The sequence below is a fragment of the Pseudomonas tritici genome, from assembly GCF_014268275.3.
Lineage (GTDB): Bacteria > Pseudomonadota > Gammaproteobacteria > Pseudomonadales > Pseudomonadaceae > Aquipseudomonas > Aquipseudomonas tritici.
Map to the genome: position 1 here is coordinate 4132956 of NZ_CP077084.1, position 112584 is coordinate 4245539.

Annotated in this window: 106 protein-coding genes and 1 pseudogene (1 of these 107 cut by a window edge); 43 read left to right on the top strand and 64 right to left on the bottom strand. The window is 62.3% G+C overall.

Annotated features, from left to right (window positions below):
- Positions 1 to 34: 34 nt before the first annotated feature.
- The 9 genes from HU722_RS18610 (at position 35) to HU722_RS18650 (ending at position 9551) form a co-directional block, all read left to right on the top strand.
- Positions 35 to 1237 carry an ABC transporter substrate-binding protein gene (locus HU722_RS18610; protein ID WP_065890714.1) on the top strand — a complete coding sequence of 401 codons (1203 nt, stop codon included), beginning with the start codon at positions 35 to 37 and terminating at the stop codon, positions 1235 to 1237.
- A gap of 57 nt (positions 1238 to 1294) precedes the next feature.
- Positions 1295 to 2155 (top strand): branched-chain amino acid ABC transporter permease, encoded by an 861-nt coding sequence (locus tag HU722_RS18615; protein ID WP_049712559.1) that lies wholly within the window; start codon positions 1295 to 1297, stop codon positions 2153 to 2155.
- A gap of 1 nt (position 2156) precedes the next feature.
- Positions 2157 to 3167, top strand: coding sequence for a branched-chain amino acid ABC transporter permease (locus HU722_RS18620; protein WP_065875986.1), 1011 nt, complete (start codon positions 2157 to 2159; stop codon positions 3165 to 3167).
- A complete protein-coding gene (locus HU722_RS18625) occupies positions 3164 to 3913 on the top strand; it encodes an ABC transporter ATP-binding protein (RefSeq protein WP_065880953.1) in 750 nt (249 codons plus the stop codon). The genes HU722_RS18620 and HU722_RS18625 overlap by 4 nt, the downstream gene beginning before the upstream one ends.
- The gene (locus HU722_RS18630) at positions 3913 to 4608 is read left to right on the top strand and encodes an ABC transporter ATP-binding protein (protein ID WP_048719438.1); all 696 of its coding nucleotides are present in this window, start codon (positions 3913 to 3915) and stop codon (positions 4606 to 4608) included. The genes HU722_RS18625 and HU722_RS18630 overlap by 1 nt, the downstream gene beginning before the upstream one ends.
- Positions 4609 to 4621: 13 nt before the next feature.
- Positions 4622 to 5890, top strand: coding sequence for a Zn-dependent hydrolase (locus HU722_RS18635; protein ID WP_065890713.1), 1269 nt, complete (start codon positions 4622 to 4624; stop codon positions 5888 to 5890).
- Positions 5887 to 7290 (top strand): amidase, encoded by a 1404-nt coding sequence (locus tag HU722_RS18640; RefSeq protein WP_065890712.1) that lies wholly within the window; start codon positions 5887 to 5889, stop codon positions 7288 to 7290. Before HU722_RS18635 ends, HU722_RS18640 begins: the two co-directional genes overlap by 4 nt.
- Positions 7291 to 7624: 334 nt before the next feature.
- The gene (locus HU722_RS18645; RefSeq protein WP_065890711.1) at positions 7625 to 8488 is read left to right on the top strand and encodes a LysR family transcriptional regulator; all 864 of its coding nucleotides are present in this window, start codon (positions 7625 to 7627) and stop codon (positions 8486 to 8488) included.
- Between the two features lie 58 nt (positions 8489 to 8546).
- Complete coding sequence (locus HU722_RS18650; protein ID WP_065875981.1) at positions 8547 to 9551, top strand: LacI family DNA-binding transcriptional regulator; 1005 nt, start codon at positions 8547 to 8549, stop codon at positions 9549 to 9551.
- Here HU722_RS18650 and HU722_RS18655 read toward each other — a convergent pair.
- The 6 genes from HU722_RS18655 to HU722_RS18680 all read right to left on the bottom strand — a co-directional run bounded on the left by HU722_RS18655 (position 9548) and on the right by HU722_RS18680 (position 16445).
- Positions 9548 to 10273 (bottom strand): SDR family oxidoreductase, encoded by a 726-nt coding sequence (locus HU722_RS18655; protein ID WP_065880948.1) that lies wholly within the window; start codon positions 10271 to 10273, stop codon positions 9548 to 9550. The genes HU722_RS18650 and HU722_RS18655 overlap by 4 nt on opposite strands.
- A 76-nt stretch (positions 10274 to 10349) precedes the next feature.
- Positions 10350 to 11882 (bottom strand): FGGY-family carbohydrate kinase, encoded by a 1533-nt coding sequence (locus HU722_RS18660; protein WP_065890710.1) that lies wholly within the window; start codon positions 11880 to 11882, stop codon positions 10350 to 10352.
- 2 nt (positions 11883 to 11884) lie between these two features.
- Entirely contained in the window at positions 11885 to 12964 is a 1080-nt protein-coding gene (locus HU722_RS18665; RefSeq protein WP_065875978.1) for an alcohol dehydrogenase catalytic domain-containing protein, read from the bottom strand.
- 28 nt (positions 12965 to 12992) lie between these two features.
- Positions 12993 to 13985, bottom strand: coding sequence for an ABC transporter permease (locus HU722_RS18670; protein ID WP_065890830.1), 993 nt, complete (start codon positions 13983 to 13985; stop codon positions 12993 to 12995).
- On the bottom strand, positions 13951 to 15459 hold the full coding sequence (locus HU722_RS18675; protein ID WP_065875977.1) for a sugar ABC transporter ATP-binding protein: 1509 nt from the start codon (positions 15457 to 15459) through the stop codon (positions 13951 to 13953). Before HU722_RS18675 ends, HU722_RS18670 begins: the two co-directional genes overlap by 35 nt.
- 62 nt (positions 15460 to 15521) lie before the next feature.
- Positions 15522 to 16445: a substrate-binding domain-containing protein gene (locus tag HU722_RS18680; protein WP_065890709.1), complete on the bottom strand. Its 924-nt coding sequence runs from the start codon at positions 16443 to 16445 to the stop codon at positions 15522 to 15524.
- Positions 16446 to 16763: 318 nt separating this feature from the next.
- Between HU722_RS18680 and HU722_RS18685 the strand changes: the two genes are divergently transcribed.
- Together HU722_RS18685 and HU722_RS18690 are read left to right on the top strand one after the other, a co-directional pair.
- On the top strand, positions 16764 to 17441 hold the full coding sequence (locus tag HU722_RS18685; protein WP_065875975.1) for a sterol desaturase family protein: 678 nt from the start codon (positions 16764 to 16766) through the stop codon (positions 17439 to 17441).
- On the top strand, positions 17438 to 18535 hold the full coding sequence (locus HU722_RS18690) for an SMP-30/gluconolactonase/LRE family protein (RefSeq protein ID WP_065890708.1): 1098 nt from the start codon (positions 17438 to 17440) through the stop codon (positions 18533 to 18535). The genes HU722_RS18685 and HU722_RS18690 overlap by 4 nt, the downstream gene beginning before the upstream one ends.
- 60 nt (positions 18536 to 18595) lie before the next feature.
- Here the strand turns inward: HU722_RS18690 and HU722_RS18695 are convergent, their stop codons facing one another.
- From HU722_RS18695 to HU722_RS18710, 4 genes are all read right to left on the bottom strand, one after another.
- Positions 18596 to 20107 carry a hypothetical protein gene (locus HU722_RS18695; protein ID WP_065890707.1) on the bottom strand — a complete coding sequence of 504 codons (1512 nt, stop codon included), beginning with the start codon at positions 20105 to 20107 and terminating at the stop codon, positions 18596 to 18598.
- A 112-nt stretch (positions 20108 to 20219) separates the two neighbouring features.
- A complete protein-coding gene (locus HU722_RS18700; protein ID WP_065945918.1) occupies positions 20220 to 21284 on the bottom strand; it encodes a lipocalin-like domain-containing protein in 1065 nt (354 codons plus the stop codon).
- The gene (locus tag HU722_RS18705; RefSeq protein ID WP_186754929.1) at positions 21274 to 23736 is read right to left on the bottom strand and encodes an ABC transporter permease; all 2463 of its coding nucleotides are present in this window, start codon (positions 23734 to 23736) and stop codon (positions 21274 to 21276) included. Before HU722_RS18705 ends, HU722_RS18700 begins: the two co-directional genes overlap by 11 nt.
- 1 nt (position 23737) lies before the next feature.
- On the bottom strand, positions 23738 to 24406 hold the full coding sequence (locus HU722_RS18710; RefSeq protein ID WP_065890829.1) for an ABC transporter ATP-binding protein: 669 nt from the start codon (positions 24404 to 24406) through the stop codon (positions 23738 to 23740).
- Between the two features lie 274 nt (positions 24407 to 24680).
- Here HU722_RS18710 and pmrG point away from each other — a divergent pair, with 274 nt between their 5' ends.
- Positions 24681 to 25358 carry a lipopolysaccharide core heptose(II)-phosphate phosphatase PmrG gene (gene pmrG, locus HU722_RS18715; RefSeq protein ID WP_065876019.1) on the top strand — a complete coding sequence of 226 codons (678 nt, stop codon included), beginning with the start codon at positions 24681 to 24683 and terminating at the stop codon, positions 25356 to 25358.
- A 174-nt stretch (positions 25359 to 25532) separates the two neighbouring features.
- Entirely contained in the window at positions 25533 to 27188 is a 1656-nt protein-coding gene (gene arnT, locus HU722_RS18720; RefSeq protein WP_065890704.1) for a lipid IV(A) 4-amino-4-deoxy-L-arabinosyltransferase, read from the top strand.
- A gap of 56 nt (positions 27189 to 27244) precedes the next feature.
- Here arnT and HU722_RS18725 read toward each other — a convergent pair whose 3' ends face one another.
- From HU722_RS18725 to HU722_RS18735, 3 genes are all read right to left on the bottom strand, one after another.
- On the bottom strand, positions 27245 to 27958 hold the full coding sequence (locus HU722_RS18725; protein ID WP_065890703.1) for an AAA family ATPase: 714 nt from the start codon (positions 27956 to 27958) through the stop codon (positions 27245 to 27247).
- Positions 27958 to 28266 carry a hypothetical protein gene (locus HU722_RS18730; RefSeq protein WP_065890702.1) on the bottom strand — a complete coding sequence of 103 codons (309 nt, stop codon included), beginning with the start codon at positions 28264 to 28266 and terminating at the stop codon, positions 27958 to 27960. The genes HU722_RS18725 and HU722_RS18730 overlap by 1 nt, the downstream gene beginning before the upstream one ends.
- A gap of 367 nt (positions 28267 to 28633) precedes the next feature.
- Complete coding sequence (locus HU722_RS18735; protein WP_065875969.1) at positions 28634 to 29554, bottom strand: ATP-binding cassette domain-containing protein; 921 nt, start codon at positions 29552 to 29554, stop codon at positions 28634 to 28636.
- A gap of 530 nt (positions 29555 to 30084) precedes the next feature.
- Between HU722_RS18735 and HU722_RS18740 the strand changes: the two genes are divergently transcribed.
- Complete coding sequence (locus HU722_RS18740) at positions 30085 to 30879, top strand: helix-turn-helix transcriptional regulator (protein ID WP_065875968.1); 795 nt, start codon at positions 30085 to 30087, stop codon at positions 30877 to 30879.
- A gap of 42 nt (positions 30880 to 30921) precedes the next feature.
- Here HU722_RS18740 and hpaA read toward each other — a convergent pair whose 3' ends face one another.
- Positions 30922 to 31782 carry a 4-hydroxyphenylacetate catabolism regulatory protein HpaA gene (gene hpaA, locus HU722_RS18745; protein ID WP_065875967.1) on the bottom strand — a complete coding sequence of 287 codons (861 nt, stop codon included), beginning with the start codon at positions 31780 to 31782 and terminating at the stop codon, positions 30922 to 30924.
- A gap of 128 nt (positions 31783 to 31910) precedes the next feature.
- Here hpaA and HU722_RS18750 point away from each other — a divergent pair, with 128 nt between their 5' ends.
- The 8 genes from HU722_RS18750 to hpaI all read left to right on the top strand — a co-directional run bounded on the left by HU722_RS18750 (position 31911) and on the right by hpaI (position 39202).
- Entirely contained in the window at positions 31911 to 32576 is a 666-nt protein-coding gene (locus tag HU722_RS18750; protein ID WP_065875966.1) for a fumarylacetoacetate hydrolase family protein, read from the top strand.
- A complete protein-coding gene (locus HU722_RS18755) occupies positions 32573 to 33343 on the top strand; it encodes a fumarylacetoacetate hydrolase family protein (protein WP_065875965.1) in 771 nt (256 codons plus the stop codon). The genes HU722_RS18750 and HU722_RS18755 overlap by 4 nt, the downstream gene beginning before the upstream one ends.
- 5 nt (positions 33344 to 33348) lie before the next feature.
- Positions 33349 to 34809 carry a 5-carboxymethyl-2-hydroxymuconate semialdehyde dehydrogenase gene (hpaE, locus tag HU722_RS18760; protein ID WP_065875964.1) on the top strand — a complete coding sequence of 487 codons (1461 nt, stop codon included), beginning with the start codon at positions 33349 to 33351 and terminating at the stop codon, positions 34807 to 34809.
- Between the two features lie 144 nt (positions 34810 to 34953).
- Positions 34954 to 35811 carry a 3,4-dihydroxyphenylacetate 2,3-dioxygenase gene (hpaD, locus tag HU722_RS18765; RefSeq protein WP_065880940.1) on the top strand — a complete coding sequence of 286 codons (858 nt, stop codon included), beginning with the start codon at positions 34954 to 34956 and terminating at the stop codon, positions 35809 to 35811.
- A 15-nt stretch (positions 35812 to 35826) separates the two neighbouring features.
- Positions 35827 to 36219, top strand: coding sequence for a tautomerase family protein (locus HU722_RS18770; protein ID WP_065875962.1), 393 nt, complete (start codon positions 35827 to 35829; stop codon positions 36217 to 36219).
- A 46-nt stretch (positions 36220 to 36265) separates the two neighbouring features.
- The gene (locus HU722_RS18775) at positions 36266 to 37570 is read left to right on the top strand and encodes an MFS transporter (RefSeq protein ID WP_065890700.1); all 1305 of its coding nucleotides are present in this window, start codon (positions 36266 to 36268) and stop codon (positions 37568 to 37570) included.
- 11 nt (positions 37571 to 37581) lie between these two features.
- Positions 37582 to 38385, top strand: coding sequence for a 2-oxo-hept-4-ene-1,7-dioate hydratase (gene hpaH / locus HU722_RS18780; RefSeq protein ID WP_049712532.1), 804 nt, complete (start codon positions 37582 to 37584; stop codon positions 38383 to 38385).
- A 16-nt stretch (positions 38386 to 38401) separates the two neighbouring features.
- Positions 38402 to 39202, top strand: a complete 801-nt coding sequence (gene hpaI, locus HU722_RS18785) for a 4-hydroxy-2-oxoheptanedioate aldolase (RefSeq protein WP_065875960.1) — start codon at positions 38402 to 38404, stop codon at positions 39200 to 39202.
- 63 nt (positions 39203 to 39265) lie between these two features.
- Here hpaI and hpaR read toward each other — a convergent pair whose 3' ends face one another.
- A complete protein-coding gene (gene hpaR, locus HU722_RS18790; RefSeq protein WP_065875959.1) occupies positions 39266 to 39694 on the bottom strand; it encodes a homoprotocatechuate degradation operon regulator HpaR in 429 nt (142 codons plus the stop codon).
- A gap of 207 nt (positions 39695 to 39901) precedes the next feature.
- Between hpaR and HU722_RS18795 the strand changes: the two genes are divergently transcribed.
- From HU722_RS18795 to HU722_RS18815, 5 genes are read left to right on the top strand one after another with little or no spacing between them, the layout of a single operon-like run.
- Entirely contained in the window at positions 39902 to 41200 is a 1299-nt protein-coding gene (locus HU722_RS18795; protein ID WP_065880938.1) for an NAD(P)/FAD-dependent oxidoreductase, read from the top strand.
- A gap of 30 nt (positions 41201 to 41230) precedes the next feature.
- Positions 41231 to 41596 carry a cupin domain-containing protein gene (locus HU722_RS18800; protein ID WP_065875957.1) on the top strand — a complete coding sequence of 122 codons (366 nt, stop codon included), beginning with the start codon at positions 41231 to 41233 and terminating at the stop codon, positions 41594 to 41596.
- Positions 41597 to 41608: 12 nt separating this feature from the next.
- Entirely contained in the window at positions 41609 to 42430 is an 822-nt protein-coding gene (locus HU722_RS18805; RefSeq protein WP_065880937.1) for a molybdenum cofactor biosynthesis F family protein, read from the top strand.
- Positions 42423 to 43226 carry an SDR family NAD(P)-dependent oxidoreductase gene (locus tag HU722_RS18810; RefSeq protein WP_065875955.1) on the top strand — a complete coding sequence of 268 codons (804 nt, stop codon included), beginning with the start codon at positions 42423 to 42425 and terminating at the stop codon, positions 43224 to 43226. Before HU722_RS18805 ends, HU722_RS18810 begins: the two co-directional genes overlap by 8 nt.
- Complete coding sequence (locus HU722_RS18815; protein ID WP_065890699.1) at positions 43216 to 43971, top strand: SDR family oxidoreductase; 756 nt, start codon at positions 43216 to 43218, stop codon at positions 43969 to 43971. The genes HU722_RS18810 and HU722_RS18815 overlap by 11 nt, the downstream gene beginning before the upstream one ends.
- An 18-nt stretch (positions 43972 to 43989) precedes the next feature.
- On the opposite strand, the gene feaR is transcribed toward HU722_RS18815, so the two are convergent.
- From feaR to HU722_RS18830, 3 genes are all read right to left on the bottom strand, one after another.
- Positions 43990 to 44931: a transcriptional regulator FeaR gene (gene feaR / locus HU722_RS18820; protein ID WP_065875953.1), complete on the bottom strand. Its 942-nt coding sequence runs from the start codon at positions 44929 to 44931 to the stop codon at positions 43990 to 43992.
- Between the two features lie 113 nt (positions 44932 to 45044).
- Positions 45045 to 45608: a DUF3156 family protein gene (locus HU722_RS18825; protein WP_065875952.1), complete on the bottom strand. Its 564-nt coding sequence runs from the start codon at positions 45606 to 45608 to the stop codon at positions 45045 to 45047.
- Positions 45574 to 47073, bottom strand: a complete 1500-nt coding sequence (locus HU722_RS18830) for an APC family permease (RefSeq protein ID WP_065875951.1) — start codon at positions 47071 to 47073, stop codon at positions 45574 to 45576. Before HU722_RS18830 ends, HU722_RS18825 begins: the two co-directional genes overlap by 35 nt.
- 217 nt (positions 47074 to 47290) lie before the next feature.
- Between HU722_RS18830 and HU722_RS18835 the strand changes: the two genes are divergently transcribed.
- Complete coding sequence (locus HU722_RS18835) at positions 47291 to 48613, top strand: alginate export family protein (protein ID WP_065890698.1); 1323 nt, start codon at positions 47291 to 47293, stop codon at positions 48611 to 48613.
- Between the two features lie 32 nt (positions 48614 to 48645).
- Here the strand turns inward: HU722_RS18835 and HU722_RS18840 are convergent.
- Together HU722_RS18840 and HU722_RS18845 are read right to left on the bottom strand one after the other, a co-directional pair.
- Positions 48646 to 49125, bottom strand: a pseudogene (locus tag HU722_RS18840) (flavin reductase family protein); the annotation flags it as partial.
- A 57-nt stretch (positions 49126 to 49182) separates the two neighbouring features.
- Complete coding sequence (locus HU722_RS18845) at positions 49183 to 50352, bottom strand: p-hydroxyphenylacetate 3-hydroxylase oxygenase component (protein WP_065875948.1); 1170 nt, start codon at positions 50350 to 50352, stop codon at positions 49183 to 49185.
- A gap of 232 nt (positions 50353 to 50584) precedes the next feature.
- Between HU722_RS18845 and HU722_RS18850 the strand changes: the two genes are divergently transcribed.
- A complete protein-coding gene (locus HU722_RS18850) occupies positions 50585 to 52072 on the top strand; it encodes an aldehyde dehydrogenase family protein (protein ID WP_065875947.1) in 1488 nt (495 codons plus the stop codon).
- 41 nt (positions 52073 to 52113) lie between these two features.
- Here the strand turns inward: HU722_RS18850 and HU722_RS18855 are convergent, their stop codons facing one another.
- Positions 52114 to 52518, bottom strand: coding sequence for a RidA family protein (locus HU722_RS18855; protein ID WP_065875946.1), 405 nt, complete (start codon positions 52516 to 52518; stop codon positions 52114 to 52116).
- Positions 52519 to 52843: 325 nt separating this feature from the next.
- Between HU722_RS18855 and HU722_RS18860 the strand changes: the two genes are divergently transcribed.
- The gene (locus HU722_RS18860; protein WP_065875945.1) at positions 52844 to 53302 is read left to right on the top strand and encodes an REP-associated tyrosine transposase; all 459 of its coding nucleotides are present in this window, start codon (positions 52844 to 52846) and stop codon (positions 53300 to 53302) included.
- Between the two features lie 218 nt (positions 53303 to 53520).
- Here HU722_RS18860 and HU722_RS18865 read toward each other — a convergent pair whose 3' ends face one another.
- The 5 genes from HU722_RS18865 to HU722_RS18885 all read right to left on the bottom strand — a co-directional run bounded on the left by HU722_RS18865 (position 53521) and on the right by HU722_RS18885 (position 57954).
- Positions 53521 to 54453, bottom strand: coding sequence for a pyridoxamine 5'-phosphate oxidase family protein (locus HU722_RS18865; RefSeq protein WP_065890696.1), 933 nt, complete (start codon positions 54451 to 54453; stop codon positions 53521 to 53523).
- Positions 54454 to 54533: 80 nt separating this feature from the next.
- Positions 54534 to 55418, bottom strand: a complete 885-nt coding sequence (locus HU722_RS18870; RefSeq protein WP_065880932.1) for a LysR family transcriptional regulator — start codon at positions 55416 to 55418, stop codon at positions 54534 to 54536.
- Positions 55418 to 56338 carry a LysR family transcriptional regulator gene (locus HU722_RS18875; protein WP_065875942.1) on the bottom strand — a complete coding sequence of 307 codons (921 nt, stop codon included), beginning with the start codon at positions 56336 to 56338 and terminating at the stop codon, positions 55418 to 55420. Before HU722_RS18875 ends, HU722_RS18870 begins: the two co-directional genes overlap by 1 nt.
- A gap of 18 nt (positions 56339 to 56356) precedes the next feature.
- Positions 56357 to 56977, bottom strand: coding sequence for a glutathione S-transferase family protein (locus HU722_RS18880; protein ID WP_065875941.1), 621 nt, complete (start codon positions 56975 to 56977; stop codon positions 56357 to 56359).
- A gap of 104 nt (positions 56978 to 57081) precedes the next feature.
- The gene (locus tag HU722_RS18885) at positions 57082 to 57954 is read right to left on the bottom strand and encodes a LysR family transcriptional regulator (protein WP_065876018.1); all 873 of its coding nucleotides are present in this window, start codon (positions 57952 to 57954) and stop codon (positions 57082 to 57084) included.
- Positions 57955 to 58102: 148 nt separating this feature from the next.
- Between HU722_RS18885 and HU722_RS18890 the strand changes: the two genes are divergently transcribed.
- The 3 genes from HU722_RS18890 to HU722_RS18900 all read left to right on the top strand — a co-directional run bounded on the left by HU722_RS18890 (position 58103) and on the right by HU722_RS18900 (position 61311).
- Positions 58103 to 58876, top strand: a complete 774-nt coding sequence (locus HU722_RS18890) for a glucose 1-dehydrogenase (protein ID WP_065875940.1) — start codon at positions 58103 to 58105, stop codon at positions 58874 to 58876.
- 14 nt (positions 58877 to 58890) lie between these two features.
- The gene (locus HU722_RS18895; protein ID WP_065890695.1) at positions 58891 to 59964 is read left to right on the top strand and encodes an L-idonate 5-dehydrogenase; all 1074 of its coding nucleotides are present in this window, start codon (positions 58891 to 58893) and stop codon (positions 59962 to 59964) included.
- Positions 59965 to 60234: 270 nt separating this feature from the next.
- On the top strand, positions 60235 to 61311 hold the full coding sequence (locus HU722_RS18900) for an aldo/keto reductase (RefSeq protein ID WP_065875938.1): 1077 nt from the start codon (positions 60235 to 60237) through the stop codon (positions 61309 to 61311).
- Between the two features lie 89 nt (positions 61312 to 61400).
- Here HU722_RS18900 and HU722_RS18905 read toward each other — a convergent pair whose 3' ends face one another.
- The 3 genes from HU722_RS18905 to gabT are packed head-to-tail and all read right to left on the bottom strand — an operon-like array spanning position 61401 to position 63920.
- Positions 61401 to 61889 (bottom strand): Lrp/AsnC family transcriptional regulator, encoded by a 489-nt coding sequence (locus tag HU722_RS18905; RefSeq protein ID WP_010449292.1) that lies wholly within the window; start codon positions 61887 to 61889, stop codon positions 61401 to 61403.
- Between the two features lie 45 nt (positions 61890 to 61934).
- A complete protein-coding gene (locus HU722_RS18910) occupies positions 61935 to 62579 on the bottom strand; it encodes an HAD family hydrolase (RefSeq protein WP_065880929.1) in 645 nt (214 codons plus the stop codon).
- Between the two features lie 48 nt (positions 62580 to 62627).
- Positions 62628 to 63920 (bottom strand): 4-aminobutyrate--2-oxoglutarate transaminase, encoded by a 1293-nt coding sequence (gene gabT / locus HU722_RS18915; RefSeq protein WP_065875936.1) that lies wholly within the window; start codon positions 63918 to 63920, stop codon positions 62628 to 62630.
- 194 nt (positions 63921 to 64114) lie between these two features.
- Between gabT and HU722_RS18920 the strand changes: the two genes are divergently transcribed.
- Positions 64115 to 65041, top strand: a complete 927-nt coding sequence (locus HU722_RS18920) for a 2-hydroxyacid dehydrogenase (protein ID WP_186754931.1) — start codon at positions 64115 to 64117, stop codon at positions 65039 to 65041.
- A gap of 123 nt (positions 65042 to 65164) precedes the next feature.
- Here HU722_RS18920 and HU722_RS18925 read toward each other — a convergent pair whose 3' ends face one another.
- From HU722_RS18925 to HU722_RS18980, 12 genes are all read right to left on the bottom strand, one after another.
- Positions 65165 to 66250, bottom strand: coding sequence for a tartrate dehydrogenase (locus HU722_RS18925; protein WP_065890693.1), 1086 nt, complete (start codon positions 66248 to 66250; stop codon positions 65165 to 65167).
- Positions 66251 to 66270: 20 nt separating this feature from the next.
- Positions 66271 to 67731, bottom strand: coding sequence for an NAD-dependent succinate-semialdehyde dehydrogenase (locus tag HU722_RS18930; protein WP_065890692.1), 1461 nt, complete (start codon positions 67729 to 67731; stop codon positions 66271 to 66273).
- 117 nt (positions 67732 to 67848) lie between these two features.
- Positions 67849 to 69006 (bottom strand): acetylornithine deacetylase, encoded by a 1158-nt coding sequence (argE, locus tag HU722_RS18935; protein WP_186754927.1) that lies wholly within the window; start codon positions 69004 to 69006, stop codon positions 67849 to 67851.
- Positions 69003 to 70157 carry an NAD(P)/FAD-dependent oxidoreductase gene (locus HU722_RS18940; protein WP_065890690.1) on the bottom strand — a complete coding sequence of 385 codons (1155 nt, stop codon included), beginning with the start codon at positions 70155 to 70157 and terminating at the stop codon, positions 69003 to 69005. The genes argE and HU722_RS18940 overlap by 4 nt, the downstream gene beginning before the upstream one ends.
- On the bottom strand, positions 70154 to 71530 hold the full coding sequence (locus HU722_RS18945; protein ID WP_065880924.1) for an FAD/NAD(P)-dependent oxidoreductase: 1377 nt from the start codon (positions 71528 to 71530) through the stop codon (positions 70154 to 70156). The genes HU722_RS18940 and HU722_RS18945 overlap by 4 nt, the downstream gene beginning before the upstream one ends.
- Complete coding sequence (locus HU722_RS18950) at positions 71512 to 71820, bottom strand: (2Fe-2S)-binding protein (RefSeq protein WP_065875926.1); 309 nt, start codon at positions 71818 to 71820, stop codon at positions 71512 to 71514. The genes HU722_RS18945 and HU722_RS18950 overlap by 19 nt, the downstream gene beginning before the upstream one ends.
- Positions 71817 to 73658, bottom strand: a complete 1842-nt coding sequence (locus HU722_RS18955) for an ABC transporter ATP-binding protein (RefSeq protein ID WP_065880923.1) — start codon at positions 73656 to 73658, stop codon at positions 71817 to 71819. Before HU722_RS18955 ends, HU722_RS18950 begins: the two co-directional genes overlap by 4 nt.
- Position 73659: 1 nt before the next feature.
- On the bottom strand, positions 73660 to 74535 hold the full coding sequence (locus HU722_RS18960) for an ABC transporter permease (RefSeq protein ID WP_065875922.1): 876 nt from the start codon (positions 74533 to 74535) through the stop codon (positions 73660 to 73662).
- Positions 74532 to 75488, bottom strand: a complete 957-nt coding sequence (locus HU722_RS18965) for an ABC transporter permease (protein ID WP_049712489.1) — start codon at positions 75486 to 75488, stop codon at positions 74532 to 74534. The genes HU722_RS18960 and HU722_RS18965 overlap by 4 nt, the downstream gene beginning before the upstream one ends.
- 13 nt (positions 75489 to 75501) lie before the next feature.
- Positions 75502 to 77139 carry an ABC transporter substrate-binding protein gene (locus tag HU722_RS18970; protein ID WP_065875920.1) on the bottom strand — a complete coding sequence of 546 codons (1638 nt, stop codon included), beginning with the start codon at positions 77137 to 77139 and terminating at the stop codon, positions 75502 to 75504.
- Between the two features lie 95 nt (positions 77140 to 77234).
- Positions 77235 to 78509 carry an NAD(P)/FAD-dependent oxidoreductase gene (locus tag HU722_RS18975; protein ID WP_065880922.1) on the bottom strand — a complete coding sequence of 425 codons (1275 nt, stop codon included), beginning with the start codon at positions 78507 to 78509 and terminating at the stop codon, positions 77235 to 77237.
- Between the two features lie 22 nt (positions 78510 to 78531).
- Complete coding sequence (locus HU722_RS18980; RefSeq protein WP_065875916.1) at positions 78532 to 79200, bottom strand: haloacid dehalogenase type II; 669 nt, start codon at positions 79198 to 79200, stop codon at positions 78532 to 78534.
- Positions 79201 to 79798: 598 nt separating this feature from the next.
- Here HU722_RS18980 and HU722_RS18985 point away from each other — a divergent pair.
- A complete protein-coding gene (locus HU722_RS18985; protein WP_065890689.1) occupies positions 79799 to 80650 on the top strand; it encodes a GNAT family N-acetyltransferase in 852 nt (283 codons plus the stop codon).
- Positions 80651 to 80672: 22 nt separating this feature from the next.
- Positions 80673 to 81386, top strand: a complete 714-nt coding sequence (locus HU722_RS18990) for a cupin domain-containing protein (RefSeq protein WP_065880907.1) — start codon at positions 80673 to 80675, stop codon at positions 81384 to 81386.
- A 20-nt stretch (positions 81387 to 81406) separates the two neighbouring features.
- Here the strand turns inward: HU722_RS18990 and HU722_RS18995 are convergent, their stop codons facing one another.
- Complete coding sequence (locus tag HU722_RS18995) at positions 81407 to 82291, bottom strand: LysR family transcriptional regulator (protein ID WP_065874024.1); 885 nt, start codon at positions 82289 to 82291, stop codon at positions 81407 to 81409.
- Positions 82292 to 82385: 94 nt separating this feature from the next.
- On the opposite strand from HU722_RS18995, the gene HU722_RS19000 reads away from it, so the two are divergent.
- The 5 genes from HU722_RS19000 to HU722_RS19020 all read left to right on the top strand — a co-directional run bounded on the left by HU722_RS19000 (position 82386) and on the right by HU722_RS19020 (position 87538).
- The gene (locus HU722_RS19000; protein ID WP_065874025.1) at positions 82386 to 83522 is read left to right on the top strand and encodes a DSD1 family PLP-dependent enzyme; all 1137 of its coding nucleotides are present in this window, start codon (positions 82386 to 82388) and stop codon (positions 83520 to 83522) included.
- Positions 83512 to 83916 (top strand): RidA family protein, encoded by a 405-nt coding sequence (locus tag HU722_RS19005; RefSeq protein ID WP_065890688.1) that lies wholly within the window; start codon positions 83512 to 83514, stop codon positions 83914 to 83916. The genes HU722_RS19000 and HU722_RS19005 overlap by 11 nt, the downstream gene beginning before the upstream one ends.
- On the top strand, positions 83913 to 85094 hold the full coding sequence (locus tag HU722_RS19010) for an NAD(P)/FAD-dependent oxidoreductase (RefSeq protein WP_065890687.1): 1182 nt from the start codon (positions 83913 to 83915) through the stop codon (positions 85092 to 85094). Before HU722_RS19005 ends, HU722_RS19010 begins: the two co-directional genes overlap by 4 nt.
- Positions 85091 to 85921, top strand: a complete 831-nt coding sequence (locus HU722_RS19015) for a GNAT family N-acetyltransferase (RefSeq protein WP_065890686.1) — start codon at positions 85091 to 85093, stop codon at positions 85919 to 85921. Before HU722_RS19010 ends, HU722_RS19015 begins: the two co-directional genes overlap by 4 nt.
- A 156-nt stretch (positions 85922 to 86077) precedes the next feature.
- Positions 86078 to 87538, top strand: coding sequence for an aldehyde dehydrogenase family protein (locus HU722_RS19020; RefSeq protein WP_065890685.1), 1461 nt, complete (start codon positions 86078 to 86080; stop codon positions 87536 to 87538).
- Between the two features lie 110 nt (positions 87539 to 87648).
- Here HU722_RS19020 and HU722_RS19025 read toward each other — a convergent pair whose 3' ends face one another.
- Both HU722_RS19025 and HU722_RS19030 read right to left on the bottom strand, forming a co-directional pair.
- Complete coding sequence (locus HU722_RS19025; RefSeq protein WP_065890684.1) at positions 87649 to 88422, bottom strand: OmpA family protein; 774 nt, start codon at positions 88420 to 88422, stop codon at positions 87649 to 87651.
- Between the two features lie 10 nt (positions 88423 to 88432).
- Positions 88433 to 88825: a DUF4398 domain-containing protein gene (locus HU722_RS19030; RefSeq protein ID WP_049712476.1), complete on the bottom strand. Its 393-nt coding sequence runs from the start codon at positions 88823 to 88825 to the stop codon at positions 88433 to 88435.
- 224 nt (positions 88826 to 89049) lie between these two features.
- Here HU722_RS19030 and HU722_RS19035 point away from each other — a divergent pair, with 224 nt between their 5' ends.
- Positions 89050 to 89427, top strand: a complete 378-nt coding sequence (locus HU722_RS19035) for a c-type cytochrome (RefSeq protein ID WP_139113221.1) — start codon at positions 89050 to 89052, stop codon at positions 89425 to 89427.
- Positions 89428 to 89452: 25 nt separating this feature from the next.
- Here the strand turns inward: HU722_RS19035 and gspD are convergent, their stop codons facing one another.
- From gspD to HU722_RS19095, 12 genes are all read right to left on the bottom strand, one after another.
- Positions 89453 to 91675 carry a type II secretion system secretin GspD gene (gene gspD, locus HU722_RS19040; RefSeq protein WP_065874033.1) on the bottom strand — a complete coding sequence of 741 codons (2223 nt, stop codon included), beginning with the start codon at positions 91673 to 91675 and terminating at the stop codon, positions 89453 to 89455.
- Positions 91672 to 92196 (bottom strand): type II secretion system protein, XpsN-like, encoded by a 525-nt coding sequence (locus HU722_RS19045; protein WP_065890683.1) that lies wholly within the window; start codon positions 92194 to 92196, stop codon positions 91672 to 91674. Before HU722_RS19045 ends, gspD begins: the two co-directional genes overlap by 4 nt.
- Positions 92193 to 92804, bottom strand: a complete 612-nt coding sequence (gene gspM, locus HU722_RS19050; protein ID WP_065874035.1) for a type II secretion system protein GspM — start codon at positions 92802 to 92804, stop codon at positions 92193 to 92195. The genes HU722_RS19045 and gspM overlap by 4 nt, the downstream gene beginning before the upstream one ends.
- Positions 92779 to 93822 carry a type II secretion system protein GspL gene (locus tag HU722_RS19055; RefSeq protein ID WP_065890682.1) on the bottom strand — a complete coding sequence of 348 codons (1044 nt, stop codon included), beginning with the start codon at positions 93820 to 93822 and terminating at the stop codon, positions 92779 to 92781. The genes gspM and HU722_RS19055 overlap by 26 nt, the downstream gene beginning before the upstream one ends.
- Entirely contained in the window at positions 93819 to 94544 is a 726-nt protein-coding gene (locus HU722_RS19060) for a general secretion pathway protein GspK (RefSeq protein WP_186754925.1), read from the bottom strand. The genes HU722_RS19055 and HU722_RS19060 overlap by 4 nt, the downstream gene beginning before the upstream one ends.
- Entirely contained in the window at positions 94541 to 95170 is a 630-nt protein-coding gene (locus HU722_RS19065; protein ID WP_065874038.1) for a prepilin-type N-terminal cleavage/methylation domain-containing protein, read from the bottom strand. The genes HU722_RS19060 and HU722_RS19065 overlap by 4 nt, the downstream gene beginning before the upstream one ends.
- Entirely contained in the window at positions 95167 to 95535 is a 369-nt protein-coding gene (locus tag HU722_RS19070) for a type II secretion system protein (RefSeq protein WP_065890681.1), read from the bottom strand. The genes HU722_RS19065 and HU722_RS19070 overlap by 4 nt, the downstream gene beginning before the upstream one ends.
- Positions 95532 to 95963 (bottom strand): type II secretion system protein, encoded by a 432-nt coding sequence (locus tag HU722_RS19075; protein ID WP_065890680.1) that lies wholly within the window; start codon positions 95961 to 95963, stop codon positions 95532 to 95534. Before HU722_RS19075 ends, HU722_RS19070 begins: the two co-directional genes overlap by 4 nt.
- Before the next feature lie 9 nt (positions 95964 to 95972).
- Positions 95973 to 96398: a type II secretion system major pseudopilin GspG gene (gene gspG / locus HU722_RS19080; protein WP_024076412.1), complete on the bottom strand. Its 426-nt coding sequence runs from the start codon at positions 96396 to 96398 to the stop codon at positions 95973 to 95975.
- 19 nt (positions 96399 to 96417) lie between these two features.
- A complete protein-coding gene (gene gspF / locus HU722_RS19085) occupies positions 96418 to 97620 on the bottom strand; it encodes a type II secretion system inner membrane protein GspF (protein ID WP_065874042.1) in 1203 nt (400 codons plus the stop codon).
- Positions 97617 to 99353, bottom strand: coding sequence for a type II secretion system ATPase GspE (gspE, locus tag HU722_RS19090; protein WP_065874043.1), 1737 nt, complete (start codon positions 99351 to 99353; stop codon positions 97617 to 97619). The genes gspF and gspE overlap by 4 nt, the downstream gene beginning before the upstream one ends.
- Before the next feature lie 154 nt (positions 99354 to 99507).
- Positions 99508 to 99735, bottom strand: a complete 228-nt coding sequence (locus HU722_RS19095) for a hypothetical protein (RefSeq protein WP_049712459.1) — start codon at positions 99733 to 99735, stop codon at positions 99508 to 99510.
- Between the two features lie 509 nt (positions 99736 to 100244).
- Between HU722_RS19095 and HU722_RS19100 the strand changes: the two genes are divergently transcribed.
- Entirely contained in the window at positions 100245 to 102995 is a 2751-nt protein-coding gene (locus tag HU722_RS19100; protein WP_065890679.1) for a beta-glucosidase, read from the top strand.
- A gap of 141 nt (positions 102996 to 103136) precedes the next feature.
- On the opposite strand, the gene HU722_RS19105 is transcribed toward HU722_RS19100, so the two are convergent.
- The 8 genes from HU722_RS19105 to HU722_RS19140 form a co-directional block, all read right to left on the bottom strand.
- Positions 103137 to 103751: a TetR/AcrR family transcriptional regulator gene (locus HU722_RS19105; protein ID WP_065874047.1), complete on the bottom strand. Its 615-nt coding sequence runs from the start codon at positions 103749 to 103751 to the stop codon at positions 103137 to 103139.
- A 128-nt stretch (positions 103752 to 103879) separates the two neighbouring features.
- Complete coding sequence (gene fecE, locus HU722_RS19110) at positions 103880 to 104671, bottom strand: Fe(3+) dicitrate ABC transporter ATP-binding protein FecE (RefSeq protein ID WP_065874048.1); 792 nt, start codon at positions 104669 to 104671, stop codon at positions 103880 to 103882.
- 4 nt (positions 104672 to 104675) lie between these two features.
- Entirely contained in the window at positions 104676 to 105644 is a 969-nt protein-coding gene (locus HU722_RS19115) for an iron chelate uptake ABC transporter family permease subunit (RefSeq protein ID WP_065874050.1), read from the bottom strand.
- Positions 105641 to 106630 carry an iron-dicitrate ABC transporter permease FecC gene (gene fecC, locus HU722_RS19120; RefSeq protein WP_065874051.1) on the bottom strand — a complete coding sequence of 330 codons (990 nt, stop codon included), beginning with the start codon at positions 106628 to 106630 and terminating at the stop codon, positions 105641 to 105643. The genes HU722_RS19115 and fecC overlap by 4 nt, the downstream gene beginning before the upstream one ends.
- Positions 106631 to 106632: 2 nt before the next feature.
- Positions 106633 to 107547 carry a Fe(3+) dicitrate ABC transporter substrate-binding protein gene (locus tag HU722_RS19125; protein ID WP_371905391.1) on the bottom strand — a complete coding sequence of 305 codons (915 nt, stop codon included), beginning with the start codon at positions 107545 to 107547 and terminating at the stop codon, positions 106633 to 106635.
- 246 nt (positions 107548 to 107793) lie between these two features.
- The gene (locus HU722_RS19130; protein ID WP_065890678.1) at positions 107794 to 110184 is read right to left on the bottom strand and encodes a TonB-dependent receptor; all 2391 of its coding nucleotides are present in this window, start codon (positions 110182 to 110184) and stop codon (positions 107794 to 107796) included.
- 84 nt (positions 110185 to 110268) lie between these two features.
- Complete coding sequence (locus tag HU722_RS19135; protein WP_065880895.1) at positions 110269 to 111879, bottom strand: gamma-glutamyltransferase family protein; 1611 nt, start codon at positions 111877 to 111879, stop codon at positions 110269 to 110271.
- A gap of 37 nt (positions 111880 to 111916) precedes the next feature.
- A protein-coding gene (locus HU722_RS19140) for an amino acid ABC transporter ATP-binding protein (protein WP_065890677.1) crosses the window boundary here: on the bottom strand, positions 111917 to 112584 show its 3' portion. The gene runs 112 nt beyond the window's last position; 668 of the gene's 780 nt are visible here — the last part of the coding sequence; its start codon lies beyond the right edge, outside the window; it ends in the stop codon at positions 111917 to 111919.

Below are 112584 nucleotides of genomic sequence, written 5' to 3' on the forward strand. Positions count from 1 at the left end.
ACTCCTGCCAATAACTAAACCAGGGAGTCACCCCATGCAGCGTCGTACGTTGTTGAAAGCCAGTCTCACCGCAGCCGCCGCCCTCAGCCTCCCGCTGAGTATCCGGTCGGCATTCGCCGCCGAGCCCTTTACCTTTTACGGCCTCAAGTCCATGTCTGGCGCCTTTGCCAGCTATGGCAAATTTGCCGACATGGGTTCGCGCCTGGCGGTGGAACAGCACCCCGAACTGCTCGGCCGGCCACTGAACTACAAAGTCATCGACACCGAAGGCAACGCCGGCAAGGCCGTGCGCAAGGTGCAGGAAGCCATCCAGCAGGACGGCGCGCGGTTCTTCCAGGGCTGCACGCTGTCGTCGTCGGCACTGGCGGTGGCCAAGGAAGTCGATAAAGTCGGCGGTGTGTTCATGACCCCGGTCGGCGCCGACGAAGTCACCGGCAAGGATTGCAACCTCGCGACCTTCCGCTGGTCGGTGCCCACCTACGGTGCGATCCGCGAAACCATGGTGCCGCTGATCAAACTGCTGCCGGACGCCAAGCGCTGGTACACCATCACCCCGCAATACGTGTTCGGCGAAGCGCTGCTTGAAGGCGCAAAAACAGTGCTCAAGGAAAACGGCCTGGAACACATCGGCAACAGCTACCACTCACTGCAAGAACAAGAATTCTCCGGCTACCTGACCAACGCCATCGCCGCCAAGCCCGATGTACTGGTGCTGCTCAACTTCGGCAGCCAGTCGTCCAACACCCTGCGCCAGGCGGTGAACTTCGGCATCAAGGAGCGCATGAAAGTGCTGCTGGTATGGTCCGCCGGCCTCGACCAATTCCAGGAGTTGGGCAGCGATGTGCTTGAAGGCGTGTACCTCGGCGCGCAGTACTGGCACCAGGTCGACACCCCGCTCAACCGCGAACTGGTCAAGCTGACCCAGGCCAAGTACGGCATCAACCCCACCTACCCGCTGGCCGCTGACTACATCAGCACCAAGGTCATGCTCGAAACCATCATTAGCACCGGCAGCTTCGACGGTAAAACCGTGGCCAAAGCCATGCAGGGCTTGAGTTTTGAAGGCCCGACCGGCAAGGAATCGATCCGCGCTGGCGACCACCAAGTGATCAAGGATTACTACCTGCTGATCGGCAAGGCCACCGGCGACATGGCCGACAAGGACGACCTGGCCAAAGTGCTCAGCGCCGGCCAGTCGTTCCCGCCAGTGGAAGCCACGGGCTGCACGCTCGGCTGATCCCCTGAATTTGGTAGCGCAGGGCCGTGCGAGCGGCCTCCTGCAGAGGGTTCCTGCATGCTTAATCTTTACCTGTTCCAGATACTCAACGGCCTTGGATTGGGGATGATCTACTTCCTGATCGCGGTCGGGCTGACGATCATTTTCGGCCTGCTCAACTTCGTCAACTTCGCCCACGGCGCGTTCTTCTTGCTGGGCGCCTACATCTGCTACACCGCCGTGAGCCTCACCGGCAATTTCTGGCTGGCGCTGTTGATCGCCCCGCTGGTGGTGGCCGCGTTGGCCTGGGCCATCGAGCGATTATTGATCCAGCGGATTTACCACTTGCCGCACATGTTCCAGATCCTGGTGACCTTGGGCATCGCGCTGATCATCCAGGAAGCCAGCGTGATGATCTGGGGGCCGGTGGGCAAGAGCGTCGCCGTGCCTGAGCTGCTGCGCGGCGTGCTGGTGGTGGGTGACTTCGTCTACCCCTATTACCGCCTATTCCTCATCGTGTTTTCCGGGCTGGTCGGCCTGGGCCTGTGGCTGCTGTTGGAACGCACGCGCTTCGGCGCCCTGGTACGGGCAGGCAGTGAGAGCACCGAAACCGTCTCGTTGCTGGGCACCAATATTTTCCGCCTGTTCTCCATGACCTTCGCACTTGGCGTTGCCCTGGCCGGCATGGCCGGTGTGCTGTTCGCGCCGTTGCGCGGCGCCCAGCCCTTCGTCGGCCCGGAAATTCTCGGGGTGGCGTTTGTGGTCGTGGTGATCGGCGGCATGGGTTCGTTCAGCGGTGCGCTGGTCGGCGGTTTGCTGGTGGGCGTGGTGCAAAGCCTGATGACCACACTTTGGCCCCAGGGCGCGAGCCTGATGATCTACGGCGCAATGGCCGTGGTGATTCTGGTACGTCCTTACGGCCTGTTTGGGAGAGCCTGACATGAGCGAGAAAAACCCCCTGCCGTTTGCCAAGACGCAATCGCGCGCGATGTTGCTGTGGGTATTGGCAGTGCTGATTGGCCTGCCCTTGATACTGCCCTCGGCGACCCTGGCCACCGAGATCCTGATCTTTGCCATGGCCGCCCTCGCCTGCAACTTGCTGCTGGGTTACACCGGGCTACTGTCCTTCGGCCAAGGCATCTTCTTTGGTGCCGGCGCGTATTGTGCGGCGTTGCTGATGATCCACCTGCAAATGGGTTTGTTCACGGCGCTGCTCGGCGCCGCCGTTGCCGGTGGGTTCCTGGCCTTGTTGGTGGGCGCCCTGGCGATCCGCCGTACCGGCATCTACTTCGTGATGCTGACCCTGGCATTCAGCCAAATGGCTTACTTCGTCGCCTATACGCTCAGTGACTGGACCGGCGGCGACAACGGCCTGCTCAGCGTGCCACGCCCGGAAATCCGCCTCGGTGACACCGTGTTGCTGTCGCTGGCCGACGCCCGCGCCTTCTACGGCTTTGTCGCGGTACTGTTCCTGCTGATCTTTATCGGCGCACGCCGAGTGATCGCCTCACCGTTCGGCAGCACGCTGATGGCGATCCGCGAAAACGAAACCCGTGCCTCGGCCATCGGCTACGACACGCGGCATTTCAAAATCCTGGTGTTTGTACTGTCCGGCGCGGTCACCGGGGTTGCCGGCGCGCTGTACGCCATGCTGCTGCACTTTGTGCCGCTGTCGAATATCGACCTGATGATGTCCGAGAACATCCTGATCATGACCATCGTCGGCGGCACGGGCTCGTTGTTCGGCTCATTGCTGGGCGCCGGTTCCATCGTGCTGCTGGGGGATTTCCTCTCCGACCTGTGGCCGCGCTGGCTGATGCTGCTGGGGGTGATTTTGATCCTGGTGGTGATCTTCATGCGCGGTGGTTTGTGGGGCGGCCTGGTGTCGCTGTTTGAACGGGTGCGAGGCAGTCGCAAGGCCGCCGCTGTCGCCAAGGAGGACGTGCTATGAGCATCCTGCTGGAAACCAAAGACTTGGAACTGGCCTACGGTGCCTTTCATGCGGTGAATGGCGTAAACCTCAAGGTCGAAGCCGGCACCATCCACACCATCATTGGCCCCAACGGCGCGGGCAAGACCAGCCTGTTCCACTGCCTCACCGGTGAGCGCCAGGCCACCGCCGGGGCGATTCATTTCGACGGCAGGAACCTGATGCGCAAACCGGCCCATGCCCGTGTCGGCCTGGGCATGGCGCGCTCGTTCCAGCTTACCAGCCTGTTCCAGAACCTCAGCGTGCGCGAAAACCTGCGCCTGGCCGCCCAAGGCCGCGATGGTGTGCGCGCCCTGAATTTCTGGCGCCGCGTGGACAGCAAGCGCGAACACCTGGAGATGGCCGACCACGTGCTGGAACGGCTGCAACTCACCGCCCGCGCCGACACCCTGGCCGGCGAGTTGTCCCACGGCCAGCAACGCGTGCTGGAGGTGGGCATGTCGATCTGCTCCAAACCCAAACTGTTGATGCTCGACGAGCCCACCTCGGGCATGGGCATCGACGACATCCCGATCATGACCCAACTGATCAGCGACCTCGGCCGCGACCACACGGTGCTGTTGATCGAACACAACATGAGCATTGTCATGTCCATCAGCCAACGCATCACGGTGATGAGCCACGGGCAGATCCTGGTGGAAGGCACGCCGGAATTCGTGCGGGCCGATGAACGTGTGCGCAGTGCGTACCTTGGGGAGGCTGCCTGATGCTGATCGTCGAGAATATCCATTCCTACTACGACAAGAGCCACGTGCTGGAAGGCGTGTCGCTGACCGTAAACCCTGGCGAGCTGGTGACGCTGCTGGGCCGCAACGGCGCCGGCAAGACCACGACGCTGCGCAGCATCCTCGGGATTATTTGCCCACGCCAGGGCCAGATCCATTTCAACGGCCAGGCACTGGTGGGCCAGAAGATCTTTGAAATTGCTCGCCAGGGCCTGGCGCTGGTACCGGAGAACCGCGGAATTTTCCGCCTGCTGACCGTCGAAGAAAACCTGCGCATCGCCGCACGCAAGACCAGCCGCTGGCAGCTCGAAGACGTCTACGGCATGTTCCCGCGCCTCAAGGAGCGGCGTAAAAACGCCGGCCATGCGCTTTCTGGCGGCGAGCAACAAATGCTCGCCATCGCCCGTGCGCTGCTCAACGATCCAAAGTTGCTGATCCTTGATGAGCCCACCGAAGGCCTGGCCCCGGTGATCGTCGACGAGTTGGTGAAGATCCTGCGCAAGGTCAAGGACGACGGCCTGCCGGTGTTGCTGGTGGAACAGAACCTGATGGTCTGCGACAAGCTCGCCGACCGCCATTACGTGCTCGAACAAGGCCGCGTGGTCTACGAGGGCAGCGCCGCCGCCTTTCGCGCCGACCCGACCATCAAAAACCGCTATTTGGCCCTGAGTGCCTGACCGGAGACTGCTGATGAATAGTTTTGCGCAACCGCTCAAGAGCAACGCCCCGCTGATCAACCGCGACCGCCTGTGGCAATCCTTGATGGACCTGGCCCAGCTTGGCGCCACGGCCAAAGGCGGCGTGTGCCGCCTGGCCCTCACCGATCTGGACCGCCAGGCCCGCGACCTGTTTGTGCAATGGTGTGAGGCGGCCGGGTGCAGCGTCAGTGTCGACGCCATCGGCAATATTTTCGCGCGCCGCGCCGGGCGCAATCCTACCCTGCCCCCGGTGATGACCGGCAGCCATATCGACACCCAGCCCACCGGCGGCAAGTTCGACGGTTGCTACGGGGTGATGGCCGGGCTGGAAGTGATCCGCACCCTCAATGATTTGAACATCGAAACCGAAGCGCCGATTGAAGTGGTGGTATGGACCAACGAAGAAGGCTCGCGCTTCCCGCCGTGCATGATGGGTTCGGGGGTGTTTGCCGGTAAATTCGATTTACAGAACACCCTCGACAAGCTCGACGACCAAGGCCTGTCAGTGGGCGCCGAGTTGCAGCGCATCGGCTATGCCGGTGCCCGGGCGGTGCTCGGCCACCCGGTGGGTGCGTATTTCGAAGCCCATATCGAACAAGGTCCGGTGCTGGAAGACCAGGCCACCACGATTGGCGTGGTCATGGGTTGCCTGGGCCAGAAGTGGTTCGACCTGACCTTAACCGGCGTCGAAGCCCACGCCGGCCCGACGCCGATGCACCTGCGCAAGGACGCCCTGGTTGGCGCCGCCGAGGTGGTTAGCGCGGTCAACCGTATCGCCCATCAACAACAACCCCACGCCTGTGGCACGGTCGGTTGCCTGAGCCTGCACCCGGGATCGCGCAATGTCATTCCTGGCCAAGTGCACATGACCATCGACCTGCGCCACCTGCAGGCGGACACGCTGCACGCCATGGTCGATGAAGTGCGCGGCGTGATCGAAGCCACCGCCAAAAGGCACGGCCTCACCTTTGAGCTGACGCCGACGGCTGACTTTCCGCCGCTGGACTTCAACCCGCTCTGCGTCAACGCGGTGCGCGACGCGGCGGGTGTGTTGGGCTTGAGCCATATGGATATCGTCAGCGGCGCCGGGCACGACGCGATTTTCGTCGCTGAGTTGGGCCCTGCCGGGATGATCTTTGTGCCGTGCGAAGGCGGCATCAGCCATAACGAAATCGAAAACGCCGCGCCGGATGACCTGGCGGCGGGCTGCGCGGTATTGCTGCGGGCCATGGTCAATGCGGCTCAGGGGGATGTGGCATGAGTGAGATCGGCGAACTGACGGCAGTGCAACTGCTGCAGCATTTTCGCGACAAGAGCCTGTCGCCGGTGGAAGTCACCGAGGATGCCTTGCTGCGTATCGAACGCTATAACCCAGTGGTAAACGCCTACTGCCACGTGGACCCCGAAGGCGCGCTGAACGCAGCGCGTGCTTCCGAACAACGCTGGCTCGACGGCCAACCCTGCGGCGCGTTGGACGGCGTGCCGGCGTCGATCAAAGACCTCACGCTGACGATCGGCATGCCCACCCGCAAGGGCTCGCGCACCACATCCGCCGAGGGCCCATGGGACATCGACGCGCCCTTCACCGCCTTTATGCGCAAGGCCGGCGCGGTGCTGCTGGGCAAGACCACCACCCCGGAATTCGGCTGGAAAGGCGTCACCGACAACCCGCTCTACGGCGTCACCCGCAACCCCTGGGACACACGCACCACGGCCGGCGGTTCGTCCGGCGGCGCAGGGGCAGCGGCCGCATTGAACCTCGGTGTGTTGCACCAGGGCAGCGATGCGGGCGGTTCGATCCGGATTCCCTGTGCATTCACGGGCACCTTCGGGATCAAGCCCACCTTCGGTTATGTGCCGCAATGGCCGGCCAGCTCCATGACCATCCTCTCGCACCTGGGGCCGATGACCCGCACGGTGGAAGACAGCGTGTTGATGCTGCAGACCATCGCCCAGCCGGATGCGCGCGATGGCTTGGTCGGTGCGCCACGCACCACGCCATGGCTCATGCCGGGTACGGATCTGAAAGGTTTGCGGGTCGCCTATAGCCCGAACTTCGGTTACGTTGACGTCGACCCGCACGTGGCCAAGGTCGTCGCTCAAGCGGTGGCAGGGCTGGTGCAACTGGGCGCCCATGTCGAGCAAATCGACCCCGGCTTCAGTGACCCGCTGGAAGTCTTCAGCACCCTGTGGGCCGCCGGCGCCGCACGCCTGACCGGGAGCATGAGCGAGGCGCAAAAGCAGCTGCTCGATCCTGGTTTGCTGCGCATCGCACAACGCGGCGAACGCTTGAGCCTGGATGACTTCAACGCGGCCCTCGAAGCGCGCGCAGCCCTGGTGGCGCGCATGGCCGCATTCCATGAGCATTACGACGTGCTGGTGTCGCCGATGATGCCGATCACCGCGTTCGACGCCGGGCACGACGTGCCACCGGGTTCGGGTTTGCAGGAATGGACGCAGTGGACGCCGTTCACCTACCCCTTCAACCTGACGCAGCAACCGGCAGCTTCGGTGCCGTGCGGGTTGGCGGCGAATGGTTTGCCAGTGGGGTTGCACGTGGTGGGCGCGCGGTTTGCGGATGAAAAGGTTTTGCGGGTGTGCCAGGTGTACGCCAAAGCATTCCCTACCCCGCACTTGCAGGCACCAAAAAACCCAGTCTGAAATGCAATCTACTGTGGGAGCTGATTTGCCTGCGATAGCCGTGCATCAGTGACAACTGGATTGACTGAATCACCGCCATCGCAGCATAGGTATCTACACATCTTGGGGGCCCCCTCTGCGTAGCAGCTGTCGAGCCCTGGCGAGGCTGCGTTTGCGGGCTGTCTGACACACCGCTGACGCAGCCTCGCCAGGGCTCGACAGCTGCTACGCAATTTCACGTTGAAGATGTGTAGATACTTATGGCTATCGCAGCGGTTCGACGACTCGACAAGCCTGCTCCCACAGGTTTGACCACATTCCACTACAATGCCCCCCATTAATCCCCGGGGGCTTCATGGACATCGAACTGGCACGCACTTTCCTCGAAATCACCCGCTGCGGCAGCCTGGCTGCGGCGGCCGAGAAACTGCACGTCACCCAAACCGCTATCACCGCGCGGGTCAAGAGCCTCGAAAGCCAATTGGGCAGCACGCTGTTCATCCGCAACCGCGCCGGCGCACGCCTGACCGCCGACGGCGAAGCCTTCGTGGTGTACGCCAACCAATTGCTGCAAACCTGGGAAGCCGCGCGCCGCGACCTGCCGCTGCCGGATGGCTATCGCAATGTGCTGCATATCGGCGGCGAGGTCAGCCTGTGCAACCCGTTGATGCTCGGCTGGGCCCAGGCGCTGCGCCAACATATTCCGGGCCATGCGCTGCGTACCGAAATCCGCGAAGGCGAGTACCTGTTGCGCCAGCTGGAACTGGGCGTGCTCGACGCCGCGCTGGTGTTCCAGCCGCAATACTGGCCGGGGTTGCAGGTGGAGCAGGTGCTGGAAGAAAAACTGATCCTGGTGCAGTTGGTGAGCAATCCGGCCCCCTACGTGTATATCGACTGGGGCCCAGGCTTTCGTCAGCAGCATGACGCCGCCCTGCCCGACAAGGCCCGCGCCGCGCTGAGTTTCAACCTCGGGCCACTGGCGTTGCAGTACATCCTGGAAAACGGCGGCGCCGGCTACTTCCGTACTCGCGTGGTGCAGAGCTACCTGGACAGTGGCGTGATGCAGCGCGTGCCCAAGGCGCCGGAGTTCAGCTTCCCCACTTACCTGGTGTATTCACGGGCGCGGGATTCGGCGGTGTTGCAACAGGCACTGGGGTTGTTGCGCGAAGTGGTCAAGGCTGAAACTGACTGGTCGCAGCGCTGGGACCCATTGATTTGAATCACCCTACCCCCGCGCGCATGCTAGCCTGCGGGTGTTTCCTTTTGCAGCCTTACCGATGAACAAGAAAAAGTCCGTCACCATCAGCGACATCGCCAAACGGGTCGGCATGACCACCATCACGGTGTCCCGCGCGCTGAGCAAACCCGACCTGGTCAAACCGGCCACCTTGGCGCGCATCCTCGAAGTAGCGCGGGAGCTGGACTACGTGCCCAACGCCTTCGCGCGCGGGCTCAAGCGCAGCGAAAGCCTGATCATCGGCGTGATCACCGCCTCAGTGGACAACCCGTTCTACAGCGAAATGATCAAGGCGATTTCCCGCGAGGCCAAGCAGCACGGCTACACCATCATGCTGGTAGACACCGACGAACTGGAAGAACTGGAAAGCAAAGCCGTGGACACCCTGTTGGGCTACCGCGTGGCGGGGATCATCCTGTCGCCGGTCTCGGACGAGCCAAGCTACCAGCCCGACTACCTTGAACGCCTGGGCAACGGCAAGACCCCGGTGGTGCTGCTTGATCGCACGATTCACGACAGCCCGTTCAGCCGTGTAGTGCTGGACAACTATCACAGCGGCATCCAGGCCGCGCACTACCTGCTGCGCCAGACACCCGCGCTCAAGCGCCTGCTGGTGCTGACGGGTCCCGAACACTCACGCATCACCGTCGAACGCCTCAAGGGCCTGCGTGAAGTACTGGCCGAACATCCCCAGGTGCAGGTCGAGGTGCAGGCAGGCGACTACACGCTGATGCCGTCGTACCTGCACACCCTCGACTACCTGGCCGAACACTCGGCGCCGGATGCGATCATGGGCTTCAACCAGTTGATCACCCTCGGTGCCCTGCGCGCGTTGCGCATGCACAACATCCCCCACGACAGCCTGACCATTTGCGGCATCGATCGCCTGCCCTTCGCTGATATCTTCGGCGTGCCCATCGCCTGCGTGGCCCACGACGCGTCCTTGGCCGGCAGCAGCGCGGTACGCCTGTTGCTCGACCGCCTCGAAGACCCGTTCAAACCACGGGACAAGGTGGTGATAGCCGGCCGGTTGGAAAACGGCTAGCGGCTGGTGTAGCCACCGTCGATGGGCAGGCTGACGCCGCTGATCATGCTGGCGGCGCGGCTCAGCAGGAACAGCACCGGCAGCGCAACTTCCACGGTTTCAGCGAAGCGTCCCAAGGGAATAGCCGCCAGCGCCGGATCGCGCTTGGCCGGCTCGGACCAGGCCATGGTCGCCATCGGTGTGAGCGTGACCGTAGGATTGACGCTGTTGACGCGAATCCCAAAACGGCCCCACTCGGCGCATTGCACGCGGGTGATCGCATCCAGCGCGGCCTTGGACGCGCAGTAGCCGAGGTGATCGTCCAGGGCCACCAGCGAGGCCTGGCTGGAGACGTTGACGATGCTACCGGCGATGTGTGCCTCGATCATTTTGGCGGCCACGCGGCTGGCGACTTGCGCGGCGGCGCGAGCGTTGACGTTCATCACTTGGTCGAACGCGTCGGCGCTGATCGCGGCGGCGGGTTCCAGGCGCGAGATGCCGGCGCAGTTGACCAGGCCGTGCAGCGGCGGCAGGTCTTGCAGGGCTTTGTCGAGGGCGGTGCTGTCGGCGATGTCCAGGCAGAGGGTGTGGCAGCCGAGTTGGGCCAGGGCTTGGGCGTCGCGGCCGAGGGCAAAGACGTCGGCGCCGCTGGCAATCAGCTGCAGCGCGATCTCGCGGCCGATGCCACTGCTGGCGCCGGTGACGAGGATGCGGTGGTGGGTGAAGTCAAAGGCTGCGTTCATGAATAGAGATCTCAAAAACAATGAAGATCCAATGTGGGAGCTGGCTTGCCTGCTCCCACATTTGGACTGTGTTGAATCAGCTCGTTTGCAGGTTATGCATGATCGGTTTCAGGGCGGGATACAGCTTCAAATACTCGGCAAACGCCCGGTCATAAACCCCGACGTTTTCAACCTTTGGCTCCGCCCGCAGCGCCAGCTGCACCCACCCTTTATCCATCTCCCCATCACTTACCAATCCCACCGTATGCGCCGCCAACAACGCCGCACCCAACGCAGCTTCTACCTCCTGAACGATGGTGTACACCGGGTACTGCGTGATATCCGCGATGATCTGCATCCACAAATCCGAATGGCTCGCGCCACCCACCACGATCAAACGCGGGTCCAGGGAATGCGCCCCGCGAGTGCCCGCTTCGATGTTATGCCGCAGGGCAAAACTCACCCCCTCCAGCACCGCGCGGTACAGGTGAATGCGGCTGTGATACAGGTTCAAGCCGACAAAACTGCCACTCGCGCGGTCATCCCACACCGGGCTGCGCTCGCCCATCAGGTACGGCAGGAACAACAGGCCCTCACTGCCCGCCGGAATGCTCATCGCGCTCTGTTCCAGCAGCGCCAGGCTGTCCTGGCTGGTGGCCTTGGCCTGTAGCTCTTCAGCCTGGCAGAACTGCTCGCGAAACCAGCTGACCGAGGCACCGGCCGTGATCGCACCGCCGAATATGTACAGGTCCCGGTGGCCGTTATAGACGTGGGGCATGCTCACCAAGCCGTGGTGTGCATCCACCTGTTGGTTCAGGTAACCCCAGCACATGCTGGTGCCGATCATCGCCACGTGATTGCCCGGCTGAGTCACGCCCGCTGCCAAGGTGGCCATGGCCGCATCGACGCCACCGGCCAGGATCGGCGTGCCGGCTTGCAGGCCCAGGCGCAATGCCCAGTCTTGCAACAAGCCACCGACCACTTCACCGGAATACACCAGGCGTTCAGGCATCATCGCCTGCGGTATGCCCAGTGCATCAAGCATCTCGCCGGACCAATCACGCGCTTTCACATCGTAGACACCACCGATGTTGCCGGCGCTGCTATGGTCCACCGCCAACTCACCCGTGAGGCACCAGTTGATATAGCTGTTGGGCGGCAGCAGGTAGCGGGTTTTCGCCCACACCTGAGGCTGGTGCTGCTTGAGCCAGAGCATCTTGGTGAAACCGTAGTAGCTGTCCACCGAGTTGCCGGTGACCTCGAACAAACGCTCCAGGTCCACCTGCTCGCGCACCCAGGCCACCTGCTCGCCGGCGCGGCGGTCCATCCAGATCAGGCACGGGTGCAGCGGTGTGATCTGTGCATCCACCGCAATTCCCGAACCGCCATACAGGCTGCTGATGCACAGCGCCTTGACCTGCTGCGCCGCCACGCCCGCCTTGCCCATGCACTGCGCGACACAGGCTTCGACGGCGTCCAGCCAGACCTGCGGCCATTGTTCGGCCCAGCGCACTTTCGGGGTATCTACGCGATACCCCTGGCTGTGCTGGGCGATGATCGTGCCTTGACCATCCACCAGCAGCGCCTTGGTGCTCTGGGTTCCTATGTCGACACCCATCACGTAGTTCATGCTCAGGCCACCGGCTTCAACAGCACCTTGATTGACTTGGTCGAGTTGGCCAGCTCAAACGCTTCGGCGTAGTCATCCAACGGGAAATCGTGGGTAACGATGCCCTTGGAAGTGACCAGGCCACGTTCGAACAGGTCGATGGCGATCGGGTAGCAGTAAGGCCCGAGGTGGGCACCGCGCACGTCCAGCTCCTTGCGGTCGCCGATGATCGACCAGTCGACCGTGGTTTCGGCGCCAAACACGCTGAACTCGACGAAGCGCCCGAGCTTGCGGATCAAGTCCAGGCCCTGGGTGACGCCGGCCGGTACGCCGGTGGTTTCGATGTACACGTCGCAACCGTAATTGTCGGTGAGGCCATTGATGATCTCGCGGGCGTTGTCGCGTGACGGGTTGATCACCACGTCGGCGCCGAATTTTTTCGCCAGTTCCAGACGCTCGTCGACCATGTCGATCACCACCAGTTTCTTCGGGGTTTTCAACGCGGCAACCTGGACCATGCACAAGCCAAGGGTGCCGGCACCGGCGATGACCACCACGTCGTCAAGCTGGACATCGCCACGGTTGACGGTGTGGATCGAGCAGGCCATTGGCTCCACCAGAGCCGAGTCTTCCAGCGACACCGATTCAGGGATCTTGTGCACGATGGCGGTCTTGGGAATGCGCATGTACTGGGCCATGCCGCCTTCGGCCACTTCACGCTGGAAGCCGAAGATGTTGTGCACTTCGCACATCCAATACTTGCCGGATTTGCAGAAGCGGCACTTGCCGCAGGGCACGATCTGTTCGGCAATCACCTTGTCGCCTACCGCGACGTCGAAGTGCTCCTCGCCGCCCTCGCCGACCTCCACCACATAGCCAAAAAACTCGTGGCCCGGCACCACCGGTGCCTTGACCCACGGGTTGTCGCCCCCCCAGAACATGGCCGCGCCCGAGTGGCACTTGCAGTCACTGGCGCAGATGCCACAGGCGGCGATGCGAATCACCAGTTCATTGGCGCGTGCCTGAGGTTTGCCGATGCGTTCCAGGCGGTAGTCTTTGGGGCCGTGGCAGACGACGGCTTGCATTTCGGTGTGCTTATCCATGGTGTCTGATCCCGTTCTTGTTAGGAGTTTATTTATGGCGCTGACGGCTGATAAAAATCGCCAGCAAAATGATCCCGCCCTTGATCACGCTTTGGACGTAGGGCGAAACGCCGAGCATGTTCAGGCCGTTGTTCAATACGCCGAGCAGCATGGCGCCGAGCAACGTGCCGACGATTACCCCACGCCCGCCGGCAATCGACGCGCCGCCAAGGACCACGGCAGCGATCGCATCGAGCTCGAACGACACGCCGGCATTCGGCTGGCCGCTCATCAAGCGTGAGGTCAGCACCAGCCCGGCAATCGCCGCCGTGAGGCCGCTGATGCCGTACACCAGCAACTTGAAGCGCGCGGCGCGCACGCCGGACAAACGCACCGCTTCTTCATTGCCGCCGATGGCGTAGATGTAGCGGCCGATGCGCGTGTGTTGCAGCAGCACATAGGCGGCGGCGTAGGTAATCAGCATGATCAGGATCGGCACTTCTATGCCGAACAGACTCTGGCGGCCGAAGAAGCCGAACCACTCCGGCAACCCGGAAATCGGGTAGCCGTCGGTGTACATCAGGCCCAGGCCACGGGCGATGCCCATGGTCGCCAGGGTGACGATGATCGGCGGCATGTGCAGGTAGGCCACGAACAGGCCGTTGCCAATGCCGAAGGCCACACCGATCAACATGCCCGCGCCAATCGCCAAACCTGGTGGCAGCCCCGCGACCATCAACCCGGCGGTAAGCGTGCCGGACAAGGCCATCACCGGCCCCACCGACAAATCGATGCCGCCAGTGAGAATCACGCAGGTCATGCCCACCGCGATAATCGCGTTGATCGACACCTGGCGGGCGATGTTCGACAGGTTGCTGGCGGTGAGGAACGTGTCGCTGGCGAGGATCATCACCAGGGTCACCACCACCAGCCCCACAAACGGATAAAACGCCGGCGAACGTACCAGCCGCGCCAGGTTCAGGCGCAGCCGGTTGCTGTCGCCGCTGCTAATGGACGTATTCACTTGAGCCCCCTGTTGCATGGCGCATGACCTCTTGAGGATTGACGGCAGACGCTTCGAGTACCTTGACGATGGCGCCCTTGTGGAACACTGCGACGCGGTCGCACATGCCGATGACTTCCGGCAATTCGGAGGAAATCATGATGATTGCGTAGCCCTGTTCGGTGAGGCTGCGCATCAGCGCGTAGATCTGCGCCTTGGCCCCCACGTCAATGCCACGGGTGGGTTCGTCGAACACCAGCACGTCGCAGTGGTGGTTGATCCAGCGGGCGATCACGACTTTCTGCTGGTTGCCGCCACTGAGGTTGAACACCCGGCTTTCGCTGCTCGGGGCTTTGATCGACAGCTGTTTCATCAGGCCTTCGACGCTCGCACATTCGCGGCTTTTGTCGATCAGGCCGGAGGCGTTCTGGTATTTGGGCAGGTTGTTCAGCGAGATGTTTTCGCGAATGCTGAAATCGGTGATCAGCCCTTCGCTCTTGCGGCTTTCCGGGAGCAGGCCGATCCCGTGGGCCAACGCTTGGGCCGGGTCATCGAGGGTGATTTTTTCACCGCGCAGCCACACCTCTTTGCTCACTGACGGCAGCGCGCCCATCATGCCCAGGGCCAGTTCGGTACGGCCGGAGCCGACCAAGCCGGCAAAGCCGAGAATTTCGCCCTTGTGCAATTGGAAGCTGTTGTGGGGGCCGTTGCGCACCAACTGGATGTCCTTGACCTCCAGCAACAGCGGGCCGCGTGCGGTGGTCGGTTTGGGCGGAAAACTGCATTCCAGGCGACGGCCTACCATCATCTCGACCAGGCGGTCGATGTCGCTGTCGGCCACATCGGTGACGCCGACATTGCCGCCGTCACGCAGCACGCTGATGCGGTCGCACACCTGGAAAATCTCTTCCAGGTGATGCGAGATAAAAATCACCGCCACGCCCTGGCGCTTGAGTTCGCGCATGATCTCGAACAACAGCTCGGCTTCGCTGGGCGTAAGGGTTGCGGTGGGTTCATCAAGCACCAGCAGGCGCGCATCCAGGGCCAGGGCCTTGGCGATTTCGACAAACTGCTGCTCGGCCACGCTCAGGTGCTTGACCGCGCATTGCAGGTCGATGGTCACGCCCAGGCGCTTGAACAAGGCCTCGCTGGCCTCGACCATCTCGCGCTTGCGCAGCAGGCCGAAGCGGTTGCTCAGCTCATGGCCGAGGAAGATGTTTTCCACCGCCGTGAGGTAGGGAATCAGGCTGAATTCCTGGAAAACGATACCGATACCGGCGGCAATCGCATCGCGATAGGTCGCGAACTGCTGCGCCTGGCCGTCGATCAGGATCTGGCCTTCGTCTTGATGCTCGACGCCGCCGAGGATCTTCATCAAGGTCGATTTGCCCGCGCCGTTTTCGCCGAGCAGGGCGTGGATTTCGCCGCGCTCGACTTGCAGGTTGATGGACTTGAGGGCTTGTACGCCCGGGTACCGCTTACAGATGTTTTCCAGCTTCAGAAGACTGCTCATGCCGCGACCTCGTATTCAGAAGGAAACCTTAAGCCCCACGGCTGGCGTGGGGCCTGGGCGATTTACCAGCTGAAATCCTTGGCTTTGGCCTGGTCGATCAGGGTGATGTCGACTGGAATGGTGGCCGGCACTTGCGAGCCCCACTTCTTCGCCAGGGCAATGCCCAGGGCGAGGCGGATCTGGTCGCGGGGGTATTGGGCCGAGGTTGCGATGAATTTGCTGCCGGGTTTCTGGATCGCCTTGATCGCCTCCGGCGCGCCGTCGACGCTGACCAGCTTCACGTCCAGGCCGCTGGCTTCGATGGCCGACAGAGCGCCGAGGGAGCCGTTGTCATTCACGCTGAAAATACCCTTGAGGGTGGGCTGGGCCTGCAGCATGTTCTCGGTGACGGTCAGTGCCTGGTCACGCTCCTGCTTGCCGTTCTGGATGCTGACAATCTTGATGTCCGGGTGCTTGGCCACCGCCTCTTTGCAACCGCGCACACGCTCCAGGATCGGCACCACGGCGATGCCATCTAGAATGGCGATATTGCCTTTGTTGCCAATGTTCTTGGCCAGGTATTCACAGGCCTGGAAGCCGGCGTCGAAGTTTTTCGAACCGACGAAAGAGTCGAGCGGGCCATCCGCCTGGGCGTCTACCGCGACAACCACCACACCGGCGGCGTGGGCAGATTTGACGGCCGACTGCACGCCCACCGAATCGGTGGGGTTGATCAGCAGGATATCGATGCCTTTTTGCAGCATGTCTTCGACGTCACTGACCTGCTTGGACACGTCATGGCGGGCGTCGGTGATGATCAATTTCGCGCCGATGGTTCCCCCGGCTTCTTCCAGGGCGTTTTTCATGGTGACGAAATAGGGGTTGTTGATTTCCTGGAAGGACGCGCCGATGCGGATCGGCTTGGCAGTGTCGGCAAACGCAGGGGAAGCGGTGCCGAGGGTGATGCTTACAGCCAATAAACACAGGGTTTTCGGAAGCATTTTCATGGCGTGGGTCTCTGTTTTGTTTTTATTTTTAGAGCAAATGTTATCGTTAACATTTTGCGAGAAACTAGCAAGGAAATTAGGCGTGTGCAAGCCCCCACTGGTCGGTCGGGGTGGGATAACACTCAAGAGCGAACTCGGATAAGTGTGGGAACTGGCTTGCCTGCGATGGGATCACCTTGGTCTGGCTGAAGGACCGAGGCGTCTGCATCGCAGGCAAGCCAGCTCCCACATTTGATTGGCCTTGCCTTCGAAAACTCGCACATTCCCCGCCACCAACTAAGCTCACGTTCTAACAATAAAAACACCGAGCTGCCCGCCATGGCCCACCCCACCGAGACCTTTCGCGCCCGCTACCGCGCCAACGTCGCGCGCCACTACAACCCCTGGCTTCATGCCAGTTTCGTGTTCGGCTACGGCGTTGCCTGCATCGGCCTGGCGTGGTCATCCACCGCCCATCTATCCGCATTGCAATGGCTGACCGTGCCCGTGACGCTGGTGTTCTTCAACCTCTGCATCTACCTGGTGCACCGCCACCTCGGCCACCATAAACATGCCTTGACTCGTTTGTTCTACGCGCGCCACACCGGTGATCACCACAGCTTCTTCACCCCCGGCCACATGACGTTCGACAGCCCCAGGGACTGGCGCGTCATCCTGTTCCCGGCCTGGCTGATCGTGTTGCACAGCCTGGCAATCACCTTGCCCGCCTGGTGGCTGCTTCAGCAACTGAGCCCCAACGTCGCCGGGCTGTTCGCCGGGTGCATGATCCTTGGGTATTTACTTTACGAAGTGTTTCACGCCTGCGAGCACTTGCCCGCCAACCACCCGGTGGCGCGCCTGCCGTGGATCCGCCAGATGCACCGGCTGCACGCCCTGCATCACCGCCGTGAGCTGATGCAGGGGCGTAATTTCAATATCGTGCTTCCCCTGATGGACTACCTGTTCGGCACCCTGCACTGGGAACCGACTCCCCACAACAACCAGGAATCCACATGAGTACCCGCCCAAGAAAACTGCGCCATCTGCTGTTTGTGCTGTTTCTGGCAGTGATCGCCTTTTTGCTGTTGATGCCGACCAGGGTGCAACCGGTGAATTGGACGCCGCCCAAGGCGCCCTCGATGAAAGACGGCCCCTACGCCGAGAACCAGCGCCTCAAGGGTGTGCAGAAAATCGGCGCCCAGGACATCACCGGGCCCGAGGCCTTGCTGCTGGATGCCCAGGGATTTTTGATCAGTGGCCTGCATGACGGACGCATCATCCGCACCTCGCCCGACAGCCGCAGCCTGGAAGTGCTGGCCAATACCGGCGGGCGCCCCCTGGGCATGGCGCTACACCCGGATGGTCGCCTGATCATTGCCGATGGGATCAAGGGGCTGCTTGCACTGGATGCCCAACGCCAACTCACCACCCTCAGCACCGGCGCCAATGACCTGCCGTTTGGCTTCACCGATGACGTTATCGTGGACGCCAGCGGACGTTATGCCTACTTCAGCGATGCATCGAGTCGTTGGGGTTACGGACAGGACGGTGAAGCGGTGATCGAGCATGGCGGTGATGGTCGGCTGCTGCGCTATGACTTCAGCAACGGCAACACCGATGTGCTACTGGACCAGCTGCAATTCGCCAACGGCGTGGCGTTGGGTCCGAATGAAAGCTATGTGCTGGTGAATGAGACCGGCGCCTATCGCATCAGCCGTTATTGGCTCAAAGGCGAACGAGCCGGCACCCATGATTTGTTCATCGACAACCTGCCCGGCCTGCCGGACAACCTCAGCTTCAACGGCAGGGACCGTTTCTGGGTGGCGCTGTACTCGCCGCGCAATCCACTGTTGGACAGCTTTGCCGGCTACCCCCTGCTGCGCAAGGTCATGGTAAGGGCGCTGCTGGTGGTGCCCAAACCCATCGAGCGCAAAGCTTTTGTGCTGGGGTTGGATACTGAGGGTAACGTCATCGCCAATCTGCAGGATGGCAGTGCTGGCAATTACTCGCCCATCACCACGGCCCGGGAGTATGGCAACTGGTTGTACCTGGGTTCGTTGAAAAGCACGAGCATGGCGCGCGTGCCATTGGCGCTGGCGTTGGCGCCCTGACGCAAAAAGGGCACACAGGCGCTCGGCCTGTATGCCCTCATTGCTTGCGGCTACACGCGTTTAGCTCTTGGTGCTGCTGAGCAAGGTTTGCTTGCACAGGTGACCAAAGCTGACGAACTCGGTGTTTTCACCGCCGACGCCAATGCCTGGGTATTCCAGCACCTCCATACGCCACACGCCGTAGTTGAAGTCGGTACGCCAGGTGTTGTTGTAGCCCTGGGAGTAATCGACAAAGGTGGTCTGGAAGTCACCGGCGCACGTGCCCACGTTGATCGTGCCACCGGCTTGGCCGGAGCTGTCGGTCGCCGCCGAATACGCCTTGTAGACGATATTGCCGGTGTCCGGGTTGATGTGCTGGTCGAGATAAACAATCGGGTGCAGCCCCACCAGTGGCGCGCCGGTGCTGTCGGACAGGTTCATTTTCCAGGTCAGGTTTCGATAAGCCTGGGTGGTCATGTAGCCGTAGCCCACATCAGACGCGGAATACGGGATGCGCAACACGTTGGCCTCGCCTTTCATATCCGGGTTGTCGACACGTGGGTTGGAACCAAAGGACAGGGTGTATTTACCCGTCGCGCTCCACGGCTCGTTCGGGTGCTGGTTCGGGCGCACCCGCACCTTGACCACACCGCCCACACCCGGACTCGGGATCGACGTCGAGACGATATTGGCACCTACGGTGACCCACTGGCTGCCATCGAAGCGCTCAAGGATCCATTTGCCACGGGTGCTGCCGCTGGCGGCATCGGCCGACAGGGCAATGCCCACGCTCTGGCCACGCACGGCGGTGAAGTCGAAGTAATCGACATCATCGAGGCTGTCGGCGTTGCCGCTGATGTAGTTCAGGGTGTCCGGCAGTTGAAAGGCCGTGTCCGGCGTGTCATTCGGTTCGAAGGCATCGATATTGGCATTGACCGCCACACCGAACTGGAAGCTCGAACCCGAGACAGCCGCATTGGCTTCCATGAACCAGTAGTAGTCACCCGCCGGCAATACGCCGCTGAGGCTTTCGTCACCGGTACCGGGGTTATTGGAAGTGCCCAGCGGGATCGGATTGCCTTGGCCATCGTCCTGGAACAGGGTCAAGGACATGTCGGTACCGGCTGTCTGGCCGACCAGCAGCGCATTGATCCGGGCCGTCTGCGGCAGGTTGAAGTGGTAGCACAGCAGGTCACCGGTTTGCACACCATTGACCGTGTACAACTCATTCACGTCCAGCGTGGTTTCACAGCCTTGGACCAGCGCCGCTTGCACGGCGGTGGCTGGCTGAGCGCCGGTTTTCTTGACCTGGGTTACCGGGGCAGGTGCGCTGTGGTCTTCCACCACCGAGTCGGCCTTGGCCTTCGCGGCGAACACCGGCTTTTTCAGTTGGGCGCCTGCGTTCAGTTGCTTTTTCAGCGCCGCCGAAGCCTTGGTGGCCGGGACTTTGCCAGCGGCTTTCAGGCTTTGCTTGATGTCAGGTTTAACGGCTTGCGCAGCGAGGTGAGGGTATTGCTCGGCCAGGGCAAAGGCCGAAACGAAGCAGGAGGCCGCCATGGCCGCGCCCAACATAAAGGCTTTTTTCGATTTCATTTTTTATCCATCCATAGTTAAAAAGTGAAGCTCAGGTGACATCCGGTCACCTGGGATGGAATCTAGCCAACAACTGTATGCATGTCCAGTATTTTTGCAGGGATCTTTTCGCCTAATACCCCGTCATCTCCAGATACCCCACCCCACCGTCAAACTGTACCGGCCCTTCCCAGTACGGAATACTCAGGTTCATCCAGGCGTTTGGGTTGACGGCCTGGGGGGTGATATCCAGCTGTTTTCCAGGAATTTTCAGCGACCAGCGTGTGGGAATCTTGCGGCCGTCAATGTCGGTGGTTTCCAGCGGTTTCAGCTCGATATCCGCGTTGTGCAGGGTTTGCGTACGCCCCTCGTGATCAATCCAAGTGCCGGTCATATACGACGCGCCATCGGTTTGTCGCACGCGGAACAGCATCAACTGCTCGCCCCGGTCCAGGTGCAGGGAGAACCAGTCCCAGCCGGTCTGGTTGGCGGTCAGCGGTTGGCTGCTCCACTCGCGGTCGAGCCAAGCCGGGCCAGTGACTTGGTACGCCTTGCCGTCGATGCTGACGCTGCCCTTGGCGCTGAAAAACGGCTGGCTGTAGTAGTACGACGCCTGGCCCTGGTCGGATTTGCGGCTGTAGCCGCCCTCGCCCTGCAGCACCAACGGGCGGCTGGAAGTGAGGTGCAAGTCATAGGCGAATTGCGCGCCGTTGGCCTTGAGCTGCATGTCCGCCAACGCGCTCGCGGCACCGGGGCGGGTGGCGAAACTCCAGTCGTCAATCCAGGCGCAGAACGGCACCGCCTGGACGCCGGCCTGGCCGACCCCACCTCGGGCGTAGCGCTCCGCAGCATAGTGGTGGGTGGCGGAAGTGACAGCGGCGTGCCCAAGCCAAATGGTCGAGTCGTGCCAGCCCGCTTGCGTCGGCCCTGCCTTGAGGGCATTGCGAAACAACGTCCATTGCACGCCGAATAGATTGCCTTGTTCATCCTTGAGGTTGGCGGTGACGTACCACCACTCAATGCGAAAGCCTGCGTGCGGGCCGTGGTCCTCGGGAAAGCTGAAGACCTTGCCGGGCACCACCTGGGCAAAATCCGCCGCGTCACTGCCCAACCCGGCAAAGCTCTCTTGCGGCTCTGGGACTTTGTCGCAAGCGCCCAGTAACAATAAAAACGCCCACAACAGGCACTTAATCTTCATTGGCAAACGTCCTCAACAAATCCGCAGGACGGCTGCGGTATAACTGCCACAACGGCCAGGCCGAGGCCAGCAAGGTCGCGAGCATCGCCAACCCGAGCAATTGAGCGAGCTGCCACGGGAACACCTGCAACGGCAGGCGCCAACCAAAGGCCTGCACATTGATCACGGCGTCCAGGCACCAGGCCAACAGCAGGCCAAGCGGCAACGCCAGCACCAGCGTGAGTACCGCCAACAGCCAAGTCTGGCCCAAGTTGAGCAGCATCAATTGCCGGCGCGTGACACCCAATGCCCACAGCGGTGCAAGTTGGCCAAGGCGGCTCTGGCTCTGGGTCAACAGGCTGATAAACAGCGCGACACCGGCCACACCCAACGTCAGGCTGTTCAACGCGGCAGTGGCGGCGAACGTACGTTCGAACACTTGGCTCGACCAGCCCTTGAGTTGCTGTTGGTCGACGATGCGACTGTCTTCCAGGGCAAAGGCGCGTTGCACCTCACGCACCAGCGGCGCCACGTCCGACGGTGAAACCCGCAGGTTGAAACGCGCCGGTGACAGCGTCGGCCAGTGGGCCAACAGGTGCTGGGCATTGACCAGCACGTGGCCCTTGGGGTTGCCGTAATCGGCGTAGATCCCCACCAGTTTGGGCGCCCACACGCCGTGTGGCGTGGGGATGCTCACGCTATCACCGAGCTGCACACCGAGCCTGCGCGCGAGTTGCTCGCTGAGCATCAAGGTGTCGCCTTGCTGCAACTGGTCCCACGGTTCATTCGTCGCCTCAAGCAACGGCCAGTGCTGGCGATAGGTCGGGTCGTCGACCACGCCAAACAGGTCCGCTGGCCAGCCCTGCAATTGCACCGCGACCTGCCAGGTGGGCAGCACCGTTTTTACCAACGGTTGTTGCGCCAGCCAATGACTGAGCTGCTGCGCCTGCGCCGGGTTTTGCGGGTTGAGGTACAGCTCGGCGGTGAGACGCTGCTCCAGCCAGTTATTGAATGTGTGACGAAAACCCGAGGTCATGGAACCCGCGCCAATATTCGCGGCCAGGGCCAATAGCAAAGCCATCAGCGCAAGGCTCAACGCCGGCAACTGCTGGCGGCAGTCCGCCAGAAACCATTGGCCGAGCACCGAACGGCTGCGCCCCAACACGGCTTTGAGCAGGCCATTGAGCACCACCGGCAAACCGAGGGCAGCGCCAAGCAACAAGGCGGCCATCAGCACAAAGCCGGCGGCCAGGCTATTGCCCAACCACAGCGCCAGCACCGCGATCAGCAGCGCAGCACTGGCCACCCAACCTTGACGGCGCAACCAGCGTCCATGCGCCTCATGCCAGGCCTGGGCGTTGGCCAGCGCCAGCAAGGGCAAGCGCGCCGCCCGCCATAAGCTGCTGGCGCCAGCGAGCAACGCGCCGAACAAGCTCAAGCCCAATCCCGCGCCCCACCACCACGGGCTCAGGCTTAACTGCCCCGCCACCTCGGCGCCATACAAGCCACGCAGGCTGGCCGCCACATCCGGCAGCAACAGACTGGCCAACAGGTAGCCGCTCGCCACGCCAAGCACGCCACCCAACAATGACAACACGCCCAGTTCGACACTCAGGCTGACGATCAACATCCGCACGCTGACCCCGCAGGCACGCAAGGTGCGCAACAGCCCGCGCCGCTGCTCCAGGGCCAGGCCGATGGCGGCGTGCACAATAAACAGCCCCACCACAAACGACAGGAAGCCCAGCGCATCGAGGTTCAGGTGAAAGCTATCGGTGAGGCGCGTGAGGTTGTTGTCCTCGCCCTGCTTGAGTTGCAATCCGGCGGGCGGCGTGGGGTGGCCGGCGGCAAAAGCCTTGTCCACCAGCAGGCGCGACAGGCGCTCGGGCAGCTCCAGCACAGGTTGGGCAAAACCAATATCGGTGAGCAACACGCCGGGCGCCATATCCGGTTGGGCTTGCAGCGGCGGCAGTGTATGGCCGCTCAGGGTAGTCGGCTGCTGGCCTTCGTGCAGCCCCAGGACCTGCAAGGTCTGCGGCGCGATCCACGTGCGCCCCGGCGGTTCGAAAAACGCCAGCATCTGCGCCTGGCTCAAGCGCTGACCCGCCACCGCGCCACTGCCGGGCAACGACACCGGGTCGATGCCCATCAACTGCAAGCGAACATCCTCCAGCCCCTTGAGCTGCACGCGCCCCTGCACCACCGGCGACACCGGCCAACCGGCACGACGCAGTTGGGCAAACACCGCCTGTGGGAAAGCGGCCTCGTCCGGCGCACTGAGGCTGGCCTGCGGCTCACCCCCGATCAATTGGCTGGCGCGGGCGTAGCTGTCGCGCGCCTGGCTGTTGAGCGCTTGCACGCCAATCAACAGCGCGGTGGCCAGCCACAGGCCGGTGAGCACGCTGAAGAACTGCACGGGATGCCGCCGCCAGTGGCTGAGCAGCGCGCGTAATGTCCAATAAAACACCGCCATCTCAAGCAGCGCCTGCCGGTACGACACGGCCGCGGTGCAGCACCACCTGCCGGTCCAGCCGTGCGGCAATGCGCGGGCTGTGGGTGACCATCAACAGGCTGGTGGGGCTGTCGCGCAGCAAATCGAGCAGCAGTTGCAGGACTTCATCGCTGGTGGCTTCGTCAAGGTTGCCGGTGGGTTCATCGGCCAACAACAGGCCCGGTCGTGACGCCAAAGCCCGCCCCACCGCGACCCGTTGCTGCTGACCACCGGAGAGTTGTTCCGGGTAGCGCTTGAGCAGATCACCCAGGCCCAGGCGTTCCACCAGTTGCGCCTGCCACTGGGGGTCAAACCGCCCCGCCAGCCGCGCCTGGAACGCCAGGTTGTCCTCGACCCGCAAGCTGCCGATCAGGTTGAACTGCTGGAATACCAGGCCGATTTGCGTACGCCGCCAATGCGCCAGTTGCGCCTCGCTGAGCTGATCGAGGTGCTGCTCACCCACCTGGATACTGCCGCCATCCACCCGATCCAGCCCGGCCACCAGGTGTAACAGGGTGCTCTTGCCGCTGCCCGATTCGCCCATCAACGCCAGGCTGCTGCGCTCGGCCAGGAGCAGATCGACGCCGGCCAACACCGCTAACGAACCCTGGGGGGTGGCATAGCTTTTAAACACTCCTTGCACCTGCAACATGGCAACACTCGTTTGATGGGCGGCAATCGAGAATAACGGCTGCTGCTCCCAACCACGCAAATTTTTCACATTGATTTCACCGGCTGCCCACTCACTGCACTTTAAATTGCCGGCCATGGGTCATTCGTCGGCAACTTGTTAGTTGCCACGCCTGACAACTTTTAACCACAACATGTTCAGCGAAAAGACAGCCCGCCTGTGACAGCCTCTGGCACCACTACGGGCATCCGCCAACACGTTGCGATCAACTAACACGACACTGCCAACAATGCCCATGGTGAATGAAGTGGTTGACCTTACCCTGACCAAACCGCGCTCGCGCCGAGCCTTGAGCAAGCGCCTGCGACCGCTATGGTTGGGGCTATTCGTGGTCGGCCTGCTGGTCGCCGGCAACCTGCTCTGGCACGCCTCGCCACGCGACCTGGGCGTCAGTGATCGCCTGCTGACTTCCCACGTGCTGCCCCTCTGGCGCGACGGTGACCTGATCGTACTGGTGCGCCACGAAGAGCGCTGCGACCGCTCGGCCAACCCTTGCCTGGGCCCCGTGGAAGGCTTGACGATCAACGGTAGCCAGCAGGCGGAAACCCTGGGCAACGCCTTTAAAACACTGGGCATGGAGGGCAGCGACGTACTGGCCAGCCCCGCGATCCGCACGGCTCAGACGCTGCGCTTCATGTTTGGCAAAAACGAAGTGACCTCCGGCCAGCAAGCCGTCTGCGGCGCGGCCATGGGTGAAGAGCTGCTCAGCCACAAAACCCCGGGACGCAACTTGGTTTTCGTCACCCACAGCGGCTGCATTGCCGACTTCGAAGCCACCCTCGGCTTTCCCCACGCCACGTTCCCCCAGTACGGCAGTGCGCTGTTCGTACAGGTATTGCCCCACGGCAAATTCAAGACCTTGGGCATCGTCAACAATCCCGACTGGCCCGCCGCTCTTAAACAACTCTATTAACTCACCCTTCGGCCTGTTCAGCAAAAAGACAGCCCTGTTCTGGCATGTTTAGTTGCGCCTTTTAATTAAGGACGTCATGACTATTTCCCGCAATTCAGTGAATGCTGTGACTATTCCCGTTATTAGTTCATTACTTCAAACGTCCGCCACTAAACGTCAAGGAGCGACGTTTTCATGAATCGATTAAAACCCCTGCCGGTAGTGTTGCTGGCGTTTGTCGCGTTTTACCTGTTGCCCCTGGGCCTGCACGGCTTGTGGACCCCGGACGAAACCCGTTACGCCCAGATCAGCCAGGAGATGCTGCAAAGCGGCAACTGGTTGGCGCCGCACTTCATGGGTATCCGCTATTTCGAAAAACCCGCCGGCGGCTACTGGTTGATCGCCCTGGGCCAGGCAGTGTTTGGCCAAAACCTGTTCGGTGTGCGCATCGCCTCAGCCGTGACCAGCGGCCTGAGCGTGCTGCTTGCCTACCTGATTGCCCGCCGTCTGTGGAATGATCCGCGCAAAAGTTTCGCCTGCGCCCTGCTCTACCTGAGTTTCGGGCTGGTGGCCGGGCAAGCGGGCTACTCCAACCTCGATCCGCAATTCACCTTGTGGGTCAACCTGAGCCTGGTCGCCCTGTGGTTTGCACTTGAAAGCGCCACGACGCGTGCTCGCCTATGCGCCTGGGGCGTGCTGGGCCTGGCCTGCGGCCTGGGTTTCCTGACCAAAGGCTTCCTGGCCTGGGCCCTGCCGGTGTTGATTGCCGTGCCCTACATGCTCTGGCAACGCCGGCTGGGCGAGTTGCTGCGCTATGGCCCGCTGGCCATGGCGGTTGCGGTGTTGGTGTGCCTGCCGTGGGCGCTGGCGATCCACCTTCAGGAACCCGACTTCTGGCGCTTCTTTTTCTGGAATGAACACATCCGCCGCTTCAGCGCCGACAACGCGCAACACGTGCGCCCGTGGTGGTTCTTTCTGCCGATCATCGCGGTGTCTTGCCTGCCGTGGGCAGGTCTGCTGCCCGCCACCCTGCGCAAGACCTGGCAGGAAAAGCGCCAGCCGGCGATCACCTTCCTGGCCCTGTGGTTGCTGCTGCCGCTGGGCTTCTTCAGCCTGAGCAACGGCAAGCTGCCGACTTATATCATGCCGTGCCTGCTGCCCCTGGCATTGCTGATGGGGCATACCCTGGTCGACCTGATCCGCACCGGCCGCGCCCGCACAATCTGCCTCAATGGCCTGCTCAACTTCGTGATCGGCATGGTCGCCATGATCGGCTTGATCTATCTGCAGATCGCTCGGCCGCTGTACAGCAACAGCCACGCCGAGATGTTCAGCCTGTCCCTGGCTTTTATCGTGTTACTGGTGTGGATCCTCGCCAACTTGTTGCAAGCGTTTCGCCCGCTGACGTTGTGGGCAATGCCGGTGCTGGGCATCGGCCTGCTGGTGACCCTGCTGCCAGCGAGCATGCCGGCGTGGATCGCAGATAACGAAATGCCCGACCAGTTCGTGCTCGAACACCTTGAAGAACTGCAGCAGACCAACGCGCTGTTGAGCAATGAACTGAGCAATGCCAGCGCCCTGGCCTGGCGCCTGAAACGCCCGGAAGTGGCGCTGTATGACACCGAAGGCGAACTGCGCTACGGCTTGCAATACGCGGGGTCGGTACATCGCAAAGTCGAATTGGAGGAGGTACAAACCTGGCTCAAGGACGCGCGCCAGCACGGCTCGGTAGGCGTGCTGATGCGGGTCAACAGCACCAGTGAAATGCGCGAAGCGGGGCAACTGCCGCCTGGGGGCAAACGCTACTACAAGGGTTGCCTGGAACTGATCATCTACCCGAAATCGGCCTGAGGGCGGCATTCTGGATAACTGAACGCGGTGATCCTGCTGCTGTTACTGGGCGTGGTCTATCCCTTTGGCAGGCTGGCGGCATGGGTAAATGCCTCATCCAGGCTGTTACCACCGTACGTGCTCATGAAGCTTTGCGCGTCAGTGAAACGGTTGAATCGCCGCTGGCTAAGCATGTAAAAGTCATCGCAATGCGTGACGATCTCATCGACGTTGTGCGATGAAACCAACACCGCGACACCTTCCGCCGCCGCCCCCTCCAGGCATCGCCAAATGTGATAACGAAACTCAGGGTCTACACCCGCCGTGGGTTCGTCCAGTATCACCAGGTCCGCGTTGGCGCAGAGCAATGACAAAGTGAAAAACCAACGCTTTTCTCCGTAGCTACAGAGGGAGGATTTTTTGTTCCAAATGTCGCAATACCTTTCTGCAATGCCGGGGCTCCACTTTCCGATCCTCTCCAAAGCGTGTTGTTGAGTGACCTGTGTTTCAGAGCAAAAGAGCATGGTCATTTTGAAGATGTCGAACATGCGAAACACAGGGGGTGTGTTGATGATTTGCGACAGATAAAGCAGTTTGGAAAAAGAGTTGTTTATCTCACCGCCCGCTATCTTCTTCAGGCCACAAATCACATCGAAAAACGTGGTTTTTCCGGAGCCATTGGGTCCTAACAACCCTGAAATTGAACCCGCCTCAATTGTCAGAGTCGCATGCTGCAACAAAATGTGAGAGGCATACCTGACGTCAAGAGCGTTTACGATAAGCCGTTTCATCAATAACGACTCCATACGGGGTTAATACGTAAAAAGCGAAACATCAAAAAGAACGAAACTACCAACAACACGACAACCAGTAGAACAACCAACCAACACTCCGCCACCCCGACTAACATAACCTTGTTTGCCCACCCCATCGGATTAAAAAACTGACAATGACAAAGGCTGGACTGGAAGAACCAGAACTCATAATCCCAAGCGCCAGCATCGCCAACGACAACATGGAAAAGACAGTACTCGCATTCTGGAAGCCCAGCGGCACCAGCGTCAGCAATAGCGAAGGTATGGAAAAAATAAGAAAACATATATAAAACCGCGTAACCACAACCAAGTATTCAGCGCAATTAAAAACGCCAAAAGAATAGCGTGTGAGCACATAGAAAACAGTGCAATACAGTACGGCGACAACCGAATACGCGAGAAACTGCCCAATAAGAAAGATAATTCTTGTTCGGCCCGTATAAACGAATGATCGCAGAAAGCCACTTTCCCTCCGACCCACTATGTAAAACGCCAGACCAAATAGCGCCACACTTGACGCTACAAACGCGTAAAACCAGGAAGCGCCAACTCAGATATTTTTTGTAGGATGAGGATTATTCCTACAAGCATGCATAAAACAATCCGACAAATGGCACAACTCATATCGCGCGCCCGAACAGATATGCAACCCTAACTTGACTCCGCTTCGTCGTTTAGTAGCGAGCTAGTCTTGTGGACTGGCAATCCCCTCACCTGCGCCTGCACGGCCCGCCCCTCGGCCCGATTGCGAATAAACCCAGCCCGAGTGAACCGTTCCAGAAACGGCACCGGCAACGCTTTGTCAGGGGTTATCGCAGAATGCTCGGCCACATCCCCAAACAAGGTGTAAGCCGCACTCGGCAAGTGCCGGGTGTTGAGGTCGCTGGTCAGCCGCCCTTCCTGCAATACGATCGCGCGGTTGGTGACCCGTTGCAGGTCGGACAGGCGCTGGGATATGTAGAGGATGGCCACGCCTTGTGCGCGCTGGCTGTCGATCAGGCCAAGCAGGCGTTCGGTGTCGGGTTCCGGCAAGGCCGCGGTGGGTTCGTCGAGGATCAGGAGCCTGGGTTGCAGGGCAAAAGCGCGGGCCAGTACCAGCAGTTGGCGATCCGCCTGGCCGAGGCGTTCGACCGGGTATTGCAGCGGCAGGTCCAGGCCCAGGCCGGCAGCGATGGCTTCGGCGCGTTGTAACAGGCTCTTGCGGTTGAGCAGAAAATCCACGTCAGGCTGCCCCAACTCATCGAGCAACAGGTTCTCAGCCACGCTCAGGCCAGGGGCGATGGCGTCGTCGGGCTGTTGGTGCACGGCCACAATGCCGACTCGGCGTGCCGACAAGGGCGAGGTAAAGCGTTGGCGTTGCCCATCCACCCACAGTTCGCCAGCATCCGGCGCCAGGATGCCGCTGAGGATGTTGACCAGGGTAGATTTTCCCGCCCCCGCAGCGCCGAGCAGCGCCACGCCCTCCCCCGGGTAGATATCCAGGTTGATCTGATCCAGTGCCCATTGGGCGCCAAAGCGCTTGCACAGGCCAAGCAGGCGGACCAGCGGCTCGGGGGCAACGGGGTTGCTCATGGCTAATCTCTAAGGCGGAACAATGACTCATTGCAACGCGCCAGAGCGCTGATTTATGCAAAACAACAATGAGTTAGGCACCAAATTAAATGCATTACCTCATGAACAATCCAATAGCTGAATCGCATAGCAAAAATATTTTGAGTTATAAGGCCATTGTCAGCAGCTCGTTGAGCGCTTGGCTGACGGCGATCCGCTGAAACGATTAAAGAGTTGTAGGACATTGGCTATGTTTGGCCGCTATTGGATTTCATGGTCGCCTAAAAATAGTAATTATTGCTTAATTATCAACAAGTTAACGAAAATCAAAAAAACCTTTGGTTTTTTGCATCCGGAATTGCCTCTCAGAAACGTCGAATTAATGACGTTGTTTTTATGGCACTTTGTGTCCATCGTTTCTGCTACATGCGTAGGACGAATCCCCTAGCTAACTACAATTTCGAGTACCAACTCTGGTGTGTGAGCCACGGATCGCCCCGCAGAGGCCAGAGAATTTGCAGACGGTTTTCGACATCAAGGATGAGATGGCAATGAGCTTGACCCGCACTATTGCGAACACCCAAAGCCCGAATTTCTATGCCGAAATGGGCGAGTTGATTGCCAACAGTGGGCACGCCGACTTCGCCGCGCACATGCTGCACTTGGTGGACAAATGGGTACCGATCCACCTGGTGGACCTCAGCGAATGGACCCTCGACGAGCTACGCGACCGCGTGCTCGATATCACGTTGCTCGGCAGCGCTGGCCAGACGCAGGACCTGCCGCCGCCCCAGCCGCTGAACTCCATGGACGACCACCCGTTGCTGCGGGAAATGCTCGGCATGCAGGACCCGCTGCTGATCCAGCTAAAGGCCAAGGCCAAAAGCGCGTACCCACGCGGCACCTCGCACCAGTGCAACCTGGTGTCGCGCCAGGGCAAACGGCGCTGTGTGATTTCGTTTTATCGCCCGCCCAACCAGCGCGGGTTCTCCCTGGCCGAGTTGTCGTTTCTCAAGTGCCTGTCGGACACCCTGCTGCCACTTATCGAGTTCCATGCGCAGAGCCTGCGCCAGGCACCGCACGCCGAAGTCGAACCGGCCCACACGTTGCTGGAACAATCGCAATTGCAGCGTGAGTTCTACAAGCGCCTGTCCCTCGGCGACATCACCCTCTCGGCACGCGAGCAGGAGGTGTGCCTCGGTCTACTGACGGGCGGCACCGTGCCGCAGATGGCGGAAAAACTCAGCGTGAAGAACAGCTCCATCGAAACCTACCTCAAGCGCGCTGCTGCGAAGTTGGGCGTCAGTGGGCGACATGGTTTGGCCAAATGGATGATCGGTGTTTGATGAATAAATTGAGCGCATTCGCGAGGGTAGGCGCCTGAAGTGTCAGCGCAAACCCGACTGTCGCAGCCGATACTCTCCCGGCGTCAGCTGCGCATAACGAAGGAAAAACCGGCTGAAATACGCCGGGTCCTTGAAACCCAACTGGTAGCAGATTTCGTTCGCGGAGCTGCCGGTAAACAGCAGTAGGCGCTTGGCTTCCTGCATCACGCGTTCCAGGATCAGGCGCTTGGACGGTAGATCAGCCAGGCGTCGACAGACTTCATTCAGGCGTGCCTCGGTCACGCCAATCCCCTCGGCATACCGCACCAGCGGCCAGTGCTCCAGATAGTGGGCCTCGATCAATTCGTTGAAGCGATGGAAGATGCGCAGGTCCTCATGGCGGGTCGGGCGCGCGGGTAACGAGTGCGCGCACAGGCGCAGCAAGCGAATCATGATCAGCCGCGTGAGGCTCTCCAGCGCAGCGGCGCGCCCTGCCCGTTCAGCGTTGATCTCATCGTTCAAGTCTTCAAACAGTTGATCCAGGCCGTGGTCACCCGCCGTCAGCGCCACACAGGCTGCGCCAGAGGCAAGGCTGGGGTCGGCGTCAATCACTCCCCACACAAGTTGCTGGCGCACGGTCAGCACATGTCCGTCGGCATCCGCTTCGGTAACAAAAGCGTGCGGCACCGTGGGCGGAGTGAGGAAAAACATCGGCCCGGACTCCACGTACTGGCGGTCATCCAGATACACCCGCACCGCACCGCTCTTCACGTAATGCACCTGGAAAAAACGGTCATGCCGATGCACGGGCATGTTGCGCCCGAAAAAACCCGCCAGGTTGCCGAGCTTGTCGTAATGCACCTCGGCATCGCTGTAACGCTGGTCGTAGACCTGCCCGATGTTGATGTTGGGAATCGGCTGCACGTTGTCACCTGGTTCTTGTTTGAGTGCCGTTGGATTTTGCCACGCTTGACGGTAGTTAACATATTAATTATAACGTTAACAACTTAACGAACTGCCTATGCAGCAGTCGCCACCGTCAGGAGAAACGCATGAGCCGTACCCTGCATGATGTTGCCAGCGGCACCCTGTTCGGCGTTGCGCTGAACTACCGGGGCCTGCTGGACCAGCATCTCGCCGCCTTCCAGCAGGCGCCCTACCAGAAGCCGCCGACCAAGCCCGTGCTGTTTATCAAAACCCCGAATACGCGCAACGGGCACAACGCCGTGGTGCTGCATCCACAGGGTGAACGCCTGCAACCCGGCCCCGCCCTGGGTGTGGTGATCGGCCAGCGTGCGAGCCGCGTCAGCCTGGAAAATGCCATGGCTCATGTGGCGGGCTACGTGGTGGTCAACGAGTTCAGCCTGCCGGAAGACAGCTACTACCGCCCCGCCGTCAAAGCCAAATGCCGCGATGGCTTTTGCGTCCTCGGGCCACACCTTGTCCCGCGGGATCAGATTGCCAACCCAAACAAGCTGAGCCTCAAACTGTCGGTCAACGGCGAACTGCGCCAGGAAAACTCCACCGCCAATTGGGTCCGCGATATCCCGCAATTGATCGCCGAGATCAGCGAATTCATGACCCTGCATCCCGGCGATGTGCTGATCACAGGCACCCCTGAAGGCCGCGTGGATGTGCTGCCTGGCGACAAGGTTGAGGTCGAGATCAGCGGCGTGGGCCGCCTTTTTAGCCATATTCAAGCGGAGACTCAAGCATGAAACACGCCCGCATCCGCTTTGAAGATAATGTCCACGCTGTGCAGGTCGAGGCCGATAACGCCGTGCGCCTGAGCGATGGTCGCCTGCTCGCCGAGGATCAGGTGGAATGGCTGCCACCGGCCACCGGCACCATGTTCGCCCTCGGTTTGAACTACGCCGACCACGCCGCCGAGCTGGCCTTCACCCCACCCACGGAACCGCTGGCCTTTATCAAGTCCGTCGGCACCTACACCGGCCACCGCCAACTCACCTGGCGCCCGGACAACGTCGCCTACATGCACTACGAGTGCGAGCTCGTGGCAGTGATCGGCAAGGTCGCACGCAACGTCAAGCGCGCCGGCGCCCTGGATTACCTGGCCGGCTATACGGTGTGCAACGACTACGCGATCCGCGACTACCTGGAAAACTACTACCGCCCCAACCTGCGCGTAAAAAACCGCGACGCCACCACCCCGGTCGGCCCGTGGATCGTCGATGTCGCAGACGTACCCGACCCGAGCAACCTGAAGCTGCGCACGTGGATCAACGGTGAACTGCGCCAGGAAGGCAGCACCCGCGACATGATTTTCGATATCCCCTACCTCATCGAATACCTGTCCAGCTTCATGACTCTGCAACCCGGCGACATGATCGCCACCGGCACGCCCGAGGGCCTGGCCGATGTGGTGCCCGGCGATGAAGTGGTGGTGGAAGTCGAAGGCGTGGGCCGGCTGGTCAACCGAATTGTCAGCGAGACGGAATTCTTCTCCGTCCGTAAAGAGGCGTGAGAGACATGATCAAACACTGGATCAACGGCCGTGAAGTCGAAAGCAAAGACACCTTCATCAATTACAACCCGGCCACTGGCGAGGCGATTGGTGAAGTCGCCAGCGGCGGCCCGGAGGAAGTCGCGCAAGCCGTAGCGGCAGCCAAGGCAGCGTTCCCCAAGTGGGCCAACACCCCAGCCAAGGAACGTGCACGCCTGATGCGCAAGCTCGGTGAGCTGATCGAGCAGAACGTGCCGCACCTGGCCGAACTGGAAACCCTCGACACCGGGCTGCCGATCCACCAGACCAAAAACGTATTGATTCCGCGCGCCTCGCACAACTTCGACTTCTTCGCCGAAGTCTGCACACGTATGGACGGCCACAGTTATCCGGTGGACGACCAGATGCTCAACTACACCCTGTACCAACCGGTGGGCGTGTGCGGGTTGGTGTCGCCGTGGAACGTGCCGTTCATGACCGCTACCTGGAAGACCGCGCCGTGCCTTGCCCTGGGCAATACGGCGGTGTTGAAGATGTCGGAACTGTCGCCGCTGACCGCCAATGAACTGGGGCGCCTGGCGCTAGAAGCCGGGATTCCCAACGGCGTGCTCAACGTGATCCAGGGTTATGGCGCCACGGCGGGCGATGCCCTGGTACGTCACCCGGATGTGCGCGCTATTTCCTTTACCGGCGGCACCGCCACCGGCAAGAAAATCATGCAGACCGCAGGCCTGAAAAAGTACTCCATGGAGCTGGGCGGCAAGTCGCCGGTGCTGATCTTTGAAGACGCTGATCTGGAGCGGGCCCTCGACGCGGCGCTGTTCACGATCTTTTCGCTGAACGGCGAACGTTGCACCGCCGGCAGCCGCATTTTTATCCAGGAAAGCGTCTACCCGCAGTTTGTCGCCGAATTCGCCGCCCGCGCGAAACGCCTGATCGTAGGGGACCCGCAAGACCCGAAGACCCAGGTCGGCTCGATGATCACCCAGGCGCATTACGACAAGGTCACCGGCTACATCAGGATTGGTATCGAGGAAGGTGCGACCCTGCTCGCCGGTGGCCTGGAACGGCCAGCCAACTTGCCGGCGCACTTGAGCCGCGGCCAGTTTATCCAGCCGACGGTATTTGCCGACGTGAACAACAACATGCGCATCGCTCAGGAAGAAATCTTCGGCCCGGTGGTGTGCCTCATTCCCTTCAAGGACGAGGCCGAGGCCCTGCAACTGGCCAACGACACCGAGTACGGCCTGGCCTCCTACATCTGGACCCAGGACATCGGCAAGGCCCATCGCCTGGCGCGCGGTATTGAAGCCGGCATGGTATTTATCAACAGCCAGAACGTGCGCGATTTGCGTCAGCCGTTCGGTGGGGTGAAAGGTTCAGGTACCGGTCGCGAAGGTGGCCAGTACAGCTTTGAAGTGTTTGCCGAGATCAAGAACGTGTGCATTTCCATGGGCAGTCATCACATCCCGCGTTGGGGCGTGTAATTCGGGACATGCTAGCTGTCCTGTGGGAGCCGGGCTTGCCCGCGATGCGGTGCCTCAGGAGAACGCGTCGATGCCATCGCAGGCGAGCCAGCTCCCACAGGGATCTCATTGTCATTACAAGAATAATTATTCAGGAGAATCATCATGGGCGAAGTGGTCCTGGCGGCGAAGATCTGCCACGTACCGTCGATGTACCTGTCGGAACTGCCCGGCAAGCATCACGGCTGTCGCGACGCGGCGATTGCCGGGCACAAGGAAATCGGCCGCCGCGCCCGCGAGCTGGGCGCCGACACGGCGGTGGTGTTTGACGTGCACTGGCTGGTCAACAGCGGTTATCACATCAATTGCGGCGAGCAATTCCAGGGCACCTACACCAGCAACGAGCTGCCGCATTTCATCAAGAACATGGACTACGCCTACCCCGGTTGCCCGGAACTGGGCGAGCTGATCGCCGCCGAGGCCAACCTGGCCGGCGTGCGCAGCATGGCCCATAACATCCCGAGCCTGGAGCTGGAATACGGCACGCTGGTGCCCATGCGCTACATGCACATGGGCGTGCCGGAGGATGAGAAATTCAAGGTCATTTCGATCGCCGCGTGGTGCGCCTGGCACCGCCTGGAAGACAGCTTTGCCTTCGGTGCCGCCGTACGCCGGGCGATCGAGAAGAGCGATCGCAAGGTGCTGGTGCTGGCGTCCGGCTCGCTGTCCCACCGGTTTTCGGACGACCGCGAGGCCGAGGCGAATATCCACAACTGGACCCGCGAGTTCGACAAACAGATGGACCTGCACGTGGTGGAAATGTGGAAGCAAGGCCGTTTCAAAGAGTTCTGCGCGATGCTGCCGGACTACGCCGAACACTGCTTTGGCGAAGGCAAGATGCACGACACCGCCATGCTCCTGGGCCTGCTCGGCGGGCCGGAATATGCCCAGCCGGCGGAGATCATTACGCCGCCGTTCGGCAGTTCGGGCACCGGCCAGATCAACGCGATTTTCCCGCTATAGAACTGGGAGAAACCCATGCCGCATTTTATCGCCGAGTACACCGACAACATTGAACAGCAGGCCGACCTGCCTGGCCTGTTTGAAAAGGTTCACCGCGTGTTGGGAGACAGTGACGTGTTTCCCTTGGGCGGTATTCGCAGCCGCGGCGTGCGCCTGGACACCTGGCGCATGGCCGATGGCAAGCACGACTACGCCTTTGTGCACATGACCCTCAAGGTCGGCCATGGCCGCGACCTGGCCACGCGCCAGGCGGTGGCCGAGGCGTTGTTTGCGCTGATCACCGAACACTTCGCCCCGTTGCAGGCGCAACGCTTGCTGGCACTGTCATTCGAGATGGTCGAGTTACATCCGCAGCTCAACTACAAGCTGAACAATGTGCATGCGTTCCTGAACAACCCGGCGGGCTGAATCCCGCCGCTCCCCTCACGGCCACTCAGACAAAAAGTACAACATCATGAGCACAGCCCAATCCACTGCCAGCCGCGCGCTGGCCGAGCACGACCGCACCCATCGTTTGGTGACGTGGCGCCTGATGCCGCTGTTGCTGGTGTGTTACCTGTTCGCCCATCTGGACCGCATCAACATCGGCTTCGCCAAGATGCAGATGAGCAGCGACCTGCATTTCAGCGACACGGTCTACGGTTTCGGCGCCGGACTGTTCTTTATCGCCTACGCGCTGTTTGGCGTGCCGAGCAATATCGCACTCGACCGCGTCGGCCCCAGGCGTTGGATCGCCAGCCTGATGGTGGTGTGGGGCGTGTTGTCCACCGGCATGCTGTGGGTGGAGAGCGCGCGTGGTTTCTATGTACTGCGCTTTTTGCTGGGGGTCGCCGAGGCCGGTTTTTTCCCCGGGATCCTGGTGTTTCTCAACCGTTGGTACCCTGCGCGGCGCAGGGCCCAGGTCACGGCGTTGTTTGCGATTGCGGTACCGATGGCCGGTGTGTTGGGCGGGCCCTTGTCCGGGGCGATCCTCGAACATTTCCATAATGTGGGCGGCATGCGCGGCTGGCAGTGGATGTTCTTGATCGAAGGCCTGCCCGTGGTGTTGCTGGGGCTGGTGGTGCTCAAGTGGCTGCCGGATAGCTTTGACTCGGCGCGCTGGCTTACGCCTGAGCAGAAACAACAACTGTACGCCCAACTGCGCAGCGAAGAACAGCGCAAGACCATCACCTCGTTCGGCGGCATCCTGCGCGACCCGCAGGTGTGGTTGCTGGTGGCGGTGTATTTCGCCGTGATGCTGGCGGTCAACACGCTGGCGTTCTGGATGCCCACCCTGATCCACGGCGCCGGCATTGGCCGCGACAGCCAGGTCGGCCTGCTCAGCGCCGTGCCGTACCTGGCCGGGTGTTTCTTCATGATCGGCTGCGGGCGTTCATCCGACCGCCATCGCGAACGCCGCTGGCACCTGTGTGTGCCGCTGCTGATGGCCGCCGTCGGCATCGCCGTGGCCGGCCTGGCGCCGGGAAATCCATTGCTGGTGATGGGCGGGCTGGTGGTCGCCGGCATGGGCGCCAGTGCAGCGTTGCCGATGTTCTGGCAACTGCCGCCGGCGTTTCTGTCCAACACGACCCAAGCGGCCGGCATCGCCATGATCAGCTCGTTCGGCAGCATCGCCGCGTTCCTCGCGCCGTATCTGATCGGCTGGATGCGCGACGCCACCCATAGCGCCAGCCTGGCCCTTTACGTACTCGCCCTGTTTATCGCCCTCGGCGGCCTGCTGGTGCTGCGCACCCACGCTGCCATCGTTAACCCACACTAAGGACGCTTGCCATGCTCGACTCCCAGCAAATCCTCCAGGCCGCTGCCAACCTGGACCGCGCCGAACGCAGCCGCGAACAGGTCCGCCAGTTTTCCCTCGACTATCCGGGCATCACGATTGACGACGCCTACGCCATCCAGCGCGCCTGGGTGGCGCAGAAGATCAAGGACGGGCGTACGTTGAAGGGCCACAAGATCGGCCTCACGTCGCGGGCCATGCAAGTGTCGTCGAACATCACCGAGCCCGACTACGGGGCTCTGCTCGATGACATGTTTTTCGACGAAGGCAGCGACATTCCCTTCGAACGCTTCATCGTGCCGCGGGTGGAGGTGGAACTCGCGTTTATCCTCGGCAAACCGCTCAAGGGCCCGAACTGCACGGTGTTCGATGTGCTCGACGCGACCGAATGGGTGATCCCGGCGCTGGAAATCATTGACGCGCGCATCCAGCAGGTCGACCCGCAGACCAACGCTACCCGCAAAGTCTTCGACACCATCTCCGACAACGCCGCCAATGCCGGTGTGGTGCTGGGCGGCCGCGCCGTGCGGCCTACCGAGATCGACCTGCGCAAAGTACCCGCTGTGCTGTACCGCAATGGCGTAATCGAAGAATCTGGTGTATCGGCGGCGGTGCTGAATCACCCGGCAAAAGGCGTCGCCTGGCTGGCAAACAAGCTGGCAGCCTATGACGTGACGCTGTTGCCGGGGCAAATCATTCTTGGCGGCTCTTTCACCCGGCCGGTCGCGGCCAGGCCTGGCGACACCTTTCATGTCGACTACGACATGCTCGGCTCGATTGCCTGCCGCTTCGTCTGAACCCTGGAGGATCGTCATGGACATGCCCGTCAACCACTTCAAACAACGCCTGCACAAGGGCGAGGTACAGATCGGCCTGTGGCTCGGCCTCGCCAACGCTTACAGTGCGGAATTGGCCGCCAACGCCGGTTTCGACTGGCTGCTGATCGACGGCGAACACGCGCCCAATCACCTGCACGGCATGCTCGGCCAGTTGCAGGCGGTAGCGCCCTACCCTAGCCAGGCGTTGATTCGTCCGGTGATTGGTGACAGCGCGCTCATCAAGCAGCTGTTGGATATCGGCGCCCAGACACTGCTGGTGCCCATGGTGGAAAGCGCCGCCCAGGCCCGCGAACTGGTACGCGCCATGCGTTATCCGCCACAGGGTATTCGCGGTGTGGGCAGCGCCCTGGCCCGGGCTTCGCGCTGGAACAGCATTCCCGGTTACCTCGATCAGGCGGATGCACAGATGTGCCTGCTGGTGCAGATTGAAAACCGTGAAGGCCTGGCGAATCTGGATGAGATTGCCGCCATTGAGGGGGTGGACGGCGTGTTCATCGGCCCGGCGGATTTGAGTGCGTCGATGGGGCATCGGGGCAATCCTGGGCATCCGGAGGTGCAGGTGGCGATTGAACAGGCAATCGCGCGCATCGTGCAGTCGGGCAAGGCGGCGGGGATTCTCAGTGCTGATGAAAGCCTGGCGCGCCGTTATATCGAGCTGGGTGCGACGTTTGTGGCAGTGGGAGTGGATACCACGGTGTTGATGCGTGGGTTGCAGGCGCTGGCGGGGAAATTCAAAGGCATTCCCGAGGCCACCCCAGGAGGAGGAGTCTACTGAGATCTCCTGTGGGAGCTGGCTTGCCAGCTCCCACCTTTGGCCTGTAGTGGGCCATGCATTGATTCAGCGCTTGAGGTTGATGTTCTTCAGGTCATCCAACAGGCCCAGCAACGTCTGCAACTTCTCTTCTCCCAACTGTTCCTGCAACCGCTGGTAGTTGGCCTCCATGCAATGGCTCATCGACTCGAAACTCGCCTTGCCCTTATCGGCCAACGTCACCAACACCCGGCGCTGGTCCTGCTCGGCCTTGCGCCGATGCACCATGCCGGCGGTTTCCATGCGCACCAGCACGCCAGTCATGCTCGGCTTGAGGATGCACGCCAGTTCCGCCAGTTGGTAAATCTCCAGTTCACCGTGCTGCTCGAGGATGCGGATGATCCGCCATTGCTGCTCGGTCAGGCCGTGTTCGTTCAAGGACGGGCGGAAGAAACTCATCGCGGCTTCGCGGGCTTGCAGCAGGGTCAAGGTCAGGGACTGGCGAGGTTTGAGCATAGGAATCAGGGTCACGACGTATTTAGTTAATAATTTAACGAAACTCTAGCATTCCCTGCCAGCGAGCGCGCTATAACTTGTTGATCGCACCGCCCATGGCGCGCTGAATCAAAAGCCTGGGCACGCAGGATCAAGACTTCCATCCCGTCAGGGCCCCTAATGGAGGCATCCGCTTTAGAGCCTTCCTTCACCTTTTCAGGCTGCGCCATGATCAACATCGAAACCCCCACGTATTACACCGCCACCAAGAAATACAACCTCAGCTTCCCCACCCTGGAGCAGGACATCGACGCCGACGTCGTGGTGATCGGCGGCGGTTTCTCCGGCATCAACACGGCCCTGGAACTGGCGGAAACGGGCATCACCAATATCGTCGTGCTCGAAGCACGCTACCTGGGCTTTGGCGGCACAGGCCGCAACGGCGGCCAGATCATGGCGGGCATCGGCCATGACCTTGAGAAAATCAAGAAAGACGTCGGCGAAGACGGCCTGCGCCAGGTGTTCGAGATCAGCGACCTGGGCGCCGACATCATCAAGAACCGCATCGCCAAGTACAACATCGACGCGGACTTCTGCCACGGCTACGGCTATATGGGCTTCAATGCGCGCCAAGAGAAAACCCTGCGCGCCTGGGAAAAGGACTTCAAGTCGGTCAACAGCCAGCACGAGATCCGCTTTCTTGGCGGCTCCGACGTGCAGCAAATCATCGGCTCCAAAGCCTATAGCAGCGCCCTCCTGCACATGGGCGGCGGGCATGTGCACTCGCTGAACCTGCTATTGGGCGAAGCCACTGCGTTGGCCAGCCATGGCGTGCGGATTTTCGAGAACAGCCCGGCGCTGGAAGTCAGCTACGGCGAGCGCATCACCGTGCGCACCGGCCGTGGCTCGGTACGCGCCAGCAAGTTGCTGTGGGCCTGCGACAGCTTCCTAAACAAGCTGGAGCCGGAGCTGCACCGCTCAACCATCAACACCTACGCGTTCCAGATGATGACCGAGCCGTTGTCCGAGGAGCTTATCCAGCGCATCAGCCCGATTCGCGGCGCCTACAGCGATATTCGCCCAGTGATCGATTACTACCGCGTCACCAACGAGAACCGCCTGTTGTTCGGCGCTGCTACGCCGCTGGTGGAGCATATTCCCGGCGACCTGAAAGCCTGGAACCGCCACCTCATGCTGAAGATCTTCCCCTACCTCAAGGACGTGAAAATCGACCTGGCCTGGGGCGGCCCCATGGCGTGCAGCCCCAACCTGTTCCCGCAGATCGGCACCCTGCCGGGGCGCAGCAATGCATTTTTCGTGCAGGGTTATTCGGGCTTCGGCGTGACCCCCAGCCACATCATCTGCAAGGTTTTGGCCGAGGGCATGAGCGAAGGCTCGGCGCGCTATGACCTGATCAGCTCTATTCATCGCCCGTCCATCATCGGCAAGGACGCGATCCGCCCCTTGCTGCTGACGGCGGGTAAATCCTGGCACCAACTATCCGGTTACTGGAACGGGCGCCGTTAACCCCATTTTTTCTCACCAGGAGCAACTGCCATGACCCTTACCACCCTCAAGCACAATACCCAGCTGTCGGAACTCGACGCCTGGGGCACCGTGGCCGACCTCGGTTCCGAGATTCTCGAAGGTGAAGTCCGCGCTTTCGGCAAGATGACCTTTGGCGCACCCACCGATGCCGTCAGCAGCGCCTACTTCGGCACCACCCAAGGCAAATTCCGCATGGTCTACCCGTTCGCCGAACAGGCCACCGTGGTCACCGGTGAAGTGCTGCTGACCGACGAATCCACAGGCAAAACCACGCGCTACAAGGCCGGTGACAGCTGGTTCGTGACCAAAGGCACGCCGGTGCTGTGGGAAGTGGTCAGCGAAAGCTTCGTCAAACACTACTTCGCCGTCGTGTAAGGAGGCATTGCCATGACGAGTTCGTCCGATTGGATCACCGTGGGCGCCCTCGCCGACGGTTTTGCCCCAGAAGCGTTCATCCTGCCCAACCTCGCCGAGCTGGCAGGCCAGGCCTTCACCCTGCACTTCGCCAATGGCTGGCAGATCGAGCATCGTTTCGAGCAGGACCGCCTGGCCTGGCACGCCGCGGATGGCCACTCCAGCGGCAGCGCGGCGTACCGTGCCACCTCGATTCGCCCAGGCCTGTACCTGGTCGACTTCGTCAAGCATGAGGCCGGGCACAGCTGGTCGATCAGCCTGGTGCTGGACACCGCGCACGCCTCATTCACCGCCGTGATCGGCCGTCTGCCGGATCAGGCTGAGACCCACGAAGGCCTCTACCACCGCGCCCTCGCCGGTAAACCGCTGACCTCGGTAGAAGTCGACTTCCTGCATGGCAGCCTCGACCGCCCATGGCAGGACGGCCATTGCCTGCATGCACCGACCGATGAACTGATCGGCCTGCGCAACCTATACCGTTACAGCCCCAGCGAAGTCTACGAACACATCTATCTCAACGAACGCTTCTACGCCTGGCAATGCTTGAAGGGTGTGGAGCAAGGCTTGTGCGACACCGACCGCTGCCATTACTACAAAATCGCCGAGCAGCTGTACCTGTTCGTGTGGCAGGAGAAGATCGTGCCCACGCTCGGTTTGGTGCTGATCGACCTGCAACAACACCGCAGTGACGGCAAGATCTTCGGTTATGCGGGGGCGTCCTTTGACGCGCTGTCAAACTTCCCGATCAGCTCGTACTGCCAGGTACTCAACCGCACGGAATACCCCCGTGACTGAGCCGCGCACGGTGGTGATCACCGGGGCCGGCACGGGCATCGGTGCCGCGTGTGCTCGGCTGTATGCGCAGGAAGGCGCGCGTCTGGTGCTGATCGGCCGGCGGCGTGAGCCACTGGAGCAGGTGGCGCGGGACACCGGCGGGCTGATTTTGGTGGGTGACGCCGCCTGTCCGACTACGTGGGACGGGTTTATCCGCCAGATCCACGAGCATTACGGGCGCCTCGATGTGCTGCTGGCCTGTGCCGGCGGCCATGGCCTGGGCAGCGCAACCCAGACCAGCCCGGCCACGTGGGAAGGCGCGCTGCGCAGCAATCTGGACAGCGCGTTCTACAGTGCCCGTGCTTGCCTGCCGCTTTTGCAGGAAAGCGCCGGGAATATCGTGTTGATCGGCTCCATCGCCTCCCTCGCGGCGGGCCCTGAGGTATGCAGCTACACCACGGCCAAGCATGCGTTGCTCGGGCTTAATCGCTCGCTCGCGCGGGATTTCGGGCCGCGCGGCGTGCGGGTAAACACGGTCTGCCCGGGCTGGGTGCACACACCCATGGCCGATGCGGAGATGCAGCCGCTGATGGACGCTTATGGCGACACGTTGCAGCAGGCCTATGCGCGGGTCTGTGCCGATGTGCCGCTGCGCCGTGCCGCGCGTGCCGAAGAGATCGCCAAGGTCTGTCGATTCCTGGCCTCCAGTGAGGCATCGATCATTACCGGAGCAACGCTGGTGGCGGACGGCGGTTCAAGCATCGTCGATGTGCCAACATTGGCTTTCACGCGCCTGGAGCCCACGTATGCCGAATGATCTGGATTTCAGCGGGCGAGTGGTGCTTGTTACCGGCGGCGCCCAGGGCATTGGCCGGGGCATCGTCGAGGCGTTTGCCCTGCGTGGCGCACGGGTGGTGATCGCCGACCGTCTGCTGGCGCAGGCCCAGGACGTGGCCGCAGCGCTATCGGCGCAGGGGTATTGGGTTGAAGCCGTGGGTGTCGATCTGGCAGAGGCACAGGCTATTTTTGACTGCGTTCAAGGGCTGCCACAACTGGATATCCTGGTGCACAACGCCGGGTATTTTCCGCTGACGGCGTTTGAAGACATCACCCCGCAGATCCTGCAGCGCACGTTGGCGGTCAACCTGTCGGCGTTGTTCTGGCTGACCCAGGCTGCATTGCCGACGTTTCGCGAACAGGGTCGGGGTTGCGTGCTGGTGACGTCTTCGGTGACCGGCAACCGGGTCGGTTATCCGGGGCTCAGCCATTACGCAGCGTCCAAGGCCGGGGTCAATGGCTTTATCCGCAATGCGGCTTTGGAACTGGCAGCGTTGAATGTGCGGGTGAATGGTGTGGAGCCGGGCATGATCGCAACCCCGGCGATGGGCAACCTGGGTGACGCCGCGCTGAATGACACGATCGCCAGCCGTGTGCCCCTGGGTCGTTTGGGCGCGGCGGTGGATATCGCCGGAGCCATGTTGTTCCTGGCATCTGACCTGGCCAGCTACATCACCGGGCAGACCCTGGTGGTGGACGGTGGGTCCACCCTGCCAGAAGTCTGAAAATCGATTCAAATGTGGCTACGCACCGACCGCCTGCATCCGGCTGGAGCGGAAATCCTTGGGCGACACCTCGAATTGCTTCTTGAACGAACGGCTGAAATGCGCCGAATCGGTAAAGCCCCATTTGTAGGCAATCGAGGTGATCGACTCGCTGCGCAGGAACGGGTTGGTCAAGTCATCCGCACTGCGTTTGAGCCGCGCCCGCTGGATATAGCGGCAGACGCTGTCGTCCTGCTCTTCGAACAAGCGATACAGGTGCCGCACTGAAATATTCAGCCGATTGGCCAGGCCGATCGGGCTAAGCCCAGGCTGACTCAGCGATTCATCAATAATCTTCTGCACATAGCTGCGCAGGTTGTTGCCCTGCAACGACGCCATGCCTTCGCGGCACTCATCTCCCTGTTCCAGGGCCGAACCCAGCAACGAAACGAAGGCCGTTTGCAGCGCCTCCACTTCCCCCGCGCCGTCTTCGGTGTCGTCCTTGCACAGCTGATCCATCAGCACATGCAACATACGCCCGCAGGCTTTGGTCGAGGATATCTTGCCGAAAGCCCGTGCGTCGCCGCCCAGGTGCTTGCACACCTGCAGGCGCGACAGTGACAAGGAGGCGTGCTCGATCAGGCCGAAGGGTGTGATTTCGATGGAACCCACAGAGTCCATCAACAACATTTCGCCGGGGGCCAGTTGCAGCGTCTGGCCGTTCTGCACGATTTGCGAGTAACCGCTGCGCTGGCTCACCAGGAAACAGTCCTGGTCGTTATCGTGGTCGGCGTGGTGCGCCGGGCGTTTGATCAGCCCGGCATTGGTGCGCAGGAGGGCCACGCCGCGCGGCAAGTCTCTGATCTCGCCGATAAACAGCGAGCGGTTGAACGCCAGTTCCGTATCGAAGTGACCGCACGCGGCGCGTAGCTCGCGGTTCCAAGTGTCCAGCCCGTCGTGCGCATGCTGTGGGATGCTCATGGGGTGTCTCCGCAATGGCTTCTTTTTGTTGTTCTGGTGCAATAGTTAACATGTTATCTATATGCACGCAACAACAACCTGTTTGCCCTTTACAGAAGCACTAATGATGCCAATCAGAGGTCTGACAACACCCGTTTCAAGCCCGCCAGCGTCGCAAGCAAATGGCTGCGCTGCATAGGGCTCAGGGCAATGTAACGCCGAAAGGCCGGCAGGCGATTGACCACCTCGCTACCGCCCATGTGCTCTAGCCGCACGCACCATTGCTGGCCTTGCAGCTCGATGCGCAGGCGCTTGAAGTCCAGCGGCATCAGCGCCTGGAATAGCGCGTCGTCTGCCAGGATGCGCGCGTGCAATTCATGGCCCAACGCCTGGTTGCCGCAACGGCGGCGCACACGAATGCCATGGCGGCGAATCGCGCCGCCATGGTGCACCTCGAAGCTACCTGTGCTTCCTGCGAGAGCAGGTACGTGCAGCACAAATTCGGTCATCACCACGTGCATCAACAACTGCGACTCGGTGCGCTCGACAATCTCAAACGCCACGCCCTCCACTTCCAGCTTCGCCAGCCCGAGGTTGCGCCGCAAACGCTCCAGGGTCACCCCCGGTCGATAGCCCGCCGGGGCACGATCAGCGCGAAACAGCTCAAACAGTTTTTGCCGCAAAGTCGCCGTAGACATGGTCGGCCTGCTCCGGATAGTTGCTGAATTCCTTTGCCAACACCTCCTCCACGGAGGCCGGCTTGAAGGGGCTGACCTTCTGCACCACCAGGGTCCAGAACAACGCATACGCAGCCGTGCCGCCCAACATCACGCCAAACGGCACATAGATGTCTGCCGGGTTCATGCCCGGAGGCGTGATAAACCACATGCCCAGCAGAATGCCGATGCTCGAGACGATCTGCGGCAGCGGAAACCACGGCGAACGGTAGGCCCGTGGCAAATCCGGCCGACGAATACGCAGGCTCACCACCGAGATCGTCACCAGCAGGTAGGCGAAACTCCACGCACACACTGCCGCCAGCACCAGGTGCATGATGTTGTCGGTGTTACCGCCCAGGTACAGCGCGTGCAGGCACGGAATCAGCATCGCCACCAGGATGCACAGCAGCGGCGTCTTGAAGCGCGGGTGCAAGTAGGTAAACACCTTGGGCAGCGCGCCATCCACGGCCATGCCGTACAGAATGCGCGGCACGCCCGCCATCAAGGTATTGATAGTGGCCGCACCTGCAAATAGAAAACCAATGCCCAGCCACAACGGGCCGATATGCCCCATCACCTGCTCGGCGAACTTGGGGATGGCCATGGGCGTGTCCAGCAAGTGCACACCCGAAGCGGCGTCAAGCAGCACGTTTTCCACCTGGCGTTTCATCGCCGCACCGTAGATGAACATGCACGTGGCCACGCCCAGCAGCCCCAGCATCATTGCACGCGGCATCACCTTGGCCGATTGGCGCAGGTCCGGCGCCAGTGGCGTGACAAATTCGCAGCCGACAAACATGAACATTGCCATGCCCACCAACGACAACACGGTGATCAGGTCGGTGCCCACCAGCGACTCACCGAACCAGCCGTCCAACTGCACGGCGGGCGCGGCGATCAAGCCCAGCACGCCAAACACCATCAGGGTGGTCCACATGCCAAAGGTGAGGATGATTTCCGCGCGGCCGAACGCACTGACGCCAAACGCATTCAGCACACCGAATACGATTACAAAACCCACGCCGAGCAGCCACGAGCCGCCAGCGGATTCAGCCAGGGTATTGAGGTGTTCGAAGTTCACCAGGGCCATGACCCCGGCCAGGATAGTTTCGGCGGTTCCGGCAAATACATGCACGATCAGGTAGGCCGATAGGGTGCCGGTAATCGCGAAAAACCGCCCCATGCCGCAGTTGATGTAGTCGTACACCGAGCCAGTGGTAGGCAGGATCGACGCGGCCTCGGCGAAAGTGGTCGCTTGGGCCAGCATCATCACGACAGCAATCAACATCGCCAGGGCAAACGCGCTGCCACCGATGCCAAAGCCCATGGTGGCGGTGAGAATGACCGGACTGGCCATGATCAGGCCAATGGTGCTGGCCAACGCGGTGGGGAAACCTACCGTGCCACGGTTGAGGTGCGCGGTGAGTCGGTCGTTGATCGACATGGTGGGGTCCTCGAAGACGGTTTTTTTAATGTGTCAGTACTCTGCGCCCCACTCGAGTTAGTCGTCTTGCCCCTGTCTGCCGCCGGTTTTGTTGCTCCCTGCCATCGTGTAAAGCTTGGCGGCCTCGGTCAATTCCCTGGCACGCAGAGAAAAGACTTGGGCCCCCAGTGCTCGCCCTAATGCGCCCTCACTCTTAACCAAGCTGGGGACAATAACAATGGTGCACACACTGAAAAATCGCCGCCTGCGCCAGGCGGTCGGCCTGGGCGTTGCCCTGCTGGTGGGCCAGGTCCAGGCAGTCGAGTTATATGCCGACGCAGACACTAAGGTCACCGGCAACTTCCTCTCCGTGTACGGGATGTTCAACAGCCCGAAGAACTACGATGGACGCAGCGGTGGTTCCACCTGGCGCGAGGCCTTTATCAAGTACGGCCTGAGCGTGGAGCAAATCCTGGGCACCTTTGGCGGTGTGTACGGCACGGCCAACCTGGTGAGTTCCGGGACTTGGGGCGATGGTGATGCGTCTGGGGTCACCACGGGCAAGGAGCGCACCACCAAGTTTGACGAAGCCTTTGCCGGCTGGCGCTCCGGCGACCTGTTCCCGGTGCTGGGCAAGGATGGCGTGGACCTGTCGTTTGGCCGGCAGGTCATCACGCTGGGCGACGGTTTTATCGTCAACGATGACGGGCCCAACCTGGGCAAGGGCGTGGGAGACGGTGAATTCAACCGTGGCGGCGCCTATTACATCGCCGCACGCCATGCCTTCGACAAGACCGCCGTGGTCCGCCTGGGGGGCAAGGATGGCGTGCACGGCAGCCTGATGTGGATCAAATCTGACAACCCCGCCCAGGCCATGACCGAAATGGCCGTCGGCACCCTGGAATACAGCGCCGCGCCGGGCACCCTGGGGCTGACCTATCTTCACGGGGTCGATGTGGATGAACGCTTCGCCAGTGACGTACAACGCCAGCGCAAAGGCATGAACCTCTACAGCCTGCGCGGTGCGGGTAACGCAGGGATCGACAACGCGCATTTCGCGTTTGAACTGGCTCGCCAGGACCGCCGTGACAGCCAGGAAAACGCCGGCTACGCCGAAGCCGGCTACACCTTCGCCGACCTTCCCTGGTCACCGGACCTGACCTACCGTTACGCGCGCTATTCAAAAAACTGGGACGCGATGTTCGCCGGCTTCAACCGTGGCTACGGCACCTGGGTGCAGGGTGAAGTGACGGGCAATTACTCCGGCCCGTACAACACCAATACAGCGGTGCAACACGTGGCGTTCAAGGTCAAGCCGCTGGAGAACGTCACCCTCGGTGCGCTGTTTTTCGACTACAACACCGTCAGCACCCGTGGCCAACTGAACCTGGATGGCCGCGAGCTGGACCTGTACGTCGAGTGGGCGGTGAACGAGCACCTGATCATCACGCCGCTGCTCGGCCTCTACAAACCGAATAAGGATGCAGAGACCGGTGGCAACCAGGTCGGTGGCAACGGCACTAACGTCTACAGTCAGTTAGTGGTCGCCGTGCCGTTCTGAATCGTCTCGGGCGCGCACGGACGCAGCGCCTGGACCTCGGCATACGCCCCTTGATGGTAGAGCAGTGGCGCCCGGCCGAAGTCATCAAAGGCCACCACCTTGCCGATCATGATCCAATGATCACCACCGTCCAGCTGCTGGTATTTCTCACAATGAAACCGCGCCGAGCAATCGGCGAACACCGGTGAGCCACCCTCCCCCGGTTCATATTCGACCAGGGCAAAGCGGTCCTCACGCGGGCGCGCAAAGTTGTTGGACAGGTGCACCTGGTCTGCCGCCAGCACGTTCACCGCAAAGTGGCTGGCCTCCTCGAATACTTCGTGGCTGTTGGAGCGTTTGTCGATGCTCCACAGCACCAGCGGCGGGTCGAGGGACACCGAGTTGAAACTGTTGGCGGTCACGCCCACCTTGCGCCCGGACGCGGTGGCGGCGGTGACCACGGTCACCCCGGTGGCGAAGTTACCCAAGGCACGGCGAAACGCCCGTGGGTCGAAAACGCTGCTGTCAGACATGCAAGACTCCCAGGCGTCCTCGAACGGGCGCCCTGATTGTTGTTGAGGAAGAACGTGTCACACCATGCTTGGGTCCGGCTCCAGGCCCATCAGCTCACGGCCGAGGATCTGAGCGCAGACGTCGTAGTCGGTGTAGGCATGGGCGCCTGTCATATGGGAATCACGGAACAGGCGCTGCATTTCGTTGTGTTCAAACCAGGCATTACCGCCAGCTGCGGCGAACAACCGGTCCACAGCCTCGATGCACATTTTGGTCGCGTAAGCCTGGTTGGTGCGCCAGAACGCCAGGGTTTCGCGGCTCGGGTAACGGTGCGCGGCGCTGTGTTCGGCGTGGTCCTGCCAGGTTTTTTCCAGAAACGCGCGGGCGGCGGCCACCTGGTGGGTGGATTCGGCCAGACGCATCAATGCCGGTGTTGCAGCACCGACGGCGGCACCGGTGTAGGCGCGCACGCGAGTTTTGGTTTTTTCGCGGAACACCTCCAACATGCGTTCGGCCACGCCAAGGCTGACGGTGGAAAAACCACTGGCGAAATACGGCCGGTACGGCGCGTAGAAAATCTGGCTGTCGGGGTAAAGGCCAAAGCCTGCGGACCTGCCTTCCATCATGTCCTTGGCTTTCTGGATACGGTGCTCGGGCACCCAGGCGTTGTCGATGATCAGGGTCTTGGTGCCACTGCCTTTCATACCGGCGGCGAACCAGTCATCACGGATCTGGTAGTCGCTGCGAGGCAGCACGGCAAAACAATAATCCTGGGTGCCTTCGGCGTTCTGCCGACGGCAGCCGACAATCGCCCATTCACCATGGTCACAGCCGCTGCTCCAGCCCATTTCGCCGCTGAAATACACACCCCCCTCGCCCTCTACCACGCGCCCGAACGGCGCGATGCTGCTGCTGGCGGTGGCATCCGGGTTTTCGCCCCAGATTTCCTGCTGCAGTTCTGCCGAAAACAGGGCCAGTTGGTGGCTGTGGGTGCACAACAAGCTCATGGCCCAGGCAGTGCTGGCGCAACTGCCGGCGAGAGAAGCAATGCAGTCGGCGAACTCGGGCAGCGACAGTTCCAGGCCACCAAACGCCTTGGGTTGAAACGCGCGGTGCAGGCCGATGCTTCTGAGCAAGGCGATATTTTCATCCGGCACCTGGCGCATCTGTTCGGCCCGCGTGGCATTCGCGGCGATGGTCGGCAAGAGAGGCTTGAGGTCTTCGAGCAGCGGGTTTGGCTTTTTCATGGAGGGCCCTGCTTATTATTGGGAGTCCGGCAGGCGCTCCGGTTTGAGGAGCGGCGCCTGATGCAGGGCGAGTATCAAATGGGACACGCGGATGGGAAATGCACGTTCCGCAGGCAAGATTGTACTTTTCATAGGGTGGCAGGCACAGACATAGCGTGCGGCAGGCACAGTCAAGCGACCCTGCCCACCGTTGGTTACCCTCGGGTTTTCTCAGAACTGCCAGGAACCTGCCATGAGTGATATCCCGCTGCTGCCTCAAGTCGAAGCTTTCCTGCGTCGACCCCATGGGCTGTTTATCGATGGCGTCACCGTGCGCAGCCATTCCAGCCAGACCCTCGCCGTGACCAACCCGGCGACGGGGCAGGTGATCGCCCAAGTGGCCGATGCGGACCTGGCGGACATCGATGCGGCAGTGGATTCTGCCAACCGGGGCTTTCAGCGCTGGTCGCAAGCCGCTCCGGCGACGCGGGGCAATGTGCTGCTCAAACTCGCCGACCTGCTGGAACGCAACCGCGAAGAACTGGCGCAGATCGAGACCTGCCAGTCGGGCAAGATCATCCAGATTTCCCGCGCCTTCGAAGTCGACCAGGCCGCGCATTTCCTGCGGTATTACGCGGGCTGGGCGACCAAGCTCAGCGGCCAGACCCTTACCCCTTCGCTGCCCTCGTTCAACGGCGAGCGCTACACCGCGTTCACTCTGCGCGAACCGGTGGGCGTGGTGGTGGGCATCGTGCCGTGGAATTTTTCCACCATGATCGCCATCTGGAAACTCGCCTCGGCGTTGGTGACTGGCTGCAGCATCATCATCAAGCCCAGCGAATTCACCCCGCTGACTCTCCTGCGCATTGCCGAGCTGGCCATCGAAGCCGGGTTGCCGGCCGGCGTGCTCAACGTGCTCACCGGTGGCGGCCATGTCGGCAAAGGCCTGGTGGAACACCCCGGCACTCACAAAGTGTCGTTCACCGGTTCCGTGCCCACCGGCATCGCCGTCGGCCGCAGCGCCATGGGCGCCGGCCTGACCCGCGCAACGCTGGAACTGGGCGGCAAGAACGCCGCGGGTTTCCTGCGCGACGTGGACGTGGACAAGGCGGTGGACGGCATTATCGAAGCGGGCTTTTTGCACTCCGGGCAAATCTGCGCAGCGGCCGAACGCTTCTTCGTGCACCGCTCACAGATTGACGCAGTGCTGGAGAAACTCAAACTTCGCCTCAGTCGCCTGAACATCGGCTCGCCGCTGGACGAACACACCGAATTCGGCCCGGTCACCCACCATCAGCACCAACTCAAACTGCTCGGCTACTTCACCCAGGCCCGCGCCGAAAACAACACGATCATCCACGGCGGTACCCTCATCGACCGCCCCGGCTGCTACGTCGAGCCCACGGTGATCCTTGCCAACAGCATCAACGACACCCTGCTCAACGAAGAAACCTTCGGCCCCATCGCCACCTTCCTGCCCTACGACAGCGAAGAAGAACTGCTCGCACTGATGAACAACGGCCCTTACGGTCTCAGCGCCAGCCTGTGGACCAACGACCTCGGCAAAGCCCTGCGCATGGTGCCGGCCATCCATGCCGGCACCGTGTGGGTGAACATGCACACCTTGCTCGACCCAGCGGTGCCGTTTGGGGGCAGTCGGTCTTCGGGGGTTGGGCGAGAATTTGGCAGTGCGTTTATCGAGGATTACACCGAGCTTAAATCGGTGATGATTCGGTATTGAGCTCCCACCTTTGAGCCTCGTGTGCTCAAAAGAGTGATCGCTTAACTGAAAGGAATCACAGCCTCAGCCTCGATCTCGATCAACCATTCCGGCAATGACAACCCACTGACGATGATCCACGAAGACGGCGGTGGGTTGTGCGGGAAGCGCTCACGCAGCGCTTGGGCAATCGGCTCCTGCTGATCACGGGCGGACTCGACGATATACAGCCGCAATATCACCACATGGGATAGATCACCGCCGACCTCGGCCAGAACCTTTTCAATATTGTCGAGGGCGGTCGCGGTCTGCTCAGCGATGCCAGGGCCGACACTACGTTCCTGGGCATCCACGCCCACCTGGCCGGAAAGCAGGATGCGCCGGCCTTCCGGCACTTCGAGGGCCTGGCTGAAGCCGTATTGCAGGGAGTTGAACACGGTTGTGGGATTGATGACTTTTCGCAGCATGACGAGTCCTTGTTGTCGGTGGGAAAACAAGGCTAACGCACTGGGTTGGCGCAATCTGGTGATTCAACATCTGGCAACATTTCAACCATCATGCCCGGGACCCTTGTAGTGAGCGGGCTCGCCCCGCGCTGGGGGGCGAAGCCGCCCCAAACAAGGCAACGCAAAACTCACCTGACACACCGCGGGGATCCGTTTTGGGGCGGCTTCGCCACCCAGCGCGGGGCAAGCCCGCTCACTACAAATATTCAGTGACCAAATCGCGGAGGTTCACTGTAAATCGCGAGCTAGCGTTAATGTTCCTAAGCACTATTCCAGGAGCAACGGATTGCGCCCAAAACCTCAAACACATCGCCTGCGTCACGGTCGCTACTCAGAACACGGACGTAGCTATCTCATTACCATCGTCGTTCACCACCGCCAGCGTTTGTTCGCCGACCTGTTCCTGGGTCGCCTGCTGGTTGCCGAGTTCCGACAAGTTCATGAACTTGGGTTGGTCGATTCCACGGCATGGGTAATTATGCCTGACCATATTCATTGGCTGTTTGAGTTGAAACAGCAGACGTTGGCCGACGTTGTCCGGCGCATCAAGTCACGCAGTACGCTGACGATTAACAGGCGTCGCAGAAGCAAGGAACGCGTCTGGCAACCTGGTTATTACGATAGGGCTGTGCGTGTAGAGGATGATATTCGTACGATGGCGCGCTACATCGTGGCTAACCCGTTGCGAGCAGGCCTGGTTGAGCGGGTAGGCGATTACTCACTGTGGGATGCTGCCTGGCTCTGACAGCGCATGTAGTGAGCGGGCTTGCCCCGCGCTGGGTGGCGAAGCCGCCCTAACCCAGGCGCCGCAAGATTCACTGACACACTGCGGCGATCCGGTTTGGGGCGGCTTCGCCACCCAGCGCGGGGCAAGCCCGCTCACTACAGGGGCGGCGCGCCGATGGGAAATCATCGAGATGAGCAATCAGTTGTTCCCCAACGCGACCTACTCCACAACCCCGCCTACCAGCGCCCCATCGCCAGACTGAACGGCGAAAATTCCGCGAACTGCCACCTCAGCGCCAACGCCGCCTGGCGGCGGACCACGTGTTCGACGGTCACTGTCCACAAGCGCTGGGCGCCTTCAAACAAGGCCACTTGCGGGCCGTCGAGGATCAGCGAAGTCCGCCCGGCAACCTGCAACACATCCCCCGAGGCAAAATCGAAAAACAGCAACCCCGCCACCGGGTTCCTCTGCAAGTTGCCCAGGGTGTTGAAGAACAGGTTGCCGGCGAAGTCGGGGATGGTCAGTACGTTGCCTTCAACCCGCACAAAGCCGGTGTTACCGCCGCGATGGGAGACGTCCACCGAGCGTTGGCCGTCCAGGTCCACGTAGCTGGCGACGAAAAACGTGTCGGCGTCGCGGATCATCGTGTGTGCCGCGTCGTCCAGGTCATTGAAGCGTTCCACCTGCGTGCCGGGCTTGCGCGCGATGGAATCGACCGGCCGCCGTTGGATGTACTTGGGGCAATTGCCGAAGGTGTGCACCACGTCGACCGAAAAACCCTCGTGATCGAGCCTGCTGATTCGCCCATTCATGCGGTTGCGACGGCGGGTGCTGAGGTCGATGCCCAGCACGCCCACCGACGCGCCGTTGAGCAAGGCGTTACGGGCCGGATCGCCCGCAGACGGCAGGCTGTCGATCTGCAAGGTCTGTGGGTCTGGCGAGTGGGCAAAGCCCGGCGCCCCTTCCACCATCGTCGCCCAGGGAATGCCCTGTTCGTCCACCGCGCCCAGCATCAGGTAAGGCAACAAGGGATAGAAATCCCGATGCTGCTCCGGCAGGTGATCACGAATCACCTTGGGCCCGATCACGGCCATGCGTTCGGCCACGCCAACCGCAGCTTGCATCTGCCGTTCGCCAGCATGCCAGGGACTTTGTTCGATCAGGTTCATTGGCGAGCACCTCATGTTGGATACCTCGATGCTGCGCCCTGCCAGCCACCGAGGGAATAACCACGCCGGGCAATCCACTATTACGCCAGCTGAAAGGCTGGATGCTCGCGCAGCGCTGTCACGCAGTGATCGACAAAACTGCGCACACGCATCGGTGCATTGCGGCCTTCGCGATACACCACGTGCACGGGCAGCGGCGGCGGTTCGTAGCCCGGCAACACCTGCCGCAGGTGACCCTTGAGCAGATGCTCGTGAACCGGATAGCTCAGGCAGCGAATCAGCCCCGCCCCATGCACGGCCGCATTGATCGTGCCCTGCACCGTGGCGCAGCTCAGGCGCGCGCGGGTCTTGAGCTGATAGCCATGGAAATCCCAATACACCTGAGCGGCGCTGGCAATCAGCCGATGTTGCTTGAGGTCATCCGGGTGCAGGGGTTCGCCGTGGGCCACAAGGTAATCGGGACTGGCGCAAAGGATATGCCGCACCCGCCCCACCGGCCGTGCAATCAACGATGAGCTGGGCAGTTCGCCGACGAGGATCGCCACATCCAGTCCCTCTTCATGCAGGTTCGGGTAATAGTCATGGTAATGAGCGACGACGCGCACCTCAGGGTAGCGGTCCATGTAGTCGGCCAACACCGGCGCCATCACATAGCGGCTGAACAGGAATGGCAAAAACACCCGCAGATTGCCCTCGGCCTGCACATGCAACCCTTTGGCTGACGCTTCGGCGGCGTCCACGGCGGTGATCAGGCGCACGCAGTCGGCCAGGTAGGCGCTGCCGGCGTCGGTCAGGCTAACGCCGCGCGTACTGCGCTCAAGCAACGGCACGCGCAAACGCGCTTCCAGGCGTGCAATCGCCCGCACCAGGGTCGGCCCCGACACCTGCGCATCCCGCGCTGCCGAGGCCAGGCTCGGTTGTCCGGCCAGCGCGGCGAACAGTTGCATATCGCGATAACGCTCCATCAGCTGCGCCGTTTCATCGCCGGGTTCAGGGCGGCGTCCTGGCTCAGGCGATGGCTGAGAAAGTCGACAAAGGTGTTGATCTTGGCAGGCACGCGGCCGCTTTTCTGGAACACCACCTGGATGGGCAGGGGTGCCGGTTCGAAGGCTTCCAGGACAATTTCCAGCTCCCCGGCGGCCACCGAGGCTGCGACCTGATAGGACAGCACCCGCGTCATGCCCCAGCCCAGCCTCGCCAGGTTGATCGCGGCATTGTTCGCCGAGACGACCAGGCGCGGCTCAATAGGCACCGTCAGCGGCTGATCCGCGTCGACAAAATTCCACTCGCTCACCAATTGGCTGGACGACGACGTGGCAATCTTGGCCTCACGCAAGTGCGACGGATGCCGGGGCCGCCCGTGCCGGTCGAGATAGGCCGGCGCTGCACACACCACCCGACGTACTTCGCCGACCTTGATCGCCTGTTGCCCCGGCTCGTGCAGATCGCCAATACGCACCGCCACATCGACGCCTTCGTCGGTCATGTTGACCACGCGGTCGACCAGCAAGGCGTTGATGTTGACCAAGGGAAACCGGTCGAGGTACTCCCCCAGCACCGGCGCCACATACAGCTCGCCAAATAGCACCGGCGCGGTCACCGTCAGGTGGCCACAAGGGATGGAATAACTGCCCGCCGCCGCTTCCTCGGCTTCATTAAGTTCCGCCAGGATGCGCCGACAATCTTCCAGGTAACCCTGGCCGGCTTCAGTCAGGTGCAGGCTGCGGGTGGTGCGCGCCAGCAGTTGAGTGCCGATGCGCGCCTCCATCGCGGCGATGGCCCGGGTCACGCTCGGGGGTGAGGTTTTCAGGCGGCGCGCGGCGGCGGCAAAGCCCTCCTCCTCGGCCACCGCCAGGAACACCTGCATTTCATGAAATCGATCCATCGGTGGCCCTCTTGAACGTTACTGTGACTGCAAACCTACCGCCGTGCGCGGCATGCCGACAAAGCCCGGCAACGCCTCGATGCTCGCGAGCCAGGCACGCACATGAGGGTAGTCGGCCAGCGATACATTGCCTTCCGGCGCGTGGGACACGTAGGTGTAAAAGGCGATATCGGCAATGGTCGGTTGCTCACTGGCCAGGAACCGGCTTTGGCTCAGTTGCGCTTCGATCAACGTCAGCAAAGCGTGGGATTTGGTAATGGCAGTGACAGTGTCGACCTCGGCACCAAACACGAGGGCCAGGCGTGCGGTGGCGGGCCCGGCGTGAAGTTGACCGGCGGCGGCCGAAAGCCAACGCTGCACGCGGGCCTGCCCCCGGGGGTCGCTCGGCAGCCATTTTCCGTTGCCGTATTGGGTCGCCAGGTAGACCAGGATTGCGTTGGAATCGGCCAACACAGTGCCGTTGTCATCAATCGCTGGCACTTGGCCGAAGCTGTTGACCTTGGCAATAAAGTCGGGGGCTTTGTGGGCGCCTTGCTTGAGGTCCACGAGGATGTAGTCGGTGGGCAGCCCCAGCAGGGACAGCATCAGCTCGACCCGGTGGGAGTGGCCGGACAACGGGAAACCGTAGAGTTTGATCATGAGAAGCTCCAGAAGAATGGGGTCGACGCTCTGCATGTTCTACCCCTGCCCCGAGCGTTGGAATCACCAGGATTTACAATCCAGCATTTCATCTGGCGAAACAATCACTCGCCGGACAATTCCACGATCAGGTTGAACAAGGTGGTCTTCACCGCGCTGTCCAGCTCGGTCCAAGCCAAACCAGTAGTGGCCTGAAAGGCGCCCAGCTCCATATGCCGCGACACGCAATTGGACGGCAGCGCCCGTGCCGCCTGCTGCGGCAGCACCCCAACACCCAGCCCCGCGGAGACCAGCGCGAGCATGGTGGTAAATTCGCCCAGCTCAGAAGCGATCTCCAGGGGCATGCCCACGGCTTGGATAAATTCGTCGTAGAAACCCGGCGCATAGCGTCGCGCGAGAATGTACACCGGCACCCGGAGCAGATCGGTGGGGTGGATCGACGTTTTCAATGCCAAGGGATGATCCATCGGCAACGCCACACAGAAATGCTCGTGCAACACCGCACGGGTCTGTACGCCGGGGTGACTGGCGGGCAGGCGCATCAGGCCGAAGTCCAGCAGGCCGTTCTTCAGCGCGGCAGCCTGGTCGGGCCCGGGCATGTCCTTGAGCTCCAGCTCGATACGCGGGTATCGCTGGTGCACCGTGCGAATCAATTCCGGCAACAGCTGCGGCAGCACCGACGACACAAACCCCAGGCGCACCCGGCCGATTTCGCCGCGATTGGACGCCCGCGCCGCATCCGCTGCACGCGCCGCCTGATGCAAAGTGGCCTGGGCCTCAGGCAGAAACACGCGACCCGCATCGGTCAGGGTCACCGAATGGCGATTGCGATCCAGCAGGCGTACGCCCAGGCCACTTTCCAGCAATTTGATCTGCATGCTCAACGCCGGTTGCACAATCGACAGCTGCGCCGCCGCCCTGCCGAAATGCAGCTCCTGGGCGAGCACCACAAAGGCGCGCAAGTGCTTTAGCTCCATCAGGCCTCCCCGGTTATCACAAATGTTGATCACCCGATCATAAATGAACATTGGACCCACTGCCTGTACCGGAGTGAACTTAGGCCAACCAAGCAGGACATCATCGGATTTTGCTTATAACAATGAGCGCGCCAGGAGCAACGGCCCCATGCACAACGTTTTAGACCACTTTCGCCTGGATGGCCGGCTTGCGCTGGTCACTGGCTCCAGCGCCGGTATCGGCCTGGCGATCGCCCGCGGCCTGGCCCAGGCCGGTGCGCGGGTGGTGCTCAACGGGCGCAACCGCAGTACCTTGCGCGACACCGCCGCACTGTTGACGCTGGAAGGCCTCGACGTGCACACACAGGCGTTTGATGTGACCGACAGCGCGGCCATCCAGGCCGCCGTAGCGAACATCGAAGAACGCCTCGGCCCGCTGGATATCCTGGTGAACAACGCCGGCATGCAACGCCGTGGGCCGTTGGAAGACTACAGCGAGCAGCACTGGCGCGAACTGATCAGCACCAACCTCGACAGCGCCTTTTTGGTCGGCCAGGCCGTGGCGCGGGCGATGATCCCGCGCAAGCGTGGGCGCATCATTAATATCTGCTCGGTGCAAAGTGAGTTGGGCCGCCCGGGTATTGCGCCGTACGCGGCGAGCAAGGGCGCGCTGAAAATGCTTACCAAGGGCATGGCCATCGATTGGGGCCCCCATGGGCTGACGGTCAACGGGATCGGGCCTGGGTATTTCAAGACCGATCTGAACGCCAATCTGGTCGCCAATCCGGAATTCAGCGACTGGCTGGTGCAACGCACACCCAGCCGCCGCTGGGGTGAGGTGGACGAGCTGGCCGGCGCCGCCGTATTCCTCGCCAGTGACGCCGCCAGCTTCGTCAACGGTCATATTCTTTACGTCGACGGTGGCATCACCGCGTCGCTGTAACCCTGGAGAATTGTATGCACGCCATTGTCTGCCATGCCTCGAAAGACTTGCGAGTCGACCGCCTGGACGAACCACAGACCCTCGCCCCCGCCCAACTGCGGGTACGCATCGCACGGGGCGGTATCTGCGGCTCCGATTTGCACTACTACCAGCACGGCGGCTTCGGCACCGTGCGTCTGCGCGAGCCGATGGTGCTCGGCCATGAAGTGTCGGCGGTGATCGACGCGGTGGGCAGCGATGCCGGGTTGTTCAAGGTAGGGCAACGCGTGGCGGTGTCCCCGTCGCGACCCTGCGGCGGTTGCCGTTACTGTCATCAGGGTTTGCCCAACCATTGCCTGAACATGCGCTTCTACGGCAGCGCCATGCCTTTCCCGCATATCCAGGGCGCGTTTCGCCAAAGCCTGGTGATCGAGACCCACCAAGCCCATCTGCTGGCCGATGATGTCAGCCTGGCCGAAGGTGCGTTGGCCGAACCCTTGTCGGTGGGTTTGCACGCGATCCAACGGGCCGGCGCGGTGTTCGGCAAGCGCGTGCTGGTGACCGGCTGCGGTCCCATCGGCAACCTGTTGATCGGTAGCCTGCGCGCTGCTGGAGCCGCTGAAATTGTCGCCGTAGACCTGTCCACCAGCGCCCTCGCCTGCGCTGAAAAAATGGGTGCCACGCGCACCCACAACCTCGCCAGCGGTGCTGATGCGCTCAAACGCTACACCACTGAAAAAGGCTATTTCGACGTCATGTTCGAAGTCTCCGGCAGCGCCCAGGCCCTGCGCAACGGCCTGGAATGCATCGCGCCGCGAGGCGTGCTGGTCACCGTGGGCTTGGGCGGCGACGTGTCGCTGCCGCTCAATCTGCTGGTGAGCCGCGAGATCGACCTGCGCGGCACCTTCCGCTTCCACCCGGAATTCGCCCAGGCGGTGGACTTGCTCAACCGCCGGATCATCGACGTGCGCCCCGTGATATCCCATACGGTGCCATTTGAGCAGGCGGCGCAGGCGTTTGAACTGGCAGCGGACAAGACGCAGGCGATGAAGGTGGTGTTGGATTTCGGCGTGCCTGATCCAGGAATGCAGGCCTCCCAACAACACTGATCCCCTGTGGGAGCTGTCGAGCTTTAGCGAGGCTGCGAAAGCGGAGTGTCAGGCGACGAACATGCTTGCAGTACTGCCGCCTTCGCAGCCTCGCTGGGGCTCGACAGCTCCCACAGGGGATCTTCGTCACTGCTGAAATTGCGCCCGTAGCCAAGACCGAATTCCAGCCAACACCACAGATGCAGACGCACGATTTTTTCATGAAAAAATTCAAACTATCGCCATCCACGTCGTTCACACCTTCACGTGCAACGTTTAGTAGGAGGCAACATGCAATACCGACAACTGGGCCATTCCGGCCTGCTGGTGTCCGAAATCATCCTGGGCACCGTGCCTTTTGGCGGTCGCGCAGAGTTTGAAAAATGCGGATCGGTGGACGTGCCCCAGGCCAAGCGCATGTTCGATATCGCGTTCGACGCGGGTGTGAACATGGTCGACACCGCCGATCTTTACTCCCACGGGCTGGCCGAAAAAGTGGTCGGTAAAGCCCTGGGCGACAAGCGCCACGACATCCTCCTGGCCACTAAGGGCCGCAGCCCCGTGGACAAGAACCCGAACAACTCCGGTTCCTCGCGCTATCACTTGATCCGTGCGTGCGAGGCCAGTTTAAAACGCTTGGGTACCGACCATATCGACCTTTACCAATTGCACAATTGGGACGGTATGACGCCCATCGAGGAAACCCTCGAAGCGCTGCGGTTGCTGGTGGGCTCGGGCAAAATCCGCTACTTCGGCACCAGCAACTTCACCGCCTGGCAGATGATGAAAACCCTGGGCAAGGCCGAGCTGCACGGCATGCTCAAGCCCATCACCCAGCAGATCTACTACACCCCGGAATCCCGCGAAGCCGAGTATGAGTTGCTGCCACTGGCGCTGGATCAGTCGGTGGGCACCCTGGTATGGGGCCCGATGGGCGAGGGTTTGCTGACCGGTTCCACCCGTCGCGGGCAAAAACCGCCTGCCAACACCCGTCAGGGCAGCGATTGGCCGGAACCTTATGTGCACGACCAGGAGCGCGCCCTGGACATTATTGAAACCCTCGCGGCTGTCGGTGATGAACACGGCGTCTCGGTTGCCCGCACGTGCCTGGCATGGCTCAAGGATCGACCGGGGATCACCTCGCTGATTGTCGGCGCGCGCACCGAAGAGCACCTGCGTGACAACCTTGCGGCGACTGAACTGAAACTCACCGAAGAGCAGTCTTTGCGCATCGAGGCGGTGACGCGTCGCCAGCCGTTGTACCCGTACTGGCATCGTTTTACCGCCGGGATCGACCGCTTTGATCCGGCGGAACAGCCGTTTCTGGCGGAGCATCAGAAGACCCTGGATGCGCGCACCGACAAGTAGCGCGGGCATGTGACACACCGCAGAGCAAAAACTGTGGGAGCGGGCTTGCTCCCACACTGTTAACCGAGTACAGCCCACGCAAACCCGATTCAGTGCCGCAGCAACTTGCGCAGCGGCACACCGTCCTTGAGCACCGGCGACTTGATCACGATGTAGCTGAAGTACTTGGAAATCCCGATATTCTTGTCCAGCAAACTCTCGACCACTTCCTGATAGTGCTGGATGCTGCGCGTCATGAAGCGCACCAGGTAGTCGTAGCCGCCGCTGATCAGGTGGCATTCAAGCACTTCGTCAACCAGGCGGATGTTGGATTCGAACTTGGCGAAATCCTCGCGTTTGTGGTCGCTGAGGGTGATCTCGGTGAATACCGTGACCGAGTCGGTGATCTTGGCCAGGTTCAAATGCGCCTTGTAGCTGGAAATATACCCGGCCGACTCCAACCGCTTGACCCGTTGCAGGCAGGGGCTGGCAGACAGGCCCACGGCGTCGGCAAGGCTGACATTGGTCATCCGGCCGTCCTTTTGCAGTTCAACCAGAATGCTGATGTCGATCCGGTCCAGCTTGACTTGCCCTTCCATTGCGTACCTCTTGACTGCCGTTTGTAAGACAATCTTCTAGCAAAATCAGCGCCGTAAAGACAGCTGATGCTGCGCCACCAGATCCGCCATGCTGTTGATGCAGTACTCCGCCGCGCAAGGCGAAGGCTGTCTGGCCCGTTGGCGGCCGATCAAACAGCGGTCCAGCGCGTGCTCTGCGCCGACCGACGGACGCGTCACGTGCAGGATCGGCTGCTCATCAAAGGCTTGAGGATTGTGCCATTGCGGGTCATCGGCCAGGGAAATGAAATCTTCCGGTGCAATCCCCAGGCGCTCGCACAACATCCCGCGATCCTCGGCATCGCGGTCGCCACGCACCAGCAGGCGATAAAACTTACGCAGGTACAGCATCGCCCCCGGCGCATCCTCGAACAGCGACCAATTGCCCGCGGAACGGGCAAAGCTCATGCCCTCCTCCCAACTGGCATGCAGGCCCCACTTTTCAGCCAGCTGGCGATGAGCGAAACACAACACGCCACTGAAGCCTAGCTCAGCAAACCGCGGATAGAGCGCGGCAACGACCGCGTCGTATTCGGCCAGCACGGCCTCCCGGGTTGGCTGCCCACCACGGCTGTCGAGCAGCGGTTGCAACGCCGCCCACACCCCCGAATCCCGATCCACCAGCACTTCATCGCAGTCAATCAGCAACGCTCGATAATCTGTCAGCCCCATGGTGGGTCAAGCCTCCCTTGATGCATTTCGCCCCTAGCGGGCACAGCCTCAGTTCAAGACCCGTGCCAAGGCCGCGTCGAGAATCTGCAAGGCTTCGTCGACCTGCGCCTCGGTGGTCACCAACGGCGCGAGGAAGCGCAGTACGTTGCGGTGTACGCCGCACTTGATCACCAGCAAACCACCGGCGCGGGCGGCGTCGATCACCCGTTGATTGAGGTCGGCATCCGGGGTGCGCTCAGGGTCATTCTTGATCAGCTCGATGGCCAGCATAAAACCGGTGCCGCGTACGTCGCCGATGTTCGCGAAGCGCGCCTGCAAACCGAGTAAACCCTGACGCAAACGCTCGCCCAGCACTTGGCTGCGCGCCAGCAACTGCTCGTGCTCAAACGCTTCGATGACCGCCAGCGCCGCCGCACAGGCCAGGGCGTTACCGCCATAGGTACCACCGAGGCCGCCGGGCAGCGGCGCATCCATGATGTGCGCCTTGCCGACCACGCCGGACAACGGCAAGCCACCGGCCAGGCTCTTGGCCACGGTGACCAGGTCGGGCCTGATGCCGGCGTGCTGGAAACCGAACCAGGTGCCGGTGCGACCGAAGCCGGTCTGGATCTCGTCGAGGATCAATACAATGCCGTGCTTGTCGGCCAACGCGCGCAGCGCCTGCAGAAACTCCGGCGGCGCCGTGAGGAAACCACCGTCGCCCTGCACGGGTTCAATGATGATCGCCGCAACGCGCTCCGGCGCGACCTGGGTTGCCAGCAACTCATCCAGCGCCTTGAGCGCGACCTCGCTGGTCACCCCGCGATAAGCGTTCGGGTAGGGGGTGTGGAATACCTCCGGCGCGAACGGGCCGAAGTTTTGTTTGTAAGGCTGGCTCATCCCCGTGAGCGTAGTGCCCAGCAACGTACGGCCATGGAAGCCGCCACGAAAGGCGATCACCGCCGAACGATTGGTGTGGGCGCGGGCGATCTTCACCGCATTTTCTACCGCTTCGGCGCCGGAGGTGAAGAACGCGGCTTTATAGGCCTCCTCACCGCCAACCATTTCACACAAGCGCTGGGCCAGGTCGAGATAAGGCTGGTAAGCCACAACCTGGAAACACGCGTGGGACACCTTCTGCAATTGGGCCTGCACAGCCGCCACGACTTTAGGGTGGTTGTGGCCGATATTCAGCACGCCAATGCCGCCAACGAAGTCCAGGTAACGCTTGCCATCCACGTCCCACAACTCAGCGCCTTGGGCGCGGTCGATCACCAGCGGATGCGCGGTCACCAGCCCACGGGGCACGAACTGCTCGCGCTGACGGAGCAAATGAGGGGTTTCGTCGACTTTGCTATTCATGGCATTTCCCATCGTGAGTCCGGCAACCTGGAGGTGGTTGCGATGCTGTTCAGATTACGGCCTGCGGGCAACGCACTCAGCCGAACTTGCCCCGTGAGAAATTCGGATCAACTGTTTTGCCCCCGCCTTTCAACAGATCCTGCGCCGGGGTATGGGCGATGATGAGGCTTCCCTTTATCCAGCAGGAAATGCCCATGGCCTTGCTCTACAAAGCTGATCCGGTGCGCGGCCAACAGTGGCAGGCGCTCTTTGCCCACCATGCCCCGGATATCGAATGGCGTGCCTGGCCAGACATCGGCAACCCCGAAGAGGTCGAGTACCTCGCCGCCTGGACAGCCCCGGAGGATGTGGCGCAATTGCTGCCCAACCTCAAAGTGCTGTTTGCGCTGTCGGCCGGTGTCGATCAACTGGACCTGTCTCGCTTGCCGCCGGCGCTGCCGGTGGTGCGCCTGCTCGACCCGGGCATCACCCGTGGCATGTGCGAATACGCCAGCTGGGCCGTGCTCAGCCTGCACCGGGATATGTTGCGTTATCGCCAGCAGCAGGTTGCGCGGTGCTGGCAGGCGCACCTGTTGCAACCGGCGGTGAATCGGCGGGTTGGGGTGATGGGGCTGGGCGCCCAGGCGCGAGAGATTCTAGCGACGTTGGCGCCGCTGGGGTTTGCGTTGTCGGGATGGGCACGCAGCGCGCACCAGGTTTCAGGGGTGGAGTGTTATGCAGGAGAAGCGCAACTGCCGGCATTTCTCAGTCAGTGCGACATTCTGCTGTGTGTGCTGCCGCTGACCGAGCAGACGCAGGGCATCCTCAATCGGCGCGTGTTTGCGCAACTGCCACAGGGGGCGGCGTTGATCAATATGGGCCGTGGGGGGCATCTGGTTGAAGCGGATTTGCTGGAGGCATTGGGCAGCGGCCGGTTGAGTGGCGCTGTGTTGGATGTGTTGCAGGAGGAGCCTGCACCGGCGAGTCATCCGTTTTGGGATCATCCGCAGATTATGCTGACGCCGCATATTGCGGCGATGACCCAGCCGGCGAGTGCGTTTGGGGTGTTGTTGGAAAATATCCGCCGGTTTGAGCGCGGCGAGCGCATGGTCGGCGAAGTGGATCGTTCACTGGGCTACTGATGTATGAAGATCAAAATGTGGGAACGGGCTTGCTCGCGAATGCGGTGATTCAGTCAGTACATCTTTGACTGATACACCGCATTCGCGAGCAAGCCCGCTCCCACATTTTTGACCGTGCTCTGCTTAGAAATCGAGCCTTTCAGTGATCGCCAGCCCGACATCCTGCGTCGAGCCCTGCCCGCCCAGATCCGGCGTAATCGGCCCTTCGGCAATCACCTGTTCAATCGCCCGCAAAATCCCATCATGCGCCGCGCGATAGCGCTCATCCCCATTCCCCAGGAAATCCAGCATCAGCGCCCCCGACCAGATCATCGCAATCGGGTTGGCAATGTTCTGCCCATAAATATCCGGCGCCGAGCCATGCACCGGCTCGAACAACGAGGGAAACCGCCGCTGCGGGTCCAGGTTCGCCGACGGCGCAATCCCGATCGTGCCCGCACACGCCGGCCCCAGGTCAGACAGGATGTCGCCAAACAGATTCGACGCCACCACCACGTCAAACCGGTCCGGCTGCAACACAAACCGCGCACACAGGATGTCGATGTGCTGCTTGTCCCACGTCACGTCGGGGTAGTTCGCCGCCATCAACGCCGTGCGCTCATCCCAGTACGGCATGCTGATGGAAATCCCGTTGGACTTGGTCGCCGCCGTCAACCGCTTGCGCGGGCGGGTCTGGGCCAGGTCGAAGGCAAATTTGAGAATGCGGTCGACCCCACGCCGGGTAAACACGGACTCCTGCAACACAAACTCATGCTCGGTGCCCTCAAACATCTTGCCGCCGACCGACGAATACTCGCCCTCGGTGTTCTCACGGATCACCACAAAATCAATATCCCCAGGCTCGCGCCCGGCCAGCGGGCACGGCACGCCGGGGAACAGCCGCACCGGGCGGATGTTCACGTACTGGTCGAAGTCGCGGCGAAATTTGAGCAGCGAGCCCCACAGGGAAATATGGTCCGGGACTTTTTCTGGCCAACCGACCGCGCCGAAGTAGATAGCGTCAAAGCCCTTGAGTTGCTCGAACCAGTCCTCGGGCATCATCTGCCCGTGCTCCAGGTAGTAATCGCAGTGGGCCCAATCAAGCACCTCAATGCTCAGGTTCAGGTCCCAGATTTTCGCGGCCTGTTCCAGTACCCGCAGCCCTTCGGGCAACACTTCCTTGCCAATGCCATCGCCGGCAATCGCGGCGATCCTGAATGCCTTGTTCATGCACCACTCCTCACTGACTGTCAGTTCAAGCCGCCGATGTGGAAGGCTTTGACTTCAAGGTACTCGTCCAGGCCGTACTTGCTGCCCTCACGCCCCAGCCCCGATTGCTTGATGCCGCCAAATGGCGCGACTTCCATCGAGATAATCCCGGTATTGAGCCCGACCATGCCGAACTCAAGGGCCTCGCCAAAGCGCCACGAACGCTTCAAGTCCTGGGTGAAATAGTAGGCACCCAGGCCGTACGGCGTCGCGTTGGCCAGGGCCAGCGCGTCGGCTTCATCGGTAAAGCGCATCAGCGGCGCCACCGGGCCGAAGGTTTCTTCATTGGCCAGCAACATCCCGGCATGGGCGTCCCCGAGTACCGTGGGCTGCACAAACTGGTTGTCGCCAGCAGGGATCGCACCACACAACAATCGAGCGCCCTGGCTGAGGGCATCGTCGATATGCCGCGCCACTTTGTTTACCGCAGCGGGGTTGATCAGCGGGCCGATGGTCACGCCGTCTTCCAGGCCGTTGCCCACCTTGAGCTTGCCCACCTCTTCCACCAGGCGCGCGGCAAAACGCTCGTAGATGCCGTCTTGCACGAGGATGCGGTTGGCGCACACGCAGGTTTGCCCGGCGTTGCGGAATTTGCTGATCATCACGCCGGCCACCGCCTGTTCCAGGTCGGCGTCATCGAACACAACAAACGGCGCATTGCCGCCCAATTCCAGGCTCAGGCGCTTGATGTGCTCGGCGCTCTGGCGCATCAACAAGCGGCCCACCGCCGTGGAGCCGGTGAAGGAAATCTTGCGCACCGCCGGGTTGCCGGTCAGCTCTGCGCCGATGTCGGCGGGCAGCCCGGTGATCACATTGAACACCCCTGCAGGAATGCCGACGCGCTCAGCCAGCACCGCCAGGGCCAGGGCCGACAGCGGTGTAAGGTCCGACGGTTTGACGATGATCGGGCACCCGGCCGCCAGCGCGGGTGCGCATTTGCGGGTGATCATCGCGTTGGGGAAATTCCACGGGGTGATGGCGGCGCATACGCCCACCGGTTGCTTGAGGGTCAGCAGGCGGCGATCGCCACTGGGCGCCGGCATCGTTTCGCCGTAGACCCGGCGCGCTTCCTCGGCGAACCATTTGACGAAACCGGCACCGTAGCGCACCTCGCCGCGCGCTTCGTTGAGCGGCTTGCCCTGCTCGCTGGTCATGATCAGTGCGAGGTCGTCGAGGTTGTCGAGCATCGCCTGGTACCAGCGATCCAGCAGCGCCGCGCGCTCTGCCGCCGGGCGCGCACGCCAGGCGGGCCAGGCGCTTTCGGCAGCTTCGATGGCACGGCGGGTATCTACCGCATCCATCGCCGGGACCTGCGCGAGCAGGCCGCCAGTAGCGGGGTCGCGGACGTCCAGGGTGGCGCCGCTGTCGGCAGCAATCCATTGGCCATCCACGTAGGCGAGTTCAGCCAGCAGGCTGGGGTCTTGCAAGCGATTCTTGAGCATGGTCGAGTCCTGATCCGAGACAGGTTCCAGTCTAGGGAGCTGCCACGGATGAGGATGCCGAAAGTGCGGTTACAGCAGCGTGCCGTGCTGAAATTCACCCCAGGACGGCAGGCTCTGCTAGGCCTTGAGCGAGCCTAGCAAGCCTTGCAAAAAGCGCTCGCCGGCGTCCATCTGGCTGATCTCGATAAACTCATCGGGCTTGTGCGCCTGCTCGATAGAGCCTGGCCCGCACACCACCACTGGCACATCCAGACGCTGCTTGAACAGGCCGCCTTCGGTGCCGAACGAGACCTTGGAGGTGCCGGTGTCCGGCGCCGCGAACTGTTTGAGGAAGCGCACCGCTTCGACGCTGGGATGCGTGTCGAGGCCAGGGTAGACGTTGACGGTTTCAATCTCGATGGCGGCCACGCTGGACAGCTTCTGCGCCTCACGCACGATCACTTCGGCACGCTCGCGCATCTGCTCCAGAAACTGATCCAGATCGTCGGCCGGCAGGTTGCGGACCTCGAAATCCAAGGTGCACAGGTTGGGCACGATGTTCAGCGCCTTGCCGCCGACAATCTGCCCGACGTGCACCGTGCTGTAGGGCACGTCGTAGTCATGGTCCTGGGCGCCCTGTTGTTGCAGCTGCTGCTGGCTCTCACGCAGGGCGGCGATAAAGTCGCAGGCGACATGGATCGCGTTGACAGAACGCGGCGCCAGCGAAGAATGCGCCTCCTGCCCACGGCAATAAGTGCGGTAGGACCCCTTGCCCTTGTGGCCGAGTACAAACTGCATATTGGTGGGTTCACCAATCACGCACAAAAAGGGTCGCATCGGTGCCAGGTGCAACACGTCGAGCAAGCGCCGCACCCCGACGCAACCGATCTCTTCGTCATGGGACAGGGCCAGTTGCAGGGGGCGGTTCAGGTTGTAGTCGGCGGCATCGAGCATGGCGTCGATGGCCAGGGCGATAAAACCTTTCATGTCGCAACTGCCCCGACCATAGATGCGCCCGTCCTGCACGGTGGCGGCAAAGGCGGGAAAGGTCCACGCCTGCCCTGCCGCCGGCACTACGTCGGTGTGCCCGGACAGCAACACGCCAGGCTGATCCTTGCGCCCGGTGCTGGCGAACAGGTTGGCCTTCTTGCAGGTCTGGTCCTTGACGATCAACGACTCGATGCCTTTGCCCAGCAGCAGGCCGCGCACGTAGTCGATCAGGGCCATGTTCGATTCCGATGACACCGTGTCGAAGGCCATCAGTTGTTTGAGAATCTCGAGGACGCGGGGTTTCATGAGGCGTGGCTCCGTTGTTCGGCAGGTTCCGCAAAGCGGGTGATGGAGAACGACTCGATGGGCGTGCTGGTGCTGCCGGTGCTGAGCAGTTCGGCCATCACATCCCCCACGCCAGGGCCGAGCTGGAAGCCGTGGCCGCAAAAACCGAAGGCATAGAACAGCCCGTCGACGGTGCCGCTGGGACCCATTATCGGCAACGAATCCGGCAGGTAGCCTTCGATGCCGCTCCACACGCGGATGATGCTCAGGTTGCCTACGCCCGGCAGCAGGCGGCGCATCTGGTTGACCTGATTGAGGATGCTGCGCGGTTCCACATAGGCGCGGCGGTTAAGCATGTCGGGTTTGCTGCGGTAGCCGCCGCCAATGACGATATTGCCTCGGGGAATCTGGCGGAAGTAGATCACTTCCTCGGGAATCTTGGTGTACACGCCGATCACTGTTGGCAATGCATAGGGCACCGGCTCAGTCACCGCCATTTGCGGGCCGTGGGTGTCCAGCGGTACCGGCTCGCCGAACTGCGCCGAGAGTTTCTGGCCCCAGGCGCCGGCGGTGATCAGCAGTTGCGCGGCCTGGAACTGGCGGCCGTCGGTGGTGGTGATATGGAAGTCGGCGCCGACTTTCTGAACCTCGGCCACTTCGGTGCGCTCTTCGATCTGCGCGCCCAGGCGCTTGGCGGCCCGGGCAAACGCCGGTGCAGCCAGCCGTGGGTTGGCGTGGCCGTCGTGGGGCGCGTAGGAGCCACCCTTGACGTCCGGCCCCAGAAAACCGAAACGTTGACGCAACTCGGCGCCACGATAGATTTTCAGGTCCAGTTGCGCGGCTTCCGGCGCGGCGGCATAGGCCTCCAACTCGGCGATTTCATCGTCGCAATAACACACGCGCATATGCCCGCTGGGGATGAACTCCAGGTCATCGTCAATCAGCTCCGGCAGGCGTTTCCACAAGGCCCAGGAACGGTTGGCCAGGGCCAGTTGGCCGAGGAACCGCCCTTGCCGGCGCACATTGCCAAAATTGACGCCGCTGGCGTACTGACCGATTTGGTCGCGCTCCAGCAGGATCACCGACTGCCCGCGACGCCGCAGGAAAAACGCGGTCGCCGAGCCCATCAGGCCACCGCCGACAATCACCACATCGGCTTTTTGCACGCTCATGGCGACACCTCCTCGGTGAGCATCGACAACGGCTTGACCGGTGCCTGGCCGCGCTGGCGACCGACTTCCTGGACCTGCACACCGGCGGCGGCGGCGATCACTTCGGCGCCGGCCTGGGAGCAATAGCGCCCCTGGCAACGGCCCATGCCCACGCGGCTGAACGCCTTGGCGCGGTTAACCTCGCAGGCGCCCTTCTCGCTCACCGTGCGGCGCAGTTCACCGGCGCTGATCATTTCGCAGCGGCACACAATGGCGCTGTCCGGCAGCGCCTTGGCCTGTTCGCTGGGCCACGGGAACGCTTCGGCCAAGCCAAGGCGGAATTGATCCATCACGGCCAGGGCCTGCTGTTGTTCATCACGCAGGCCGGCATTGATCGGTTGCTGCAGGTCTTCCAGCAGTGCCAACGCCACCAGGCGCCCGGCGTGCTCAGCGGCATCCGCACCACGAATTTTCGAACCGTCGCCAGCCGCATACACGCCCTTTACCGACGTGCGCCCGGCCTCATCGGTCGCCAGCCACCACTGGCTGGACGCATGATCAAACGCCATGGCGCACCCGGCGAGGTCGCCCAGTTGGGTTTCCGGGCGCAGGTGGTAACCCAGCGCGACGGCATCGGCTTGCACCGTCTCAGTCCGCCCGCTGCCCGTGGTGAACCGCACGCCCATCACGCCATTGGCCGCATCGCCCATGACTTGCAGCGGCTTGATCCCCAGGTGCACCGCGACCTTGGCCCGATACAGTTGTGCCAGCAGCTTGATCCCGGTGAACAGCACCGCCGGGCGCGCCAGCAGTTTGGGCAAGGCTTTGAGGCGCAGGCTCAGCGGCGAAGTGTCGAGCACCGCTGCCACTTCGGCGCCGGCTTTGACGTATTGGCTCGCGACCAGATACAGCAACGGCCCGCTGCCCATGAACACCACGCGATGACCAATGGACACGGCCTGGTTTTTCAGCGCGATCTGCGCGCCGCCCAGGCTGTAGGTGCCCGCCAACTGCCAACCTTCGATGGGCATCAAGCGGTCGGTGGCGCCGGTGCAAAGAATCAGCGCGTCGTAATCCACCGTGCTGTGGCGGCCCTGGCTCACGCAGCACAACTGCCCCGGCGTGAGGTTCCACACCAGGGTGTCGGGGCGGTAGTCGATGGCGCCGCGCAGGCGGTCGAAACTCTGGTGCAGGTCCTGGGCCTTGGCAGCTTCAGTGCCGTACAGCGTCGTGTAATCGCGGGTAAAGCCGTCTGGCTGGCGACGGTAGATCTGCCCGCCGTCGCGGCGATTTTCATCGATCACGATCGGCTTGATGCCGGCCGCCAGCAAGGTTTCCGCGCAGCGAACGCCGGCCGGCCCGGCGCCGACAATAATTACCCGTGCAGTGGCCATGTCGCCTCCGGTTGTGTGGTGACAATGTCCAGTCCGTCACGGACCTCATTGGAGCAAGCCCGCAGGCGTTCGCCGCTGCGGGTCCACACCCAGCAATCCTGGCACGCGCCCATCAGGCAGAAGCCGGCGCGGCGCCCGCTGTCGAATTCCGATTGGCGCAAGGCGTTGCCCTGGGTCAGCAGCGCGACCATCAAGGTATCGCCTTGCAAGGCTTCGACCGGTGCGCCATCCACGGTCAGGCTGACCGTCGGCCGGCCCTGCTCGGCCAGCCTCACAAAACGCCCTTTCATGCATACGCTCCCAAGGTCATGGTCGTGACGCCCTGCTGGGTGTTCAGCAGCTGGGCGCTGTCGTGGTGGCAGAGAATTTCACCGCCGTTGTCCAGGGTGCGGCGGTTCGGCGCGGTGCGGTTGCACAGGCCGTCGACCCGTACCGGGCAGCGACTGAGGAAGGTGCAGAGTTCCGGTACGTTGGCCCGCTCGCCAATCGACGGCAGTGTCGCGCAGGTGGTGGCGCAGCTTTCCAGCCAGCCCTGACGCAACTCGGGTACCGAGTGAATCAACAGGTCGGTATACGGATGGAACGGTGGTTCGGCGAACGACTGCCGGCTGCCGGCCTGCACTTTATGGCCGCTGTACATCACCACGATGTCATCGCACAGCGCGCGCACGGTGGAGATGTCGTGGCTGATAAACAGGTAGGACACACCCAGTTGCTGGCGCAGGTCGCGCAGCAGTTCGAGGATCGCCGCGCCGACCACGGTGTCGAGGGCCGAGGTGACTTCATCGCACAGGATCAGGTCAGGCTTGGCGGCGAGCGCGCGGGCCAGGTTGACCCGTTGTTTTTGCCCGCCGGAAAGTTCATTGGGCCGACGTTCAGCCAGGGTGCGCGGCAGCCGCACCAGGTCGAGCAGTTCGCCGATACGCGCCTGTAGCGCTGCGCCTTTGAGGCCGAAATACATCTTCAGCGGGCGGCTGAGGATGGTCGCCACACTGTGCATCGGGTTGAGGGCGGTGTCGGCGTTCTGGAACACCATCTGGATGCGCCGAAATTGCTCCGGGGTACGCTCAGACAGGCTGCCGCCCAGCGGCTGGCCGTCAAACGTCAGCCCACCGATGGCCGGGGTCAACAGCCCCGCGACCACACGCGCCAGGGTGGATTTGCCGGAGCCCGACTCACCGATCACACCGATGGCCTGGCCGCGACGCACGGTCAGGTCGATGTCTTCCAGCACCCGAATCGCCGGCATGCCCTGCATGTTCTTGTTGCCGTAACCGGCGGTGAGGCCGCTGATGGTCAACAGCGGTACGTCTTCGGCAATCCCGCAAGGTGGGCGAATGGTGGTATCCGGCCGCGCGGCGGCCAGCAGACTGCGTGTGTACTCATGGGCCGGGGTCTTGAGCAGCGGCGCGGTGGCGCTCTGCTCGAGGATTTGCCCACCGTTGAGCACCACAATCTGGTCGGCCATTTGCGCAACCACGGCCAGGTCGTGGGACACATACACCGCCGTCGCGCCACGCTCGCGCACCACGCGTTTGAATGCGCGCAGCACGTCGATCTGGGTGGTCACGTCCAGCGCGGTGGTCGGCTCGTCGAGCACCACCAGCAGCGGGTCGCTGATCAGCGCCATCGCCGCCATCACCCGTTGCAGTTGCCCGCCGGAGACCTGGTGCGGGTAACGCCGGCCGATGCGCTCGGGATTGGGCAGGGCCAGGTCACGAAACAAGCCGATCGCCTTGGCTTGCAACTCGGACCGGGTGCCCAGGCCATGGATCAACGCGCCCTCTACCACTTGGTCGATGAGTTTTTTCGCCGGGTTGAACGCGGCGGCGGCGCTTTGGGCGATATAGGACACGCGGTTTCCACGCAGGCCCTGCAGCTGTTTTTCACTCAGGGCGAGCATGTCGTGTTCACCCACCTGCACCACCCCGCCGGACAAGCGACAGCCACGCCGTGCATAGCCGAGCAATGCCAGGGCGATGGTGGTCTTGCCTGAGCCGGACTCGCCGATCAGCGCCAGCACTTCACCTTTTTCCAGGGAAAAGCTCACGCCTTTGACGATTTCTACCTCGCTGCCTTCGTCGCCAGCAACGACGCGCAGGTCTTCGACGCGAATCAATTGGGTCATTTCAATGGCCTCCCGTGCGTCGACTGCGTCGTGAGGACAGGTAGTCGATCAACAGATTTACACCGATGGTCAGTGTGCCAATGGCCAACGCTGGAATAATGATGGCCAGCGCGCCCTGATTGAGGCCGCCGATGTTTTCGCGCACCAGCGAGCCAAGGTCGGCGTCTGGCGGTTGCACGCCCAGGCCGAGAAAACTCATGCCACTGAGCAACAGCACGATGTAGCCGAAACGCAGCCCCAGGTCGGTCAGCACCGGGTTGAGCATATTCGGCAGGATTTCCATGCACGCCACGTACAAACGGCCTTCGCCGCGCGTACGCGCCACCTGCACATATTCCAGGGCCTCGATATTGACCGCCATGCTGCGGGCAACGCGGAACGAGCCGGGGATATAACTGATCACCGCCGTGCAGATCAGCAGTGTGACTGACGAGCCAAACGCCGAGACCATGATCAGTGCAAGCATTTTGCTTGGGATCGAAATAAAGGCATCCATGATGCGGCTGATGATCTCGTCCAGCCACTTGGGCGACACCACCGACAGCAGCGCACACCCGGTGCCAAAGGTACTGGCCAACAACGCCGCCACCAACGCCAGCCCGACCGTGAATCGCGCACCCACCAATACCCGGCTGAGCATGTCGCGACCCAGGTAATCAGTGCCGAACGGATGAGTGAGGCTGAAGCCTTCGAAGATGTTATCGGACACCACTTCACCCACGGGGTGTGGCGCCAGCCAGGGGCCCAACAGCGCCACCAGCAACCAGGCGACGCACACAACGGCGCCCAAAAGGCCCAGCCACGACGGGCCGCTGGACACCTTGGCGAGGGCCAGGGCGGAGGACGCGGGCTTGGATTTCGCAATGAGCGGGTTCATTGGTTTCTCAGCCTCGGATTGGACAGGATTGCGCACAGGTCGGCGAGCAGCACCAACGCCAGGTAGGCCGCGCAGAACAACATGGTGCACGCTTGCACCAGCGCCATGTCACGGTTGGTCACGGCATCGACCATCAAGCTGGCAATGCCGGGGTAGTTAAAGATGGTTTCGACGATCACCACCCCGCCCAACAGGTACGACAGGCTCAGGGCGATGGCATTGGCAATCGGCCCGATCGCATTGGGCAGGGCATGGCGCAGCACGATGCGTATGGGGCTGACGCCTTTGAGCCGGGCCATTTCCACGTAGGGGCTGTCGAGCTGGTCGATCACGGCGGCGCGGGTCATGCGCGCCATTTGCGCGACGATCACGCAGCACAGCGTCATCACCGGCAACGCATAGGTCCGCATGAATTGCAGCGGCGAGGTGATGTCGCTGGCGTAAGACAGCGCCGACAACCAACCCAGGTTGACCGCGAAGATCAGCACCGCCAGGGTCGCCACCAGGAACTCCGGCACCGCGACCATGGCCAGGGTGACAAAGCTCAGGCAGCTGTCGATGCGCCCGCCCCGGCCCATCGCCGAGCCGATACCGAGTACCAGCGCCACCGGCACCGAGACCAGTGCCGTGGCGCCCGCCAGCATCAGGGTGTTAGGCACGCGACCGGCCATCAGTTCACCCACCGGCATCGCGTTGGAGACCGACACGCCCATGTCGCCGGTGAGCAGGCTCATCAACCAGTGCAGGTACCGCAATACACCGGGCTGGTCCAACCCCAGCTTCAGGCGCAGTGCCGCCACCTGCTCAGGGGTCGCGAACTGGCCGAGGGATTGTTGCGCCGCGTCCCCCGGCAGTACCGCCGTGATCGCAAACACGACCATGGACACGATCAACAAGGTCACGGCCCCGGCGCCGACGCGCCGGGCGATCAACCACAGTGTATTGCTATTCATCGTACCGCCCTCCTCACGCGTCCAACCACACCTGCTCGGCAAACATGTAGCCCATGAAACCGCCCAACGGGTTGGTGCCGTAGCCTTTGACGCGCTGGTCCACGCCGTCGATGTTGCTGATGAACACCGGCACGCCGATACCGCAGTGGTCGTGCACCAGCGCCTGCATGTCGCCATACATTTTGGCGCGCTTGGCGTCGTCGGTTTCGCCACGGGCGAGCATCAGCAGTTGGTCAAACTGGTCGTTCTGCCAGCCGGACTCGTTCCACGGCGCCTTGGACTGGAAGAACTGCGAGAACATCACGTCGGCATTCGGCCGTGGGTTGATGTTGCCGAAGCTCAGCGGGTGTTTCATCCAGTGGTTGGACCAGTAGCCATCGCTCGGCAAGCGGTTCACGTCGAGCTTGAGCCCGGCCTGTTTGGCCGATTGCTGCAACAGCACAGCAATGTCCACCGAACCGGTGGCGGCAGGCGATGCCATGACGGGCATGGTGATGCTTTCCATGCCGGCTTTCTTCAACAGGAACTTGGCTTTTTCCGGGTCGTAGACCGTCTGCGGCAAGTCGGTGTTGAAGTAACGCGAACCCGGCGCAATCGGATGATCGTTGCCGACCACGGCAAACCCACGGAACACCGCGGACTTGACCTGCTCACGGTCGAGCAGCAGCTTCATGGCCTGAGTGAATTCCGGACTTTTGCCGGGCAACTGGTCCTGGCGAATGATCAAGTCAGTGTAGTTGCCCGACGGCGCATCCACGACCCGGTGTTTGGCACTCGCGGCGATACGCGTGGTGGAGCGTGGGTTGACCTCGTTGATCATGTGCACGTCGCCCGACAACAGCGCGTTGACCCGCGACGGTTCGTCGGCGATGGCGATGAATTCGATCTCGTCGAGGTACGGCAGGCCCGGTTTCCAGTAGTTCTTGTTGCGCACGGCAATCGAGCGCACACCCGGCTTGAACTCGCCCACGGTGAACGGTCCGGTGCCGATGCCTTTACCGAAATCGGTGGTGCCTTCGGGCACGATCAGCAGGTGCGACACCGCCAGGATCGACGGCAGCTCGGCGTTTGGCGCGCTGAGGCGAATCTGCACTTCGTTCGGGCCGCTGGCCTTGATCTCGGCGAACTGCTCCATCAGCGGCATGACTTTGGAGCCGGTGAGCGGGTCTTTGTGGCGGTTCAGCGAGAACACCACGTCGGCGGCCGTCAGGGCCTTGCCGTTGTGGAAGGTCACGTCTTTGCGCAGGGTGATCGTCCACACGGTCGCGTCGGTATTGTCGATGCGCTCAGCCAGTTCCAGTTGCGGCACCAGGTGCTTATCGAAACGGGTCAGGCCGTTGTAGAACATGTAGTGGCGTGCGTAGTCGGTGGACAGTGCGCCCTTGGCCGGGTCAAGGGTATCGGCGGTGGAGCTGGACATGCCGGCGACACGGATCTTGCCACCGGGCTTGCCTTTGCCCTCAACGGCGGCTTCATCGGCGAACAACTGACCGGCGCTGCCGAACAGGCTGCCCGCACCGGCGGCGGCCACACCGGCAACGCCGAGCATTTGCAAAGCGTTGCGGCGTGACATGCCGCGGTTGAGACTTTCAAACACCCGCAGGCTTTCCTGGCCGGAAATGAGCTCGGGTGTGTTTTTTTTGTCAGTCATAGCAAGGCTACCTGTCGATAATCGGAAGAATCGAGTGCTCACGGATGTCCGGAGCGTCCTGGAAACGCAAACGACGGTGACGCAACAACGGCAACTCAGTGCAAATAGTCCTGGAAACGGTAATAGGCGCCCACGAACGGCAGGAACCAGGGTTTGCCGAAATGCCCGGGAATCGCCGGCCATTCGAGTTCACGCCACGGATTGGCCGCCGTGTTGCCAGCCATGACGTCGGCCATGACCTGGCCCATGTGCACCGACATCTGCACGCCATGGCCGCTGTAGCCCATGGAATGGAACACGCCGCCATGCTGGCCGGCGCGGGGCAGGCGGTCGGACGTCATGTCCACGAGCCCACCCCAGCAGTAGTCGATTTTTACCCCCGCCAACTGCGGGAATATGTTCAGCATCGCCGCTTGCAGCACCTTGCCGCTCTTGGCGTCGGAGACGCTGTCGGACATGGCAAACCGCGCACGCCCACCAAACAGCAGGCGGTTGTCCGGGGTCAGGCGAAAGTAGTTGCCGATCATGCGGCTGGTGACGTACGCACGGCGCTGCGGCAACAATTGGTCGATCAACGCCTGGGGCAAGACTTCGGTAGCAATCACGAAGCTACCCACCGGCACGATGCGCCGGCGGTACCAGCCAAGGTCGCCATGCTGACAGGCGCCGGTGGCCAGCAAGACTTGCCCGGCGTGCAGCGACCCCTTGGCGGTATTGACCTGATAACCGCCGGCCTGGGCCTTCCAATCCTTGACGGCCGTGTGCTCGTAAATCATCGCACCACGCCGCGCCGCCGCTTCGGCCAACCCGACGCCAAAGCGCCCGACATGCATCTGCACGCCGTTGCGTTGCAGCAAACCGCCATGGAACTGCGCCGAGTTGACTTCGGCGTGGGTCTGTTCGGCGCTGAGCAGCTCGACATCGGCATCCACCTCCTGGCGGATCAGCTCGCACGTGCGGGCCAGGCCTTCGTAATGCATGGGCTTGGCCGCCAGCTTGAGCTTGCCGTTGCGCACCATGTCGCAGGCAATCCCTTCCTGCTCGACCAGCGACACCACGCTCTGTACCGCGCGCTCATACGCCTGGTAATAAGCGCGCGCCTTGGCGGCACCGAGGCTGGCGTGCAGCCCGGCGTAATCCTGGGCCACGCCAGTGTTGCACTGCCCACCGTTACGCCCCGAGGCTTCACCGATCACGCGCCCGGCGTCCAGCACCACGACGCTGGCGCCCTTGAGCGCCAAGGCCCGCGCAGCCGCCAGGCCGGTAAACCCACCGCCGACCACGGCCACGTCGACCTGCTTGGGCAAGCCGCCCAGCTGGGCACCGGTAAACGCCGGTGCGGTGTCGAGCCAATAGGATTCACTGCCCATGTCTTACCCTCAAGGTGCGCGTTTACAGACCGACCAACGCCGGCAACCCACCGATATCGGTGATCTGCTGGTAACCGTAGAACGCATTGGCCGGCACTTCGTGGCCACGGGCAACAAAGGCCTTGTTCTTGATCTTCATGTCATGGGCCGACATCAGGTCATAACGGAAGCTGGAAGATACATGCAAGATGTCTTCCGGACCGCACCCGAGGTTGTCGAGCATGAATTCAAACGCCGCCAGCCGCGGCTTGTAGGCCTGGGCCTGTTGAGCCGTGAACACTTTATGGAACGGCGCGCCGAGCTTGTCGACGTTGGACATGATTTGACTGTCCATGGCATTGGAGAAGATCACCAAGGGGATCTTGTCGGCAATCTTCGACAGACCGGCCGGCACGTCCGCATGGGGCCCCCAGGTCGGCACAGCGTCGTAATAAAGCTGGCCTTCTTCGCGGTAGTCGATACCCCAGCGCTTGCAGGTACGGGCCAGGGCGGTCTTGAGAATTTCATCGTACGGGCGCCAGTCGCCCATGACCTGGTCAAGACGGTAGGCCGAGAAGTCCTTGACGAACTGGTCCATCTGCTCAGGGGTGATGCGGTCAGCGAACAGCTCGCGGGTCATGGTGCCCATATGAAAGTTGGTGAGCGTGCCGTAGCAGTCGAACGTAATGAATTTGGGGCGAAGAAAGCTCATTGAGTGCGGTCCTGGAGTCAGTTGAATGTGACAAGCGTTCGCTGCCCTGGCGGCGCGTCGGCCTCGTTGCAGCACAGGTTCATTACACCACTGTGAAATCAGCATATGCCGTCTAAAACGACCCGCGCTCAATACAAACCACCGTTTTGGGGGTTGGGCTCAGCAGAGTTTGCGGTGCGCGCCAGGCTTGGGCAGGGCCTTTGTTTGTGCGCTTTTATGGGGATTTCCAGGGCCAGGGCCTCAAGAATAGGGGGTGTGGGCGGCAGAAAGTGTGGCGGGCTGATTGACCCTCCGCCTGTAGTGAGCGGGCTTGCCCCGCGCGGGTGGCGAAGCCGCCCCAATAAGGACACCACCGAGTATCAGGATAAATCCAGATCGCCTGGTTTGGGGCGGCGTCGCCACCCAGCGCGGGGCAAGCCCGCTCACTACAGGAAGCATTTGCTGCTGCGCACCTGCACCAATTAAGTAGCAACTGTGGTCCCGCCTTGAACAGCTCGGGGAATCTACCGAATGTGCCCGCCCCTCTTGCCAGCCTCCAGGCCAGGTGGGATACAAGCACCCTCGCCGTGCTAAAAACCACGTTCCCTGGAGGCTCGCCATGTCCACCCTGCCACACCCCGCTTATACCTACCGCCCGATGACAGTGGCCGACCTCCCCGCCGCCCATGCCTTGTCAGTGCAACTCAAATGGCCCCACCGCCTGGAAGACTGGGCGATGTTGCAACGGGTCAGCGACGGCTTCGTGGTGATGGACGGCGAACGCCTGATCGGCAGCGCTTTCACCTGCCCCCAAGGCGATTACGCGACCATCGGCCTGGTGATCGTCAGCAATGACTACCAAGGCCAAGGCATCGGCCGTCGTTTGATGGAAAAGGCCCTCGCCGCCTGCGATTCACGCACGCCCCTGCTCAACGCCACCCTCGCCGGCGCGCCGCTGTATGCCAGCCAGGGCTTCGTCGAGTTCGGTCGGGTCCAGCAGCATCAAGGCCAAGCGTTGGTGCCCGACCTTGTGGCCTTGGCACCCGGCGAAAGCTGCCGTGCGCTGGGCGCCGATGACCACGCCACGCTGCTGGCCCTGGCCAAGGCCGCCAGCGGCCTGGACCGCCGCGAAGTGCTGCGCGACCTGCAGGTCGAGCACGCCGTGGGCATCGAGCGCGACGGCCAGTTACGCGGCTTCGCCCTGCTGCGCCCGTTTGGCCGTGGCCGCTGCATCGGCCCGGTGGTCGCCGAGAACCTCAACCAGGCCAAGCACCTGATCGCGGCGTTACTGGCGCAGGTCCCCGACACCTTTGTGCGCATCGATATCCCCGTAGTCTGCGGCCTCAGCGACTGGCTCGAGAGCGCCGGCCTGAAAAACATCGACACCGTCGCACAGATGGCCCTGGGCACGCCGCCCCAGGCCAGCCAAGGCGTATACCCGTTTGCCCTGATCACCCAGGCGATCGGCTGACTTTCCTCCCGGAGCACTCCACATGTCATCTCCCCAAATCCTGCTGTTGGCTCGCGCCGACGGCAGTAGCGTTGCCACGTCTTTCAACAACGCAGCGTTGAGCGTACTTGACCCCTTCGGCGACAGCCGCCAACTCGCCTGGCGGGGCGACGACGGTGTGTCCGCAGGCCGGGTGCAGTTCAGCGGTGAAGCCGTGATCGAAGACTTCCCCCATAGCGAGACGCTGGTGGTGCACGCCGGCCAAGTGGTACTCAGCAGCGCAGGACAAACACTGAAACTGGGTGTCGGCGCCAGTGCCGTGATCGGCCGTGGCACCCACCTCACCGTACAGGCGAGTGCCAACAGTGAATGGGCGTTTTGCGCCCTCGACCTGTCCGACGCCCCTGCCTGCCCCGGCCTGACCTTCCTCGACCCATACACCCTGCTCAACCCCTCGGCCGCCCCGGAACCTGCGATCCTGATCGGCCCCACGCCGCAGTGCCGCGCACTCAACCTGTTCGACGACGCGGCCACCGAGTTGCGCATCGGCGTCTGGGACTCGACGCCTTACGCCCGCCACGGCCGCCCGCACAAACTGCACGAGTTGATGCACCTGCTTGAGGGCAGTGTCACGCTGCAGGACGACAAAAGTATCGACGTGACCGTCAACACCGGCGACACCGTATTCGTCGCCAAAGGCGCCCCCTGCGCCTGGACCAGCACGGTTTATGTACGCAAGGTGTATGCGGTGAAATAACAATGATCAGCGCGAGCTGATCACACCTTCAATGCCTCTTCCAGAAACGCCACCAACGCCTGCACGCGCGGGCTGCGAAGCTTGCGCGACGGCACCAGCAGGTTGACCGGCGCGCTGTCAAAACGCCAATCGGCCAATACCCGTACCAGGCTGCCGCTGGCGATGGCGTCACTCACGTCCCACTGCGAACGCAGCACCAACCCCAGCCCTTGCTCGGCCCAGCGCCGGGCGACGCTGCCATCGTTGCTCAACAAGACGGGCTCGATGCGCAGCGTCTTGCGTCCCTGCCCCTTGCGCAGATGCCACAGCGTGACGTCTTCATCGTTTTCACGAATGCAAATGCAGCGATGCGCCGTGAGCTCGTCCGGTGTCGACGGCACGCCCTGCGCTTGCAGATAGGCCGGGCTCGCGCATAGCCAGCGTTCGTTCGGCGACAGTTGCCGCGCCGTCCACAGGCTGTCATTGAGGTGGCCGATGTGAATCACTGCGTCGCTGTCATGCCGATCAGGCCAGGGGGTCTCACGCAAATCCAAGTGCAGGCAAAGCTGCGGGTGCAGGCGTATGAAGCGCGCCAGCAACGGCGCGAGTCGCTGCCGGCCAAAGCCAAACGGCGCCGCCAGCCGCAACGTGCCCACCAGCCTCTCGTCCTTTTGCCTGAACGACTCTGGGAGCGCCTCAAGCTGTTCCAGCAGCAGCGCGCTTTCACGCGAAAACCGCTCGCCATCGGCCGTCAGGCTGAGACGCCGCGCATCGCGATTGGCCAGGGTCAGCCCCAGCAGCGTCTCCAACTTACGCAGGCGCATGGAGAGCGCTGGCGGCGAGACATTCAGCGCCCTGGCCGCTGCACTCAGCGACTCCGACCGTGCAAGCGTCACGGCGAGGCGCAGGTCTTCGATGGAGATCATTCACTTTTACTTAATGATTGATGAGCCTGGATTGAACCACACCTTAAGGATGCCTGAGTAGAGTGTTGCCGTACCCAGCCATCCGAGTCCCGTCATGCCCACGCCGATTGCCTCTCTCGACACGCCAGCAGCGCTCATTGATGTCCCGCGAATGCAGCGCAATATCCAGCGTATGCAGCAACGCATGGACAGCCTCGGCGTGCGGTTGCGCCCCCACATCAAAACCAGCAAGTGCCTGCCTGTGATCGAGGCGCAGCTCGCTGCGGGGGCCAGCGGCGTCACGGTGTCCACGTTGAAAGAAGCGGAGCATTGCTTCACCCAAGGCCTGCGCAATGTGTTCTACGCCGTTGCCATCGCACCGGGCAAGTTACCCCAGGCGTTGGCACTGCGGCGCAAAGGCTGCGACCTGAGCGTGCTCACCGACAGCGTCCAGGGTGCCCAGGCCATCGTCGCGTTTGCACAGCAGCACGCTGAACATTTTGACGTGTGGATTGAAATTGACTGCGACGGCCATCGCTCCGGCCTGGCAGCTGAAGACCCTGCGCTTATAGACGTCGCGTCCATCCTCAGCAGTGGCGGTATGCGCCTGCGTGGTGTGATGACCCACGCCGGTTCCAGTTATGAGCTGGACACCCTGGAAGCCCTGCAAACGCTGGCCGAACAGGAACGCGCCCTCTGCGTCCGCGCCGCCGAGCGCATCCGCGCAGCCGGGTTGGCGTGCCCGGAAGTCAGCATCGGTTCCACGCCCACCGCGCTCTCGGCGCTCAACCTCGACGGCGTCACCGAAGTGCGCGCAGGCGTCTATGTGTTCTTCGACCTGGTCATGCACAACATTGGCGTATGCCGGGCGGACGAATTGGCGTTGAGCGTGCTGACCACGGTGATCGGCCATCAGCCGGACAAAGGCTGGATCATCACGGACGCCGGCTGGATGGCCATGAGCCGTGACCGCGGCACGCAGCGTCAGCGCCAGGACTTTGGCTATGGGCAAGTGTGTACCGAAGCGGGCGACTGGATCGACGGGGCGCTGGTCACGGGCGCCAACCAAGAACACGGCATCATCACCCTGGGCGCCGCCAACAGTGACGCGCTTGCCGCGCGCTTCCCTATCGGCAGTCGCCTGCGCATCCTGCCCAACCATGCCTGCGCCACCGGCGCGCAGTTCCCGGACTATCACGCCCTCGACGCCGACGGCGCGGTGCATACATGGAGTCGCTTGCATGGCTGGTAATCCAGAGGTGATTCATACCGCAGACGCGGCAGCGCCGGGCGGGCACTATTCGCAGGCGGTGGTCCACGCCGGCGTGGTGTACGTGTCCGGGCAATTGCCGGTACGCGCCAATGGCGAGCACAGCGCCGATCAACCGTTTGAGATTCAGGCGTCGATTGCCCTCGACAACCTGATGGCGATCCTCAGGGAAGCCAGGCTGAGCCCCCGCGACCTGCTCAAAGTGACGGTGTATGTGGTCGGGATAGAACATTGGCCGGCGTTTGACCGCATTTATGCACACTATTTGGGCGAGCACCGGCCAGCCCGCGCCGTGGTACCGGTCCCGATGTTGCACCATGGTTACCTGATCGAAATCGAAGCCGTGGCCCGAGGCGCACAAGAGGAGCCTTCATGAACGCGCAAAAAAGTGATGTCTTGATCATTGGCGGCGGCATCATGGGCGCCTCATCGGCGTTTTTCCTGAGCCGGCGCGGCCGTGCGGTGACGCTGCTGGAGCGCGATCAGATTGGTCAATACGCCAGCGGCGTCAACTTCGGCAACGTCCGTCGCCAGGGGCGCTACCTGGGGCAGCTTGAATTGGCCAACCGTTCCTGGGCGCTGTGGAAGCGCCTGCCGAAACTGATCGACGATGACCTCGAATTCATCCCCAGTGGCCACATGCGCGTGTGTTACCGCGAAGACGAAATCGCCGAGTTGGAGGCCTATGCCGCCGCGCCGGAAGCGGTGCAACTGGACTTGAAAATCTATCGCGGCGCCGAGCTGCATCAACGCTTCGGCTTCCTTGGCCCGGAGGTCAAGGGCGGTTCCTACGCGCCCCACGACGGTCACGCCAACCCACGCCTGGCCGCCCCGGCGTTTGCCCGTGCGGCGCGTCGCCTAGGGGCGCGAATCGAGGAAAGAACCGAAGTGGCCGACGTGCAGAAGGTCAACGGCCTGTTCCACGTCACCACCACCGATGGGCAGTTGTTCGCCGCCGAGCAATTGCTGATTACCGCCGGCGCCTGGGCAGCCCGGTTGTCCGAGCAATTCGGTGAGCCGGTGCCGCTGGAACCCAACGGCCCGCAGATGTCCGTCACTGAACCAGTGCCCTACGCCTTGCCGACCGTGATTGGCGTGTTCACCAAAATCAAGGAAGAGGTGATCTACTTCCGGCAGATCCCACGTGGCAACATCATCATCGGGGGTGGTAACCGTTGCGCCCCGGATATGGTCAACCGACGGGCGTTTTTCAAGCCGGAAAGTTTGCTTAACCAAATGCGGCAGATGCGCCGACTTTTGCCAGGCGCCGAGAATCTCAACATCATCCGCGTGTGGAGCGGCATCGAGAGCTACACACCGGACTCGCTGCCGGTGATGGGCCCAAGCGGCATGGTGGACGGGCTGTTTTATGCGTTTGGTTTCTGCGGCCATGGCTTCCAGCTCGGCCCCGGCGTCGGCGATGTCATGGCCGAATTGATCAGCACCGGCAGTACCAGCACCTTGATCAGTCCCTTCGATATCCGCCGGTTCACGCAGCCATCGCTTACAGCGCAGCTGTCCACAAGCCTTCTCAGCACAGGAAAACTCATATGACCCACGCCTATGTGTACCGCACGGCTACCGCGGCAGACATGCCCGCCGCCCACGCGCTCTCGGTGCACCTTAAATGGCCGCACCGCGAGGAAGACTGGGCCATGGTGCAGCGCACGTCGGAAGGCTTTGTCGCCGAGCATGCGGGGCAGTTGGTGGGCGTAGCGTTCGCTTGCCACCAGGGGGCCTATTCCTCCATCGGCCTGGTGATCGTGAGCGATCAACATCAAGGCAAAGGCATCGGCCGCCAGTTGATGCAGCGGTGCCTGGACGCCGCGGCGCCGCGCACGCCGATCCTCAACGCCACCGAGTCAGGCGCGCCGCTGTATGCAAGCATGGGGTTCGTTGACTTCGCGCGTATTCAGCAACACCAAGGGGTGCCGCAAACGCCGGCGCCCTTTGCAAAATGTCGTGCGTTAAACCTGGCCGATTACCCTCAGGTGATTGAATTGGCCAATGCCGGCAGTGGACTGGACCGTACCGCAGTCCTCAACGATCTGCTGCCAACGGCCGAGCACGTCGTCGGCATCGATGTAGACGGGCACCTGAAGGGTTGCGCCCTGCTCCGTCGCTTTGGTCGCGGCCATATCATTGGTCCGGTGGTCGCGCAGGACCTGGACCAGGCCCGACAGTTGATCAGCCACCTGCTGCAGTTGATTCCTGGTGCGTTTGTGCGCTTCGACATTCTCAGCGAGTGCGGGTTGGCCGACTGGTTGGAAAGCCTGGGGCTGCCGTGCGTTGATCGGGCGCCGCGGATGGTACTGGGCGTGCCGCCGCAATCGCGCGACGGGATCCAACAGTTTGCGCTGGTGACTCAAGCGATCGGCTAGGGCTCAGCATGATGCAAGGCCAGCCCGCCGGATACGGCAGATTATTCCTTGCAGGCTTGAACAACGGCATCTTTTGCCTGGGCCGTTTTGGTAGCGTATCCAGACGCCCGGCCCCGCTGTTCGCAGCGCTTATCACCGCTCCAAGGAGCTCGTTGGATGACCACACACTCTTCGAATAACGACCGCGTTGATCTGCCAACGTCTCAGCAGTTTTATATCAACGGCCGTTGGACGCCCCCTGCCGTCCCGGCCAGTTTGCCGGTGGTCAACCCGGCCACTGAAGAGGTGGTAGCCGAGGTAGCGCGCGGCTCGGCCGAGGATGTCGACCGTGCGGTCGCGGCGGCGCGTGCAGCGTTCCCCGAGTGGTCGGCGCGCTCCGTCGAGTCGCGCGCGCAAATCCTCGGGAAAATCCATGAGTTGATCCTTGAGCGCAAAGAGGCGCTGGCGCAGGCGCTTTCTCTGGAGATGGGCGCTGCCATCAGTTTTGCGCGGGCCATGCAGGTGCCGCTGGCGGCCGAGCACGTTCGCGTCGCACGTGACCTGCTGGCCAGCTACCGCTTTCGGACGGTGGAAGACGGCACGGCGATCGAACGCGAACCTATCGGGGTGTGCGGTCTCATCACGCCGTGGAATTGGCCGCTGTATCAAATCACCGCAAAAGTCGCCCCGGCCATCGCCGCCGGGTGCACCGTGGTCTTGAAACCCAGCGAACTGTCCCCCCTGAGCGCCCTGCTCTTTGCACAACTATTGCACGACGCCGGCTTGCCGCCCGGTGTGTTCAACCTGGTCAACGGCAGCGGTCCCGACGTGGGTGCAGCCATCGCGGCCCACCCCGATATCGACATGATTTCAATCACCGGCTCAAACCGCGCCGGCGCACTGGTTGCACAAGCCGCCGCGCCTACAGTGAAACGGGTCACACAGGAATTGGGCGGCAAGTCGCCAAACCTGCTATTGCCCGATGCAGATTTCGCCAAGGCTGTGCCGCTGGGCGTGATGTCAGCGTTTCGCAATGTCGGGCAATCGTGCAGCGCACCGACCCGAATGATTGTGCCCAGAAACCGCCTGGCGGAGGTCGAGGCACTGGCCGCGCAGACTGCCAATGCACTCATCGTGGGTGACCCGCAATTGGAAGAGACGCAACTGGGCCCCATCGCCAACCGCGCACAATTCGATCGCGTGCAAGCAATGATCGCCGCTGGCCTCGACGAGGGTGCAAAACTGCTGTGCGGTGGGCCAGGGCGCGTGCGGGGTTTTGCAAAGGGCTTCTATAGCCGACCGACTGTGTTCTCTGAAGTGGCCACTGCCATGCGCATTGCTCAAGAGGAAATATTCGGCCCGGTGCTCTGCATCATTGCGTATGACACAGTCGATGAAGCAGTCGCTATCGCCAACGACACGGTTTACGGGCTGGGTGCCCATGTTCAGGGGCAAGACCTTGAGCTTGCGCGTGCCGTCGCCTCGCGCATTCGCGCCGGGCAAGTGCACCTGAACTACCCGGCCTGGAACCCCATGGCGCCCTTCGGCGGTTACAAGCGCTCGGGAAATGGGCGCGAGTACGGTATCTATGGTTTTGAGGAATACCTGGAAACCAAAGCCATCGTTGGCTTCGGCTGATACACGTTACCGACTGGCAAGCGTCAAGTCCGAGAGCGGCAGTGCCGCTCCCGGTTCATGGGCATGCCGCGCCGGGGCGCGACAACTGCCACATCGAACAACCCGCCCGCTTAGCGACGAGCGCTGACCGCCGACGCATCGTTGGACACAATCACTTCCACACGGCGATTCAACTGGCGTGACGGCGCGCTGAGGTTATCGGCGACCGGGAACTGCTTGCCGTAGCCCATCACTGCAATACGTTCAGCCCCGACGCCGAGGCGTTGCAGGCCACGGGCAACCGCTTGGGCACGGCGCTCGGACAAGCTCTGGTTGTAAGCATCGCCACCGGTGCTGTCGGTAAAACCTTCAACGCGTACCTGGCGCTCCGGGTTCTGCAACAGGAAGTTCGCCAGCCCCTGGAAATCCCGTTGGCTGCCCGGCTTCAACTCAGCCTTGCCGGTATCGAACAGCACATCGCCAAAGGTGACGACCTGGCCACGTTCGGTAGGCTGCGCTTTCATCGCCTGCAAGGCCTTGAGCTGCGCAGTGCGAACGTCGAGTTGCACCTGGGTACGGTCGACCGCGATGTTGTCGAGTTGCGCATCGGTTTTGCGACCGACGATGGTCTGCTCAGCCAGGGCGATTTTCTGCGTCGCGAGGTACGCGAGCTGATCGATCTGCGGGTCAGTACGGCTGTGCAGTGACAACTGGTTGGCGCGGTCCAGTGCGTTGGAGGCGATGCGCGTTTCAACCGCCGCCAGGGTGTTGGACTCAGGCTTTTGCTGCAGGCTGGAGAACTGGCTGCGCGCTTGCAGCAGTTGCGGGTTTTCCGGTGGCGTAGCGCAGCCGGCCAAGGCCAGGCCCAGGGCCGAAAGAACAGGAATGACGAGAGTGGTACGCATGGCAAGATCCTCAGTGAGTAGTCGCGGGGGCGTTGAGCATTTCCTGCTTGAGCACCTGGATGCCCTCCCGCGCCTGCTTCAAGACCTGTTGTTTACGCACCGCAGTGGCCTTGGCTTCGGCCAGGCCGGCATCGGCTTCGATCTGATCGGCCAAGGCGTCGACCTGGACGTAATTTTTTTCGCCGATGGCTTGCTCCATGCGTGCCAGTTTGTCCTGGGCGGTTTTCATCTCCAGCGGGGCGAACTGGGTCGCTTGCGCCGCCAAGGCGCGCCCAACCGAATCACGCGCCAGGGAGATTTTTGCCGCAGGCGGCTGCGGCGTAGCACAGCCTGCCAATGCACCGGCGACGATCACGGCCCAGGCCGAGCGGCGCAGGCGTTTGCTCACACTGGTCATCTTCATGTGTTGACTCCTAAGCATGTTCTTATGGCTGCAGGACCGATGGAGCGGCCCTTGCCGTCTCGCTTGCGATCAAGCGAGCGCGCCATCCTAGGAGGAAAAATATCGACTAGAAGAATGAAAAATCCCGCCTATCTGTAGGATTTTTCTCATAAAAATAACAACAGGCAGGTGTACTATTTGTTCAATGAGTTGTTCGCCATTCGACACAACAAGGCCATATGGAAATGAAAATAGTGTTCATCGCTTCGCTCGGCATTTTATCGCTGGCACACACATCCCTGGCCTTCGCAGATAACACCAACGGACGAAATCTCTATGTGCAGCGCTGTGCGATGTGCCACGGAGCGGATATCAAAGGTACTGGGCCACTGGCCAATAAAAGCAACCCGCCTACACCTGACCTGACAACAGCCGCTTTCAAAAAGCGACTGCATGATTATCCGGGCGTGATCGTCTCTTCGATCATACTTCGCCCCAATGGAGACTTGATCCCCAGAACGTTGCGAGAGAACGGCGTAAAGCTACCGCCGTTCACTTGGAGGGTTAACGATTTCCGCGATTTGAATCAATACATGGGCGAAGTGATTGCCAAGAGTCGATGATTTTCAGTCAATTGATCACGTTCCTTCAGTTAGCCGGCTTCAACAACTGCATCTGCTGCCGATAATCATCCGTCACCTGCCGCGCCTGGCTGCTACTGGTGATGACCCGCGGAGTAATAAGCACAATCAACTCGGTCCGATCCTTGGACTTACTGGTATTCCCAAACAACCACCGCAACCCCGGAATCTTCCCCAGATACGGCACCGCACTCACCGACTCCGCATTGTCCTGCTTGATCAACCCCCCCAGCAGCACCGTCTGCCCACTCTGCACGGCCACCTGAGTCGACACCGACCGCGTGGAAATACGCGGATTAGTCTGCGTGTCATTACTCGACGACGCCTGATCCTGCGCATCACTGACCTGCTGCTGAATATCCATGTACACCAGGCCACCCGGATTGATCCGCGGCACGACGTCGAGGATCACCCCGGTCTGCACATATTCAACGCTGCTCAAGGTGGTGTCGGAGGTGCCGGTGTTGACCGTGGTCTGGCTGATGGGAATGTTGTCGCCCACCTGAATCTGCGCCGGCTGGTTGTTCATCACCACCAGCGACGGCGCCGACAGCACTTGGGTGCGGCCGTTGGTTTCGAGGGCGTGCAAGGCGACTTGCAGGTTGGAGCTGACAAAGGAGTAGAACAACGAGTCCGCTGCCCCCAGGCCCGCGCCGCCACCGCCAAGGGCGCCCTGGCTGCCGGCGGTGTTGCCCACGGTGGTGCTGGTGGAATTGCCGGCCAGGCGGCCCAGGTACCACTGCACGCCAAGGTCCAGTTCGCCGGTAAGCTTGACTTCGAGGATGCGCGTCTCGATCTGCACTTGCAGCGGCGGGTTGTCGAGACGTTTGATCGCCGATTCAATCTCTTTCCACTGCACCGGGCGCGTGCGTACCAGCAGTTGGTTACTGCTTTTCTGCGCGGTGATGCGGGTGCCGGCGTCGAGGCTTTTGGCCGGAGCGTCTTCGCCCATGCCCTGCTCGGCGCTGTCCTGCTCGGCTTCCGGTTCCTGATCCTCATCATCAGCGGCGGGCTGGCTGTTATTCAGGTTGTTACTCAGGCCACCAGGCGTGCTGCCGGACGTGCTGTTGGTGCCCGGCGAAGACAGGGTCGCCGTGCGCAAACCGGGGGCAACCTTGGCCGGCGTGTCATCCTTGATCGCGCCCGTGCCGTAGATCTGCCGCAGGTACTTGGCGAGGTCGGTGGCCTTCATATTGCGCACATCGTAGACGTACATCTGCGGCTCGTTGCCGCCGCCTTCATCGATGGTGTGAATCCAGTCACCCACTTCACTGAGGTACTGCGGCTGTGACGAGATCGCGACCACCGAGTTGGTCCGCTCGATCGGCAGGAACCGCACCATGCCCGCCAGGGGCATGCCGCTGTCGGGCCCGAACATTTTCTGCAGCTCGGGCATCAGCTCGGCCACCGACGCACGTTGCAGGCCGAACACGCCCACCGACATGCCCTTGAGCCAGTCCACATCAAAGGTGTCGATGGTGTCCTGGTAGTTGGCCAGTTCCTCCGGGGTGCCGGCCAGGCTCAGCACATTGCGCGCCGGGTCGACCAACAAGAATGCATTTTCGCGGGCGAACGGCTTGAGCAGTTTCTGCATCTCGGTGGCCGAGATATAGCGCAGCGGAAACAGCCGCGCCGACAGGCCGCTGGACGGCTGCGACACGCGCATCTCTGGCACCAGCTTGCCCGCCACCGCCTGGTTGGCGGGCAGGATCACGTAGCGGTTGCCTTGCTTGATCATCGCGTTGTCGGTCCACGACAACAGGGTTTCCAGAATCGACAAGGCCTGTTGCTTGTTCACCGGTTTGGAGGTGGAAAAGCTGACGTTGCCTTTCACACCCTGGGCGATGCTGTAGTTTTCGTGCAGCAGGTCGCCCATCACGCTGTTGATCACCGCTTCGATCGGCTGGTCGGCGAAGTTGAACACGATGTCACCGCTGCCCTCCTCCTTCCTTGCCGGCGCTGCTGCCGGCGCGCGCACGAACTGCTGATTGCCACGAATCAACTGGCGTTGAGGGGGCGTCTTCGCCTGGGGTTGGCCGCTGTCGACCGGGGCCTGTTCGCTGGCCGGGTCCACTGGCGGGCGTTGCGAACCAGTGCCTTGCATCGCCTCGTGCAACAGGGCTTCGTCCGGGTCGAGGTGCTCAGGAAATGTCCCGCAGCCACCGAGGGAAACGGCGGTAGCCAGGCAAAACACGGTGGTGCGCAAAGCGCCGGGGAAGGTATCGATCAAGGGGCGGACTCGTGAGGAAGGGTAATCGGGGGTGTCGTGGACGGCGCGGGCAAACGCGGCGCGCGCAGGCTCAGGGTCTGCGTGCGGCCGTCAAGCACAAAGCGCGCTTCGCGGGGTGTCAGTTGTTCCAGGCGCCAGCCGTTGGGCAGGGTCTGGTCCTGGTGGACTTTCAGCGGCGGGCCGTCGCTGCGTTTGAGCAGTGCAACGCGCAGGTTGCCCTCCAGGACGATGCCGGTCAGCGTCAGGCTCGACAGGCTGGAGACGGCCGCCTGGCCGACCGCGCGATCAGGGCTGCGGTCGGGGCTGAACAAGGGGGCTTGCCAGGTGCCGGCGAGGCTTTCCAGGGTCGCACTCGGGGCCACCAGCGCGTTGGCCGAGGTGTTGGCGCGCGCATCAGGGTCAGGCGGCGGCAACCACTGCGGCGCATCGCCAATGCTGCTGAGGATGCCGACCATCAACAGGCCGAGCAGCGCGGACACACCGAGCAACAGCCATTCCAGAGGACGCAATGCAGGGATCATTGGCGCACCTGCTGTGCGGCGGCCGGCTGCAGGTAGCCGCGCACCAGCAAATGCACGATCAGCTGGCCGGCACCGCCACTGGCAGGTGCGTTGGGCGGGCGGCGGATACTCATCTCATCGACAAACAGGAACGGCCGCTGGTACTCCAGTTCATGCAGGATCGCGGTCAAGGGTTCGATGGCGCAGTTGAGGGTCAGGCTGACTTTGACCTGGCGATACGGCTCGGCGTCATCCTGCTCCGGGGTGATGGGCATGCGTTGGGTCAGGCTGCAGCCGCCACCGAGGCCGGCGCGGCTGTTGATCAGGTCGGCGATGCGCTGCATCAGGTCGGCCGCGACGGCGCTGGGGTCATCGCCGGGCAACAGGCTGGTGCTACTGGCCGGGTCCTGCCGTGCGAGCTCAAGCTGTTGGCGCAGGCTGGCGCCCTGGCGCAACACGCCGGCGTAGCGTTGTTGTTGCTCACGTAGCTGCTCGGCCTGCTCGCCCATGTCGCGCAAGGGACCGGCGAACCAGCTGTCGATCAACAGCCAATAACCGAGGCCGAGCACCAGGGCCAGGCCGATCAGGGCGGCGCCACGGCGTTCACGGGGTGTCAGTGGTCGGCGCATCGGCGGCCTCCTGGTGCAGGTGGGCGCGCAAGGAAAACTGATCCTTGCCGGTTTGCGCATCGGGTTGAATCACCCCTTCGAACTGGGCGTTTTCCAGGCTGTGGCAGTTCTTGATCCGTGTGATCAAGGCGCTGGCCTTGGCGCTTTGCCCGGAGAAGGACACGTCGGCGCCGTCGTTGACCTCCAACTGGTCGATCCAGGTGTCGGATGGCAGGCAAGCGGTCAGCTCGTTGAGCAGCGCCGACAACGGCGGTTGGGCTGCCTTGCGGCGGATCAGGTACTGCGCCGCACCACGTGTCGTGAGCAGTTGCTGGCGCAGGGCCTGGACCTCGGCAACCTGGGCTTTCTGCTCGCGCACGCTGTGCTGCATGGCCTCCAGCACGCGCTGGCGGTCGTTGAGCCACAGCAGCATCGCGGCAATCACCAAGGCACCGCACAGCCACGGCAGGCTGCGCTGCAAGCCCTTGCCCTCTGGGCGCTGGCGCGGGCGCAAGGGTGCCGGCAGCAAGTCGATGCCCATGGGCGTGCCTGTGCCTGCGTCCACATCCACCGCGTGGGGGTGCAATCCGAGGGCCGCACACTCATTGAGAATCGGGTCCAGGCGCTCACGCAGGATCGCCACCAGCGTGACGTGCACGTGCGTGGGTGTACGGCGTTCCTGGCGCGCGACGAAGTACAGTTGGGCGGCGTCGAACGGGGTATAGCGGTCCAGCTCATAACCGACCACCGTCGCCAGGTTGCGCGCTGCCGCCGGGGGCAATTGCAGGGTTTGCACCAGCACCGCATCGGGTGCGAGCAGCAACACCTGGCGTGCTTCGCCAGCGGGTTTTGCCACGGGTGCGGTCAACGGCCAGCGATAGCAGTGCTCGGGAATGTCCTGCAGCGACAGCCACGCCGGCAGGCAGCCACGCAGTTCCTTGAGCCACAGGCGCCAGCCCAGTTGCAGCAGGCTGCCGCGCCAGCGTTGGGTGATGGGCTCCGTCAGCCATTGAAGCCGTGCGGTTAAGTGATCGTTCATTCTTGCCAACGTAGGACTCGATAAGGTTGTGCGCTGCCTTGCGCGGGGCTCAATAACACCGTGGCTTGCAATCGGGCGTGGTAACCGCCGGGCCGTTGCACGCGGCTGCTGACCACCAGCACTTCGCCGGGGTCGGCTCCTACCGCGCTCTGGTGCGGCAGGTTCAGCGCGCGGCGCATCAAAGCACTGGCGAACGCCGGATCAGGCCGATCCAGGCCGCTCCACAGGCTGATCTCGGGCACCAGTGCGCTGTACAGCGCCTGGGTCATGCCCGGCAGTTGCCGCAGTTCTTCGACTACCCGAAACGGCGCCAGGCCTTGGTTGCGCCGCACGTCCAAGTCCCTGGCGAGCTGGTTGGCCTGGGTTTGGGTGGCACCGCAGGCCAGGGCCAGGCGGGCGAAGTCGGCGACCTCGGCGCTGTTCAAGTACAACTTGCCGCGCTCGCTGTGCAGGCTCACGTGCAGCTGTGCATCGTCAAACACCAGCGGGATTTCTCGCCCGTCGGCCACCCACTGCTTACGTTGCATCGGGTCGGCCAGCCCTTGCATCGCAAGCGCCACGCCTGCCTCGGCGGCCAACACGGCCTGGGTGTGCTGGCGGTGCCAGGCGGCCTGGCGCGTTTCCAGTTGCACCCAGCCGGCCAGGCCGCCCAGCAACAGGCTGAGCAACGCCAGCACCCACAGCACCAGCAACAGGGCCACGCCACGCTGATGCCTGATCATTCCGGTGCCCCGCCCGACAGGTTCAAGCGCAACGCAACCACTTGGGTCACCCAGGGCACCGGTCCATTCACACGGGCCGCGATGCGCACCGCATACGGCAAGCGCTTGGTCCACGGCCACTCGCTGATCCAGCCGGTGGCTTGGCCCTTGGGCGACAGGCCGCGGTAGCTGAATTGCAGGTCCTCGACCCCCTTCAACAACACCTGCGGCTCACTGCGCGAGGCCGGCACGCTGACCTGCGCCGCAGACTCAAACTGCGCGAACGCCACCTGCAAATCGCGCTGCGCCTCGGCGCCGGCCAACTGCAAGGTGAAGCGCTGGATCCCGCCACCGAGCACGCCGGGCAAGGTCGCGACAAACTGCATGCGCTGCGGGCCACCGGCGAAAAACCCATCGGTCTGGCTGTCGTCCTCGGTGACGTCCAAGGGCAGCGCCTCGCTGATGGAGGTACGCAAAAACTGCTGCGCGGCGCGCATTTCATCCAGGCTGACCGTGTAGCGCTGCGCCTTGAGCACCGCACGATTGGCCCCCAGCAACGCGCCGCCGACCAGCACCAGCAAGACGCCCAGCAAGCTCAGCACGATCATGATCTCGAGCAAGGTGAAGCCCTGCTGACGCGGCTTCACAGGCCTGCCTTGTCGCTGGCTGCGCGCAGTTTCAAGGTACTGAAACTGGCGTTGCGCGGGCCTTCACTGACGCTGAGGTCGAGGCGAAACAGCTGTGGCTGGCCGATACGGGTGGGCTGCTGGGCAATGCGCAATTGCCAGGCGACGCCGTCCAGATCGCCGTGGCGCACACCATTGGCCAGCGGCCCCGCCGCTTCCTGGTCCAGCACGCTGACGGCGGCGTGGGTAAGCCGGTCGCTATGGGCAACCTGCAACAGCGACCGCGCGCTCTGGCCGAACGCAACCAGCAGCACGCTGCTGCAGATCGCCATGAGCGTCAGCGCGGCGAGCATCTCCAGCAACGTGAAACCGCCCTGGTGCTTCATGGCAGCGCCTTGGACTGCACGCTGCCGGTCAGCCAGCCGATATCGATGCGCCAACGCCGGCTGCCATTGGTCAGCAGCAGGTTGCCGCCGGTGGAACTGCCATCGGGGTAGAACTCGATCGCGGCGCCTGCGTGCTCAGCGGTGTGCAGGGTCACTTGCAGGTCGGCCGGCCAGTGTTTCAACGGTCGACCCGGCGCCTGGAAGCTCAACGCGTGCAGGTCGAACAGGGTTTGTTCTGTACTGCCGCTGACAATCGCCCGCGCCCGCGTGGCCCGCAAGGCCTCGACCATCTGCCCCACGGCCTGGCGCTCTTTCGCCGCACGCAGGCCTTGTTGCAGGCCAAACCCCACCAACCCGGCCGCGATGCTGATCAAAACGATCACCACCAGCATTTCCAGGAGGGTAAAGCCGCGTTGGGGGCTGATCATGTTAGCGGGTTATTCCCAGTTGCCCAGGTCGGCGCTGTAGCCTTCGCCGCCGGGTTGGCCGTCCTGACCGTAGAAGATCAGGTCAAAGGCGCCGTGTTCACCGGGGAAGCGGTAGCCGAAGGCATGGCCGAACGGGTCTTTGAGGTCTGACGGCTTGGCGTACGGCCCGGCCCAGCCGGCGCTGTTGCCGGGTTTGTCGACCAACTGCTGCAGGGTCTTGGGCGGCGAACCGACGTCCAGGCCATAGCTTTCGATCTTCATGCTCAGGCTGGCGAGCTGCGCCTTGCCCGCGCCGTATTTGCCCTTGTCCACATTGCCGCCGACCTGGCGCACCACGATGGTCGCGACGATGCCCAGCAGCACGATCACCGCGAGCATTTCCAGCAAGGTAAAACCGCCCTGGCGGCGGGCGGGCTTGAATCGGGTATGGCGCATAGGTGCAGTCCTCAAGGGTTCATATATTGCTGGTCAAGCTCATCAGCGGCAGCATGATCGCCAGCATGATCACCGCCACCAGCACCGCCATGACCACGGTCAGGGATGGCACAAGGGCGGCCAGCAAGCGGTCGATGCCGCGCTTGGCTTCGACGTCGAACACATCGGCGACCTTGAGCAGCATGCTGTCGAGTTCGCCGGCCTGTTCGCCGACTTCAATCATTTGCAGGGCCAGATCGGGCAGCAGCGGCTCGCTGCCGAAGGCACTCGCCAGGGTGCCGCCGCCCTTCACCGACTCGGCAGCCTGGGCGACTTGCGCTTGCAGGGCGCGGTTGGTGCAAACCTGCCGGGCGATCACCAAGGCTTGCAGCAGGGCCACGCCGTTGCTGAGCAAGGTGCCAAGGGTGCGGGCCAGTCGCGCGGCTTCGACCCGCTGCAGCAGCGGGCCGATGATGCGAATGCCCAACACGCGGCGGTCGTATTTTTCGCGGCGCTGCGGGTCGCGCAGGCGGGCGGCGAGTGTCCAGATCGTCACGATCAAACCGGCCAACACCGCAAGGCCATAGGCACCGAGGAATTGGCCAAGCGCCAGAATCACTTCAGTGATCAGCGGAATCGGCACGCCCAGGTCCTTGAAGATCGGCACGAACTGCGGCACCACGTAGGCCAGCAACAGGGCCAGCGAACCGAGCACGCCCACGACCAGGAAGGCCGGGTAGATCAGGGCGTTGATCACCTCGCCCCTGAGCAACTGGCTACGCTCCAGGTAATCGCTGAGCTGGCGCAGGGTGTCCTCCAGGGCGCCGCCCGCCTCACCCGCACGCACCATGCTCAGGTACAACGGCGAGAACTGGCCGCCCTCCTCCTCCAGCGCCTTGGATAACGGTTGGCCGGCCTTGACGTGTTCGCGGATGCGCTCGATCAACGCGCGGGTCTGCGGCTGGCCAGGCTGCTTGAGCAGGATGCCCAGCGAGCGCTCCAACGGTTGGCCGGCGCCCAACAGCGTGGCCAGTTGCTGGGTGAAACTGACCAGTGCCGCGCCGTTCAACTGGCCACGGCCAAAGGCCTTGCGCAGCCCCTGGCCCCCCGCCGCATCGATCTGCAACAACAGCAAGCCGCGCTTGTGCAAGGCGGCGACGGCAGCGGCGTGGTCCTTGGCTTCCAGGGTGCCGTTTTGCGCCTGGCCCTGGCTGTCGAGGGCGCGGTATTTGAACAGGCTCACGCGCCCTCCCCACGGGTGACGCGCAGCACTTCTTCGAGCGAGGTGACACCCGCCACGGCCTGGCGCAGGCCCTCTTCGTGCAAGGTCCGCAGGCCGCCACGGCGGGCGGCCTGTTCAAGGGTGGCGGCGTCGGCCTGGCGCATCAACAGGCTGCGCAGTTCGTCGTTCATCACCAGCAGTTCGGTGATTGCGCTGCGACCGTGGTAGCCACCGCCCGCTGCATCGGCGCGGGGGCGATAGAGCATGATCGGGCGCTGCTCGGTAAACCGATCCAGGCCATGTTCGGCGATCAACTCCGCGGGTGCTTCGAACGCTTCGCGCGTGGTCGGGTCCAGGCGCCGCACCAGACGCTGGGCGAGGATGCCATTGACCGTCGAGGCGATCAGGTAGCTCTCGACGCCCATATCCAGCAGCCGCGTGATACTCGCCGCCGCGCTATTCGTGTGCAGGGTCGACAGCACCAGGTGGCCGGTGAGGGACGATTGGATCGCGATGCGGCAGGTTTCCAGGTCGCGGATTTCACCGATCATGATCACGTCCGGGTCCTGACGCACGATGGAGCGCAGCGCGCCGGCAAAGTCCAGGCCGATGGCGGGTTTGACCTGGATCTGGTTGATGCCTTCAAGCTGGTATTCCACCGGGTCTTCGACCGTGATGATCTTGCGCTCGGCGGTGTTGAGGCGCGACAGCGCGGTGTACAACGTGGTGGTCTTGCCCGAGCCAGTGGGCCCGGTGACGAGCAGGATGCCGTGGGGCCGTTCGAGCACTTCCAGGAAGGTTTCCAGGCGCTGGCCATCGAAGCCCAGGCTCTGGAAATCGAACTGCACGGTCTGCCGGTCGAGCAGGCGCATGACCACCGACTCGCCAAAACTGGTGGGCACCGTGGACACCCGTAAGTCCAGCTCCTTGCCCTGGATACGCAGCATGATCCGCCCGTCCTGCGGCAGGCGCCGCTCGGCAATGTCCAGGCGCGCCATGATTTTCACCCGCGAAATCACCGCCGCTGAGGAACTCGACGGCGGCGCCTCGGCTTCGTGCAGCACGCCGTCGATGCGATAGCGCACCTTCAACTGGTTTTCGAACGGCTCGATATGAATGTCCGAGGCGCGCTGTTCCACCGCGCGCTGCAGGATCAGGTTGACCAGGCGAATCACCGGCGCCTCGGAGGCCATGTCCTTGAGGTGTTCGATGTCTTCCAGTGCACCGCCCTGCTCATCGAGGTTTTCGATCAAGGTGCCCATGGCTGAGCGGCCCTGGCCGTAGTAGCGCTCGATCAGCGTCTCGACTTCATTGCGCGGCCCCACGGCCAACCACACCGGCACACCACAGGCATAGGCCACAGCCTGGAACGGGTACACCAGCGACGGGTTCGCCGCCAGAACCCGCAGGCCGCCCTGGCTCCAGCCCACGGGCACCACCTGGTAGTGGCGCATGAAACGCTCGGTCAGTTGTGGCAACGGGTCCAGCAGCGGCGGCGCGGCATCCGCCAGCAGCAGCGGTGCGCCGAGCAAGTCTGCCCAGGCGCGGGCCAATTCCACTTCGGAGACCAGCCCGAGGCGCGTCAGCAAGCCGAGCAACTCGCTGTCGCCGCCTTCCTGGGACAGGCGTCGGGCGCGCTCCAGGTCGACGGTTTTCAAGCCGGCCTGTTGCATCAACCACGCGCACACCTGTTCGGTGTTCGGGATATGCAGTTGGCAGGCATTGATGGGCGTTGAAAGGCTGGGCTGGGACATGGGTAAAAATCTGAGGGGCGATGTGCTAAAGGGCTGTGTAAACCCCTTGTGGGAGCGGGCTTGCCCGCGATGGCAGTGGATCAGGGCCGAATATGCTGGCTGATACACCGCTATCGCGGGCAAGCCCGCTCCCACAGGAGTCCGCGTTTTCCCGTCAGTTGGACGTTTTCGGCGCGGTCGTCTGGCTGCTGTTCAGCGGCCGGCCACCCTTGGTGGTTTCAGCCTTCTGTTTTTTTGCCGCCTTGGCGTCGTGGGCCTGGGTCAGCACGGTGGAATCGGTGGCCCCGGATGTCGCATCAGCGTCCGTGGACTCAGCCGCCATCGCCGCGCCACTCAGCGCGACGCTCAGTACAACACCGGCACCCAGCAAGGAAATCTTCATCAACTTTCTCCAGATCAAAAACAGCAGATAGCCCAAGTGGCGCCTTGAACTCGATCAAGACCCTACACCAAAGCAGTGTGTATTACAGCTTGTATAAGACATGGCACTTTAGAACTACCGAGCAATGCCACTAGTTAGCCATGCCACGACATATTTTCTTAAACCAATCGACTAGTAGGTTTAACACAAGTTCCAAAACGTAAGAAATTATTTCTTATTTCACGCAAAAATTAGCTTTCGTTTGACTTATAACCGCAAGAATTGCCTTAATTATGCGGTTTTCGCGGTTCAAAATGCCATCTCGTGATATCGCTTAGACACTACTTACAACAATAACCACTACAATTATTACACTTATAAAACTGCGTAATTCGCCAAATAGTTGCAATTAGCCATCGGTTAAAAATTGCGATCACGGGTAACTATTGCCCAGAAAAAAGTGACGAGCGTGCACAGCAACCCGCACTTCTCGGCGCGCCATGTTTACTGAACAGTTGTCGGAGAGACCCATGAATAAACGCAAAATGATCGGTGCACAGTCGGCATTCGCCCTGCTGGCACTGGCCGTGTCCCAGGTGCACGCGGCGACCAGCCCTGCCCTGGATGAAGGTCGTGTGAGCCGTGCGGAAAACGCCGCAGACAAAACCCTGGCCAAGATGACCATGGAAGAAAAACTCGCCTACATCGGCGGCACCGGTGGCTGGGATGTCAAGCCGCTGACCCAGTACGGTGTCCCGCAGATTCACGGCGCCGATGGCGGCGTGGGTGTGCGCTACACCAGCGAAGGCAACGCACAAGGCGTGGTCTACCCGTCCGGGCCAAACCTGGCCGCCAGCTGGAACCCGCGCCGCGCCATCGACCTGGGCCGTGCCCTGGGTTATGACACTGCCAGCGGCGGTTATCAGTTTGTCACCGGCCCCGGCGTGAACCTGTATCGCATGCCATACAGCGGCCGTGCGTTCGAGTATTTGTCCGGTGAAGACCCGTTCCTCGGCGCCAGCCTCGGGCCGGCGTTGATCAACGGTATTCAGTCACGCGGGGTGTGGGCCAATGCCAAGCATTTCGCCGCCAACGACCAGGAAAGCAACCGCTTCCACCTTGATGAAATCATCAGCGAACGCGTCCTGCGCGAAATGACCTTGCCGCCGTTCGAGTCCGCCTCGAAGAACAGCAAAGTCGCGATGATGATGTGCGCGTTCCAGAAGGTGAACGGCGAGTTCGCCTGCCAGAACAAGCACCTGATGCGCGACATTCTGAAAACCGAATGGGGCTACCCGGGCTTCGTGCAGAGTGACTACAACGCTGTGGTCAGCGGTTTGCCAGCGGCACAGGCCGGCACCGACCTGGACATGATGGGCTACCAGATGAACAGCACCATCCTCAAGCCGTACCTGGACAGCGGCGAGCTGAGCAGCGCGACCATCGATGACAAGGTGCGCCGCATTCTCAAGCAGATCTACCTGTACAAGTTCGACAGCAAGGCACCGCTGACCAGCCACAACATGAACAGCGCCACCAGCAATCGCGTAGCGCTGAACGCCGCCCGTGAAGGCATCGTGCTGCTGAAAAACCAGAACAACCTGCTGCCGCTGGACGCGAAAAAGGTCAAGCGCATCGCTGTGGTCGGCACCCTGGCCAAGTACGCGCCACCCACCGGTTTTGGCAGTGCCAACGTCATGGCCGCTAACTACATCAGCGAGCTGAGCGGCCTGCAGCAACTGGCGCCGGGCGCCAAGGTCGAGTTCATCGACGGGCTGTCCCTGGACCCGGCCACTTCGACTTGGACCCATGCCGACAGCAATGGCAACAGCGCCAAAGGCTTGAAGACCGAGTTCTTCAGCAACACCAACTGGTCCGGTGACCCGGCCGCCAGCCGCACTGACACGCATGTCGACCTGGACTGGTCCACCGACAGCCTGCCGGTGAACGGCGATACCGCCGCCACTTCGATTCGCTACAGCGGCCAGATCACCCCAGCCGTCAGCGGCGAACAGGTGTTCAAGATCCGCGCCGACGGTGCGGTGCGCCTCTATGTCAACGGCAAGAAAGTCCTCGATAACGGCGACGGCAAGCCGCTGCCAAACAACAGCATCCCGCCGACCATCCCGGTGTTTGCCAAGGTCAACCTGGAGGCCGGCAAACCCGTCGATATCAAGCTGGAATACTCGCGTCGCAACGGCTACCTCTCGACCATGGGCGGCCTGGTCGGCGTGCAAATGAGCTGGGCCTCGCTGGTCGCGCCCAAGGATCTGGCGCAGTACGACGCCGTGCTGGTGGCAGCCGGTAACAGCAACGAATACGAGGGTGAAGGCTTCGACCACAGCTTCGATTTGCCGGAGTACCAGAACCTGCTGATCCAGAGCATCGCCAAGGTCAACCCGAACACCGTGGTCACGCTGCACGGCGGTACCGGTTTGAAGATGAGCGACTGGATCGACCAGGTACCGGCCGCGCTGCATGCGTTCTACCCTGGGCAAAACGGCGGCCAGGCCCTGGCGGAGATTCTGCTGGGCAAGGTAAACCCGTCGGCCAAGCTGCCGATCAGTATCGAACGCAACATCGAAGACAACCCGATCTACGCGACCTTCCCAAAATTCGACAACCAGGAAACCCTGGCCGAGATGAGCTACAAGGATGACCTGTTCCTGGGCTATCGCGGCTATGAGAAAAAAGGCATCAAGCCGCTCTACCCATTCGGTTATGGCTTGTCGTACACCACCTTCGGCTACAGCAACATCAGCGTGACCCCTGGGGTGGCGGTGGCCGGTGCACCGATCAAGGTGTCGTTCGACCTGGCCAACACCGGCAAGGTGGCAGGCGCCGAGGTCGCCGAGTTGTACGTGGGCCAGAACAACCCGAAAGTGGAGCGCGCCATCAAGGAACTCAAGGGCTACAAGAAGGTGTTCTTGAAGCCCGGCGAGAGCAAGCGCGTGACCATCGAGCTCAACGACCGCTCGCTGGCCTACTACGACGTGGCGAGCAAGCAATGGGTGGTGGATGCGGACAGTTTCAACCTGTCGGTGGGGGCGTCGTCCCAGGATATTCGCCTGAACGCCAAGCTGGTCAACCCGTTCCGCCAGGAACTGTCGACCACCACCAGCAACCCGCTGCCGCGCTCAGCGCTCAATTCGACGCTGCGTGAATCGACGGTGAAGACCGGTGGCGTGCTGCATCAGAATGAAGGTGACAGCGGCACCAGCGACGGTGATGGCTATGACATGAGCGATGACAGCAGCCAGGGCAGTGCCACCGGTAACTAACAGATAAGAGGAGTGCTTTTTGTGGGAGCGGGCTTGCCCGCGATGGCGGAGTTTCAGTCGGTACATTTGCTGCTTGACTCACCGCTATCGCAGGCAAGCCAGCTCCCACATTTGGATCTTCATGCATCAGGCGCATGAGACTCAGGTTCTGATGGCCGCTTCGACCCGCGCAATGTAGGTATCGAAACGCGCCACCAGGTCCACCCGCTCGGGAAAGCGCAGCCATTGGACTTGCAACCCATCCATCATGGCCAGAATCTCTTCCACCAGCCCGGCGATGTCCACATCACCGCGCACCTCCCCCGCCGCCACCAGGTCGGCAAACTGCCCCTGCATCCGCTGATGAATCGCCGCATAGCGCTCCTGGAACCACGTCCACGCCGGGTGGGTGTCCAGCAAACTTTCGGCATTCAGAATCGTAAACGCCCGCACCACCCCCGGTGCCGTTGCGTTCGAGCGGTTAATGGCACGCAGGCTGCCGAGCAAGCCATTGAGGGTTTTTTCAGCTCGCACTTCGTCGGCAATCCGTTGATTGACCTCGTCGCGACGCTGCAACACGCCCATCAATAGCGAAATTTTGCTGGGAAAGTGGTGCAACAAGCCGGCCACTGAAATGCCGACAATCGCTGCCACCTGGGCCATCGAGGCGCCGCTGTAACCTTCCAGGGAAAACACCTGCAAGGCTGCGTCCAGCAGTTCTTCGCGGCGTTTTTCACCTTTGGGTGCGCGACGGGTCTTGGGGGCGGGTTCTTTCATGAGGACGTCCTTGTGGGCAGGCTTGCACCGTATCCAAATCGGCCCTGAGCCGCAAATAAAGCTCAGGTGCTCTCCCGTTCGATCAAGCGGCAGCCCAACAGGTTCAAGCGCTGCACCTCACCCTTGCGTCAGGCGGAATGGCGGGTGCTTTTTTCGACCACGCACATGGGCGTGCCCGACACCGGTTCGTTCATGATCTGCACCTGCACCTCAAACACCTGCCGCATCAGCTCGGCACTGATCACGTCCCCCGGCGCGCCGTCGGCCACCAGCTTGCCACCGTGCATCACCGCCAGGTGGTCGGCATAACGGCAAGCCTGGTTGATATCGTGCAGCACGGTAATCACCGTCTTCCCTTCAGCGGCCAGTTCGCCCATCAAGTCGAGCAGTTCAACCTGGTGGCTGATGTCCAGGTAGGTCGTGGGCTCATCCAGCAACACCACCGGCGCGTTCTGCGCCAACACCATGGCCAGCCAGGCACGTTGGCGTTGACCACCGGATAGATCTGCCAGGGCGCGGTCGGCCAGGCTGTCCAGTTCCAGGCGTTGCATGGCCTGGGTCACATGGGATTGATCGTTGCCGCTCAGGCGCCCCCACAATGAGTTGTGCGGGCTGCGACCATAGGCGACCAATTGGCGCACGCTGACACCTTCCGGCACCGGCAATACTTGAGGCAAAAACGCAATCTGCCGCGCCAATTGGCGAGCGGACAGGCCGGCGTAGGCCTGGCCATCCAGGGTCAATTCGCCCTGGGTCGGCTTGAGGATGCGCGCAAAGGCCTTGAGCAAGGTGGATTTGCCGCAGCCGTTCGGCCCGATCAGCGCAGTGACCTTTCCGGCGGGTGGCGTGAATGACAACCCTTGCACGATGCGTGTCGCGCCGTAGCCAATATCGAGTTGATGTGCTTGAAGAATACTCATGTCATCAGCCCTTGAACCGTGCCAGCAGCCAAAGAAAATACGGCGCGCCAATCACCGCCGTGAGCACCCCGGCGGGAATTTCGCTGGGCGCGATCAACGTGCGTCCCAACGTGTCGGCCAGCACCAGTAACAGTGCACCGATCAGCATCGACGCCGGCAGCAGGTACTGGTGATGCCCGCCCACCAACCGCCGCGCCATATGCGGTGCGACCAGGCCGATAAACCCAATCGGCCCGATCACGCCCACGCCCAGGCTGGTCAGCAGCACCGCGCAGGCCATTGCCAGCCAGCGCGTGCGGTTCAGTGCCGTGCCGAGGCTGTGGGCGGCCTCATCGCCGAGGGCGACCAGGTTCAGCGGCTTGGCCAGGCACAGGCCCACGGGGATCAACACCAGGAACGGCAGCAGCAGCGCCACATGGTGCCAATTGCGGCTCCACAGGCTACCGGTCAGCGCGAGCAATGCGGTGTTGATATCCAGCGGGTGGGACAGGATCAGAAACTCGGTGACGCTGGATAAGGTCACCGCAATCGCCACCCCGGACAACGCAAAGCGCACCCCGGAAAAACTCACCCCGGTGTTGTACAGCGCCAGCAGCAACGCGCCAGCCGCCCCGCCCAAACAGGCCACCAGCGGCAGCCAGGCAATTGGCAAGTGCGGCCAGCTGATGATCACCACGGTCAGCGCCAGCCCCGCGCCCTGGGTCACGCCGAGAATTTCCGGCGAAGCCAGCGGGTTGCGGATCACGCCCTGCACAATCGCCCCGGCCAGGCCAAAGGCTGCACCTGCGAGGATCGCGATCAGGCTGCGTGGCAGGCGGTGGTTCCATACTTCGAAGTCGAGTGCATCGTGGGCCAGCAGGCGGTCCAGCACGGTGTCGAGCGTGAGCCACAGGGTGCCGGCGCTGAGGCTGACGAAGGTCGCCAGCAGCAACAGGCCGAGCAGCAGCCATAGGCGTAATCGTGGCCGGATCATAAGGCGCGCCTGGCAAGAAAGAGAAAGAACGGTGCGCCGATCAACGCGGTGACCACGCCAGCCGGCGTTTCCACCGGGAAAGACACGGCGCGGCTGAGCAGGTCAGCCCCCAGCACGATCACCGCGCCCAACGCTGCGCTCAGCGGGATCAGCCAGCGGTAGTCATTACCGAGGAACTGGCGAAGAATATTCGGCGCGATCAACCCGACAAAACCGATCGGCCCCACGGCACAGACACTCGCCCCCACCAGCAACAGGCTGGCGATAAACACCTGCAAACGCAGGCTGGCGATGCCCACGCCCAACGAACGTGCGGCGTCTTCGCCAAGGTTGATCAGGTTCAGGCGCGGTGCACACCAGAGCGCCCACAGCCCGCCAATCAAGGTGCACGGCCAGAGCAACTGCACTTGCGCGGCGCCCACATTGGCCAGGGAGCCGGCCAGCCAGTTGAGCACGCTTTGCGCCTGGGCCTCGACCAGAATCACCGTGAGCCGGGTCAGTGCCGCACACAATGCCGCTACCGCAACGCCGGCCAAGACCAGACGGCCCTGGGCCGTGGTCGGCGACCAGGCGCCGCCAAGGCTGAATACCGTGATCCAGGCCAACGCGCCGCCCAGGCAGGTCATCAACAATGCACCACCGGCAAACGGCGGCGCGACCAGGCCGGTGGAAAACAGGGCCAAGCCCAACGCCGCGCCCGCTGTCACACCAAACAAGGACGGCGAGGCCAGACGGTTGCGCGTAATGCCCTGCATCAGCGCGCCGGCCAGGCCCAGGCAGGCGCCGACCAAGGCGGCACACACGGCACGCGGCACGCGCAACTGGGCGACGATATACGCCATGTTGCCGCCTACGCTGCCTTGATGGAACAGCCCATTCCACGCGTCCGCCGCCGTGAGCGTGAACGGCGACCAGCTGTACAGCGAGAGCCAGAACAACAACGCGCCCAGCAATACAATGCCTGCCGCCGCAAAACCGCGTTGCACGCTTACTGGCTCAACACAGCTTTGCCGCCTTTAAGAATCGCCAACGCATCTTCGGCGATCTGCTCCGAGGCCAGCACGCCACGGTTGCGCGCCCAGCTGTCGCCATCGACTTCGGCTACCTGCTTGTTACGCACGGCGCTGAGCACTTGCCACAACGGCTGCTTGCTCCAGCTGTCGACGATGCTGGGGCGACGGTAATGGCCGACCAGCAACCAGCCCGGGTCGAGGGCGAGCAGTTGCTCCAGGCTGACAAATTCGGTGGGCGCGGCGTTGGCGCGTACCGATGGGACTTTCAGGCCGATGGCCTGCAACACGCTGCCTGCGTAGGAGTCTGGGCCGTGCACGGAGAAGCTGTCTTCACGGGCGACGCCGAACAGCACGCTGGCGCCAGCGGGAATCTGTTGCGCGATGGCTTTGAGGTTTTCACGGTTCTTCTGGATACGCGCTTCCATCTGCGCGCTCTTGCCAAGCGCCTTGCCGATCAGCTCGGCAGATTTCAGGCTGCCTTGGTAATCCTCACCACGCGAGGGCAACAACAGCGTCGGCGCGATGCTCGCCAAGTCGCTGTACAACGCCTGGTGGCGATTGAGGTCGGCGACGATCAGGTCGGGCTTGAGCCGGGCGATTTCCTCGATGCTCGGCTGCGAGCGCAGGCCTACGGACTTCCACTCACCGATAGCCTGGCGCACACGGGGCAACACGCGGTTGGCATCACCATCATCGGCGGCGCCAACGGGCGTTACGTCAACGGCAGCCAAACTGTCGAGAAAGGAAAACTCCAGCACCACCACACGCTTGGGCGCGTCCGGCAGATGCACCGCGTGCTGGCCATCATTGAGGTCGATCGGGGCGGCGCTCAGCAGGCTTGAAGAGAACGCCAAGAGGCAGGCGGCAACGGTGGGGATGGAGCGCAACATTCGCATGACAAGGACCTCGGCGTTGGAACACCCCAGCTAGACCTGTTGGGGAAAACGGCGGGTACTATTCCATATTGGCGCGGCGCGATCAAAAAACATTCTCATTAAGGTGATCCCCGCCGACACCGCCGATCAAATGTGGGAGCGGGCTTGCTCGCGAATACGGAGGGTCAGTCGAAGATGCTCCAACTGGGCCACCGCTTTCGCGAGCAAGCCCGCTCCCACATTTTGATCGGTGTACACCCGCTAGAAGTCGACGGTGGCTGACAGCAGGTAGGTACGCGGTGTCGACAAGGTCAACCCCGGCTCACTGTCATCCGACGCCCCGGCCGAGCTCCAGTAGCGCTTATCGGCGACGTTCTCCACATTCGCCCGCAAGGTGATGTGCTTGTCATCCACTTTGAACCCATACCGCGCGCCGACATCGACGCGGTTCCACGCATCGATTTCCTTGACGTTGGACTGGTCCAGGTACTGCGAGCTGGAATAGATGCCACGGCTGGTCAACGTCAGGCCTTCAAGGCCCGGCACATCCCATTCGGCGCCCAGGTTAACGTTGTATTTAGGCGTCGCCGGGGCGCGGTTGCCGTCCCAGGCGCCGTTGGTGGTGTCCTTCAGCTCGCTGTCGATGTACATCACCCCGCCCAGCAGGCGCACGCCCTTGAGCGGCTCGCCGAATACACTCAGCTCCACACCGGAGTTCTGACGCTTGCCGTTGGGGCCGAACAACCGCGAGGCGGTGTTGGTTTCATAGGCCGGCTGCTTGATGCGAAACACAGCGGCGGTCACGGCAAAGGCGCCGGCGTCGTATTTGGCGCCCACTTCCACCTGGCGGCTGATGAACGGCGGGAAGATTTCGTCCTCGTTGCTCGAGGTCGACGGCGCGATCTTGCCCTGGCTCAGGCCTTCCATGTAGTTGGCGTACAGCGACAGCTTGTCGGTGGCCTTGAACAGAAGTCCACCGGACGGCGAGACCTTTTCTTCGTCGTAGGCGGTGTCGCCTTTGACACCGTCGCTCCAGTCATCCACCTTGACGCGCTGCCAACGCGCGCCGAGGGTCAGCAGCAGGCGGTCGTCGAAGAACCCCAGGGTGTCGGACAAGGCCACGCCGCTGAATTTGTTTTCGGTGTAGACCTTGGCGTCCTGGCGTATCGCCGTGGACGGCGTCGGCGTTTGCACCGGGTTGTAGAGGTTGCTCGTCGCCGTCCCGTAGCGGGCGCCGCCGTTGGTGAAGTCCATGTCGAAGTAGCTGGCCGCCAGGTTGACCTCATGGCTCACCGGCCCGGTATGGAACCAGTTGCGCACGCCGGCGGTGTAGGTGCGTACGTTTTCATCGCGGGTGAAATCCCGCGGCTGCACAGTGAACGCGCCAGCCGCATTGGTGACGGACACCGCATGACGCAGGAAGTCGTGGTTGCTTTTACGCGCGCCCATGCCGCCATACAGCATCACGTTATCGCTGAGGTCGTACTCAGCGTTGACCGTGCCAAAGGTGTCGTTGGTGCTGGCCTTGCTCCAGGATTGCGCGTAGTTGCGGCGCACATCGTTGGCGCTGGGCACCGGCGCTGCGGCCGCCACCTGCACGCGCTCTTGCGGTGCATCGGTGTCGCGTTCGGTGTGGCCGATATCGGTGGAAAGGCGCAGGCGCTCGCCGCGAAAGTCCAGGCCCAACACAGCCATTTCGCGGTCGACGCTCTGGTGGTCCCACTCGGTGTCGCCGGACTGCTTCACGCCGTTGAAGCGGATGCCGAACTTGTTGTCCTCACCGAAGCGTCTGCCCACATCCACCGCGCCGCCAGCCTGGCTGTCGGAGGCCCAGTTGCCGGTAAACGAGTTGATGTCCTTGTCGGTGGCGCGCTTGGGCACTACGTTGATGCCGCCACCGACGCTGCCGCGCGGTGAGATGCCGTTGATCAACTGGGTGGGGCCTTTGAAGATGTCGACGCGGTCGGCCATTTCCATGTCGATGGTGTAGGTCGGCAGTACGCCATAGAGACCGTTGTACGACACATCGCTGTTGAACAGGCTGAAACCGCGAATGGTGAACTGCTCATAACGCCCACCGGCCGGGTTGGTGGCGCGTACCGACGGGTCGCTGGCGATCAGGTCGCCCAAGGTGCGCGCCTGCTGGTTTTTCACCGCGTCAGCGGTGTAGGTGGTCATGCTGAACGGGGTTTCCATAAAGTCCCGCGTGCCCAGCAAACCCTGCGAGCCACGGCGCGCCACTTGCCCACCGGCGTAAGTGTCGCCGTCATACAGGCCGGTGGTGCCAAGGATTGAGGTCGGCGCCAGTTCCAGGCTGCTGCCATCCGGCACCGGCACCAACATGTAGGCCTGTGCCCCCATGGGTTGCAGTTGCAGGCCGGAGCCTTGCAGCAAGCGGGCGAAGCCCTCCTCTACGGCGTACTCACCGGACAAACCACTGCTGGTGCGACCGCTGACCAGGGCCGGGTCTACCGACAGGTTGACGCCTGCCAACCCGGCAAACCGGGTGAGTGCCGCGCTCAGGCTGCCGGCCGGCACCTGGTAGCTGCGGCGGGCGGCAGTGTCTTCGGCATAGCTGACGGCAGCGAATAACGGGCTGGCACTGAGGCTCAGCAGCAGGCTCAGTTTCAGCAAGGGGCGGACTACAGGCATTGGCGGAAGCTCTCGATATTGTTCACTTGCCTGGAATGACAGGCGAGATGAAAAAAAGGGACAAGCTCCGCCAATTTTTTTCGCTTACCACACTGCGATCGTTGAATCCGCCCTGGGCTCGGTGCCGCCGCACAATACACCACTGACCGGATCACGCAGGATGATCTGCCCGCGCCCGAAGTCGGTGAGGTCGCTGGCGACTTGTACCTGATGCCCGCGCCGCGCCAGGGCATTGGCCAGGTCGCGGGAGGCGCCCTGCTCGATGCCGACTTTCATGTCGCCCAGCCATTGCCAGCGCGGCGCGTCCAAGGCCGCTTGCGGGTTGAGGCCGAAGTCCACCAGGTTCATCACCATCTGCACATGGCCCTGGGGCTGCATATAGCCGCCCATCACACCGAACGGGCCGAGCGCCTGGCCGTCCTTGGTGAGGAAGCCGGGAATGATGGTGTGGAAGGTTTTCTTGCCCGGCGCCAGGCAGTTGGCGTGGGCAGGATCGAGGCTGAATTCCTGGCCACGGTTCTGCAGGGCGATGCCGCTGTCGGGCAGCACCACACCGGAGCCAAAGCCGTGGTAGTTGCTCTGGATGAACGAGACCATATTGCCTTCGGCGTCCGCCGTGGCCAGATAGACCGTGCCACTGGCGTGGGGGTCACCGGGTTTCGGGGGCTGGGCTTGTTCACCGATCTGGCTACGGCGACGGGTGCTGTAGTCATCGCTGAGCAGATCGGCGACGGCCAAGCGCATGTGCAGCGGGTCGGTGATGTAGTGCAGGCCGTCGCTGTAGGCGAGTTTCATCGCCTCCAACTGGCGGTGCCAGGTTTGTTGACTGTCGCGGTGATCGAAGCAGAAGCCTTCGAGGATATTCAGCGCCATCAGCGCCACAAGGCCCTGGCCGCTGGGTGGGATTTCCCAGACATCCACGCCCCGGTAGTTGATGTGGATCGGCTCCACCCACTGGGCGCGGTAGTCCTTGAGGTCGCTGGCGCGCAGGTAGCCGCCGCTGGCGCGGGAGTGGGCGTCCAGGCGTTCGGCCAGGGCGCCGCGATACAGGCTTTCGCAGCGAGTGGCGGCGAGTTCTTCCAGGGTGCGGGCCTGGGCCGGGTTGCGGAAAATCTCCCCCGCTCGCGGCGCGCAACCGTCGATCAGGAAGGTGTCGAACCAGGCAGCCAGCACTGGGTCGCGATGAGGCGTGAACTCATCCAGCGCAATCTGCCATTGATGAGCAACCACCGGCGACAGCGGGAAACCGTCCCGCGCCAGGCTGATCGCCGGTTGCAGCAACTCGGCAAACGGTAACTTGCCGAAGCGTTGCGACAGCTCGGCCCAAGCCGATGGGCAGCCCGGTACGGTGACGGGGGTCCACCCGTACAGCGGCATTTGATCGTGCCCCGCCGCCTTGACCGTCTCGATACTCAGGGCCGCCGGCGCATGGCCGTTGCCGTTCAGGCCGTGCAACTGGCCTTTGCACCAGACCAGGGCAAACGCATCGCCGCCCAGGCCGCAGCCAGTGGGCTCGACCACCGTCAACGCGGCCGCCGTGGCGATGGCGGCATCAATAGCGTTGCCGCCCTTTTGCATGATCTCGATGCCGGCCTGGGCGGCCAGGGGCTGGGACGCCGCGACCATGCCACGCTTGGCAAACACGCTTTGGCGTTGCGAGGGATAGGGGTACTCGTGAGCGGAGAATTTCAACATGGCAAAGGCTCTTCAACACAAAGGTTTATTAGCGGGCTCATAACACGCGGCTGAGAAAGGCCCGGGTACGGAGGTGGCTGGGGTGGCTGAAAATCTGTTCCGGCGGCCCTTGTTCGATGAGTTCGCCCTGGTCGAGCACCACCACGCGGTCCGCCACTTCACGGGCAAAGCCCATTTCATGGGTGACCACCACCATGGTCATGCCCTCCTCGGCAAGCTCCTTCATCACCTGCAGCACTTCGCCGACGGTTTCAGGGTCGAGGGCGCTGGTGGGTTCGTCGAACAACATGGCCTGGGGTTTCATCGCCAGGGCGCGGGCGATGGCGACCCGTTGCTGCTGGCCGCCGGAAAGCATCGATGGGTAGTGGCTGGCCTTGTCCGCCAAGCCGACTCGCGCCAGCAGGCCACGCGCCTGTTCCAGCGCTTCGGCACGTGGCGTGCCGAGGACCTGGATCGGCGCTTCGATGATGTTTTCCAGCGCAGTCATATGGGGGAACAAGTTGAAGCGCTGGAATACCATGCCAATGTCGCGGCGCTGGCGGGCGATGTTGCGCTCCGAATCGCGTACCAGGCTGCCGTCGCTGCGCTCGCGATAGCCCATGGCGCGGCCGTTGACGCGGATGCGCCCGCCCTGGATGTCTTCGAGCAGGTTGATGCAGCGGATAAAGGTGGTCTTGCCAGAGCCCGAGGCGCCGATCAGCACCA

What these genes read in the sequence shown, in the direction of transcription:
- HU722_RS18725 (WP_065890703.1), bottom strand. Translation starts at nt 27,958, where the DNA reads ATGAAACGGCTTATCGTAAACGCTCTTGACGTCAGGTATGCCTCTCAC.
- HU722_RS19075 (WP_065890680.1), bottom strand. Translation starts at nt 95,963, where the DNA reads ATGATCAGCCCCCAACGCGGCTTTACCCTCCTGGAAATGCTGGTGGTG.
- HU722_RS18750 (WP_065875966.1), top strand. Translation starts at nt 31,911, where the DNA reads ATGAGCCGTACCCTGCATGATGTTGCCAGCGGCACCCTGTTCGGCGTT.
- HU722_RS18865 (WP_065890696.1), bottom strand. Translation starts at nt 54,453, where the DNA reads ATGAACCTGATCGAACAAAGTCCCTGGCATGCTGGCGAACGGCAGATG.
- HU722_RS18845 (WP_065875948.1), bottom strand. Translation starts at nt 50,352, where the DNA reads ATGAAAAAGCCAAACCCGCTGCTCGAAGACCTCAAGCCTCTCTTGCCG.
- HU722_RS18980 (WP_065875916.1), bottom strand. Translation starts at nt 79,200, where the DNA reads ATGAGCTTTCTTCGCCCCAAATTCATTACGTTCGACTGCTACGGCACG.
- HU722_RS18700 (WP_065945918.1), bottom strand. Translation starts at nt 21,284, where the DNA reads ATGAAGATTAAGTGCCTGTTGTGGGCGTTTTTATTGTTACTGGGCGCT.
- HU722_RS18985 (WP_065890689.1), top strand. Translation starts at nt 79,799, where the DNA reads ATGTCCACCCTGCCACACCCCGCTTATACCTACCGCCCGATGACAGTG.
- HU722_RS18775 (WP_065890700.1), top strand. Translation starts at nt 36,266, where the DNA reads ATGAGCACAGCCCAATCCACTGCCAGCCGCGCGCTGGCCGAGCACGAC.
- HU722_RS18895 (WP_065890695.1), top strand. Translation starts at nt 58,891, where the DNA reads ATGCACGCCATTGTCTGCCATGCCTCGAAAGACTTGCGAGTCGACCGC.
- HU722_RS19010 (WP_065890687.1), top strand. Translation starts at nt 83,913, where the DNA reads ATGAACGCGCAAAAAAGTGATGTCTTGATCATTGGCGGCGGCATCATG.
- HU722_RS18990 (WP_065880907.1), top strand. Translation starts at nt 80,673, where the DNA reads ATGTCATCTCCCCAAATCCTGCTGTTGGCTCGCGCCGACGGCAGTAGC.
- HU722_RS18695 (WP_065890707.1), bottom strand. Translation starts at nt 20,107, where the DNA reads ATGAAATCGAAAAAAGCCTTTATGTTGGGCGCGGCCATGGCGGCCTCC.
- HU722_RS18940 (WP_065890690.1), bottom strand. Translation starts at nt 70,157, where the DNA reads ATGAGCGTGCAAAAAGCCGATGTGGTGATTGTCGGCGGTGGCCTGATG.
- HU722_RS19000 (WP_065874025.1), top strand. Translation starts at nt 82,386, where the DNA reads ATGCCCACGCCGATTGCCTCTCTCGACACGCCAGCAGCGCTCATTGAT.
- HU722_RS18960 (WP_065875922.1), bottom strand. Translation starts at nt 74,535, where the DNA reads ATGAACCCGCTCATTGCGAAATCCAAGCCCGCGTCCTCCGCCCTGGCC.
- HU722_RS18975 (WP_065880922.1), bottom strand. Translation starts at nt 78,509, where the DNA reads ATGGGCAGTGAATCCTATTGGCTCGACACCGCACCGGCGTTTACCGGT.
- HU722_RS18615 (WP_049712559.1), top strand. Translation starts at nt 1,295, where the DNA reads ATGCTTAATCTTTACCTGTTCCAGATACTCAACGGCCTTGGATTGGGG.
- HU722_RS18630 (WP_048719438.1), top strand. Translation starts at nt 3,913, where the DNA reads ATGCTGATCGTCGAGAATATCCATTCCTACTACGACAAGAGCCACGTG.
- HU722_RS18905 (WP_010449292.1), bottom strand. Translation starts at nt 61,889, where the DNA reads ATGGAAGGGCAAGTCAAGCTGGACCGGATCGACATCAGCATTCTGGTT.
- fecE (WP_065874048.1), bottom strand. Translation starts at nt 104,671, where the DNA reads ATGAGTATTCTTCAAGCACATCAACTCGATATTGGCTACGGCGCGACA.
- HU722_RS18815 (WP_065890699.1), top strand. Translation starts at nt 43,216, where the DNA reads ATGCCGAATGATCTGGATTTCAGCGGGCGAGTGGTGCTTGTTACCGGC.
- hpaI (WP_065875960.1), top strand. Translation starts at nt 38,402, where the DNA reads ATGGACATGCCCGTCAACCACTTCAAACAACGCCTGCACAAGGGCGAG.
- HU722_RS18650 (WP_065875981.1), top strand. Translation starts at nt 8,547, where the DNA reads ATGAACAAGAAAAAGTCCGTCACCATCAGCGACATCGCCAAACGGGTC.
- HU722_RS18890 (WP_065875940.1), top strand. Translation starts at nt 58,103, where the DNA reads ATGCACAACGTTTTAGACCACTTTCGCCTGGATGGCCGGCTTGCGCTG.
- HU722_RS18770 (WP_065875962.1), top strand. Translation starts at nt 35,827, where the DNA reads ATGCCGCATTTTATCGCCGAGTACACCGACAACATTGAACAGCAGGCC.
- HU722_RS19015 (WP_065890686.1), top strand. Translation starts at nt 85,091, where the DNA reads ATGACCCACGCCTATGTGTACCGCACGGCTACCGCGGCAGACATGCCC.
- HU722_RS18635 (WP_065890713.1), top strand. Translation starts at nt 4,622, where the DNA reads ATGAATAGTTTTGCGCAACCGCTCAAGAGCAACGCCCCGCTGATCAAC.
- HU722_RS18740 (WP_065875968.1), top strand. Translation starts at nt 30,085, where the DNA reads ATGAGCTTGACCCGCACTATTGCGAACACCCAAAGCCCGAATTTCTAT.
- HU722_RS18870 (WP_065880932.1), bottom strand. Translation starts at nt 55,418, where the DNA reads ATGGAGCGTTATCGCGATATGCAACTGTTCGCCGCGCTGGCCGGACAA.
- HU722_RS18735 (WP_065875969.1), bottom strand. Translation starts at nt 29,554, where the DNA reads ATGAGCAACCCCGTTGCCCCCGAGCCGCTGGTCCGCCTGCTTGGCCTG.
- HU722_RS18655 (WP_065880948.1), bottom strand. Translation starts at nt 10,273, where the DNA reads ATGAACGCAGCCTTTGACTTCACCCACCACCGCATCCTCGTCACCGGC.
- arnT (WP_065890704.1), top strand. Translation starts at nt 25,533, where the DNA reads ATGAATCGATTAAAACCCCTGCCGGTAGTGTTGCTGGCGTTTGTCGCG.
- HU722_RS18690 (WP_065890708.1), top strand. Translation starts at nt 17,438, where the DNA reads ATGAGTACCCGCCCAAGAAAACTGCGCCATCTGCTGTTTGTGCTGTTT.
- HU722_RS18665 (WP_065875978.1), bottom strand. Translation starts at nt 12,964, where the DNA reads ATGGATAAGCACACCGAAATGCAAGCCGTCGTCTGCCACGGCCCCAAA.
- HU722_RS18995 (WP_065874024.1), bottom strand. Translation starts at nt 82,291, where the DNA reads ATGATCTCCATCGAAGACCTGCGCCTCGCCGTGACGCTTGCACGGTCG.
- HU722_RS19135 (WP_065880895.1), bottom strand. Translation starts at nt 111,879, where the DNA reads ATGTTGAAATTCTCCGCTCACGAGTACCCCTATCCCTCGCAACGCCAA.
- HU722_RS18805 (WP_065880937.1), top strand. Translation starts at nt 41,609, where the DNA reads ATGACGAGTTCGTCCGATTGGATCACCGTGGGCGCCCTCGCCGACGGT.
- HU722_RS18855 (WP_065875946.1), bottom strand. Translation starts at nt 52,518, where the DNA reads ATGCTGCGAAAAGTCATCAATCCCACAACCGTGTTCAACTCCCTGCAA.
- HU722_RS18835 (WP_065890698.1), top strand. Translation starts at nt 47,291, where the DNA reads ATGGTGCACACACTGAAAAATCGCCGCCTGCGCCAGGCGGTCGGCCTG.
- HU722_RS18675 (WP_065875977.1), bottom strand. Translation starts at nt 15,459, where the DNA reads ATGAGCAGTCTTCTGAAGCTGGAAAACATCTGTAAGCGGTACCCGGGC.
- HU722_RS18965 (WP_049712489.1), bottom strand. Translation starts at nt 75,488, where the DNA reads ATGAATAGCAATACACTGTGGTTGATCGCCCGGCGCGTCGGCGCCGGG.
- HU722_RS18900 (WP_065875938.1), top strand. Translation starts at nt 60,235, where the DNA reads ATGCAATACCGACAACTGGGCCATTCCGGCCTGCTGGTGTCCGAAATC.
- argE (WP_186754927.1), bottom strand. Translation starts at nt 69,006, where the DNA reads ATGAAACCCCGCGTCCTCGAGATTCTCAAACAACTGATGGCCTTCGAC.
- gspG (WP_024076412.1), bottom strand. Translation starts at nt 96,398, where the DNA reads ATGCGCCATACCCGATTCAAGCCCGCCCGCCGCCAGGGCGGTTTTACC.
- HU722_RS19125 (WP_371905391.1), bottom strand. Translation starts at nt 107,547, where the DNA reads ATGTTGCGCTCCATCCCCACCGTTGCCGCCTGCCTCTTGGCGTTCTCT.
- HU722_RS18640 (WP_065890712.1), top strand. Translation starts at nt 5,887, where the DNA reads ATGAGTGAGATCGGCGAACTGACGGCAGTGCAACTGCTGCAGCATTTT.
- gspM (WP_065874035.1), bottom strand. Translation starts at nt 92,804, where the DNA reads ATGCGCCGACCACTGACACCCCGTGAACGCCGTGGCGCCGCCCTGATC.
- HU722_RS18955 (WP_065880923.1), bottom strand. Translation starts at nt 73,658, where the DNA reads ATGACCCAATTGATTCGCGTCGAAGACCTGCGCGTCGTTGCTGGCGAC.
- HU722_RS19035 (WP_139113221.1), top strand. Translation starts at nt 89,050, where the DNA reads ATGAAAATAGTGTTCATCGCTTCGCTCGGCATTTTATCGCTGGCACAC.
- hpaE (WP_065875964.1), top strand. Translation starts at nt 33,349, where the DNA reads ATGATCAAACACTGGATCAACGGCCGTGAAGTCGAAAGCAAAGACACC.
- HU722_RS18825 (WP_065875952.1), bottom strand. Translation starts at nt 45,608, where the DNA reads ATGTCTACGGCGACTTTGCGGCAAAAACTGTTTGAGCTGTTTCGCGCT.
- HU722_RS19105 (WP_065874047.1), bottom strand. Translation starts at nt 103,751, where the DNA reads ATGAAAGAACCCGCCCCCAAGACCCGTCGCGCACCCAAAGGTGAAAAA.
- HU722_RS18950 (WP_065875926.1), bottom strand. Translation starts at nt 71,820, where the DNA reads ATGAAAGGGCGTTTTGTGAGGCTGGCCGAGCAGGGCCGGCCGACGGTC.
- HU722_RS18625 (WP_065880953.1), top strand. Translation starts at nt 3,164, where the DNA reads ATGAGCATCCTGCTGGAAACCAAAGACTTGGAACTGGCCTACGGTGCC.
- HU722_RS19130 (WP_065890678.1), bottom strand. Translation starts at nt 110,184, where the DNA reads ATGCCTGTAGTCCGCCCCTTGCTGAAACTGAGCCTGCTGCTGAGCCTC.
- HU722_RS19030 (WP_049712476.1), bottom strand. Translation starts at nt 88,825, where the DNA reads ATGAAGATGACCAGTGTGAGCAAACGCCTGCGCCGCTCGGCCTGGGCC.
- HU722_RS18610 (WP_065890714.1), top strand. Translation starts at nt 35, where the DNA reads ATGCAGCGTCGTACGTTGTTGAAAGCCAGTCTCACCGCAGCCGCCGCC.
- HU722_RS19100 (WP_065890679.1), top strand. Translation starts at nt 100,245, where the DNA reads ATGAATAAACGCAAAATGATCGGTGCACAGTCGGCATTCGCCCTGCTG.
- HU722_RS18925 (WP_065890693.1), bottom strand. Translation starts at nt 66,250, where the DNA reads ATGAACAAGGCATTCAGGATCGCCGCGATTGCCGGCGATGGCATTGGC.
- HU722_RS19055 (WP_065890682.1), bottom strand. Translation starts at nt 93,822, where the DNA reads ATGAACGATCACTTAACCGCACGGCTTCAATGGCTGACGGAGCCCATC.
- HU722_RS19115 (WP_065874050.1), bottom strand. Translation starts at nt 105,644, where the DNA reads ATGATCCGGCCACGATTACGCCTATGGCTGCTGCTCGGCCTGTTGCTG.
- HU722_RS19025 (WP_065890684.1), bottom strand. Translation starts at nt 88,422, where the DNA reads ATGCGTACCACTCTCGTCATTCCTGTTCTTTCGGCCCTGGGCCTGGCC.
- HU722_RS18755 (WP_065875965.1), top strand. Translation starts at nt 32,573, where the DNA reads ATGAAACACGCCCGCATCCGCTTTGAAGATAATGTCCACGCTGTGCAG.
- HU722_RS18660 (WP_065890710.1), bottom strand. Translation starts at nt 11,882, where the DNA reads ATGAACTACGTGATGGGTGTCGACATAGGAACCCAGAGCACCAAGGCG.
- HU722_RS18620 (WP_065875986.1), top strand. Translation starts at nt 2,157, where the DNA reads ATGAGCGAGAAAAACCCCCTGCCGTTTGCCAAGACGCAATCGCGCGCG.
- HU722_RS19095 (WP_049712459.1), bottom strand. Translation starts at nt 99,735, where the DNA reads ATGAAGATTTCCTTGCTGGGTGCCGGTGTTGTACTGAGCGTCGCGCTG.
- HU722_RS18710 (WP_065890829.1), bottom strand. Translation starts at nt 24,406, where the DNA reads ATGTTGCAGGTGCAAGGAGTGTTTAAAAGCTATGCCACCCCCCAGGGT.
- HU722_RS18970 (WP_065875920.1), bottom strand. Translation starts at nt 77,139, where the DNA reads ATGACTGACAAAAAAAACACACCCGAGCTCATTTCCGGCCAGGAAAGC.
- HU722_RS18830 (WP_065875951.1), bottom strand. Translation starts at nt 47,073, where the DNA reads ATGTCGATCAACGACCGACTCACCGCGCACCTCAACCGTGGCACGGTA.
- HU722_RS18875 (WP_065875942.1), bottom strand. Translation starts at nt 56,338, where the DNA reads ATGGATCGATTTCATGAAATGCAGGTGTTCCTGGCGGTGGCCGAGGAG.
- gspE (WP_065874043.1), bottom strand. Translation starts at nt 99,353, where the DNA reads ATGTCCCAGCCCAGCCTTTCAACGCCCATCAATGCCTGCCAACTGCAT.
- HU722_RS18930 (WP_065890692.1), bottom strand. Translation starts at nt 67,731, where the DNA reads ATGCTCAAGAATCGCTTGCAAGACCCCAGCCTGCTGGCTGAACTCGCC.
- HU722_RS18800 (WP_065875957.1), top strand. Translation starts at nt 41,231, where the DNA reads ATGACCCTTACCACCCTCAAGCACAATACCCAGCTGTCGGAACTCGAC.
- HU722_RS19045 (WP_065890683.1), bottom strand. Translation starts at nt 92,196, where the DNA reads ATGATCCCTGCATTGCGTCCTCTGGAATGGCTGTTGCTCGGTGTGTCC.
- HU722_RS18730 (WP_065890702.1), bottom strand. Translation starts at nt 28,266, where the DNA reads ATGTTTTCTTATTTTTTCCATACCTTCGCTATTGCTGACGCTGGTGCC.
- HU722_RS19005 (WP_065890688.1), top strand. Translation starts at nt 83,512, where the DNA reads ATGGCTGGTAATCCAGAGGTGATTCATACCGCAGACGCGGCAGCGCCG.
- HU722_RS18645 (WP_065890711.1), top strand. Translation starts at nt 7,625, where the DNA reads ATGGACATCGAACTGGCACGCACTTTCCTCGAAATCACCCGCTGCGGC.
- HU722_RS19070 (WP_065890681.1), bottom strand. Translation starts at nt 95,535, where the DNA reads ATGAAGCACCAGGGCGGTTTCACGTTGCTGGAGATGCTCGCCGCGCTG.
- HU722_RS18945 (WP_065880924.1), bottom strand. Translation starts at nt 71,530, where the DNA reads ATGGCCACTGCACGGGTAATTATTGTCGGCGCCGGGCCGGCCGGCGTT.
- feaR (WP_065875953.1), bottom strand. Translation starts at nt 44,931, where the DNA reads ATGAGCATCCCACAGCATGCGCACGACGGGCTGGACACTTGGAACCGC.
- HU722_RS18670 (WP_065890830.1), bottom strand. Translation starts at nt 13,985, where the DNA reads ATGCAACAGGGGGCTCAAGTGAATACGTCCATTAGCAGCGGCGACAGC.
- HU722_RS18880 (WP_065875941.1), bottom strand. Translation starts at nt 56,977, where the DNA reads ATGATCAAACTCTACGGTTTCCCGTTGTCCGGCCACTCCCACCGGGTC.
- HU722_RS18850 (WP_065875947.1), top strand. Translation starts at nt 50,585, where the DNA reads ATGAGTGATATCCCGCTGCTGCCTCAAGTCGAAGCTTTCCTGCGTCGA.
- hpaH (WP_049712532.1), top strand. Translation starts at nt 37,582, where the DNA reads ATGCTCGACTCCCAGCAAATCCTCCAGGCCGCTGCCAACCTGGACCGC.
- HU722_RS18680 (WP_065890709.1), bottom strand. Translation starts at nt 16,445, where the DNA reads ATGAAAATGCTTCCGAAAACCCTGTGTTTATTGGCTGTAAGCATCACC.
- HU722_RS18920 (WP_186754931.1), top strand. Translation starts at nt 64,115, where the DNA reads ATGGCCTTGCTCTACAAAGCTGATCCGGTGCGCGGCCAACAGTGGCAG.
- HU722_RS19060 (WP_186754925.1), bottom strand. Translation starts at nt 94,544, where the DNA reads ATGATCAGGCATCAGCGTGGCGTGGCCCTGTTGCTGGTGCTGTGGGTG.
- gabT (WP_065875936.1), bottom strand. Translation starts at nt 63,920, where the DNA reads ATGAATAGCAAAGTCGACGAAACCCCTCATTTGCTCCGTCAGCGCGAG.
- HU722_RS19020 (WP_065890685.1), top strand. Translation starts at nt 86,078, where the DNA reads ATGACCACACACTCTTCGAATAACGACCGCGTTGATCTGCCAACGTCT.
- HU722_RS18910 (WP_065880929.1), bottom strand. Translation starts at nt 62,579, where the DNA reads ATGGGGCTGACAGATTATCGAGCGTTGCTGATTGACTGCGATGAAGTG.
- HU722_RS18795 (WP_065880938.1), top strand. Translation starts at nt 39,902, where the DNA reads ATGATCAACATCGAAACCCCCACGTATTACACCGCCACCAAGAAATAC.
- pmrG (WP_065876019.1), top strand. Translation starts at nt 24,681, where the DNA reads ATGGTGAATGAAGTGGTTGACCTTACCCTGACCAAACCGCGCTCGCGC.
- HU722_RS18685 (WP_065875975.1), top strand. Translation starts at nt 16,764, where the DNA reads ATGGCCCACCCCACCGAGACCTTTCGCGCCCGCTACCGCGCCAACGTC.
- hpaR (WP_065875959.1), bottom strand. Translation starts at nt 39,694, where the DNA reads ATGCTCAAACCTCGCCAGTCCCTGACCTTGACCCTGCTGCAAGCCCGC.
- HU722_RS18705 (WP_186754929.1), bottom strand. Translation starts at nt 23,736, where the DNA reads ATGGCGGTGTTTTATTGGACATTACGCGCGCTGCTCAGCCACTGGCGG.
- hpaD (WP_065880940.1), top strand. Translation starts at nt 34,954, where the DNA reads ATGGGCGAAGTGGTCCTGGCGGCGAAGATCTGCCACGTACCGTCGATG.
- HU722_RS18885 (WP_065876018.1), bottom strand. Translation starts at nt 57,954, where the DNA reads ATGGAGCTAAAGCACTTGCGCGCCTTTGTGGTGCTCGCCCAGGAGCTG.